The organism is Pseudomonas sp. NFACC14, from assembly GCF_900106885.1.
GTDB classification, from domain to species: Bacteria; Pseudomonadota; Gammaproteobacteria; order Pseudomonadales; family Pseudomonadaceae; genus Aquipseudomonas; species Aquipseudomonas fluorescens_AA.
Genome location: NZ_FNOA01000012.1, coordinates 1 through 115,343, shown reverse-complemented (window position 1 = coordinate 115,343; position 115,343 = coordinate 1). Strand labels below are relative to the sequence as shown.

The 115,343-nt window shown below is 59.8% G+C and carries 95 protein-coding genes, 3 tRNA genes, 1 other RNA gene and 1 pseudogene (1 of these 100 running past the window's edge); 61 read left to right on the top strand and 39 right to left on the bottom strand.

Annotated elements, in window-relative coordinates; genetic code table 11:
• The 5 genes in view from BLU85_RS18695 to BLU85_RS18675 are tightly spaced (at most 3 nt apart) and all read right to left on the bottom strand, a layout consistent with a single transcriptional unit that may run on beyond the window.
• Nucleotides 1-130, bottom strand: partial view of an ABC transporter ATP-binding protein gene (locus tag BLU85_RS18695; RefSeq protein ID WP_092202031.1) — the 5' end (the start) only. 842 nt of this gene lie to the left of the window's left edge; 130 of the gene's 972 nt are visible here — the first part of the coding sequence; the start codon lies at nt 128-130; its stop codon lies off the left edge, out of view.
• On the bottom strand, nt 127-1,113 hold the full coding sequence (locus BLU85_RS18690; protein WP_092202033.1) for an ABC transporter ATP-binding protein: 987 nt from the start codon (nt 1,111-1,113) through the stop codon (nt 127-129). The genes BLU85_RS18695 and BLU85_RS18690 overlap by 4 nt, the downstream gene beginning before the upstream one ends.
• A complete protein-coding gene (locus BLU85_RS18685; protein WP_092202035.1) occupies nt 1,110-1,967 on the bottom strand; it encodes an ABC transporter permease in 858 nt (285 codons plus the stop codon). Before BLU85_RS18685 ends, BLU85_RS18690 begins: the two co-directional genes overlap by 4 nt.
• Nucleotides 1,964-2,911 carry an ABC transporter permease gene (locus tag BLU85_RS18680; protein WP_060739260.1) on the bottom strand — a complete coding sequence of 316 codons (948 nt, stop codon included), beginning with the start codon at nt 2,909-2,911 and terminating at the stop codon, nt 1,964-1,966. The genes BLU85_RS18685 and BLU85_RS18680 overlap by 4 nt, the downstream gene beginning before the upstream one ends.
• 3 nt (nt 2,912-2,914) lie before the next feature.
• The gene (locus tag BLU85_RS18675; RefSeq protein ID WP_092202037.1) at nt 2,915-3,802 is read right to left on the bottom strand and encodes a proline iminopeptidase-family hydrolase; all 888 of its coding nucleotides are present in this window, start codon (nt 3,800-3,802) and stop codon (nt 2,915-2,917) included.
• 165 nt (nt 3,803-3,967) lie between these two features.
• Between BLU85_RS18675 and BLU85_RS18670 the strand changes: the two genes are divergently transcribed.
• Both BLU85_RS18670 and BLU85_RS18665 read left to right on the top strand, forming a co-directional pair.
• A complete protein-coding gene (locus BLU85_RS18670; RefSeq protein ID WP_092202039.1) occupies nt 3,968-4,729 on the top strand; it encodes a LuxR family transcriptional regulator in 762 nt (253 codons plus the stop codon).
• Nucleotides 4,730-4,819: 90 nt separating this feature from the next.
• Nucleotides 4,820-5,719, top strand: a complete 900-nt coding sequence (locus tag BLU85_RS18665) for a proline iminopeptidase-family hydrolase (protein ID WP_092202041.1) — start codon at nt 4,820-4,822, stop codon at nt 5,717-5,719.
• A 306-nt stretch (nt 5,720-6,025) separates the two neighbouring features.
• On the opposite strand, the gene BLU85_RS18660 is transcribed toward BLU85_RS18665, so the two are convergent.
• Together BLU85_RS18660 and BLU85_RS18655 are read right to left on the bottom strand one after the other, a co-directional pair.
• Nucleotides 6,026-6,463 (bottom strand): hypothetical protein, encoded by a 438-nt coding sequence (locus tag BLU85_RS18660; RefSeq protein ID WP_092202043.1) that lies wholly within the window; start codon nt 6,461-6,463, stop codon nt 6,026-6,028.
• Nucleotides 6,464-6,617: 154 nt separating this feature from the next.
• Nucleotides 6,618-6,890 carry a hypothetical protein gene (locus BLU85_RS18655; protein ID WP_092202045.1) on the bottom strand — a complete coding sequence of 91 codons (273 nt, stop codon included), beginning with the start codon at nt 6,888-6,890 and terminating at the stop codon, nt 6,618-6,620.
• A gap of 520 nt (nt 6,891-7,410) precedes the next feature.
• Here BLU85_RS18655 and BLU85_RS18650 point away from each other — a divergent pair.
• Both BLU85_RS18650 and BLU85_RS18645 read left to right on the top strand, forming a co-directional pair.
• Nucleotides 7,411-8,259: an NYN domain-containing protein gene (locus BLU85_RS18650; protein ID WP_092202047.1), complete on the top strand. Its 849-nt coding sequence runs from the start codon at nt 7,411-7,413 to the stop codon at nt 8,257-8,259.
• A gap of 63 nt (nt 8,260-8,322) precedes the next feature.
• On the top strand, nt 8,323-9,804 hold the full coding sequence (locus BLU85_RS18645) for a hypothetical protein (protein WP_092202049.1): 1,482 nt from the start codon (nt 8,323-8,325) through the stop codon (nt 9,802-9,804).
• Nucleotides 9,805-9,925: 121 nt separating this feature from the next.
• On the opposite strand, the gene BLU85_RS18640 is transcribed toward BLU85_RS18645, so the two are convergent.
• The 4 genes from BLU85_RS18640 to BLU85_RS31430 form a co-directional block, all read right to left on the bottom strand.
• Nucleotides 9,926-12,298: a TonB-dependent siderophore receptor gene (locus BLU85_RS18640; RefSeq protein WP_092202051.1), complete on the bottom strand. Its 2,373-nt coding sequence runs from the start codon at nt 12,296-12,298 to the stop codon at nt 9,926-9,928.
• A 123-nt stretch (nt 12,299-12,421) separates the two neighbouring features.
• Nucleotides 12,422-13,405 (bottom strand): DUF4880 domain-containing protein, encoded by a 984-nt coding sequence (locus BLU85_RS18635; RefSeq protein WP_092202053.1) that lies wholly within the window; start codon nt 13,403-13,405, stop codon nt 12,422-12,424.
• Nucleotides 13,392-13,907 carry a sigma-70 family RNA polymerase sigma factor gene (locus BLU85_RS18630; protein ID WP_092202167.1) on the bottom strand — a complete coding sequence of 172 codons (516 nt, stop codon included), beginning with the start codon at nt 13,905-13,907 and terminating at the stop codon, nt 13,392-13,394. The genes BLU85_RS18635 and BLU85_RS18630 overlap by 14 nt, the downstream gene beginning before the upstream one ends.
• A gap of 45 nt (nt 13,908-13,952) precedes the next feature.
• On the bottom strand, nt 13,953-14,078 hold the full coding sequence (locus BLU85_RS31430) for a hypothetical protein (RefSeq protein ID WP_256326610.1): 126 nt from the start codon (nt 14,076-14,078) through the stop codon (nt 13,953-13,955).
• A 28-nt stretch (nt 14,079-14,106) separates the two neighbouring features.
• On the opposite strand from BLU85_RS31430, the gene BLU85_RS18625 reads away from it, so the two are divergent.
• Together BLU85_RS18625 and BLU85_RS18620 are read left to right on the top strand one after the other, a co-directional pair.
• Nucleotides 14,107-14,940, top strand: coding sequence for an oxidoreductase (locus BLU85_RS18625; protein WP_092202055.1), 834 nt, complete (start codon nt 14,107-14,109; stop codon nt 14,938-14,940).
• A gap of 24 nt (nt 14,941-14,964) precedes the next feature.
• A complete protein-coding gene (locus tag BLU85_RS18620; protein WP_092202057.1) occupies nt 14,965-15,903 on the top strand; it encodes an AraC family transcriptional regulator in 939 nt (312 codons plus the stop codon).
• 30 nt (nt 15,904-15,933) lie between these two features.
• Here the strand turns inward: BLU85_RS18620 and BLU85_RS18615 are convergent, their stop codons facing one another.
• Complete coding sequence (locus BLU85_RS18615) at nt 15,934-16,962, bottom strand: GlxA family transcriptional regulator (protein WP_256572862.1); 1,029 nt, start codon at nt 16,960-16,962, stop codon at nt 15,934-15,936.
• A gap of 158 nt (nt 16,963-17,120) precedes the next feature.
• Between BLU85_RS18615 and BLU85_RS18610 the strand changes: the two genes are divergently transcribed.
• The 7 genes from BLU85_RS18610 (at nt 17,121) to BLU85_RS18580 (ending at nt 23,301) form a co-directional block, all read left to right on the top strand.
• On the top strand, nt 17,121-17,990 hold the full coding sequence (locus tag BLU85_RS18610; protein ID WP_063323026.1) for a substrate-binding periplasmic protein: 870 nt from the start codon (nt 17,121-17,123) through the stop codon (nt 17,988-17,990).
• Between the two features lie 79 nt (nt 17,991-18,069).
• Nucleotides 18,070-18,858: an amino acid ABC transporter ATP-binding protein gene (locus BLU85_RS18605; protein ID WP_092202061.1), complete on the top strand. Its 789-nt coding sequence runs from the start codon at nt 18,070-18,072 to the stop codon at nt 18,856-18,858.
• A complete protein-coding gene (locus BLU85_RS18600) occupies nt 18,858-19,514 on the top strand; it encodes an amino acid ABC transporter permease (protein ID WP_092202063.1) in 657 nt (218 codons plus the stop codon). Before BLU85_RS18605 ends, BLU85_RS18600 begins: the two co-directional genes overlap by 1 nt.
• Nucleotides 19,511-20,194: an amino acid ABC transporter permease gene (locus BLU85_RS18595; RefSeq protein ID WP_072340983.1), complete on the top strand. Its 684-nt coding sequence runs from the start codon at nt 19,511-19,513 to the stop codon at nt 20,192-20,194. The genes BLU85_RS18600 and BLU85_RS18595 overlap by 4 nt, the downstream gene beginning before the upstream one ends.
• Nucleotides 20,195-20,198: 4 nt before the next feature.
• A complete protein-coding gene (locus tag BLU85_RS18590) occupies nt 20,199-21,626 on the top strand; it encodes an amidase (RefSeq protein WP_092202065.1) in 1,428 nt (475 codons plus the stop codon).
• Entirely contained in the window at nt 21,626-22,858 is a 1,233-nt protein-coding gene (locus BLU85_RS18585; RefSeq protein WP_092202067.1) for a D-amino acid dehydrogenase, read from the top strand. Before BLU85_RS18590 ends, BLU85_RS18585 begins: the two co-directional genes overlap by 1 nt.
• Nucleotides 22,859-22,884: 26 nt before the next feature.
• Nucleotides 22,885-23,301 (top strand): RidA family protein, encoded by a 417-nt coding sequence (locus tag BLU85_RS18580; protein WP_092202069.1) that lies wholly within the window; start codon nt 22,885-22,887, stop codon nt 23,299-23,301.
• A 365-nt stretch (nt 23,302-23,666) separates the two neighbouring features.
• On the opposite strand, the gene BLU85_RS18575 is transcribed toward BLU85_RS18580, so the two are convergent.
• Nucleotides 23,667-24,686, bottom strand: coding sequence for a phospholipase D family protein (locus BLU85_RS18575; RefSeq protein ID WP_092202070.1), 1,020 nt, complete (start codon nt 24,684-24,686; stop codon nt 23,667-23,669).
• Between the two features lie 739 nt (nt 24,687-25,425).
• Here BLU85_RS18575 and BLU85_RS18570 point away from each other — a divergent pair.
• Nucleotides 25,426-28,617, top strand: a complete 3,192-nt coding sequence (locus tag BLU85_RS18570; protein WP_092202072.1) for a glycosyltransferase — start codon at nt 25,426-25,428, stop codon at nt 28,615-28,617.
• Between the two features lie 117 nt (nt 28,618-28,734).
• Here BLU85_RS18570 and BLU85_RS18565 read toward each other — a convergent pair whose 3' ends face one another.
• From BLU85_RS18565 to BLU85_RS18550, 4 genes are read right to left on the bottom strand one after another with little or no spacing between them, the layout of a single operon-like run.
• On the bottom strand, nt 28,735-29,043 hold the full coding sequence (locus BLU85_RS18565; RefSeq protein WP_092202074.1) for a hypothetical protein: 309 nt from the start codon (nt 29,041-29,043) through the stop codon (nt 28,735-28,737).
• The gene (locus BLU85_RS18560; RefSeq protein ID WP_092202076.1) at nt 29,040-30,020 is read right to left on the bottom strand and encodes an integrase domain-containing protein; all 981 of its coding nucleotides are present in this window, start codon (nt 30,018-30,020) and stop codon (nt 29,040-29,042) included. Before BLU85_RS18560 ends, BLU85_RS18565 begins: the two co-directional genes overlap by 4 nt.
• Nucleotides 29,998-30,357, bottom strand: a complete 360-nt coding sequence (locus BLU85_RS18555; RefSeq protein ID WP_046031902.1) for a hypothetical protein — start codon at nt 30,355-30,357, stop codon at nt 29,998-30,000. The genes BLU85_RS18560 and BLU85_RS18555 overlap by 23 nt, the downstream gene beginning before the upstream one ends.
• Nucleotides 30,341-31,741, bottom strand: coding sequence for a YfjI family protein (locus BLU85_RS18550; protein ID WP_092202078.1), 1,401 nt, complete (start codon nt 31,739-31,741; stop codon nt 30,341-30,343). Before BLU85_RS18550 ends, BLU85_RS18555 begins: the two co-directional genes overlap by 17 nt.
• A gap of 1,407 nt (nt 31,742-33,148) precedes the next feature.
• On the opposite strand from BLU85_RS18550, the gene BLU85_RS18540 reads away from it, so the two are divergent.
• The 6 genes from BLU85_RS18540 to BLU85_RS18515 all read left to right on the top strand — a co-directional run bounded on the left by BLU85_RS18540 (nt 33,149) and on the right by BLU85_RS18515 (nt 43,182).
• Nucleotides 33,149-35,311: a type I restriction enzyme HsdR N-terminal domain-containing protein gene (locus BLU85_RS18540; RefSeq protein WP_092202081.1), complete on the top strand. Its 2,163-nt coding sequence runs from the start codon at nt 33,149-33,151 to the stop codon at nt 35,309-35,311.
• A complete protein-coding gene (locus BLU85_RS18535; protein ID WP_092202083.1) occupies nt 35,308-36,483 on the top strand; it encodes a hypothetical protein in 1,176 nt (391 codons plus the stop codon). The genes BLU85_RS18540 and BLU85_RS18535 overlap by 4 nt, the downstream gene beginning before the upstream one ends.
• Before the next feature lie 234 nt (nt 36,484-36,717).
• The gene (locus BLU85_RS18530; RefSeq protein WP_092202085.1) at nt 36,718-38,502 is read left to right on the top strand and encodes a GmrSD restriction endonuclease domain-containing protein; all 1,785 of its coding nucleotides are present in this window, start codon (nt 36,718-36,720) and stop codon (nt 38,500-38,502) included.
• Nucleotides 38,499-40,682 (top strand): DUF262 domain-containing protein, encoded by a 2,184-nt coding sequence (locus BLU85_RS18525; protein WP_092202087.1) that lies wholly within the window; start codon nt 38,499-38,501, stop codon nt 40,680-40,682. Before BLU85_RS18530 ends, BLU85_RS18525 begins: the two co-directional genes overlap by 4 nt.
• 378 nt (nt 40,683-41,060) lie before the next feature.
• On the top strand, nt 41,061-42,230 hold the full coding sequence (locus BLU85_RS18520; RefSeq protein WP_139207963.1) for a hypothetical protein: 1,170 nt from the start codon (nt 41,061-41,063) through the stop codon (nt 42,228-42,230).
• Between the two features lie 193 nt (nt 42,231-42,423).
• Nucleotides 42,424-43,182: a restriction endonuclease gene (locus BLU85_RS18515; RefSeq protein ID WP_092202091.1), complete on the top strand. Its 759-nt coding sequence runs from the start codon at nt 42,424-42,426 to the stop codon at nt 43,180-43,182.
• 501 nt (nt 43,183-43,683) lie between these two features.
• Here BLU85_RS18515 and BLU85_RS18505 read toward each other — a convergent pair.
• From BLU85_RS18505 to BLU85_RS18470, 8 genes are all read right to left on the bottom strand, one after another.
• Nucleotides 43,684-44,940: an integrase domain-containing protein gene (locus BLU85_RS18505; RefSeq protein WP_092202095.1), complete on the bottom strand. Its 1,257-nt coding sequence runs from the start codon at nt 44,938-44,940 to the stop codon at nt 43,684-43,686.
• 187 nt (nt 44,941-45,127) lie between these two features.
• Nucleotides 45,128-45,524: a transfer-messenger RNA gene (gene ssrA / locus BLU85_RS18500) on the bottom strand.
• Between the two features lie 98 nt (nt 45,525-45,622).
• On the bottom strand, nt 45,623-45,904 hold the full coding sequence (locus tag BLU85_RS18495; RefSeq protein WP_092202097.1) for a hypothetical protein: 282 nt from the start codon (nt 45,902-45,904) through the stop codon (nt 45,623-45,625).
• Nucleotides 45,905-46,031: 127 nt separating this feature from the next.
• Entirely contained in the window at nt 46,032-48,842 is a 2,811-nt protein-coding gene (locus tag BLU85_RS18490; protein WP_092202099.1) for an FAD-binding and (Fe-S)-binding domain-containing protein, read from the bottom strand.
• Entirely contained in the window at nt 48,839-49,510 is a 672-nt protein-coding gene (locus tag BLU85_RS18485; RefSeq protein ID WP_092202101.1) for a LutC/YkgG family protein, read from the bottom strand. Before BLU85_RS18485 ends, BLU85_RS18490 begins: the two co-directional genes overlap by 4 nt.
• Nucleotides 49,507-50,976: a LutB/LldF family L-lactate oxidation iron-sulfur protein gene (locus BLU85_RS18480; protein ID WP_092202103.1), complete on the bottom strand. Its 1,470-nt coding sequence runs from the start codon at nt 50,974-50,976 to the stop codon at nt 49,507-49,509. Before BLU85_RS18480 ends, BLU85_RS18485 begins: the two co-directional genes overlap by 4 nt.
• Complete coding sequence (locus tag BLU85_RS18475) at nt 50,973-51,797, bottom strand: (Fe-S)-binding protein (RefSeq protein WP_092202105.1); 825 nt, start codon at nt 51,795-51,797, stop codon at nt 50,973-50,975. The genes BLU85_RS18480 and BLU85_RS18475 overlap by 4 nt, the downstream gene beginning before the upstream one ends.
• A gap of 150 nt (nt 51,798-51,947) precedes the next feature.
• Nucleotides 51,948-53,642: a lactate permease LctP family transporter gene (locus BLU85_RS18470; protein WP_092202169.1), complete on the bottom strand. Its 1,695-nt coding sequence runs from the start codon at nt 53,640-53,642 to the stop codon at nt 51,948-51,950.
• Nucleotides 53,643-53,905: 263 nt separating this feature from the next.
• On the opposite strand from BLU85_RS18470, the gene BLU85_RS18465 reads away from it, so the two are divergent.
• On the top strand, nt 53,906-54,673 hold the full coding sequence (locus tag BLU85_RS18465; protein WP_072411334.1) for an FCD domain-containing protein: 768 nt from the start codon (nt 53,906-53,908) through the stop codon (nt 54,671-54,673).
• A 168-nt stretch (nt 54,674-54,841) separates the two neighbouring features.
• On the opposite strand, the gene smpB is transcribed toward BLU85_RS18465, so the two are convergent.
• Entirely contained in the window at nt 54,842-55,324 is a 483-nt protein-coding gene (smpB, locus tag BLU85_RS18460) for an SsrA-binding protein SmpB (protein WP_042730880.1), read from the bottom strand.
• A 118-nt stretch (nt 55,325-55,442) separates the two neighbouring features.
• Between smpB and BLU85_RS18455 the strand changes: the two genes are divergently transcribed.
• Genes BLU85_RS18455 through BLU85_RS18445 form a run of 3 tightly spaced genes read left to right on the top strand, consistent with a single transcriptional unit; the run spans nt 55,443 to nt 57,596 of the window.
• Complete coding sequence (locus BLU85_RS18455) at nt 55,443-56,846, top strand: sodium-dependent transporter (RefSeq protein WP_092202171.1); 1,404 nt, start codon at nt 55,443-55,445, stop codon at nt 56,844-56,846.
• A gap of 7 nt (nt 56,847-56,853) precedes the next feature.
• The gene (locus BLU85_RS18450) at nt 56,854-57,297 is read left to right on the top strand and encodes a type II toxin-antitoxin system RatA family toxin (RefSeq protein WP_060739231.1); all 444 of its coding nucleotides are present in this window, start codon (nt 56,854-56,856) and stop codon (nt 57,295-57,297) included.
• Nucleotides 57,294-57,596, top strand: coding sequence for an RnfH family protein (locus tag BLU85_RS18445; RefSeq protein ID WP_092202107.1), 303 nt, complete (start codon nt 57,294-57,296; stop codon nt 57,594-57,596). The genes BLU85_RS18450 and BLU85_RS18445 overlap by 4 nt, the downstream gene beginning before the upstream one ends.
• Nucleotides 57,597-57,655: 59 nt before the next feature.
• Here the strand turns inward: BLU85_RS18445 and BLU85_RS18440 are convergent, their stop codons facing one another.
• Nucleotides 57,656-58,183 (bottom strand): outer membrane protein assembly factor BamE, encoded by a 528-nt coding sequence (locus BLU85_RS18440; RefSeq protein WP_092202109.1) that lies wholly within the window; start codon nt 58,181-58,183, stop codon nt 57,656-57,658.
• Nucleotides 58,184-58,280: 97 nt separating this feature from the next.
• Between BLU85_RS18440 and fur the strand changes: the two genes are divergently transcribed.
• The gene (gene fur / locus BLU85_RS18435) at nt 58,281-58,685 is read left to right on the top strand and encodes a ferric iron uptake transcriptional regulator (protein WP_003197684.1); all 405 of its coding nucleotides are present in this window, start codon (nt 58,281-58,283) and stop codon (nt 58,683-58,685) included.
• Between the two features lie 75 nt (nt 58,686-58,760).
• Here fur and recN read toward each other — a convergent pair whose 3' ends face one another.
• A complete protein-coding gene (recN, locus tag BLU85_RS18430) occupies nt 58,761-60,434 on the bottom strand; it encodes a DNA repair protein RecN (protein WP_092202111.1) in 1,674 nt (557 codons plus the stop codon).
• A 242-nt stretch (nt 60,435-60,676) separates the two neighbouring features.
• Here recN and grpE point away from each other — a divergent pair, with 242 nt between their 5' ends.
• The 8 genes from grpE (at nt 60,677) to BLU85_RS18390 (ending at nt 71,155) form a co-directional block, all read left to right on the top strand.
• On the top strand, nt 60,677-61,243 hold the full coding sequence (gene grpE / locus BLU85_RS18425) for a nucleotide exchange factor GrpE (RefSeq protein ID WP_092202113.1): 567 nt from the start codon (nt 60,677-60,679) through the stop codon (nt 61,241-61,243).
• 101 nt (nt 61,244-61,344) lie between these two features.
• Entirely contained in the window at nt 61,345-63,261 is a 1,917-nt protein-coding gene (gene dnaK, locus BLU85_RS18420) for a molecular chaperone DnaK (RefSeq protein ID WP_014336568.1), read from the top strand.
• A gap of 322 nt (nt 63,262-63,583) precedes the next feature.
• Nucleotides 63,584-64,708, top strand: coding sequence for a molecular chaperone DnaJ (gene dnaJ / locus BLU85_RS18415; protein WP_060739226.1), 1,125 nt, complete (start codon nt 63,584-63,586; stop codon nt 64,706-64,708).
• 9 nt (nt 64,709-64,717) lie between these two features.
• Nucleotides 64,718-65,524, top strand: a complete 807-nt coding sequence (dapB, locus tag BLU85_RS18410) for a 4-hydroxy-tetrahydrodipicolinate reductase (RefSeq protein ID WP_053181926.1) — start codon at nt 64,718-64,720, stop codon at nt 65,522-65,524.
• Between the two features lie 255 nt (nt 65,525-65,779).
• Nucleotides 65,780-66,916 (top strand): glutamine-hydrolyzing carbamoyl-phosphate synthase small subunit, encoded by a 1,137-nt coding sequence (gene carA / locus BLU85_RS18405; RefSeq protein WP_092202115.1) that lies wholly within the window; start codon nt 65,780-65,782, stop codon nt 66,914-66,916.
• A gap of 105 nt (nt 66,917-67,021) precedes the next feature.
• Nucleotides 67,022-70,243 (top strand): carbamoyl-phosphate synthase large subunit, encoded by a 3,222-nt coding sequence (gene carB, locus BLU85_RS18400; RefSeq protein ID WP_092202117.1) that lies wholly within the window; start codon nt 67,022-67,024, stop codon nt 70,241-70,243.
• A 2-nt stretch (nt 70,244-70,245) separates the two neighbouring features.
• Nucleotides 70,246-70,722 (top strand): transcription elongation factor GreA, encoded by a 477-nt coding sequence (greA, locus tag BLU85_RS18395; protein ID WP_030139783.1) that lies wholly within the window; start codon nt 70,246-70,248, stop codon nt 70,720-70,722.
• Nucleotides 70,723-70,750: 28 nt separating this feature from the next.
• Nucleotides 70,751-71,155 carry an MFS transporter gene (locus BLU85_RS18390; RefSeq protein WP_092202119.1) on the top strand — a complete coding sequence of 135 codons (405 nt, stop codon included), beginning with the start codon at nt 70,751-70,753 and terminating at the stop codon, nt 71,153-71,155.
• A 10-nt stretch (nt 71,156-71,165) separates the two neighbouring features.
• On the opposite strand, the gene BLU85_RS18385 is transcribed toward BLU85_RS18390, so the two are convergent.
• Nucleotides 71,166-71,474, bottom strand: coding sequence for a YhbY family RNA-binding protein (locus BLU85_RS18385; protein WP_003177852.1), 309 nt, complete (start codon nt 71,472-71,474; stop codon nt 71,166-71,168).
• Nucleotides 71,475-71,580: 106 nt separating this feature from the next.
• On the opposite strand from BLU85_RS18385, the gene rlmE reads away from it, so the two are divergent.
• The 16 genes from rlmE to BLU85_RS18305 all read left to right on the top strand — a co-directional run bounded on the left by rlmE (nt 71,581) and on the right by BLU85_RS18305 (nt 87,121).
• Nucleotides 71,581-72,231, top strand: a complete 651-nt coding sequence (gene rlmE, locus BLU85_RS18380) for a 23S rRNA (uridine(2552)-2'-O)-methyltransferase RlmE (protein ID WP_060739222.1) — start codon at nt 71,581-71,583, stop codon at nt 72,229-72,231.
• 191 nt (nt 72,232-72,422) lie between these two features.
• Nucleotides 72,423-74,336, top strand: a complete 1,914-nt coding sequence (gene ftsH / locus BLU85_RS18375; protein WP_092202121.1) for an ATP-dependent zinc metalloprotease FtsH — start codon at nt 72,423-72,425, stop codon at nt 74,334-74,336.
• Between the two features lie 8 nt (nt 74,337-74,344).
• A complete protein-coding gene (folP, locus tag BLU85_RS18370; RefSeq protein WP_092202124.1) occupies nt 74,345-75,196 on the top strand; it encodes a dihydropteroate synthase in 852 nt (283 codons plus the stop codon).
• 16 nt (nt 75,197-75,212) lie between these two features.
• The gene (glmM, locus tag BLU85_RS18365) at nt 75,213-76,550 is read left to right on the top strand and encodes a phosphoglucosamine mutase (protein ID WP_092202126.1); all 1,338 of its coding nucleotides are present in this window, start codon (nt 75,213-75,215) and stop codon (nt 76,548-76,550) included.
• A gap of 66 nt (nt 76,551-76,616) precedes the next feature.
• Nucleotides 76,617-77,372: a triose-phosphate isomerase gene (gene tpiA / locus BLU85_RS18360; protein ID WP_060739219.1), complete on the top strand. Its 756-nt coding sequence runs from the start codon at nt 76,617-76,619 to the stop codon at nt 77,370-77,372.
• Nucleotides 77,373-77,376: 4 nt separating this feature from the next.
• Entirely contained in the window at nt 77,377-77,760 is a 384-nt protein-coding gene (secG, locus tag BLU85_RS18355) for a preprotein translocase subunit SecG (RefSeq protein ID WP_003197714.1), read from the top strand.
• Between the two features lie 21 nt (nt 77,761-77,781).
• Nucleotides 77,782-77,867: transfer RNA gene (locus tag BLU85_RS18350), tRNA-Leu, on the top strand.
• A gap of 97 nt (nt 77,868-77,964) precedes the next feature.
• Nucleotides 77,965-78,041: transfer RNA gene (locus tag BLU85_RS18345), tRNA-Met, on the top strand.
• Nucleotides 78,042-78,181: 140 nt separating this feature from the next.
• On the top strand, nt 78,182-78,640 hold the full coding sequence (gene rimP / locus BLU85_RS18340) for a ribosome maturation factor RimP (RefSeq protein ID WP_053118762.1): 459 nt from the start codon (nt 78,182-78,184) through the stop codon (nt 78,638-78,640).
• Between the two features lie 59 nt (nt 78,641-78,699).
• Nucleotides 78,700-80,181, top strand: coding sequence for a transcription termination factor NusA (gene nusA / locus BLU85_RS18335; protein WP_003177868.1), 1,482 nt, complete (start codon nt 78,700-78,702; stop codon nt 80,179-80,181).
• Between the two features lie 27 nt (nt 80,182-80,208).
• Nucleotides 80,209-82,728: a translation initiation factor IF-2 gene (gene infB / locus BLU85_RS18330; protein WP_060739218.1), complete on the top strand. Its 2,520-nt coding sequence runs from the start codon at nt 80,209-80,211 to the stop codon at nt 82,726-82,728.
• Between the two features lie 159 nt (nt 82,729-82,887).
• Nucleotides 82,888-83,289: a 30S ribosome-binding factor RbfA gene (gene rbfA / locus BLU85_RS18325; RefSeq protein ID WP_060739217.1), complete on the top strand. Its 402-nt coding sequence runs from the start codon at nt 82,888-82,890 to the stop codon at nt 83,287-83,289.
• 3 nt (nt 83,290-83,292) lie between these two features.
• Complete coding sequence (gene truB / locus BLU85_RS18320; RefSeq protein ID WP_060739216.1) at nt 83,293-84,210, top strand: tRNA pseudouridine(55) synthase TruB; 918 nt, start codon at nt 83,293-83,295, stop codon at nt 84,208-84,210.
• Nucleotides 84,211-84,353: 143 nt separating this feature from the next.
• Nucleotides 84,354-84,623: a 30S ribosomal protein S15 gene (gene rpsO / locus BLU85_RS18315; RefSeq protein ID WP_011332409.1), complete on the top strand. Its 270-nt coding sequence runs from the start codon at nt 84,354-84,356 to the stop codon at nt 84,621-84,623.
• Nucleotides 84,624-84,817: 194 nt separating this feature from the next.
• Complete coding sequence (gene pnp / locus BLU85_RS18310) at nt 84,818-86,923, top strand: polyribonucleotide nucleotidyltransferase (protein ID WP_072411314.1); 2,106 nt, start codon at nt 84,818-84,820, stop codon at nt 86,921-86,923.
• A gap of 125 nt (nt 86,924-87,048) precedes the next feature.
• Nucleotides 87,049-87,121, top strand: a tRNA-Thr gene (locus BLU85_RS18305).
• 13 nt (nt 87,122-87,134) lie between these two features.
• Here BLU85_RS18305 and BLU85_RS18300 read toward each other — a convergent pair.
• Entirely contained in the window at nt 87,135-87,683 is a 549-nt protein-coding gene (locus BLU85_RS18300; RefSeq protein WP_092202129.1) for a hypothetical protein, read from the bottom strand.
• A 304-nt stretch (nt 87,684-87,987) separates the two neighbouring features.
• Here BLU85_RS18300 and BLU85_RS18295 point away from each other — a divergent pair, with 304 nt between their 5' ends.
• Nucleotides 87,988-88,293, top strand: coding sequence for a DUF6388 family protein (locus BLU85_RS18295; RefSeq protein WP_072341097.1), 306 nt, complete (start codon nt 87,988-87,990; stop codon nt 88,291-88,293).
• Between the two features lie 38 nt (nt 88,294-88,331).
• On the opposite strand, the gene nadC is transcribed toward BLU85_RS18295, so the two are convergent.
• On the bottom strand, nt 88,332-89,180 hold the full coding sequence (gene nadC / locus BLU85_RS18290) for a carboxylating nicotinate-nucleotide diphosphorylase (protein WP_092202131.1): 849 nt from the start codon (nt 89,178-89,180) through the stop codon (nt 88,332-88,334).
• Between the two features lie 224 nt (nt 89,181-89,404).
• Here nadC and BLU85_RS18285 point away from each other — a divergent pair, with 224 nt between their 5' ends.
• The 5 genes and pseudogenes from BLU85_RS18285 (at nt 89,405) to BLU85_RS31760 (ending at nt 95,396) form a co-directional block, all read left to right on the top strand.
• The gene (locus tag BLU85_RS18285; RefSeq protein ID WP_092202133.1) at nt 89,405-91,618 is read left to right on the top strand and encodes a DUF1631 domain-containing protein; all 2,214 of its coding nucleotides are present in this window, start codon (nt 89,405-89,407) and stop codon (nt 91,616-91,618) included.
• Between the two features lie 64 nt (nt 91,619-91,682).
• Nucleotides 91,683-92,243, top strand: a complete 561-nt coding sequence (gene ampD / locus BLU85_RS18280) for a 1,6-anhydro-N-acetylmuramyl-L-alanine amidase AmpD (protein WP_092202135.1) — start codon at nt 91,683-91,685, stop codon at nt 92,241-92,243.
• A complete protein-coding gene (ampE, locus tag BLU85_RS18275) occupies nt 92,240-93,076 on the top strand; it encodes a regulatory signaling modulator protein AmpE (protein ID WP_092202137.1) in 837 nt (278 codons plus the stop codon). Before ampD ends, ampE begins: the two co-directional genes overlap by 4 nt.
• A gap of 322 nt (nt 93,077-93,398) precedes the next feature.
• Nucleotides 93,399-94,490: pseudogene (locus BLU85_RS31765) on the top strand (methyl-accepting chemotaxis protein); the annotation flags it as partial.
• Nucleotides 94,467-95,396 carry a methyl-accepting chemotaxis protein gene (locus BLU85_RS31760; RefSeq protein WP_371914244.1) on the top strand — a complete coding sequence of 310 codons (930 nt, stop codon included), beginning with the start codon at nt 94,467-94,469 and terminating at the stop codon, nt 95,394-95,396. The pseudogene BLU85_RS31765 and the gene BLU85_RS31760, both read left to right, overlap by 24 nt.
• A gap of 116 nt (nt 95,397-95,512) precedes the next feature.
• Here the strand turns inward: BLU85_RS31760 and BLU85_RS18265 are convergent, their stop codons facing one another.
• Complete coding sequence (locus BLU85_RS18265) at nt 95,513-96,289, bottom strand: TatD family hydrolase (protein WP_092202141.1); 777 nt, start codon at nt 96,287-96,289, stop codon at nt 95,513-95,515.
• A gap of 20 nt (nt 96,290-96,309) precedes the next feature.
• Nucleotides 96,310-97,305, bottom strand: coding sequence for a catabolite repressor/activator (gene cra, locus BLU85_RS18260; protein ID WP_072411298.1), 996 nt, complete (start codon nt 97,303-97,305; stop codon nt 96,310-96,312).
• Between the two features lie 289 nt (nt 97,306-97,594).
• Between cra and ptsP the strand changes: the two genes are divergently transcribed.
• The 4 genes from ptsP to BLU85_RS18240 all read left to right on the top strand — a co-directional run bounded on the left by ptsP (nt 97,595) and on the right by BLU85_RS18240 (nt 104,897).
• Nucleotides 97,595-100,459: a phosphoenolpyruvate--protein phosphotransferase gene (gene ptsP / locus BLU85_RS18255; protein ID WP_092202143.1), complete on the top strand. Its 2,865-nt coding sequence runs from the start codon at nt 97,595-97,597 to the stop codon at nt 100,457-100,459.
• Nucleotides 100,459-101,400 carry a 1-phosphofructokinase gene (gene pfkB, locus BLU85_RS18250; RefSeq protein WP_092202145.1) on the top strand — a complete coding sequence of 314 codons (942 nt, stop codon included), beginning with the start codon at nt 100,459-100,461 and terminating at the stop codon, nt 101,398-101,400. Before ptsP ends, pfkB begins: the two co-directional genes overlap by 1 nt.
• 14 nt (nt 101,401-101,414) lie before the next feature.
• Nucleotides 101,415-103,157, top strand: coding sequence for a PTS fructose-like transporter subunit IIB (locus BLU85_RS18245; protein WP_092202147.1), 1,743 nt, complete (start codon nt 101,415-101,417; stop codon nt 103,155-103,157).
• A gap of 198 nt (nt 103,158-103,355) precedes the next feature.
• The gene (locus BLU85_RS18240) at nt 103,356-104,897 is read left to right on the top strand and encodes an alkaline phosphatase D family protein (RefSeq protein WP_092202149.1); all 1,542 of its coding nucleotides are present in this window, start codon (nt 103,356-103,358) and stop codon (nt 104,895-104,897) included.
• 140 nt (nt 104,898-105,037) lie between these two features.
• On the opposite strand, the gene BLU85_RS18235 is transcribed toward BLU85_RS18240, so the two are convergent.
• The 6 genes from BLU85_RS18235 to BLU85_RS18210 form a co-directional block, all read right to left on the bottom strand.
• On the bottom strand, nt 105,038-107,563 hold the full coding sequence (locus tag BLU85_RS18235) for a PepSY domain-containing protein (protein ID WP_175497012.1): 2,526 nt from the start codon (nt 107,561-107,563) through the stop codon (nt 105,038-105,040).
• 330 nt (nt 107,564-107,893) lie between these two features.
• A complete protein-coding gene (locus BLU85_RS18230) occupies nt 107,894-109,057 on the bottom strand; it encodes a type III PLP-dependent enzyme (protein WP_092202153.1) in 1,164 nt (387 codons plus the stop codon).
• 502 nt (nt 109,058-109,559) lie between these two features.
• On the bottom strand, nt 109,560-110,717 hold the full coding sequence (locus BLU85_RS18225; RefSeq protein WP_092202155.1) for an osmoprotectant ABC transporter ATP-binding protein OsmV: 1,158 nt from the start codon (nt 110,715-110,717) through the stop codon (nt 109,560-109,562).
• Nucleotides 110,714-111,367, bottom strand: coding sequence for an ABC transporter permease (locus BLU85_RS18220; RefSeq protein WP_092202157.1), 654 nt, complete (start codon nt 111,365-111,367; stop codon nt 110,714-110,716). Before BLU85_RS18220 ends, BLU85_RS18225 begins: the two co-directional genes overlap by 4 nt.
• 15 nt (nt 111,368-111,382) lie before the next feature.
• The gene (locus BLU85_RS18215; RefSeq protein WP_092202159.1) at nt 111,383-112,285 is read right to left on the bottom strand and encodes a glycine betaine ABC transporter substrate-binding protein; all 903 of its coding nucleotides are present in this window, start codon (nt 112,283-112,285) and stop codon (nt 111,383-111,385) included.
• A gap of 25 nt (nt 112,286-112,310) precedes the next feature.
• Nucleotides 112,311-113,027, bottom strand: coding sequence for an ABC transporter permease (locus tag BLU85_RS18210; RefSeq protein WP_092202161.1), 717 nt, complete (start codon nt 113,025-113,027; stop codon nt 112,311-112,313).
• A 331-nt stretch (nt 113,028-113,358) separates the two neighbouring features.
• Between BLU85_RS18210 and BLU85_RS18205 the strand changes: the two genes are divergently transcribed.
• Together BLU85_RS18205 and BLU85_RS18200 are read left to right on the top strand one after the other, a co-directional pair.
• Complete coding sequence (locus BLU85_RS18205; protein WP_092202163.1) at nt 113,359-114,942, top strand: peptide chain release factor 3; 1,584 nt, start codon at nt 113,359-113,361, stop codon at nt 114,940-114,942.
• Between the two features lie 240 nt (nt 114,943-115,182).
• The coding region (locus BLU85_RS18200) for a transposase (protein WP_139212813.1) at nt 115,183-115,343 on the top strand (161 nt) is incomplete at its 3' end.

The window sequence follows — 115,343 nt, the reverse complement described above, 5'->3', positions numbered from 1 at the left end:
GTACTTCCCCGGTGGCCAGACTCAGCGACACGCCGTTGACGGCTTTCACCCATTGCCTGTTGATTCCGAACGGACCACTGCCAGGGGCGGCGAAGCGCACCTGCAGATCTTTCACGTGCAACAGGGTCATGACGAAGCCCCCACAGGCAGCGGGTAATGGCAGGCCACTCGATGTGCCTCTGTCGTGACTTGCATCTGTGGCAACAGCCGCGTGCACTGGCTGCCCTGTTGAAGGCAGCGAGGATTGAAGCGGCAACCGGTGGGCAGCGCATTCAGCAGAGGAGGCTGGCCGGCGATGGTTTTGAGCATGGCATGGCCGGCGCTGGTAGCCGGTTGGCAGTCGATCAGGGCCGCCGTATAGGGATGTCGTGGGTGAGCCAGCAGATCAAGCTTGTTGCCGTGCTCGCAGAGCCGACCGGCGTACATCACCGCGATGGAGTCACAGGTCTGGGCGACGATCCCCAGGTCGTGGGTGATCATGATGATTGACAGCCCATGTTGGTCGCGCAAATCCAGGAGCAGGCGCAGGATCTGTGCCTGTACCGTGACATCCAGGGCGGTGGTCGGCTCGTCGGCGATCAGCACCTGGGGGTTGCAACCCAATGCCACGGCGATCATGGCGCGTTGACGCATGCCACCGGAAAACTCATGGGGATAACTGTCGACCCGCGTTAGCGGATCGGGAATGCCCACCTGGCGTAACACATCAATGGCCTTCGCCCGTGCTTCACGTTTGGACGCCCCCTGATGCAGGCGTATGCCCTCGCCGATCTGTTCGCCAATACGCATCAACGGGTCAAGATGACTGCCGGGATTCTGAAAAATCATCCCTAGCCGCCGACCCCGTATGCCCCGCATGTCGGCTTCATCGAGTGTCAGCAGGTCCTTGCCGGCAAGGCGCACGGCCTTGCCTTGGACCCGCAGGCTTGCGGAAGGCAGCAAGCGCATCAAGGCCCGGCAGGCCATCGTCTTGCCTGAGCCGCTTTCACCCACCAGACCGAGGATTTCGCCTTCGGCCAAGTCAAATGACACGCGATCCACCAGCGTGACCTCGTCCTCACCGTGGCCGGCGATCACGCTGAGGTCCTCGACGTGCAGCACCGGTGTGCTCATGGACGTTCTCCGAGGTGCTCGGCCACACCGTCGGCCAGCAGACTGAAGCCCATGGCCAAGGTGACGATCGCCAGTCCCGGGAAGGTGCAGATCCACCAGGCGTTGGTGATGAAACTCTGGCCTTCGGCGACCATCGTGCCCCACTCGGCGGTGGGTGGCTGGACCCCCAGGCCGAGGTAGCTGACCGCCGCCCCATTGAGCAGTACCAGCACCGCGTCGGACATGGAAAACACGATCGAACCGAACATGGCATTGGGCAACAGGTGCCGAAACAGAATGCGTCCATGGCCGAAGCCCAGGCTTTTGGCCGCCAAGGCGAAATCGCTGTGCTTGAGCACCAGGATCTGCGAACGGATCAGCCGCGCATAGGACACCCAACCCACCAGGGCCATCGCAATATAAAAGCTGCTCAGGCCGGGGCCGAGGATGGCCATGATTGCCAACATCAGCACCAGGAAGGGGAAGGCCAGGATAATATCGATCAGGCGCATGCAGATCGTGTCGAACCGGCCATCGATATAGCCGGCCAAGGCGCCGACGCAAGTGCCGATCAAGAACGGGAACACCACTCCGATCACGGAAATCTGCAAGTCGATGCGCGCACCCCAGATCACTCGGGAAAGAACGTCGCGCCCGAAATTGTCCGTGCCGAACGGATGGGCCAGGCTCGGCCCCAGCAGGCGAATATCGGTGTCCTGGGCAATCGGATCGAAGGGCGCGACCCAGGGTGCCAAGAGTGCGAGCAGCAGCCAGCCAAACAGAATCGCCAGGCCTAGCACGGTGGCCAGGCGACCGTTGCGCAAGCCGAAACGCAGCGCAAGACGCCAGGTGGGACTGAGGGTCTGGCCGCTCATCGCATGTTCACCCGCGGATCAATCATCACGGTCAGCACATCGGCGAGGAAATTGACCGTGACGGTGGCGAGGGCCAGCACCATGGCCACGCCTTGGACCACCATGTAGTCGCGGGTAAAGATGCCGCGTACCAGCAATTGACCGATGCCGGGAATGGCAAACAGACTTTCGATGACCACCGTGCCGCTGATCAACCAGCCGATGTTTACCGCCAGCAGGTTGACCGCCGGTACCAGGGAGTTGGGCAGCACATGCCGACGAAATATCGCCCGCTCGGACAAGCCCCGGGCCCGTGCGGCGGTGGCATGATCGGCTTGTAGCTCCATGAGCATGCTGGCGCGCAGGTTGCGCACCAGAACGGCGGAGAGTGCCAAGGCAATGGTCAGGCACGGCAAAACCATGTGATGCAGTTTGTCCCACCCTGTACGTCCATAGCCTGAGACCGGGAACAGTCCCAACTGCACACTGAGCAGCAGGATCAACATGATGCCTAGCCAGAACGCCGGCATGCCGAGCCCTGCCGTGGTGAACAGGCGAATCAGATGATCCTGCCAACCGCTCTTGTTGCGTGCCGCTACCGTGGCCAGTGGCACGGCAATCAGCAGCGCCAGCAGTACGCTGCCGAGCACCAGGAACAGGGTTGGCTCAATGCGGGTACTGATCAGTTGCAAGGCGTCGACTTTGTAGAGCAGCGATTGGCCGAGATCGCCTTTGAGCAGGTTCTTGAGAAAGTAGAAGTACTGCATCCACAAGGGCTGGTCGAGACCGTACTGGGCACGAATCCTGATCAGCGCCTCCGGCGTGCTGCGCGAGCCCAGCAGCGCCCTGGCGGGGTCCCCGGGGATCGAGCGCACGAGCACGAAGGTGATCATGCTGATGCCAAACAGCACCGGCAACAGCTGTAGCGGGCGCGACAGTATGAAACGGTAGCGCGCCAGGTTCATGGGCTAGTTCCGGTGGCGGTGCAGAAAGTCCAGCAGGACTGGGAAGTAGGCGTGGGGCTCTTCGTAGAACGGCATGTGGCTGCTGTTGGGGAACACATTCAGTTGTACATCCTTGAGCGCCATTTTCATGCGCATCGCACAGGCTGGCGTCAGTTCATCATGTTGACCGGTGGTGATCAGCACAGGCATTTCGAAGCCGGCCATCTGCTCGATGCGATTCCAGTCCTTGAGATTGCCGGTATAGAGAAATTCGTTGGGGCCCTGCATGGTCATGTAAGGCCCCATGTTCCAGTCGCCCAGGGAACGTGTCACCGGTGCTGGCCACTCGTCCAGACGGCAGACATGGCGATAGTTGAGCAGGGTGATGGCCGCCTGGTATTGCGGATGATCCAGGGTGCCCAAGGCTTCATGGCGCTGCATCATCGCGACGGTCTCACTGCCCAGGGCCGCCCGCAGACGCTCCAGCTCCAGGGACAGATGAGGAATATCGCCGGCGGTATTTTCCAGGATCAGGGTTTTCAGCGATTGAGGGTGATGAATGGCGTACTCGATCGCCAGCCAGCCACCCCAGGAGTGCCCCAGCAGGTGCACTTTGCCCAGGTCGAGGGCTTGGCGGACGGTCTCTACCTCCGCCACATAGCGGGTGATGTCCCACAGGGATTCGTCAGTAGGCCTGGCCGAGGCGCCGGTACCCAACTGATCGAAAGCGATGACCCGCAAGCCCTTTTCCTTGAGCCAGCCATGGCTGTCACGCAGATAATCGCAAGGCAATCCCGGGCCGCCATTGAGGCACAACAGCACGTCGTCGCCGTCGCCAAAGCCATAGGCCACCAGACGATGACCATCGACTTCCACGTCGTACCGCTGGTCTGGCTCGATCTCACGCCACATCATTGCTCTCCTGCTCAGGTGCGCCCGTTGGCTAAACCTTACCGAGGAAGCTACGCGCCCATAAGCTAGCAATTCTTATAGGTTTGATCTCTGGCATTCCCTCGCTCAGGCGTGGCATTCTACTTGCACGATTTCAGGATTGAAATTAATAAGGGAGCTGAATGGATGCAGGCCAAGCTGTCTGACTTCAATACCCGTCTTTTGTCTGGCAGGAGCCTGGACGAACAGCTGGATAACACCCTGGGGATGGTCCAGGCGCTAGGCTTTGATGCCTTGGTGTACGACTACAGTCCGGTGCCGCTGGATCATGATGGGGCACTGATCACCCCGACTGTGCTGAAGTTGCGCAATACCCCCCGTGATTGGCACTCGCTCTGGTGTGAAGAAGGTTATTACCAGATCGACCCCGTCCAGCATCTGGCAATCAATGCCATATCTCCTTTTGTCTGGTCCTATCGACCGGAGGCCGACACGGTGTTGCAGTCGTTCATCGGCCAGAGTCATGCACCGGTCGTGAGCTACCTGCAGGATTCGCGCATGACCTGTGGCGTGACGGTGCCGATGCATTTGCCCAAAGGTGGCTTTGCGACATTGACCGGGCTGCGCACCGATACGAAGGGGAGCACCCTGCAGGATGTCCGGCAAACGCTGGGCGACTTCAGCCTGATTTCCCATGCCCTGCAAGAGGCGGCTTTTCCGCTGCTCGGCAAGGAGGCCCGCGCATGCCCGGTTCGCCTGACCAAACGCGAGCGTGAGTGCTTGAGGTTAGCCGCTGAAGGGTTGACGGCGGCGGACATCGCCCGGCAACTGAATCGTTCCTTGGCCACCATCACCCTCCACCTGACTTCTGCAATGCACAAGCTTGGCGCCAGGAATCGAGTCCAGGCCGTGGTCAGGGCGGTGCACTATCGGTTGCTCGATAGCTGAAATCGGGTAAAAACCTATCTGTTTCTCTAGTTATTCCGCCGTCCAGTCCCCGGTATCGTGTTCCGCAGGATTTCTAGGGAGTGGCACGAAATGGATGTTCCCGTAACGCACGAAGACTTTGCGCCTTTTGGTCCGTATCAGACCTGGTATCGCATCACGGGCGATTTCAGCAGCGGCCGTACGCCGCTGCTGATCCTGCATGGCGGCCCGGGCTGTACACACGATTATGTCGATGCCTTCAAGGATGTTGCCAACAGTGGCTATCCGGTGATTCATTACGACCAACTGGGCAATGGGCGTTCCACCCATCTTCCGGAAAAAGACCCCTCGTTCTGGAACGTGGCGCTCTTTCTCGATGAGTTGGAGAACCTGCTGGATCATCTGGGCATTCGCGACCATTACGCACTGTTGGGGCAATCCTGGGGCGGCATGCTGGCCAGCGAACATGCGGTGCTCCAGCCTGCGGGCTTGCGCGCATTGATTATCGCCAACTCCCCGGCGGACATGTCCACGTGGCTTCTTGAAGTCAATCGCTTGCGCCAGCTTCTACCCCTTGAGGTGCAGCAAACACTGCTCAAGCACGAGCGGGCCGGAACCTTGACGTCTAGCGAGTATTTTGAGGCCGCTCGGGTTTTCTATGATCGTCATGTCTGCCGTGTCACGCCCTGGCCCGATGAAGTCGCCCGGACCTTTGCCCAGATCGATGCCGATCCTACCGTTTATCACGCCATGAATGGCCCCACCGAATTCCATGTGATCGGCAGCATGAAGGACTGGTCCATCACCGATCGCTTGCCTCGGATCAGCGTGCCGACCCTGCTGATTTCAGGCCGATACGATGAAGCGACGCCGTTGGTGGTCAAACCCTATGTGGATCATGTTCCCGACATTCGCTGGGCGTTGTTCGAACACTCCAGCCATATGCCCCATATCGAGGAACGGATGGCTTGCATGGGAACCGTGGTGAGTTTCCTGGATGAGCGTCTGTAGGCGTCTGCGCAATCCGAGCAGTTGTTTTGTGTTGTGTTTTTCGACGCGTCCTGTGGGACTCGTCTCTTTTTTGAGGGGCATTTGAACTGAAGTAGAGCGGATATTTTGGCGGTTGAAAGGCGGCCAGTATAACCATTGGCAGGGGCAATGAGCGTTAGCGAGGAGGCTGCTGCGAAGCCCAGCGGGAGCAAGCTCCCTCGCCACAATAGTCAGATTGTTGATCCCTCCCATGGGCAGATTATTTTGCTGTCTCCTTCTTTTTCTTCCTGTCGCGCCTTGGGTGTCCCAGGTTCGCGTACTAGGAGTTTACAGCGGGCACCATGGGTCCCCCCCATTCGCGCTTTCCAGGATCTTCGGAAAATTTCGTTCGAAGGCCCAGCCTGAAGCCACGGCAGTCATGGTGGTTTTGCAGGCGGGGTTCTTTTCCGAAACGATCACGTTCATATAGAACTGGCTGCCGTAGATTGTCGGCGCCCATAGCAGCATGTCGCTTCTTTCGGCATTGCTGTCGACTTTCAGTTGGATGGTATTGACGAGCCTCCCACCCGTCGTGAGCTCGGTCACTTGCGGGTGAAAGCAGTGGTTCAGGTAGCCTTGCACCCGTTCTTCCACCACTGCCCGCTCTTGCGCCAGGCAGTATTCGGGGCTGGTTTTTCCAGTGTTCAGCAGCTCGTCCTTGGTATGCGGATGCAGTGAACAGCCGCTCAATAGCAGAAAAACGATCGCTGTAAATTTCTTGTACAAAACTCATGCTCCTTCAGAGATTGTGGGCTGCCAAAACTGATTGCCGTAAGGGCGGCGGGCGTTAGGGTGACACAGGTGTAAACCTATTTCAGGACTAGACATAACCGAAGCCTGTAAGCGAAACGGGCGACCCCAAAGGTCGCCCCGTTTTCATTTACTCTGTCGCCTGCGCCCGCAACCGCCTCCCAATCACATCCATCACATCACACCCATCGCGCAGCGATATCGTCAGCATTTTGCAAAGGTCGGAGAGCACCAGCGTGTCGGAGCTGATTTCCGAACGGAACGCGATGTTTTCCAGCAATTGGGTCACGGTGCGGATGCGGTAGTCGGCGGTTTCGAAGAGGACGTCGAGCGGGGCTTCGGTGTCGATGAGCAGGGTGGCGGGGATGCAGTCGATGCCGGTGATGGGCATATATCTATTCATGAGTTTTCGCCTCGTTAGTAAGTAAGAGCTACCCACTGTTCGTCGCCAAACGAAAAGGTGGCAGCTGTACGCAGGTTGGCGAACCGGAACGAGGCACCGGCAGACCCGGAGATCTCCCGCGCACAACTGCCATTGCGGCGGCAGTATCGCGGATGCGGGGGCGCCTGCAAACAAGCAATCGCTCTCGCACCTCGTTGCCGGGTCGCCAAACCCGAGTCGCCATTAGGGCGACGACGGAATATAGGCCGCCCTGCTTGAGAGCTACAAGACGTCACTTTCCGAGCTTCATGTAGGATTTTTGGTCTGTCGGTGGTTGTATTTCGCCACGTTGGTTTTCGGCGAGCAAAGGAGCCAGAGCAGCCACTCCAAGCTCGTTCCCGAAGCACTCAGGAGAGCCATTTGACCTTGACATAGGCGGCGTAGGCGAATAGATTTTCGCCCAGCAGCTCAGTACAGCGCGCAGGCAATTGTTAGAACCTGCCCAGCAGTCCTGAGCTTTTTTTTGCCCAAGGAAAAGCCAGTGAAGCGAACCGCCGTTCTCATCGATGGAGGATTTTTCTTCCAGAGGGTTATGTTTTTCGGCCGTAAGTACTTCAGCAAGGAACTGCTGATATCCGCCGACCACCTATCCCAAATCATAAAAAAGTTAGTGAAGCTTCACATTGAAGACGAGCGCTCAGCGAGCCGCGAGCTGTATCGAATTTACTACTATGACTGCCCACCTCCCTCCAATCAGGTTCGATTACCAATAATTCCAGACGGTCACAAATCTGCTGGCCATATGGACTTCAAAGCTCATCCTCCCTACAGATTGCGAAGAGATCTCCACGATCAGCTTCGATCGAGTCGAAAAACGGCGCTTCGACTGGGCGAACTGGCCAAAAGCGGTGACTGGCAACTGAATTCACATTCCCTTAGAGCCCTGTTGCGTGGTGAGAAGGTTTGGGCAGACCTCACGAATGATGATTTCCATTACAAGGTTGAACAAAAGACTGTCGATACCAAGTTGGGTATGGACATCACGACTCTCGCCCTTGAAAAGCTCGCCGATGTCATTGTGTTAATCGCTGGTGATTCGGATTTTGTGCCTGCCGCGAAATTGGCGAGAATGAAGGGAATCGATTTCGTACTTGATCCGATGTGGGCCAACACGACTGGGAGCTTAAGTGAGCACGTGGATGGGCTTCGGTCATTCGATATCGTTCGTCTCATTAGGGATGCCACCGGCCAACCTGTTACGACTCGGCCCGACTGGTGGGATGCTCGGACGAAGAGTGCGGCGCAGCTGTATGAGAATGTCGAGATTGCCGTTGCTGGTGATCTGGAACCTGATCCTGGACTAATATCTCAAATCGGTGCGCATCAGTAAGCAGCAGGCATGAACTTCATTTCGCAGCAGACCCTGCGCCCGTTCACTTCGGACTAGTAAACCGTGCACAACCCCACCCGCAACGCGCTGACCACCCAACTCGCCACCCACCCCGATGACATCACCACACGTGCCGCGCTGTACCGCGATCTGCTCGACACTGCCGAGGTTTCATTGGACGGCGTACGCCTCGCCGCAGGCCTGTGCGATCCGGCCGCTAACGTCGTGATTGCTCAGTTGAACACCACGGCACATGCCAACCGCCCCGGACCATTGCTGGCGCAGCTTCGCAACTTGCCGGTCGATCATCTGGAGTTGGATAACGCCGAGCCGGCGTGGTGCGACGCTCTGGCAGAACTGCCCTTGCGCACGTTGGTGCTCAACAACCCACGCTTCAGCTGCGATCAAAGTGTATGGCGGCGGTTGCCCGGCCTCGCTCTCGGGAACCTGGAAATCAGCGGATTCTCCCGAGACGATAACGCCACCAGCCTGCCTTCCCTCGAACGGCTGCGCCGGCTGACGTTAAGCACCTACGGCGAAGACTTCGACGACAAATTCTTCGAGCAACTCGGCAATAGCCCGCTGCAAGAACTGTCGCTGAACCGTTGCGATGACGTCACCGATGATGGCCTTCTCGGGCTGTCAAACATCAGGTTGCGGTCGCTCACGTTGGAACGCGTTGGCGAGCTGACGTCCCGTGGGATGGCGCACTTATGCAGTCACCCCCTTGAGCAACTGTCCCTCGGTTGGAACGGTGCAATTCTGGAGGACCCTGCATGGCTCTCCGGCCTGAGCGCATTGCGCTCCCTGAGCCTGGATCAATGTTACGCAACGGATGCCATGCTCCACGCTATCCGGGACCTGCCCATCGAACGGCTTTCGCTTCAGTCTTCGTATGTTGGCGAGGACGACCTTGAGATATTGGAAGGTATGCCACTCGCCGACCTGAATCTCAAATCTTCACAACAAGTGATCGAGCGGCTCGATGTGCTGCACGGGTTTCCACTCAAGCGCCTGGGGCTTTCCGATGTGCAAGGCATCGATGCAGATACGTTGAGCGATCTGCGTGGTTTGGCGTTGGAGTCCCTTGACCTGTCATTGAACGACCTCACTTGGAAGGAACTGAGGCAACTCGCCGGCCTGCCACTGAAGCGGCTGAATCTCAGCTTCTGTCGCGGCGTGGATGGCAAGGTTCTGCGCAAGTTTGTCGAGTTGGGATTGCCGCTGGAGCAACTTGAAATAAGCGGCCTGGATCTGCGCGATGCCGACCTGGCCTGTTTGCGCGATCTGCCGCTGCGGTGCCTGGGTTTGTATGACAGCCCTTGGCTCACCGACGCCGGAGTGGCCCACCTTGCTCGGCTGCCGTTGAGTGATCTGACGATCTCGGCAGATCCCGGGGAATCGCGGATTACCTCAGCCGCAGTGCCGGTGTTGGAGCAATTGCCGTTGCACACACTGTGGTTGCTGAACTGTTCCGGGATCAGTGCCGAGGGTTGGGATCGGCTGGCCAGGTTGCCGGCTCGCGTTAGCGGCCCAGGTATTTGATGCTCGCCGCAGTATTGCTCTGTAGGTTCAAACCTGGGGGAGCAAGTTGTGCTCCCACAGGTTTTCGCCGTTCGATGACTGAGCCGCATCAAGCCGAGCCCCATCATGAACGGCCAACTCTTTACCAGTTGTAACTCAACTTAGCGGTGACTTCTCGACCCGGGTTGTAGTAGTTCGCGGTCCCCGAACCAACCACATGTTGCTCATCCAGAAGGTTGCTGACGTTGATCGCCAGGTCAGTGCCTTTGAAGAGTTTGTAGTTGAAGGCCGCATCGAAGAGCGTCGTGCCATCGCTGGTGCCGGTGTTGGCTGCGTCGAAGTAATAGGAGCCCACATAACGTGCACCCAGGCCAACGCTGACCTCGGTGTCGGGGATGTTGTAATAGCTCCACAGCGACGCAGAGTGTTTTGGCGCCGTGGCGAACTCATTTCCTTTGAGTGAGCTGCCGTCGTACAACGTACCGCGCAACACTTCGGACTCCATATAGGAGTAGCCACCCACCAGGCTCAGGTTCGGGGTCAGCTCAGCCTTGGCTTCCAGGTCCAGGCCGCGTACCCGTGATTCGCCAACGGTTTGCTGCTCGATGACACCGCTGGGCAGTACGACGGCGATGCTGACGTTTTCCTGGGTCAGGTCGTAGACCGCCGCCGAGAACAGCGCGTCCATACCGACGGGGGCATATTTCACGCCCACTTCATATTGCCTGCCTGTCTTGGGGACAACGCCGACGGTGGGTGGCGAGACCGACTCGACCATGCTGACGTAGGTGGAGACTTCGCCGTTGACGATATAGGTCAGTGCGCCGCGATAGGAGGTTTCGGAGAAGTTATCCGACTCTTTTACGTTGTTGATGTCAGTATTGGACAGATCCAGCGAGTCGTTGCGCACACCGGCGGTGACGATAAAGCGCTCATAGAAGGACAGGTTCTGCTGTAGGAACACGGCCTTGGTTTTCGTGTCGAGCTTGTCGTTGCTATACGGCGCTACGCCGCTGGGCACACCCGTGAACACCGGGTTGGCCAGGTCGATGGAGCCTGTCGTGGCATAGACGGAGCGTTCCTCGGTGGAAGAATCACCATACTCCACGCCCACCAACGTACTGCTGTCGATGTTTTCGAAGCGGGCATCGTATTGCAGCATCAAGTTGCCGTTCAGTTGCTCGGCGTCGCTGTCAGTGCCGAAGATATAACGCGGGACGGTAGTGCCGGTGCGGGTAGGGGAGTCGCTGAGGAACACATAGCCGAAATCATCGGTCAGTTTGCTGTAGCGCAGGTTGCTGCGCAGCACGAAGCCATTGTCGAAATCATGGCTGAAGGTGCCGCTGATGTTGGTACGTTCGACATCGTGGAAGTTGTAGCTGGGCTCGCCGTAGAACTTGTCACGGTCGTATTCCTTGTCCAGCGGGTAACCGCCGCTGTTGGGCGAGCTTTGGGTTTTCAGGTAATCCACGATCACCGAGGCCGAGGTGAAGTCCGTGGGTGACCAGGTCAGGCCGCCCATCAGGAACTTGTTGTCATCCCGTGAATGCTCGTACTCGCGATCGCTGTCTTGCATCTTTGCCGTGAAGCGACCGGCCACGGTTTTGTCCTCGTTCAACGAGTCGCCGACATCGATGCCGGTTTCGACATGGTCGAAAGAACCGTAGGTGACGTAGCCCTGGCCGAACTTGTCGAAGCGCGGCTTCTTGCTGACAAAGTTCACCGAGCCGCCCGGGTCGGCCGGGCCGAACAGCGTCGAGTTGGCTCCGCGTATTACTTCAACGCGCTCATAGGCGAAAGGCTCTTCGCGCACACCGCGCATCGAACCCAGGGTCAGGCCGTCCCGATAGGTCGTGGCCTGGAAGCCGCGGATCTGGAAGTAATCGTTGCGGTCGTCAGTGCCGTAATAGTCGGTAATGACCCCTGGCGTGTATTGCAGCAGTTCTTCGGTCGTGCTCACGCTGCGTTGCTTCATTTCCTTGTCGGTCACCACGGACACCGAGGCGGGCGTGTTGAGGATGCTGGTGGCCACCTTGCCGCCGACCCAGAGCTCCTGGGCGACCACCGAGTTGGGGTCTTCGGTGCCATCGGCCCTGGCCTTGGCGTTGACGAGGATAGGCGCGAGGCGATACTCCTCGAGGTCGGCATCCGCCTTGGGTTGCGGCGTCAGCAAGTAAGCGTTCGGGCCTTGCTGCTGTATCGCCATGTCGCTCCCCTGCAACAACGACGACAGGGCTTCGGATGTATCGAGTGTGCCGCTCACGCCCCGGGTATTGCGGTTCGCCACGCTTGAAGCATCGAAGGAAAGGCTGATTCCCGCCTCGCGGGCAAAGCGGTCAAGCGCCGGTGCCAGGGGACCGGCAGGAATGTTCCACTGGTGCACCGGGTGGGTCTGCTCAACGGTCGAGGGCTGCGCCAGGGTGGGTAGCGCGTAGCTGCTGACGATGACGCCGAAGATCGCACCGTGGATGGCACGATTCAGTCGATGACGCTGGGGAACCGGGGACGCACTCATTAACTCGCTCCGTGGAAAGGGGATCGGCAGATCGGCCTGTAGGTCGGCCTTTTCTTACATGCCGAACGAGAATGAGAAATCACCTCATTTTTATTTGAGATTGATGTATGGCGAGGAAAACTGTTAGCTCGCGGCGTTCAACGTCACCCAATATTGGGTCCGATAATCGATCCGCAGGTGCAGTGACTGCGCAACCAATGCCAGTACCTGGTCGGTGTCGGCGAGCTGAAAGGTGCCGGAAACCCGCAGGCCCGAGACCTCTTCGGCGCAGCGCAACAGGCCCGGGCGATAGCGCGACAAGGCCCCGATGAAATCACCGAGGCGCATATTGCGTGCGCTGATCACCCCGTCGCTCCAGCTCCATACATCCAGGCCGTTATCCTTGAACTCACGAACGCCATTTGAGGTGAACAGCCGCTGATTGCCGGCCTGGACGGTGTCGTTGACCGCAAGGGTTTGACTGGACCCAGGAAACACCGTGACGGCGCCGCCCTGCACCGCGATGAGCGTCCCGTCGTCCCGCTCGTATGCCAGGAACCGGGCATTCAGGGTGCGTATGAGGCCGTCGCGCGTTTGTACCCAGAACGGACGCGGTTGAGCCGAGCCCGCGTCCGGGCCGGTATTGACGATGATTTCGCCGCGTCGCAGAACGATCAGGCGCCGCTGAGCATTGAAATAGCTGTCGACCGCACTGTCGCTGTTGAGCTGGACAAGGCTGCCATCATCGAGTTGGAAGCGCTTCTGTTCGCCGGTCTTGCTGTGCTGCTGGGCAAGCATGGACGGTAGCGGCGTGTAGTCGCGGCCCAGCCAGGCCGCGCCACCCAAGGTGGCCAATGCCCCCAGTAGCTTGAGGCTTTGGCGCCGATGCAGGCCTGAGCGGGCACCCTTGAGGGTGTGCCGGGCCAAATCAGGTGGCACGCCCGCGAAGTCATCGCCAAGCGCTTCCACGCGCTGCCACGCTAACCGATGTTCCGGACGCTGCTGCAGCCAGTGCTCGAAACTGCGCTGGGTTTGCTCATCGGCAGGGTTGAAGCGCAGGCGCACCAGCCAGTGGATCGCCTGGTCGACCACCGCCGGATCCAGCGCTTGCGCTTCACTGTTCGGCATAACGCAAGCGATAGCAGTGTTGCAGGGCCTTGGCCAGGTCGCGCTCCACCGTGGAGCGGGAAACACCCAGTTTTTCGGCTATTTGCAGGCAGGTCAGGCCGTCGAGCTGGGCGAGTAGAAAAGCCTCGCGAACCCTCGGTTTGAGCAGGTCCAGCAGGCGGTCTATGCGCTCGAGGCTATCAAGAATCAGCAACCGCTCTTCTTCAGAGGGAGCCGCTTGTGAAGGAAGCAGCGCGAGGCTCTCGAAGTAGGCGCGTTCGAGCTCGCGGCGGCGATACCGATCGATCATCAGCCCACGGGCGATGCTGCTCAGATAAGCCCGGGGTTCGCGCAAGGGGCTCAATTGACGCGACTTGAGCAGACGGACAAACGTGTCCTGCGCCAGGTCCGCCGCGCTTTCACGACAGCCGATGCGCCGGCTCAGCCAGCTGTGCAACCAGGAATGGTGGCTGCGATAGAGCAGGGTGAGGTCGGCATTGCCCAGTGTGTCGTTGCTGCGCATCAGCATCCCGGAAACATACATAATTGATAATGAATCGCATTATATTCAGGCCCGGGACCCCAGGGCAAATTTGCCGACCCTGGTGTTCGCCACGGTGTTCTTTGCCTGATAGGAATAGGCAAGGCTGCGAGGCAAACCGGCATAGGTGGCCCGCAGGCCGGTGGCTACCATGGCGCACACCTACCGACAGGAGTTCGCCATGCACCGCATAAAAACCCTCTTCATCACCGGCGTGAGCAGTGGTTTCGGCAACGCCCTGGCCAAAGAAGCGCTGGCGGCCGGCCACCGGGTCATCGGCACCGTGCGCAGCGAGGCGGCCTTGCAGGCCTTCGAGCAATTGTCTGCCGACCGGGCCCACGGTGTTCTTTTGGATGTCACCGACTTCGCCCGAATCGACAGCGTTGTCGCCGCCACAGAAGCCGCCCACGGCCCGGTCGACGTGCTGGTCAACAATGCCGGCTACGGCCACGAGGGCATTTTCGAAGAATCGCCGCTGGAAGAGCTGCGTCGCCAGTTCGATGTCAACGTGTTTGGCGCGGTGGCGGTGACCAAGGCCTTCGTGCCCTATTTCCGCCAGCGCCGCGCCGGGCATATCCTCAACATCACGTCGATGGGGGGCACCATCACGATGCTGGGCATTGCGTACTACTGCGGGAGCAAGTTCGCCCTGGAAGGAATCTCCGATACCCTGAGCAAGGAGTTGCAACCGTTCAACATTTTCGTGACAGCCGTCGCGCCCGGTTCGTTTCGAACGGACTGGGCCGGTCGCTCGATGCAACGCACCCCGCGAAGCATTGCCGACTACGACGCCAGTTTCGACCCGGTTCGCCAGGCGCGCCAGGAAAAAAGCGGCAAGCAACTCGGCGACCCGCACAAGGCGGCGCGGGCGATGTTGCAGGTGATCGCCAGCCCGACGCCACCCGCCCATCTGTTGCTGGGCAGCGATGCATTGAGCCTGGTGCGCGATAAGCTCAGTCGGGCCGCCAGTGAGATCGATCAATGGGAAGTGCTGACCCGTTCGACCGACGGCTGAGCGAACCGCAGAAAGGAGAATTGGATGACCCAGGCTGATCCGCATACCGCACGCATGGTGGCGTTGATGGAGCGGCTGGCGCCGGTGGAAGGCTACAACCTCAGCGCCCTGGAGGACGTACGTTTCCTGCGCTCGAACCGGCCATTGAGCCGCACGCCGGTCCTGTATGACCCCGGTATCGTGATCCTGTGCCAGGGACGCAAGCGCGGCTACCTGGGGAATGACCTCTACGTCTACGATGCCCGGCATTACCTGGTGGTGTCCGTTCCCGTGCCATTCACCATGGAAACCGACGCCAGCGAAGCGGAGCCCATGCTGGCGGTGTATATGCGCCTGGACCTGCAGCTGGCAAGCGAGTTGATACTGCAGGTCGACGAGGCGCTCGGCCCGAGCGATGCCCCGCCCAAGGGCATGTACGCCTCGCCCATGGATGATGGGTTGTACACTTCGACGCTGCGCTTTCTGGAAGCCATGAGCACGCCGGGTGACGCGGCCATTCTCGGACCGTCGCTGGTGCGGGAAATCTACTACCGCATCCTCACCGGCGAGCAGGGCGGCTCGATGCGCGCGGCGCTGGGTCGCCAGGGCCACTTCGGCCAGATCACCCGCGCGATCCGCAAGATTCATAGCAGCTATCAGGAGCGCCTGGATGTCGAGGCGCTCGCCCGCGAAGCCAACATGAGCGTGCCCAGCTTCCACGTGCACTTTCGCAGCGTGACGGACGCCTCGCCCATGCAATACCTGAAGTCGACGCGCCTGCACCAGGCGCGACTGTTGATGCTGCGCAACGCCATGAACGCCTCGACGGCGGCGTTCAGCGTGGGCTACGAAAGCGCCTCGCAATTTGGCCGCGAGTTCAAGCGCCTGTTTGGGCGAACGCCCCAGGCTGAGGTGGAGTGGATGAAGGCGACCTATGCATTGCCGGCGCCTGCCACGCCATCCATTTATGTGTCGTCGCATTAGCGCTGACGACACGGTTGAAGCCGTGCGGCGTTACTTCCCTTCTTGTTGCATCAAGGCTTTGCGCAACTTTCCCGGGGAGAGGCCAAACATGCTCTGGAAGTGCCGAATAAAATGCGGTGCATCCGCGAAGCCACATTCAAAGGCGATCTCGCCAATCTGGCGATCGGAACTCACCAGCAGCCATCTGCCGAACCTGAGTCGGACCTGGCGGTAGAACTGGGCTGGGCTGCTGTTGGTTTCAGCGACGAACAGGCGTTCCAGCTGTCGTTTGCTGGTGCCGAGCAGATGCGCAATGGCCTCGATATCGAGGGGGTGGGCCATGTGTTTTTCCATCAACATCACGGCTTCATGCAGCCGACGATTGGATGAACTGGCGTATCCGAGAGCCTTGCGTCGGTCGACGAAACTGTTGGACGTGTTCTTTGCCACCGTCATCTGATGCACAACCTTGCCGGCACGATCCGGCCCGCAATGCATGCCGATCAGATGAAGCGCTAACTCGATAACTGAAACACCGCCAGCACAGGTAATCCGATCCCGGTCGATCAGAAAGTCTCTGTTGATGACAAAGCGCAACGTGGGAAACCGGTGCTTCCAGTCGTCGCCATGATAGGCGTGGACACACGCCGTTCGCCCCTTCATCAGGCCATGTCGCGCGAGCACGAAGCTGCCGGTGCACAGGCCGATCAACGGCACTTGTGCGGCGGCGGCCTGGTGGAGGAACGCGGGATAGGTTTTCGGCACCGCCTCGATGAAATCGAGCAATCCGCCAATCACCACGATGTAGTCGAAATGTTCCGGGTCAGTGAGTTCACTGTCGATCGGTACGTCCAGGCCGCTACTGGAAATGACTCTTTGCCCGGGCGTGCCGAGTACTTTCCATTGGCAGCGTATGGGGCGGCTTTGATCACCCGTATCGGCGGCATGCCGCAACGCATCGGTCAGCCCCGACAGTGACAGCAAAGGGAAGCGTGGCCACAACATGATGCCAATAGACAACTCGGCGGTGCCGCGGCGCATGGGGGGATGACGCGCCTGCCCATGATCGAGCCCGTCCACGAGGCTTTCCTGGGGGGCTACAGGCTCTGTGCCGCCAGAATGTCGCAAATGTTCAATCATTCGTGCAAAGCATCCAACTGGTTATACCGCCGCTCCCACTACGATGGGCCAATGCGAAACGTTCCGCTGCCACCCTGAAAACTATCGAGGAGCATCCGATGAAGACGTCCAAAGTTAAGCGTTTTTCCGGTATTTGTGCCGGATTCCTGGTGTCCGTGTTGGCTGCGGCACCGGTGTTCGCATTGGAGACAGTAGAGCCGGGAAGCCTGACCATCGCCTTCAGTGGTGATATGCCAGGAACAGGGTATCAAGATAGTCGGATGGTCGGCTATGACGGTGAAATCCTTCAACAAATTTCTGAAAAACTGGGCCTTAAGGTCAAACCGGCATTAATGGAGTGGTCTGGGACGATCGCATCGGTGCAGTCCAAGCGAGTGGATGTCATGGCAGGCACCATGGGCTGGACCGAGCAACGCTCGAAAATCATGACCTTGAGCGATCCTATTCACTACTTCAAGAACGGTATTACCCAGACAGACAAGACCAACTGGAACAGCCTCAAGGATTTGCAAGGCAAGAAAGTCGGCACCATCACTGGCTTTTCGTTCATCCCTGAGATGCGCAAGATCGATGGCCTGCAAGTCGCTCTTTATGACACATCCGATGCGGCCGTTCGCGATCTGCTCGCCGGACGCATCGATGCGGTGATCGGCGATCCACCGGTCATGCAATACGCCATTTCCCGCAATGAGCAATGGCACCTGCATTTCAACGCCTTTGTCGACAACGATCCGAATTTCCCACTGCTGACTGGCTTGGGCCAGGTGGTGTTCGGCTTCAACAAGGCCAGCCCGGAACTGGTGACGGCGGTCAACGCACAGATTCAGACGCTCTGGAAAAACTGTGAGATGCGCAAGATCGGCGCTCGCTACGGCCTGACTCAGGATGTCTGGTTCATGCCCGAAGGCAAGGACCTGCGCCTGGGCGTCGATCGTCCAGCGGACTGGACACTGCCTGGCTGCAAATAAGTGTGTGAGGCGATGGGGTAGGTTCATGCCAGAGGCACTGCCTCATCGCCATGCCTATAACAAAAAGAGGTTAGCCAAGATGTCGAGCCCGTCTGACACCGCGTTGCTGCGCGTGCATGAATTACACAAGAACTATGGCGATCTGGAAGTGCTCAAGGGCATCAGCCTGGAGTTGAAGCCCGGTGAGACCCTGTCGCTGATCGGCCCAAGCGGTTCTGGAAAATCCACCTGCCTGCGCTGCATCAATTACCTGGAAAAACCCACCAGTGGCGAGATCTGGTTGGGAGACGAGTTGATCGGTCAGCGCAGGGATGGCCAGCGTTCGAGGCTGATGAGCGACCGGGAAATGGCGCCGCAGCGCCGCGAGATCGCCATGGTGTTCCAGTTGTTCTATCTCTGGCCGCACTTGAGTGTGCGCGACAACGTTGCGCTCGGCCCCATCAAGGCCCAGGGGATGCCGCGCAAGCAGGCGTATGAGTTGGCCGACGCGATGCTGGAAAAAGTCCATCTGCGGCACAAGGCCGAGTCTTATCCCGAGCAATTGTCGGGTGGTCAGCAACAGCGGGTCGCCATCGCCCGCGCCTTGGCCCAGCAACCGAAAGTGATTCTGTTCGACGAACCGACCTCGGCGTTGGATCCCGAGTTGGTTGGCGAAGTGTTGGCCGTGATTCGCGAGCTGGCGGAAGAGGGCCGCAGCATGATCATGGTCACCCATGAAGTGAGGTTTGCCCGCGATGTGGCGGATCGGGTGATCTTCATGGACGGCGGGCGCATTGTCGAACAGGGGCCATCGAGGCAAGTGATCGATAACCCTTGTCACGAACGTACCCGCAGTTTTCTTGGACGCATGGCTGTGGAGAGCGCTTGATGGCGAACCTGGAAGCTTTCCTCGGGCTGTTGCCCTTGCTCCTCAAAGGCGCAATGAGCGCATTGGAAATCGCCCTCTGCACCTTAGTGCTGGCGAGCGTGGGCGGTCTGGTGCTGGCAGTTTTACTGACGTTCAGCCGATCGCGACTGGTACACGGCGCCATCGCCTGTTTCATCGAATGGATGCGCAATGTGCCGGCGCTGGCGCACCTGTTTCTGATCTACTTTGGGCTGTCCTATCTGGGAATCAATCTGCCCGCGTGGCTGGCGGCCATCGTCGGTTTGAGCCTGGTAGGCAGCGCAGTGCTGGCCGATACTTTCCGAGCCGGCTTGCAGTCGCTGCACGTTGGCCAGCATGAAGCCGGGCAGGCCATCGGCCTGCACCGTATGCAGATTCTGCGCTACATCCTCTTGCCCCAGGCTTTGCGCGTTGCGTTGCCGGCTTATGCCAACTATGTCACGCAACTGATCAAGGACACGTCCATCGCCTCGGCCATCGCCGTGCCGGAGATCATGTTCCTGGCACGCAATCTTGTTACCTCCACCTTCCAGACCTCGCTGATTTATCTGGCGGTGATGTGCATCTATGCGGCGATGATCCTGCCCATTGGCGTGGGGTTCATCCGACTTGAACGTCATCTGGGGGCGGCGCGATGATCAGTTTTTTCCAGCAATACCCGGAGTACTGGAGCGACTGGAGTGCTCGCCTGCTACTCGGCGCACGGGTCAGCGCCGAGCTGTCCCTGACAGGCTTCGCCCTGGCGGCTATGTTGGGTGCGTTACTGGCCTGGGCGATGAAGAGTCCCAGCGTATTGCTCAAGCGTCTGGCGGTGTTCTTCATTCAGGGGATGCGTGCGGTGCCGCTCCTGGCGTTGCTGCTGGCGCTGTATTTCACCCTGCCGAGCCTCGGGCTGACGTTGTCGGGTTATTGGGCCGGGGCCATCGGCCTGGGCTTGCAGGGCTCGGCCTACGTCGCGGAAATCCTGCGCGGCGGACTGGACTCCTTGCATCGCGGCCAACGTGAGGCGGCCATCGCCACCGGCCTGACGCCCTTGCAAGCCTTCACCGCCGTGATCTTTCCGCAAGCCATTCGCGGCATGTTGCCGCCGTTGCTCAATGCCTACGTGTCGATTCTGAAGGACAGCTCCCTGTGCGCCTTGATCGCCACCGATGAGTTGATGCTGGCGGCCCGGGCCATTGCGTCCGAATCCTTTTTGCCGATGCATATTTTCCTGCTGGTGGGGTTGTTCTATTTCGTCATCGCTTTCCCTCTTTCTCTGTTGTCGCGAGCGCTGGAAGCACGATTTTCTCGCGGGCGCAAAACCATTCGAGGTTGAACACATGAACATCATGGATCGAACCGCTTCTCAGAGCATTGGCCAGTTGCGGCGAGCGCTGGAGTCCGGAACGCTCACGAGCGAGTCCCTGGTTGGCGCGCAACTGGAGCGGATCGAGCGCTTCAACGGTCAACTCAATGCGTATGTCGAGGCCTATCCCCAGCGCGCGCTCGGTGCCGCCATCGCCGCCGATCGGCAGCGGGCTGCGGGTGTGAACCTGGGGCCGTTGCACGGCATTCCAATTGCGATCAAGGATTTGTTCGAAATCGACGGCAAGGTCATAACCGGTGGTTCGCTGGCACAGACGCCGCGTATTTCTCGGCTCACCGCCACGGCAGTCCAGCGGCTGGAGCGCGCCGGGGCGATCATCATGGGCAAGACCCACACCGTCGAATTCGCTTTCGGAGGGTGGGGCACAAATGCCGTGATGGGCACGCCGTGGAACCCGTGGGACCATGAAGTGCATCGTGCGCCAGGGGGGTCCAGCAGTGGTTCAGCGGTGGCCGTGGCCGGCGGGTTGGCAAGCGCGGCGTTGGGCACCGACACCGGCGGCTCGGTGCGGATTCCCGCAGGCATGTGTGGTCTGGTTGGCCTGAAAACCACGCGTGGGTTGGTCAGCCGTCACGGTTTGATTGAATTGTGCCCATCGCTGGATTCGGTGGGGCCCATTACGCACACCGTCGAAGACGCCGCGTGGATGCTTGATGCTCTGCTGGGGCCGGATCCGCTGGACCCGGTCTCGGCCAAGTCGCCAGTGTTCAGCGCCGCAGCAGGTTTGAATCTTCCAGTGGCCGGTCTGCGCGTCTGGGTGCTGCCACAGACCGAGCGCGTGCACATCGCGCCTGGCGTATTGGCAGCGTATGACCAGGGGCTTGAGCAATTGGCCGCACTGGGTATGCATCTGGTCGAGCAGCCGCTACCGACTTCGCTGGAGCAGTGCATGCAGGTTGCCGGTGGCCTTATGAGCGCCGAAGGCTACGCCAGCCTTGGCAGTTTGTTCGAGCGCGACGATCTACGCTTCGATCCTCATGTGCAGCGTCGGGTGCTGAGCGGGCGCGCCATCGACGCGGCGGCTTACATCCATTTGCACAACCAGCGACGTGCTGCCCGTCAAGCCATGGACGAAGCCATGTCCCAGGTCGATGCCTGTGCGTTTCCGACCAATGCCATTGGCAGTGTGCCGTTGAATCAGGTCGATGAGTACGGTACGCCGCTGGCCTTGCTGGGCCGTTTCGCCAACCTGCTCAATCTCTGTTCAGTGGCGCTGCCGGTGGGCTTTGACGAGCAACGCATGCCGGTCTCGATGCAAGTTGTCGGGCGTGCCTTCGCCGAGCCGTTGGTGCTGCGGATCGCCCACGCCTACCAGCAAGTCAGTGATTGGCACCAATTGCGGCCTGAGGGTTGGGACCTGTCGGACAGGGTGGTGGCGTAATGGAAATCTGTGTCGTCGGCGCTGGAATCGTTGGCTTGAGCAGTGCCTGGTTTCTACACAAGGCCGGTCATCACGTCACCGTTATCGATCGTGCGGGGGAGGCCGGCATGGGGGCCAGTGCGGCCAATGGGGCGCAATTGAGCTACAGCTATGTGCAACCGCTGGCTGATCCCTCCCTGTTGCCGGGCATTCCAAAGATGCTGCTGGCGCGCAACGGCCCGCTGAAATTTTCGCCGCAATGGAGCTTGGAGCAATGGCGCTGGTGTGTGGAGTTTCTCGCGGCCTGCCGTACGTCCGTTTCGCGCCAGACGACTGTCGAGTTGCTGGAACTGGCGCAGGAAAGTCGGCTGGCGCTGGACGCCTTCATCAGTCAGGAAAAGGTGCAATGCGATTTCGCCCGTACCGGAAAACTGGTGCTGTACCCCGATGCTGAAAGCCTGCGCAAGGCCGGTGACCAGGTGAAATTCCAGGCCGCCCAAGGCGCCAGGCAACAAAAAATCGTCAGCCCCGCCGAAGCCTTGTCGATCGAGCCTGCACTCGAGGGCTATAAGAACGCGTTTCACGGCGCGATCCATACCGACAGCGAATGCGCGGTCGATGGGCGCAAGCTTTGTCAGGAGCTTGCGAGGTTGTTGAGCGAGCAGGGTGTGCGTTTTCTGTTCGACAGTGAGGTTGCCGCTTTCCGACGTGAACGCGGGCGCATCACCGCGTTGGAGATTCACCACGCCATCGAAGGCCCTGGTCTTTTAGGGACGCAAGCGGTCGTGCTGGCGGCTGGCGCTTACAGTGCGGGGTTGTTATCTGCGTTCGGTGTGCGCATGCCGGTCTACCCGCTCAAGGGATACAGCATTACGTTGCCGATCACTGATTCGATGAATGCACCGACGGTCAGCGTGACGGACATGCGGCGTAAAACAGTGTTCGCCCGGATCGGTGATCGCTTGCGCGTTGCTGGGATGGTCGAGCTGTGTGGGCTGGATGCGTCTATTCCCGTTAAGCGTATCGAGCAACTGAAAGCCTCGACGCAGGCATTGTTCGGTCTGGAATGGAACGCCGATGATTGTCAGCCCTGGACCGGTTGGCGTCCGGCGACCCCCACCGGGCGACCGATTCTGGCAGTCAGTGGTTGTGACAACCTGTACGTCAATTGCGGCCAGGGTGCGCTGGGCATGACCTTGGCATTTGGTAGCGCCCAACGGCTGGTCCGATTGATCGGCGGCACGGCGCTTTAACTTCCTCAATTCATGGAATAAACCCGATGACAACGATTCAACGTTTTCAGAGCAGCGCGCGGATGTCCGGTGTGGTCAGTCACGGCGACCTGCTTTACCTCTCCGGTCAGGTACCCACTGATCTGCAGGTTGGCATCGAAGAGCAGACGCAGCAGGTGCTGGCCAAGATAGAAGCCTTGTTGTCGCTGGCGGGCAGCGATAAGGGCCAGCTTGTGAGCGCACAGATCTGGCTCAAAGACATTGATCGTGATTTCGCGCTGATGAATTCGGTGTGGGACGCCTGGCTGCCAGCTGATAGTGCTCCGGCACGGGCCACTGTTCAGGCTCGTCTGGCGCGGCCGGAGGTGCTGGTGGAGATTATGGTTGTGGCTGTGAAACTTGCTTCGGGGGGTGAAGGCTGGGCTGACGCTTTCTTTCAGGCGCAAAAAAGGCACTTGCGATAATCGCTAAGTGCCTGATTTGTATAGCTTATTTGGAGGGCCGGGGTAATTTGAATCCGTTCAGTAACATATTGATTGATAAGGTTAATATTGGGTTTTATTTTTAGTTGGAATACCAATTGGAATACTGTACTCCACTTGACCACCCACTTGCATTCGATCTGATCAGCACGCTTCGTAACCATGACTGGCAGTGAACTGGCCATAGCTGCCGGTGGCGACAGGCAGAAATCGGCATTCACTGTCGGGTGATGAATGAGGCGTGCGCATGCTCGACACCTGGGAGCAGGAATCGCTGGGAGTGATGGGGGGAGAGTCAGCAGTGACTGAGGCGCAGTTTCGGGATAGCAGAACAACAGTCAGTATCACTAGCCAATCTGGTCTGCCTCCCACTCAATGAAGTTGTCCAAAGGAATGCATCGGGCTGTGCCCGGCTCGGCCCCGAGGTACAACTCATCAACCCAAGGTTTGAGCCGTTTTGCCAAGACTGGGCCGTCTTCCTTCGAGAAGGTCATACCCGACACCCGTTTCAGCTGCCCTGTCATGGTTAACGGCACAGTGCTTGCTCTTTCAGTACTTACGAAGGTCCTGTCGAGCTGAGGGATACGTACCCAAGCACTCACGCTTGTCAGACGCTTGGTGGGACCATAGCGCATAGCAATGATCGGAGCATCAATAGGTAATGGTTCCTCGCTGTCGTCAGGCCAGTCTTCAAAGAAGTCCAGCTTGGTATTCCGCACATTGGGAAGATCTGATCGTCTTGCGTCTTTCTCTGCTTGGACGGCTTCGGCTTTGGCTTGGTCGCTTGCTTTCAGTCGATAGATTGCAATGTATATGTTTCGATTTTTTAAAGTGTTAGAGGGTGCATCTAAGAGCTTGTTGACACTGAACGGGCGGCTTGTACGGTTCTTTACCCACTGAATATGAGCTTTGATCAAACGATCTTCTGATACGGCCGCACCTTGCTGCCACAGGTGCTCAAACCATTCCTGCATCTGTATCAATTGTGATTGCTCGTGGACCAGCATTCCGGCTTCATGCCAACCTGCACATTCCACTCCTTCAAAGCCCAATCCATTCACAGATAGATTGGCAGACCCCACTATTGCGGCAGTTTCACTAATCGCGACCTTTGCATGGAGGTTGTCCAGCGTCAGGATCCGAATGCCGGGCTTTTCCTTGGCTAGCTCGATCAGCTCACGGATGACCTGTGGGTTGGTCCCGCCACTACCAAGGTTGCAAATTATTCGCAAGGACCGGCCCTTCCATGCTTTGGCAATAAGCGTTTGAGCACCTTCGCCCCAGAAAGCAACCGCTATTGATAAATCCCCGCTGCTTTCGATCAGGCTGCGAAACTGTTCTAGGTATTTTTTTGACGACAGGAACATCAGTTGCCCCGGAGAAGATTTAGAACCTACCAGCTTATCTGAAGGTGAGGGAGCTGTGATGATCCGCGATGGAAAGCGATACAGGGTCCCTTCGTCGTGTTCAGGTATGTTCGCTGCCTGGGCGACGACGGCTGGTTGTTACGAGGGTGAAGGCAGCTTAAAAAAAACGCTGGACAGCTCGAACGGTGGTGTTCTCTCAAATGACCGCTTTTGGGCCGTTTTCGGCCTGCCACGACTAACCGGCTTGGGTTGTTTTTTGCCATTGCTGCGGTGTTTTTCGAGCAGGTTCATCCGCAAGAGAATATCCACGCTGAGATAGATGAAGGCGAGCAAGCAAGCCTGGAGGGTTGCCTATCAGCTGCCGTCGTTGGTGACAGGCCGTAGTCGACCTAAGCGGACCTTCGCAGGCTATTAGTCAGCCAAGCTAGGAATGCCTGCCCGATGACATTATGCGAGTCTGCTCTCGCTAATCATCTATCGTTCGCCATGTCGGCGGCTCCCAACAGCGCATTAAGCTGGCTGCAGACGGTGGGAAAGCAGCGCTCATGCGCTGAATGGACTTGCGATGCGGTTGCCTTGCTCTGGTTCTGGACAATCACAGGCTCTCGGTGCTGAAGGGCTGCAATTCGTTGGGGGGATGCATCCGTCCTAACGGCGTAGATCCGAGTGCGAAGCTGTGCGGTCTCCGGTTATGATGTGGCACTTGGACACTGCTACGGAACAAGGATCGGAGTGGTAAATGCATAAGAAGGTTTTCGGGGCGCAGCGACAACAGCTACTTGACTGGCTGGCGACACACTGGCTTAGCGAAGGCCCACCCATATGCTTCATCCAAGGATCTCCAGGAGTCGGGAAGACTGCGCTTGCCGCCGATTTGTGCGAAGTCGCCAAGAGGGAGGGCACATTTTCAACCTGTTTCGAAGAGGTTACGAGTCGGCCCGATCCTTCGCTGACTGATCTCTTCATTGACCTAGCCGCCAACTTAAGCAGTCATTGCCATCTGCCCGATATGGAAGCGGCTCTGCTGACAGGTCGCGAAATGAACCTTCCCCGCGCGCTTGATCGTGCGCTTCGGAATAAGGTGCTCATCGTCATTGATGACATTCAGCGACTTTTCAAGAACGACACCGGAGAGCCAATCGAAGAGGTCGCAGCGGTTTTGTCTTCAATAGGATCTATCCGTGGACACCAAGGCCGGCTGCTGCTGCTGAGTGACCGTTTACTGGAGCAAGGACGCTGGTCGACTGATATACCAATCAAGAAGCTTGACGAACTGGAGGTCGATGACGCCGTCGGACTACTTGAGGATCGCCTGTCGGATGCAAAAATCCCTGATGCCGTCGAAGGCGAACGTAAGACAGACCTCGTCCAAGCGTTAGGAAGAAATCCGAGAGCCATCGAAACATTGGTTTCAACGCTTGCCTTTGAGTCGTTGGATGACGTAATCGGTCGCCACCCTGGATTCTGGTCTGTAGAAGACCGCAGCGTCTCCCGTGGTTTTTTGCTTAAGCTAGAAAAGGATTTACTAGAGCGCTCTATTTTAAGGCTGAGCCCTGAACACTACAGGCGACTGTTGCTGCTCAGTGTGCACAGGAAGAACTTTGAGCAAGCTGTGTTCCAATTGCTGTGCGACGGAAAGCGTGAGGAGAGTAGGCAGTTGGCTCACGCGCTTGTGGCTCACTTCCTCTTGAAGCATGTTGCAGGTTGGTACTCCGTTCAAGCAGTCGTACGGGAAATCGGGCTCGCGCACCTCAAAGATCATGAGTCCGACTTTAAGCAGGCGCACGCGCGAGCAGCCGAGTATTACGTTAGACCTCTAAAATCTCGCGATGTAAGTGGTTTCAATTCTCGCCTTGTTAACTCATTTGCTGAGGCTCGTTATCATCTTTACCACGCAGGCCGGAACGAAGAATTAAGGCAATTGCTTGTCCAAATGATGGATGTTGCCCTCGCGGAAATGTCCAGTTTTTCGCCCGTTCCGGGGCATCCGGATGTTCTAAATGAACGCATCGGAATACTCACTATTTTACTCGAAAATGACGCTCCGGGTGGCTTGCACTATTACATGGCTAGGTGTTTGCGGGCCCGTAATAAAACGGGTGATCTTCAGAGCGCGATCACGCACGCGCGTATATCGACATCTGGTCGCAGGGCTCCCGCAGATAACTGGGTGCTGTTGGCGCAACTTCTAGAGCAAAGTGGCGATAAGCCAAGGGCGATTGATACCATTTACAAAGCTCTGGACTCCGTTCCAATGCAAGACAAAAGATTTTCTCTATATCACTACGGAGGAGCACTTCTCGCGAGCGACAACAGATCATCAGATGCACTGATTTTACTGCAGGAAGGAATACTCAATGTTCCGGCCGAGAAAAATGTTGCGAACCTATACGCAAAAGCTGCTGATCTGTACATGGAACAGGACAGAGCGGAAATGGCGATCGGATTATTGCAAGAAGGCATCCGACGAGTCCCTGCGAAGCACAACTTAATTTGGCTCTACCGAGGGCTGACTCAAGCGTTCCTCAAAGAAGATCGGGTCTCGGATGCCAATGATCTACTGCATCAAGCAATTGCCAATCAAACCTTCGATGGTGTTGATTTGGAGGCGATCTGGGAGCTACAAAAGACTATCCCGACGAATAAGGCGACTCCCCCGCTGGGACGCCAAGCTCAGAGGATTGAACCGATCCTGCATGCGCGGGAGAATGGCTCTGTAAGTTCCGCAACCGAGAAAGAATATTCGAGTAAGCGAATTCTAGTGATGGCGACGGAGTGGACTGCAAAGCAGGGGGGACTTTCAACGTTCAATAGAGAACTCTGCACTTCATTGGCGAATCTAGGGCACGAAGTTATTTGTATCGTACCTGAAGCCCAACCAAGTGAGGTGGAGGCTGCCGGTCGCAAGAGTGTTCGACTTAAGGCGGCATCAAGGGTGACAGGCGCAGATGCTTTCAGTGGTTTGATGCGTAAGCTGCCGTTGGATGATTTTGTTCCTGATGTTGTAGTGGGGCATGGTCGTATCACAGGATATGCGGCTAAGGTTCAGCAGGAAGACTCATTTCCGGACGCTAAGCGAGTACATTTCGTTCATATGGCTCCTGGCGAAATCGAGTGGTACAAGGGGAAGGAGGATGCAGCCCAGACGGCAGAGCAACGTGAAGCAATTGAGCTAAATCTCTGTAAAGGGGCAGACTTAGTTGCGGCCGTTGGACCGCGCCTTCATCTGGAGTGCGGCAATCTGTTAGCCGCCCTCGAACCGTCCCCGAAACTGCACCAATATACCCCAGGCTTACACGATATCGTTTCTAGGAGTCCCCCTCCGGGTATTCTCTGCCTAGTCTTAGGCCGAGCCGAGGATATGGAGCTGAAGGGACTGGACATTGCCGCACTAGCCATGGCCAAACTATTGGATTCAGGGTCCGAGTTCGAGTCCCCGCCTGAGCTCGTTGTCCGGGGCGCTCCCTTGGGGACGGGGACGAGTCTAAGAGATACGCTTCGGAAGCTTGTCTATCCGAGCGATCTCTCCATCCGTGTCAAAGAGTATTCTGCAGACGTCGATGCCATTGAGCAGGATCTACGGCGTGCATCGGTTCTACTCATGCCATCTCGGCGAGAAGGTTTCGGCCTGGTGTCGCTGGAAGCTCTTCAAGTCGGAACGCCAATCCTAGTTAGCAATAAAAGTGGCTTTGCGGAATTTCTCAAGACTAAGATCACGAGCGCAAGTCAATTTCAGCAGTACGTTGTAAGAACGGTGGACGACTGCGAAGAATCTGCCGACGAGTGGTGCAAAGCGCTTGATTTCGTACTCAGAGATCGCAACGCGGCTTTTAAGCGGACAGTCGATCTGCAAAAAATAATGGACGGCCATACTTGGGAGGCCGCATCAGCAGAATTGCTTTCTGCGCTTTTCGCTGGGGCTGGCCTCTGACCCTCACTGGCAAGATTCCTGTTCAGAGCAGATAGCTTTGCTCTGACAACAGTGACCCAAAACGTACTGGGCGAAGGTCCGCTTTGGGCCGCAGACAAGCCGACCGGGCGCAGTGTCTCAAGGCAAAGGCTGATCAGTATTATTCGTTTGGCCCATAGGCAATCTTTGGCTGTTGCCCAATCGCTTCCAGATCAGCAGAGCGGTGAGTCGATAGTAATACCGGGTGGCGTCGGAGTGATCTTTCAGGTGCTGAGTGAGAAACCAGCGCACATGCTTGAGCCGCCAGGTCCAGGGATTGTCTCGCTGCCATCGCTGTTGAATGGTCGCTTGCATGATTCGGGCCTGGCGAAGGTGGCGTCGCTGAGTGGCCTTCGAGCCGGTCAGTACACCGCTCAGGAACAGCGTTATATCAAAGGGCTTGGTCACGCTCGACCTCCAATGTAGGCCGAAACCACATCGATCCGGTTATGCCCGAGCTCAACGCTGATCTGTTGGCGCGCCTGCTGATCAAGGTCGCGGTCAATGCGATAGCAATGGCCGCCGTTGACCGGGGCGGCGTGGCCCGTGAGCTGTTCGTAACGCTCGCAGGCGTAGGCCGCTCGCAGTTCATGGAAACCCTTCAGCCCGTGTTCATGCAGTGTTTCGCGGGCGGGGAGCACGGTCTGTTGCAGGAACGCGGCGTAGCTTTCGTCGCGGGCCAGCAAGTTGCGGCTACGGGGCGGCGATGCATGACAAGCCAACTGTAGCGCCGTCTTCACCTCTTCATTGGCCACGACCCATCGCGGCGCTGATGCACCTGAGCGGCCACCTTTGGTACCGTCCTGGATGTTGATGCGGCCTAAGTGTTCGGCTTCGCGGTGCAGACGTGGCAGGTCAGCCAGGATTGCTTCGCGCAGGCGCATACCGGTTGTTCCGGCCAACAGGACAATCGCGGCCACCCGCTCGTGTTGCTGTTCGCCAAGCGCCTCGAGTACTCGCCGCACCTGTTGGTGGTCTTGGCCATCCGGCGCACGGGTGCGTACGCTCGAGCGCTGTTGTCCCAACGCCTGACTCGGGCTGGCGATCCTCACGTCCTGATCACCGCGCAGCGCCGCGAGGGCTCGATTGACGCTGCTCAGGCGGTTCTGCGCGGTCGCGATGCAGAGTTCACCTTGCTGGATCTGCTGGCGCAGGTAAGCAGCGTAGTCTTGCAGCGTCCGTCGATCGATCTGGCGCGCATCGTTGTAACCGGGACCGTCCTCTGACCGACACCAACGCACGAATGCTTGCCAGCGATCGCTATGAGCTTTGACCGTGGCGAAGTGGCCGCCGCCAAACAAATCCTTTAGCGCTTGTGGGCTGGCGTAGCTCAGCTGGCGGCCATAGCCAAAGTTGCGACCATCACGCCGACCGACCAGGGCCATCGTCTTCACCGTTTTCGTTTGTTTGCAGAAAGAGCAGTAGGGCTTTCCAGTGGGGGCTGAGCCTGGCCAGTTGCTGCCAGTGTGTCGGGCGAATCAGGAGGGAGTTCCCGTGGTGTTGCAGCAGCGCCCCTTCCTCACGCAGTTGCTTTATCAGCAGAGTGATGTGGGCAGGTTCCAGGGGTGGTGTGGCGACTGCGGCGACAGTGGCGACAACCCGCGTCGTTTCTGGCCTGGCGCGTGGCGACAGGGTGGCGACTGAGGCGGCGACACACCGCGATTCTGGCTGCGGTTGATGTTGCGTCTGGTAGCGGCGCACCGCGTCATTGAGGCGAAACATGGCGAACCTCGAAAGTTTTTCCGTCGCGGCTGGTCAGCCAGCGATGAGTGATCAGCACGACCAATAAAGAGGCGGTATGGTCAGCGCTCTTACGGGCAAAACGAGGGCCGTTGCGATTGACGTCGCGAATGGTGAAGTGAGTCCAGCCTTTCTGTACCAGCCAGCGCAGCAGTCGATCCGCCTCTTCGCATCGGCTATTGACCGGCTCCTGTTCGGTCAGGCGCTGGATCTCGGCCAGGTAGTAATCCATCAGCGTGGAGGCGCGCTGTATGTGTGCTTCGTCCAACGCACTGGCCTCTTCCACCATGGCCAGCACACCTGCGATGCGCAGTACATTCGCCGCGGCTTTGCCTGCGACAGGCTGGACGCCGGCTAGCTCACCGAACTCGCCAGACTGGCACTCGATAGTGTCGTGAATATCAATCCAGGCACGCCGGGCACGGGCAGTCAGCTCCAGCGTGGCGGGATTGAGTGAGCCATCCTGGTGAAGCGACCAGGGCTGTTGCAGCAGGGCGGTGATCCGCTGTTGGTAGCGCTGGACCTTGGCATCCCGGCTCAGGTCAATCGCCTTGTAGAGCCGCTGGCCGGCCAGGCGCTCGGGCCAACTGATCAGGCAACGGCCGAGGATGCCTTGGCCATTGATCACCGGGTCTTTGAACAGATGATTGGCCAGGTAGGGTTGCAGCATCAGGTGCAGGCTGAGGCGGCGGTCATAGGCACGCAGGCTTTCTCCGGCCATGGAGCGGGCCCGGTCGATCGGGCTGCCATCCCACAATGTCGACAAGGTGGTGATCGCCTTAAGCAGATTCTCTTTGCTCATGGTGCTGCTGCCCAAGAACTGGCCACCTTCATCATTGAACAAGCCCATGCTGGGCAAGCCATGGCACAAGCTTTTGACCAGGGCCTCAATGGTCGGCTCGGCAATGATCAATCTCGGCGGTACCGGCTCGGATAGTCCACCGCCTTCCGTATCCGAGTGTTTCTTTGAGGTTTTGGGTTTGGCCATGATGCTGCTGGCTGCGCGATAGGCTTTGAGCTTTTCCGCATACAGGGTCCACTGCTGTCGTTCCCAGTCGCGCGCCGCTTTCAGTGCCAGCTGATCCACCGCACTTTTGCGATCACCCGAGGACGCCACCGTCAGTAGGTAGAGGGACAGCGGATAGGTTCGACCGTCGAGTTGGGCATTGGCATGACCCTGGCTCGCCAAGGCCGTGGTAGCCAGCACCGATTGTGCAGCCATGGCGCAGGGCACGCCGATCACTTCGGCCAGTCGTTCGACCGCAGGGCTCAACAGATCCCCGAGTGCTTCGACCGGGTAGGGCAGTGGCACCTGCTGGTATTCCAGCAATGGTTGTGGTGGCTCGAACGCTTCGCGCAGTTGCATCGCTATTCTCCTGAGATTATCGACTTCGTCCTCACTCATCCCGCCACGGTTGTTGAGTGTTATCAGGGCTCAAGGCCCCTGCGACCTGTGAGGTTTGTCCACTAACGTGGGACTGACGGCTCCTTACGGCCGGGAGCTTGGGCATCTCATGATCTGGCCTCCTGAACACTCCGAAGACGTGGGCGGGTGGAGGCTGCGCTGGCTGACGAGACCAATGCCGCGAGATCCAGAGTCGGGTGAAGGCAGTGATGCGATGACCGGGGCATGCCTGACTGTCAGTCAGGTGCAGTCCATTCCTTGGGCTGCGGCACCATCATCGGCATCGCTGTGGCGAGTGAGCATTCGGTGTTTGTCACGCCGATTGTCACGAGGGGGAAAGCCGCAAAGCCCCATGCGAGCGAGGCTGCAGCAATGTGAGATGCGCCCGTCTCTTTAGGGAGCAAAGAGACGGGCAAAAGGTTGGCGCAAGAAATGGCCAAGCGGATAAGTTGCTGCAGAACAGCCAGGAGGGGGCATGAGTTGCCGCAGTGGGCATTCTGGAAGAAGTGGCATCCATCACATCGCTGTGACCGTGCGAGCCGCCGGACGCTAATCGCACTTGGGGAGAACCACCACGATGTGGCGTAGCCTCAAAGGTTCTGGCTACCTGGGTACTGTCGAGGACAGCGCTGGTACGGTTCTGGTTTAGCGCTCGTTCTGCTTGCGGTCAACCGGATTTTGGGGGCGAATCTTGCGCCAATCGGTAGCGCTGGAAGACCTTGGAGACCGGTGGCTTTCCATGGCCGGGTGGTCGTTCGTCGGTTTTTAATGTGAGCCTGCGTCATTGCATGGACTTGACCACCCATTTGCATCGTCACTGACCAGTCAATTGCATTCGTGCTGATCAACCGTTTGCATTCGATTTGACCAGCACACGCCGTAGTGACGACCGGCGGAGAACGGCCAGGAGCTGACACTCACCAAGGCCTGCTTCGAACTCGTGTTACCGGTGTTGGATGCCGTGTGACCAGGCGTAGATCACCCCGGATGCTCGCCTTGCTACACAACAATAGGTGGGCGCAGATGGGCATCGAGGGTCAAGCCGAAGTTGAACTGCCTAGGGGACTACTCTCGAAACAGCCACGGGCTGCCAAAATGCATATCGCGTAGTTGTGCTCCTGCCAACATGCAATTAAATCTCTAGGCCATAGCTTGATGATGTCGCACGTGCTCCGTGAGCTTTCTAACGCGGCAGAGTGCACAAGACATCGGTTGCCGGCAATGCCGACACACCCTTAGCATCCTGACCCAGTTATTCCACTCGATGTGTACTGCTATATCGTTTGATCACATGATAAAGTCCGCCTCCAGGCCTCGGACGATCGTTGTAGATCACTCGCCAGGACGGACAACGGAAGGGCAAGGAAGATGAATGAAAACCAGGCAGTGCAGCGTATCCATGCCTACCTGACTCATGAGCTCGGATACCCCACCGAACTGATTCAACGAGAATACCAGACTAGTCGTAACGCGCGCCTGGACTTGGTCGTGATGCTGGACGGTCGCATTAGGATCGTCTGTGAAGCCAAGCGCCTCGACAATCTGCCTCGGGACTCCAGGCTACTTCCGTTCGACGCCCTGATCCGCCAGATCCAATTCGCGGCGATCGAAGTTGGGGCGCGTTTCTTCCTTGTGTCCGATGGCCAGCAGATGCTCTGGTTCGAGACTGACGAATCGGGCCGGCCCTTGCGGCTAGCGACGCCGAAGACCTATCGAGACATGGTCTATGGAGGCTCCGACAGTCAGTCCCGCGCCAGTCGGATAGCGGGAGTCAGACGCACTTTGCGCAACATACTGGAGCTCTCGCGCCAGCAACGGTGGTCGCCCGAAGCCCTAGCCCTAATCTTTTATGCGCACCTGCAGCGGCGACGCGGCCGCGAGATGTTCTGCGATTTGCTGGTCGGCGGTTCCCATTCGCAGGCGGCGCTTGCCGCGGCCCGGTCGGAATGGCCGGGTGCATCGGACACCGGTTTCGAAGAGACGCTTGCCTTCGTCGCCAGACAGGACCTAACTCCGCCGCGAGCCTACGAAGAAGCACTCGACCTGCTCAATACCTCGGCGCTGGACAAGCTCGCGCCCGCCGACGCGCTGCCGCTGCTCGACGAGATCCTGAGCCGCTATCCCAAGTCATCGGGAGCCACCCGATTGCCGCGCTGGACCGCGGATTTGCTTGTGCGCCTCGCAGACATCGAACCCGGCGACCGGGTGCTCGATCTTCATTGTGGCCTGGGCAACTTATCAGCAGCTGTGCGCCTAGCGGGAACCACACCGCCCTCGCACATGGTCCTGTTTGCTCGCCATGCGACTGATGCCATGTGGGCCTGCGTGCAGCAGTTGGTGTTCGGTGCCGACCTACCCTCGATCTCGATCGGCGATCCACTCAAGTCCACGCGACCTCCGCACCGGCGGGAGGATCTATCCGACCGCATTTTCGTAGCGCCGCCCTTTGGGCTGACCGTCCGTCATGAGAGATTCAGCGACCGGCAAGGCGGCGTGCTGTCGAGCTCGGAGGCTTATATTCACCATGCGCTAACGCGCCTGTCTCCCACGGGCCGGATCGTCGCGTTGCTACCGAACGGTCCACTGGGCAATCCTGACAGGTCTCAGCTGCAGGAACTCCTGCTGCGTAATGGGCTGCAGGCCGTGCTTGACGTAGGCACCTTCCAGCCCGATTCGGGCGTGGCAGCGAGCATCGTCGTGCTCGACAAGTCGGCGCCCACAAGGGACGTCCTTTTCTTTGCAAAAGCCCAGAATCGCCAGCAGCAGGACAGCTTCGACTGCACGTCATTACCCGGGCTGCCCCATGTCTTGGAGCGATTTAGGTCGTGGATGCAGAATTATGACGTCGGGGACGATGACCTCGGTCTGACCGCGACGGCGACGCCTGCGCAAGGCGTGCTGAGCGCCGGCCCGTATCTTGCGCGCCAAGCGCAACGTCAGCTTCCCCTCGCCTCCTTCAAGCATCATTCGCTGGAAAGCCTCGCTCTCGTGACCAAAGGCGGCGCCATCCGACGCTCGAAGGACGCTGGAGATGTCGTGTTCATTGGGCCTGGCGCGATACGTCCGTTGGAGATACAGCTGGACCCGATGGATCGAGCAGACGACGCCGAGGTGCAGCAATACCCCAAGGCGGTCGCCAACGAAGGCGACATCGTGATGAACGGTCTGAGCACCTATTTAGGTGCCGCTGCGCTCATCGAGAGTGGCCGGTTTCCCATCAACCGGCACATCTTCCGCATTCGCGTGTACAACGCGCTCGTGCTGCCAGAGTACCTCGCGATCGCGATCAACAGTCGCTATGTGCATGAGGCCTTAATTGCTCGCGCCGGCGGGAGCGTAATGACGATGCTGAGGTTAGAGGCCTTGAAACAGGTTTTGATCCCCGTGCCTCCTCAGAATATCCAGGCCGAGATTGTCCGTCGAGTCGCCTTTGCCAAGGAGGAACGCGACGTTGTCGAAAGGTCGCTCCAGCAGAAAGAGCAGGCGCTCTCGGTCCTTGTGCGTGATCTCGACCTTGGAGAGACGGTATGAAGTACCCCGTTCATGTCAGCGGCAGGGTGCTAGAGCGGACACTTGATACTGTGCTCGAACTCTTGGGCGGCTCGCAACACCTGCTGTTCGCTGCCATGGACCGGTTGACAGTGGGCACGCCTTCGCACGTCGTCGCGCCGACCGATCCCGCCGAATTCGGCAGGAAGAGAAACGAGATCGCGAGGATCTTCCAATCGCCGATGATGCTGCGAGGCCTAGCGATAGCGCTTCAACTGTTCGAGGAGGTCTACCGCGACGTCGACGAGCAAGGCGGCGTTCCGGGCTACCGGCCGCAAGATCTGCTGGATCGGCTGCGCATTGAGACAGAACAACCCGACGAAACAATCTCGCTTTCCACGGACATGCGTTGGATCGTGGAATGGCCTGTTCGCTTGCCGGCTGACGGACCGGAGACGCGCATGAGCTGCGAGTGGTTCGCTCGTCCCTGGGGCGCTGTCGTGCCGCCCTACGTCGTCAACTACCTCTCAAGCGCTGCGACGGCGCGACGGCAGAAGCGCAACGACGCTGCCGTGGCGCTGCTATCGATTGCGGCCGAGGCGACGCTGCGCGACGTCCTTTCGAGCCACGGCTATTCCTTCACGCACGGTGCGGTATCAAAGGACGTCTACGCCTACAGCCGCGCGCAGGTCACCGCGGACACCGCAACGGGCACCTACATCGTGAAGTTCCACGACCCGATGCCATTAGGCGTCACCGATTTCAGCGACTCGTTTGCCGATGCACCGGTAGAGATAAAGCTGAAACGCGTGCTGAAGAACATGAGCGGAACGCGCGTCGATCTCAACATCGTCGCGCCGAATCCACTCCACGAGCACTGGACAACCGCGACGGTGGAAACGGCCGGAGTTCCAACCGTTGGCGGCCTCGGCGTAGCGCTGGAGATCGCCCGGAACCAGCTAGCCTGCGTTACGGCGGAAGACCTCGCCCTGGATTTCGACGAAGTGCTGCAGGCGGTCCGGAACAACCTAGTGCACCTGTCGGGCGCGGCGCTCGATACACCGCTTCCGCGCTTCGACGTCCTCCAGAGCGGCTTCGCCTTGCGGGATTTCCTATTGAACGACCTACTGGTGCAGGATTTTGTCGCCGCCATCTCCAGGTTCGTCACGACCCAATACGTCAAGCTTCGTCACTCCGGGACGCTCTACACCTGAGCTGCTCAGAGAACACGCCGTCGACGATGCTAGGGGCGATTCAAGGTGCCCGGCAGATGGTAACATCTTGCCGATTTCCCCCAGCCTTGGGGAAATTCGCGGCCCAGGGTTAGCACGGTTTCAATCGGTCTGCTAGCGAACAAGCTTTAGCTATTTAAGGGAGAGCTGCCTGGAACGGACGGCCATCTCAAATCACACGGTTTGCGCTATGCGGGAACTACCCAACGAGGTCCTATGAGCACAGGTGATCTTCAGCTGCGCTCGGTCAGCCAGCTAATGACCGAGTCGTTCTTCATCCCCGCTTACCAGCGTGGCTATCGCTGGACCTCTCGGCAAGTTACTGAGTTGCTTGACGATGTGGCCGCTTTCACAGAAAGGAAAAGGCAGGTTCAGGGAGAGTTTTACTGCCTGCAGCCAATCGTCGTTACACAACGCAACGGCCACTGGGAACTCATTGATGGGCAGCAACGGCTTACCACGATCTTCCTGATCCTCTCCTATTTCAACAACCGCTTGGTAGCTGACGAGCGCAAGACTCTGTTCGCACTCAACTACGAGACTCGTCAGAACAGCGCGAGCTATCTGCGCACCCTCGACGAAGAGCTACATGAGGAGAACATCGATTTTTTCCATATCTGGCAGGCGTACCAAGCCGTTCGCGATTGGTTCAAGCCTAGGAGCAACCGGCTGAACTACATCGAGGCCGCCTTTCTGAATGAGGTCAGAGTCATCTGGTACGAGGTTGACCAGTCCGTCGAGCCGATTGACGTATTCACGCGCCTGAATGTTGGAAAAATCCCGCTCACGAACGCGGAGCTTGTGAAGGCCCTGTTCTTGCGAGGTGGCAATTTCGACGGTGAAGGAATACGCGCCAAGCAATTGCAGCAGTTGAGGATTGCCCAGGACTGGGATGAGATCGAGCGACGTCTGCAGGAAGAGGCTTTTTGGTACTTCTTGGCCAATCGACAACAAGAAGCGAATCGGATTGACCTAGTCCTTGGGTTACGGGCCGACGAACTACAGCAGGTTGCGAATCGCTGGGATACCAACAGCCTGTTCCTTGCATTCAACACGCATCTAACTGAAAAGCAGGACGCGGTTACAAGCGAGTGGGACGCAGTAAAACGAATGTTTCTGCAACTCGACGAGTGGTTCAGGGACCGGTTCTTGTATCACATTGTTGGCTTTCTCCTAAGCCAAGACGTCAAAGTGGGACAGATACGCGACCTCGCGCGAAGCTCTGGTTCCAAGACAGCCTTTCGAGCTGCGCTCAAGGCAGAAGTGTTCAAGCGGGTCTTTGGTAAATCTCGAAGCGTCGCGGGTGAAAGCGATTTGGCCCGGTTCGTTGAAGACCACGTCGCGCAGTTGGACTATGAGTCGCATCGTGAGTCCATCCGCCGTCTGCTCCTGCTGTTCAACATCGCTTCGTTACTGGAACTCGGCGATAGCGGGCCGTGGTTCCCTTTCGACCACTTTAAGAAAGATCAGTGGGACTTGGAACATATTCGCTCGGTAAAGTCTGACATGCCTCAGCGTATTGACGCCCAAAAAGCCTGGCTCGGACAGGCTGTCGAATACTTCTCCGAGCCCGAGTTGGCAGCGGTAGGCCGTGTCCCCCCCACATCCGAGCAGGAGCTGGTTGAGCGCTTGCGGACGCTGCGTGACAAGGAGCCCTTCGACGCTTCCGCATTTGAAGTTGCGTTCAACGACGTCATAGATCGCTACGATCCGGGTTCAGATATTGAAGTCGACAACAGCATTGGTAACTTGACACTGCTTGACGCTGGTACAAACCGAAGCTACGGGAACGCTATCTTCCCTCACAAGCGGCGCAAACTCATCGCGCTGGACAAGGCGGGGCGCTTCGTTCCGCCTTGTACAAAAAATGCCTTCCTGAAGTACTACAGCACCAAGATCGACGAAATGCTGGTCTGGAGTCGAGTAGATGCGAAGGAGCACCAGCACGCACTCAGTAGTACGCTGGTTCGCTTTTTCACATATAACGGAGCATGCGCATGAGCGAGGCACGGCAGCATTCATTCGCGACGCTCTTCTCAAGCGTAGATGGCGTTGAAATCCCTATCATCCAACGTGACTACGCCCAAGGCCGCAAGCAGTCCACCGACGTTTTGGATGGCTTTCTGACATCGTTGTGGGACGCATTGAACAGTGAGCACGAGTACGGGCTTGATCTCGACTTCATCTATGGAACATTCGAGGACGGCGCAGGCAGGGTGCTCTCGCTACTTGACGGCCAGCAGCGCCTAACAACTCTGTTCCTCCTGCACTGGTACACCGCAATGTGCGAGGGGCAACTGGAAGATTTCAGGGGGCGCTGGACAAAAGGCGGACGCTCTAGGTTCACCTATGCCACGCGGCCTAGTTCTGCTGAGTTCTTCGATGCGCTCGCAAACGCCGTCATTGCGCCCCCAGCGGACGGGAAGCATTGGAACGGCAAACTCTCGGCACACTTGGTCGACAGCAATTGGTTCTTCCTGTCGTGGCGCAGCGATCCTACTGTCGCGGCTTGTCTGACCACACTCAACTCCATTGCCCAGAAGTTTGGTGTCACTAGAGGCCTGTATGCGCGACTCGTGGATGAGCAGCAGCCCAAGATTACTTTCCACTTTCTCGACTTGGAGCGCTTCGGCCTGACCGACGATCTGTACATTAAAATGAATGCCCGGGGCAAACCGCTCACGCCCTTCGAGCATTTTAAGGCATGGCTTGTCAGGAGTGTGGCGTCAGAGCCTTGGGCCCGCAGATTCGATCTAGCAATGGACCAGAAGTGGATGGACCTTTTCTGGCGCCTTGCCTCCCAGAAAAAGGGCATAGCCATTGGGCAAGCGGTTGACGAGCTTTACCTTCGCTTCATGTACGTGATGGCATTCTTCGACTCCTGTAATCGAATCGAGCGTGCTTATGGCGCATCAAGATCGACAATAGAATGGATCACGAAGTTGCGCCATGCGCGCGGCTACATCCCGCTGCGGGAACTCGAGGCCCAAGGGGCATTCAATCCCTCGAGTGCGCAAGTCGTCTCGGTGGTATTGGACCACTTCTGCGACACTGCCTCGGCGTCAGATCTGAAAACGCTGGAGAAAGCACTGGCACCTAACAGCGATTACCTCGATCTAATAAGACTGTTCTGCGTGGTTGCTTGGGTGGATAGTCCCGCGGCGAAGTCAGGCTCGCCTGAACTGGAGATAGAGCGGTCTAGATGGGATCGCATCACCTCAAACCTTCTCGCTAACCATCGTGTCGACGATGTCTACATAGCCATCCTTGCTGTCAAAGGGGTGCAGGCCCTGGCTTCTCACGTCGGAAATCTGTACGAATCGCTATCCAAAGCGATCGAGCCTCCCGCCGGCTTCAGTGGCGAGCAGGCAAAGGAAGAAGTGCGCAAGGTGGGACTGATTGTTGAAGATCCGACACGGGAGGCCTCGTTTATTGAAGCGGAGGCACATCCATACTTGCAAGGAAAAATTGGGTTTCTGCTTGACTTCAGCACTCCATCCGACGGGCCACTTGACCTTGACGCATTTGCCCGCTACTCGGAGCGAGCTAGAGCCGTCCTCGATGAGGGCGTGCGCGCCTCCACAGATCACCTTCTTGAGCGTGCTTTGTTGTCCATGGACGACTACCTGATTGGGCGTGGATCGTCCAAGTTCTCCTTCTGCCAACCGGATGCTGGTACCTATCGTGACAGGTCGGAGAATTGGTTGAGGGTGATCGGCCGGCGCGAGTTCCAGAATCTGCTCGACCGCATCGAAGGCAATGCGAATGCTGCGCTGCAGCAAATCATCGAGACTGCAGTCTGCACGGATTGGCGGAGGTATGTCGTCGCGGAGCCGCAGCTTATTGACTATTGCGGGGAACGTCTCATACACCGTGAAGAATCAGGTGACATTTATTTGTTGTCACGCAAGCGCCTTTCCGGGTACCACGCGGAGCTAAGTAGTTACGCTCTGTTCCTTGCGCTGAAACGTTCGAAAGGTGCATTGCCGGGAATGACTTACTACTACTCTGAGACCTATGACGACACCCAACCCGCACTTGTGCTTCAAGGCTCTCAGGAGTTGAGAGTCAGCTACGGTGCTGGCGCCTGGCAGTGCAGTGGCCCAACCGGACTGGCACCGCTCCCTGAGCTCTTGCTGAAGTTCATGGGCGAGCATTGCTTCATCGCGGCGAGAGACTAGCTTGGAGGCTCACTGGGCGGTGAGCTGAGGGACTCTGACGGCCAAAAGGAGTCGGTCTCGAACGGCAGCTTTCGCCAATAGCGGACGCTCAGGAACGACCGTTTCCGACCCATACAGTGCGACCTCTACGCTACGCAGTTAGCGGCCTGGGTCGAAATTGGACCGGAATATTGGTTAAATTGCCCCCTCGCCTTATTGGCTGGCTGGCTGGCTGGCTGGCTGGCGGTTGCAGTAGGCCCTATGAGCAGATTCCCTGGAGGCATCCGAAAATAGAAGGCTCAATGACATCATCCTGATATATTGGTTTGGAGAATACCTGGCCCGTTTCGACTCTTCACCTCAAATCCATGCACAGCTTTTCAGCCAAAAGATTTTGAAATGGAATATTCAGTTATGAAACCATTAAGGCGCTCAATTCAAAGTAGCATTCACAGTGTAAAACCACCGGAGAGCGACCCTGAGTTTGAGGATATCTGTCTAGATCTTTTCAAATTCATACTGAAAGATCATAACGTACAGATACATAACAAAATAAGCCCTAGCTATGTAACTTACAAAGGCACGAAAGGAGACAGACAGTATGGGTTTGACATCAAATGCAAGGCAAGCCTAGCCGTAGCTCAATGCAAACTTGTTGAGGGCTTATATCCCAGCGACTTAGAGCAAGAACTTACTAAGCTCAAAAAATATCAAGGAGTTGTATCTCACTATTTTTTTCTTATTTCGAATGACAGAGTGAAATCCTCACTTCAAGTTTGGGTAGATGAAAAAAACAGTGAAACAGAAGAGAAGGCAAACGAAGATAAACGGTTCCCGGTCGAGCCGGCTGTCCGTCTTCCTTGGTTTCACATAATTGGCTGGACCGAGATCAGAAACTACCTTCTAGAAAGCACCCTGCTTTCACTTAAGTGGGGGGCTTTACAAAGCCTCACCAATAAATACCCTTACCTTCATGGTCTAGATATAAGCCGACTTAAAATCGCAGTCGAAAATATTTACCAAGCTAGCGAAAGCCTCTCCTGCTCCATAGCCGTTTCAGGTTGTGAAAGCTTAACTAGCCAGCTAAACCATAATGAAATCTCCCAACTTGGCCGTTCATCAAGAGTCAGCTCATTTACGCTTAATGGAGTTTCAGATTTTATCAAGCTTTACGAAGAAGCCCATAAAATCGCGCAAACCTATCACGGCACACTTAAGAAGCTAGAGTCCGAAGATCCTATAACTTATGAAGAAGGTTTGAGTCAGCTAAACACTCTTTCTTTATACTCTGCGAGAATATTCGCCCTTCAGTATTTGCGAAGAGCATATCTTGCCGCCCTCGATTTGAATGACATACTATTTCGAGATGAAGGCTACTATCACGAGGAAACTTATGGAGAGGAAGGCGAGGGTGGCTTTGACGAATTTTTGACCGGATATTTGCTTTTCAATTTTAGTAATCCTGATGAAAATGATAGTCCGTGGTATATCAACCCAACACCAGTTCAAGAATCAGCCTCTACACTTGTTAAGATGTTGCAAAATATTCATATATATCAGGCCGAGTGAGGTTTTCAAGCAGTCCGAGAGCCCTTCTATAAGAATGCGTTATTTTTGAAGCGGTGTACGCTAGTGCCTACATCTGCAATCGTCTGATTTTGGTCCATTGCCACCGCATTAGAATAGGGATTCGAAGCCCTTCGGTAGCTCATCCGGACCGCTCACTCTGGGCGAATATTTAAACAAAAGGAATGTTGGGATAATGTGGAAATTTTCTGGAAATATTCAATATGCCTGCGATTGCTGTAGTTACAGTGATTCGATATCAATTGAGGACTTTGATATTGAATGTGTCGGCGGATCAGAAAGAGGCATGGGTCAAGAAAATATTTATGAGGTTTTTTATGAGTTCGATTGCATAAAATGCAAAGATACGATCTTCCTGAGTTTTGAAGTTTCAGAATATCCTGAAGGTCTATTAAATTTCGTCATCAATAACTCAAAAGGTGTAGAAACACTTGGTGAGCCTTGCATCGAGCATCTTAGGGAAATATACAGCGCGGAGGATCTGCTACTATTTTACGAGTCAATACAAGAGCTAGTAATCACATTACAAATGAGTCCGGTTCTGGTGCGAGAAATCACAGCGAGAGAGTTCGAAGAGGTCGTAACTGAAATTTTCAGAGCAAAGGGATTTGAGGTCGATTTAACTCAGAGAACCGCCGATGGGGGTAAAGATATAATTGCAATACATACGGACTCACTTGGCATTCGCAACAAATACTTCATTGAGTGCAAGCGCTATGCAGAGGATAATAAAATTGGCGTAGCATTGGTAAGAGCGCTGCAAGGAGTGAAAAATACAAAAGATGGACCGAATAAAACAATTTTAGTTACAACTTCTACATTTACATCTGGAGCCAAAAAATTTGTCGAGCATGAAACGTCAAGCAAATGGGATGTGACTTTGGCGGATTATGACGTATTAGTTCGATGGCTGAATGATTACAAAGAGGTATAGAGACCGGTAGTAGATACTCAAAACGGGAGCCAAAATCCCAAGCCAGTAACCGTATGTTTTTGAGTTCGGTTAGAGAGCTTAAGTCGGATCGTTTTCACCTTCTGAACGTCTGCTTCTGGCCGGTTGAGCCCTTCAGTACTTGGCTGACGCACTCGCACTGAGTGGCACCCGCTGACACCCATCAACTGCAAACGGCTGGTCAGCGCGAATCCAAATAACTGGTCAGTGGCAATGCAATTAGGTGGTCAAGTGAGATGCAATTACGCAGAGCCCATGCGAGTGGGAATGCGGAGCCTTCCCGCTCCGTGGGCTTGGCCGAGAAGCCCAAGAGTGAGGCTTGCAACGGCGACAGTCGCCACTTTTGTCGCCATGCTGCAGGCCAGGTATTGCGCGGGTTGTCGCCGGTGTCGCCGGTGTCGCCGGTGTCGCCGGTGTGCGCCAAATCAACCATCACTCCATCTAAGGAGTCATTTTCGGTTACCGGCGGCGTCCGGCGAGCGCTCACCGTATCGGCACGACGTTGTGGTCCCTGGTTTGATTGATCGCAGATGCCGACAGGTTTCCAGTGGCCGCTTTCTGGATGTGCTCACTCCACCAAGCCATCATCGGACGCCGGCGCTCAATGTAGTCCGCTCGGTTGTAAGCGCTTCGGACTTCGTCCTTGTCGACATGCGCCAGCGCGACTTCGATCAGCTCCGGATCCCACCCATGCTCGTTCAGGATGGTGCTGGCCATGGAGCGCATACCATGGCTGACCAAGCGGTCCTGGAAGCCCATGCGTTTCAACGCCATGTTGGCGGTCTGGCTGTTGGCGTGGGTGCGCGGGTTTCTATCTGCCGGGAACACGTATTCCCTATGGCCGCTGAGGGACTTGAGCGTCTCCAGTAACGCGAGTACCTGTTCGGTCAGCGGGATGGTATGCGGACGCCGCTTTTTCATGCGCTCCGGCGGGATGGTCCAGATGCGTTTGTCGAAGTCGATATCTGCCCATCGGGTGGTAGCCGCTTCGGCAGGACGGGTCATGGTGTGCAGTTGCCATTCGATCAGGCAGCGGGTGATCCGCTTGATGCTGGCGTTCGCGATTTCGATCATGAGCTCGGAAAGCTCATCGGGTCGTAGAGCGGCCATGTTCTGTTTCTTGGGTTTCTTAAATACTGCGCGAATGCCACTGAGGGGGTTCGCAAAGATCAGTCCTGAATTGACCCCATAGGTCATGATTTCGTTGAGCCGTTGGCTCAATCGCTTCACTGTCTCGAGGCTGCCTTTGGCCTCGATTGGGCGAAGCAGTTCGATGACCATTGGTGCGCTGATTTTTGAAAGCGGAGTTGTTTTCAGGTCTGGAAATAAATGCAGCGTGAGCGACCGCCAAATATCCTCGGCGTAGGCCGGCGTGACCGAGTCTTTCTTAAGCTCGAACCAGGCGGTGGCCACGTTCTCGAAGGTGTGTTCCGTTTCTGCGCGCTTGGCCTCACTCAGCGTATCGCGCTGCACCTTCGGATCGATGCCTTGGGCGAGCAGCTCGCGTGCTTCGACCGCCATCTTTCGGGCGTTCGCCAGTGACAGTTCGGGGTAGGTGCCCAATCCCATGTTGATGCGGTTCTTGGTCACCGGTTCACGGTAATTGAAATTCCACAGCAGAGAGCCATTGCTGCGTACACGGAGCTGCAAACCGTCACCGTCGGTAAGGACATAATCCTTGGACGCGGGTTTGACTCCCTTGAGCTGCCGATCGGAGAGGCGGAGGGTTTGAGCAGGCATGAGATTTTCCTCAGGCTCTGATTTGGTATTCCAAAGATTAGCACCGGATGGCCTGGAATACCGTTTGGAATACCCGAATGGCTGGAACTCAAAAAATCTCAGAAGACCGCAAAAGCGCTGGAAGCCGCGTATTTACTGGATCGCAGGCACAAAAAAAGACGTCCGTGGACGTCTTTGTTTGATCATTTGGTGGAGCCGGGGGGATTTGAACCCCCGTCCGCCAGTACTCCGCTGTCGGTACTACATGCGTAGCCGTGTCTATTAAGTTAACCCTCAGCGACCCGACGGGCAGGGTGCTTTGGGCGAGTTGTGTAAGTTTTAGCCGCTTCGTCCACAACGTACTGCACGGCGATTCCGTTCTATATGACAATCACTTTGGGTTTACGGACATCCCCTAATGATTGCTGGACCCGAAGGTACCAGAAGCTCAGGATCTAAGGCTGCTTACGCAGCGATAGCGAATTCCTGGCCGTAGTTTTCGTCATTGGCAACTATAGAAGTTGCAACAGTGGATTTACGAGTTCTGTTACCAACTCGGCATGCACCTAAAGTTTCGCAACCGGCGTCGAATCCTAAACGGCCCCGAACCTGTCGCTCCATGAGTCTGTGGGAGCGGCAGGCATGTGCAGAGTGTACGCCAATCTGCCGGCAAGGCCAACCCGCAGGTTGGCCTGCTTATCGGTCACTTGTTGGTGCCGTCGGACGTCTTTCTGATTTCCAGGATGGTTTGCTGGGTTTCAGCAACGCAGTCGTCAATTTTGCCTGCTGCCTTGAGTGCCTTTGCCTTTGTCACGCTGGCCGTCACACGGGCATTGAGGTCGGCCGATGACTGGTACTGCGTTTGGGCATTTTCAATGGTTTTGATATTGGCTTCACACAGGTCGTCCGGCTTGTCGGCGGCGAACGAAGTGGAGGCCATCATCGAGGCAGTAACGAACAGACCTAACAGTGCAGAACGCTTCATAAGTATCTCCTTGAACTGAGGATCCAGACTTCGCTGGCCGTCAGGACGGACAACCGAATGGAGGAAAAGCCCCGACTTCGGGGCTTGTTCTGTGGACTGCGGTCGTTCGCCAGGGTTCTATTTTTCTTCAGGTCACCCTGGCCTGGGTCACTCGATCCACCAGGTAGACCAGCCCGTGGTAGTCGATTGCACCGTGTTGCGTAAGACCAATCTCACAGGTGCGGCTGGTGGAAATCCCTTCGCTGCAATGCTGCACCGCGTCCTTCAACGAGCGCAGCGAGTGGGCGTTCAGCTCGGGTGTGGTGAAGCCCTTGTCGCCGGCGAAACCGCAGCAATGGATGCCTTCGGGGATGACCACATTTTTGCTGCATTTGCGCGCCAGGTCGATCAGCGCCTGGCTTTCGCCGAGGTGCTGCGTGCTGCAGGTGACGTGTACGGCGATGGGCGCCTCCTGGGGGATGAAGTCGAGACGCTCCATCAAATGGGTACGGATGAAGCGCACCGGGTCATACAGGTCCAGGCGCACGTCACCAAGATCCTGGACCAACCGCAGCGTGCAGGGGCTGGTGTCGCAGTAGATGGGGTCGAGCCCGCCGCGACTGGCATGCAGCAGTGCGCCGATCAGTTCCTGGCGTTTGTGCTCGGCTTGTTCGGCGTAGCCTTTGGACGCGAAAGGCTGGCCGCAGCAAAGGCTGTCCACGTTGTCGGGAAAGACGACTTGGTAGCCGGCTTTTTCCAGCAGCCGTTGGGTCTTTTCATACAGCGACATCTGCTCTTTATCGTCGGCCGCCGGGCCCATGACCCGCGATACGCAAGCCGCCAGGTACACCACGCGCGGGCGTTCGTCCGACACGGTAGGGCTGAAACGGATGGCCTTTTCCGGCTGGGGCATGGCGTTGGTCCACTGTGGGACCTGGCCTTTGGACAGTCGCGTCAACGAAGCCGACAGTTTCGCCAGGCGGGGGGCGCCTAGCAGCATGCGCGCACCGTTGGCGACGTGCAGGGCGAAGCGTGCGCCTTGCAGCGTAGTGGCGAAATTTCCTTCAATCCAGTTAGCGGTTTTCGTCTTCGTCGCGTCACGGCTGCGCAGTTTTTTCACCAGCTCGCCGGTATTGATGCCTACCGGGCAACGTTGCGCACACAGGCCGGTGGCGGCGCAGGTGTCGATGCCCTGGTATTGGTAGGCACGCTCCAGTTCGGTGGTGTCCGTGCCGGCGCGTTTTTTCGCTTGGATATCCCGCCAGATGACGATGCGTTGGCGCGGGCTCAAGGTCAGGTCTTTGGACGGGCACACCGGCTCGCAGAAGCCGCATTCGATGCACTTGTCCACGATTTCATCGGCGGCTGGCAGCGGTTTGAGGTGCTTGAGGTGGATCTGCGGATCTTCGCTGAGCACCACGTCCGGGTTGAGGATGCCATTGGGGTCGAGCAGTCGCTTGAGCTGCCACATCAACTGGTAGGCATCGCTGCCCCATTCCAGCTCGACGAACGGCGCCATGTTGCGCCCGGTGCCGTGCTCGGCTTTCAGCGAGCCGCCGAACTCCACTGCCACCAAGTGCGCCACGTCATCCATGAACGCCTGGTAGCGTTCGACTTCTTCGGCGCTGTTGAAGCCCTGGGTGAAGACGAAGTGCAGATTGCCTTCCAACGCGTGTCCGAAAAGGATCGCTTCGTCGTAGTGATGTTTGTCGAACAACTCGATCAGGCGGTTCACGCCGAGGGCCAGTTGTTCCACCGGAAAGGTCACGTCTTCGATGATCACCGTGGTCCCGGTTTTGCGTACCGCCCCCACGGCTGGAAAGGTGTCTTTGCGGATCGCCCAGAGGCGGGCGTTTTCCCGTGGGTCTTCGGTAAAGTCGACCTGTTTTTCCACCGGGAAGCCGGCCAGGGAGGTCATGATCCGGGCCAACTGCTCTTGTAGTAACGACGATGAAGCCGCGCGGGATTCGATCAGCAAGGCGCAGGCATTAATCGACAGATGTTGTACGAAATCCGGCATGCCCGGTTTGTCCTGCACCGAGCGCAGGCTGCGGCGGTCCAGCAGTTCCACGGCCGATACCGGTTGGCTTTTCAGCACGGTGACGGCGTTGCAGCAGGTTTCCACATCTGGGAATACGATCAGCGCCGAAGCCTTGTTCGGATGGTCGATGACGGTGTTGTAGGTCACTGCACTGATGAAGCCGAGGGTGCCTTCGGAGCCCACCAACAGGTGGCTCAAGATATCCACAGGCTCGTCGAAATCCACCAGGGCATTGAGTGATAGGCCGGTGGTATTTTTCAGACGGTATTTGTGGCGAATTCGGGCGGCCAATTCGGTGTTGGCGCGGGTTTCGCGACCGAGGGTGGCGAGGCGTTCCAGCAGTTCGCCATGGCTTGTACGAAAAGCCGCCACGCTGTTGTCGTCTTCTGTGTCCAGGCGTGTGCCATCGGCCAGTACCAGGCGGATGCCGGCCAGGGTGTGATAGGTGTTCTGCGCGGTGCCGCAGCACATGCCGCTGGCGTTGTTGGCGACGATGCCGCCGATCTTGCAGGCGTTGATCGACGCCGGGTCAGGGCCGATCTTGCGCCCGAACGGGGCCAGCCAGGCGTTGGCCTGGGCGCCGATCACGCCGGGCTGCAAACGAATCTGCGTGCCTTGCTCGCGAATCTCGCGACCGTTCCAGTTATCCCCCAGCACAATCAGTACCGAGTCGCTGATGGCTTGGCCGGACAGGCTGGTGCCGGCGGCGCGGAACGTGACCGGGACCTGGTCCCGTTGGGCGAGTTTCAGCAGGGCAATCACTTCATCTTCGGACTCGACGCGTACCACCAGTTTCGGAATCAGCCGATAGAAACTGGCGTCGGTGCCGAAGGCCAAGGTCGACAAGGGATCGTCGAAACGTCGCGTCTGTGGGATCAGCTGTTGGACGTCGCGCAGGAAAGGGGCCGGAAGGGTCATTGGTCCTCCAGAATCAAGACCACCAGATCCTTCGGACCATGGGCGCCGTAAGCCAGGACTTGCTCGATGTCGGCGGTTTTCGACGGGCCGGACACCAGCAGGGCATTGGTGGGCATGCCTTGGGCCCATTCGAATTCCTGTTGAACTTCATAAAAGTTGTCGCGGATTTCGCTGGCCTTGAGCAGGGCGAAATGCACCGGTGGCACCAGGCTCATCAGTCGTGGCTCTTCCCGCGTCGGCCAGAGAATCAGGCTGCCGGTGGCGGCGATGGCGCCGAGGGTTCCGGTGAGGCTGGCCGGGGTGTCGTTGAACAACTCGGCTTTCCATTCCTCTATGGGGCGGTCGTAAGCCTTGAGGGTTGGCAGGCCCGGATTGTTCGCCCAGAACTGTGCGATTTTTTTCCCGTGTGGGGTGGTCGGGGCGATGAGCAGGCTCGGCAATTGACGGTCGCGCAGCAATTGCGCCAGCAGGGCCGGCCAGCCGTTCTCGGACGTCAGATGGATTTCCGTGTGGACCGCCTCCATCAGCTTGCGCAATTGCGGGATACGTTCCTCGGGCGCATAGCGATAGGTTTGCGTCACCAGTTCGACATCGAAGTTGTCGGCAACCGGCGTGGCGCCCGTCAGGCTTTTACGCAGCTTGGCGAGGATATTGTTCTTGGCGCTCATCGGCGGTCTCCCTGCTGGTTCAGGTGTTCGCGAGCCAGGTCATGCAATGAGCGGGCGGCGGGTTGGGGGGCGCTGTGGTTCTGGGTCCATGGGCCGACGTTTTTGGGTGTCAGGGCGCGCAGGCGCGTGGCGAGGAACCCGAACAGCCGGTACAGCCGCGGCGAGCTGTTGAGCCAGGCCCAGGCATTCCAGATGAAACGCTCCTTGGCCGAGTATTTACTGCCCTGGCCGCGCATCACCTGGTTAGGGCTGTCCGGCGCCTTGACGTTTTCTTCCCGCAGCCGCCGCAGTAGCGCGGGGATCGGGATTTTCACCGGGCACACTTCACCGCAGGCGCCGCACAGCGAAGACGCGCTCGGGTGGTCCGGCACCTTGGCCAGGCCGACCATGTGCGGTGTGATGATTTTTCCGATAGGCCCCGGGTACACCTCGCCGTAGGCATGGCCGCCGATTCGGGTATAGACCGGGCAATGATTCATACAGGCGCCGCAGCGAATGCAGTTCAGCGTCTGGCGCAGTTCGCTGTCGGCAAACGCCTGGCTGCGACCGTTATCGAGCAGGACCAGGTGGACTTCCTGGGGACCGTCCAGCTCATCGGCCTTGCGTGGCCCGGAGATCATGTTGACGTAGGTCGTGATGGGCTGGCCGAGGGCCGAGCGGGTCAGCAGCGAGAGCAGTGGCACGACATCGCGCAGGTTCTCCACCACCTTTTCAATGCCGGTCACGGCGATGTGCACCGGCGGCACGGTGGTGGACATCCGTCCGTTGCCTTCGTTTTCCACCAGCAGCAGCGTGCCGGTTTCGGCGACGGCGAAGTTGACGCCGGAGACGCCGATGTCGGCTTCGAAGAATTTCTGCCGCAATACCTTGCGGCCGATCTGAATGAGTTGGTCGACGTCCTTGGTGTACTCCACGCCGAGTTTGTCGTGGAACAAGGACGCGACCTGACCGGCATTCTTGTGGATCGCCGGCATAATGATGTGTGAAGGCTTCTCGTGGTCGAGCTGGACGATGTATTCCCCCATGTCGGATTCGAGGCATTCAATGTCCCGAGCCTCGAGGAAATGGTTCATCTCCATCTCTTCGCTGACCATCGATTTGCCCTTGATCACTTGCCGCGCCTCGTGAGCGCGGATGATCGAGAGGACGATGCCATTGGCTTCGTCCACCGTCTCCGCCCAGTGCACGTTCACACCGTTGCGGGTCAGGTTGGTTTCAAGTCGCTCGAGCAGGTCGGGCAGCTTGGATAACGCACGGGCGCGGACGGCATTGCCCAGCACCCGCAGGTGTTCTCGTTCGTGGGCATCGCTGAAGGACGCTGCCCGCTTGGTCATCAGTGAATCCATCGCGCTGCGAAAGTTGTTTCGCAGTTGCGTGTCGTCCAGGGCCTTGTGGGCCCGGGCGCGAAAATCTTGCTGCGCCTCAATCGGTACTTCAACGGTCGGGATCAGCGTCGGCGTGCTCATGCGGCACCTCCGGTTCGCTGCCAGAGGAAGCTCGCCAGGTGCTTGCCGCGCAACGCCTCCTGCTGCTTTTCCAGCGCGCCGTTGATGTTCATCAAGCAGCCGCAGTCGGCGCTGACGACCTGATGTGCGCCGGATTCCTTCAGCGCCTGGGTCTTGTCGGCCACCATCGCGCCGGAAATATCCGGCATGCGGACGCTGAACGTCCCACCAAACCCACAGCACTCGCTTTCGTGGCTGTGTTCGACTCGCTCCACGTTACGCAACTGCGCCAACAACGCGCGGCCGTGCAAGTGGGTATTCATCTCACGCCGTGCCGAGCAAGACGTATGCAGCGCGACCTTCACCGGCTCGCCGCTGTCGTTCAACCGCACCTTGCAGACCAGCAGCAGGAACTCGGCCAATTCATAGGTCCGGGCCGCCAGGGCCTGCACCTGCTTGAGGGTTTCCGGCTCGTCCTTGAACAGGTCGGCGTAATGCTCGCGCAGCATGCCGGCGCAGGACCCCGAGGGCACCACCACCGGATAGTCTTCGGCAAACAGGGCCAGTTGCGCCCGTGCCACCGTCCGCGCCTGTTCGGTGTATCCCGAGGTGTAGGCCGGTTGTCCGCAGCAACTTTGCCCTTGCGGGTAGTCCACCCGGATCCCTTCGCGTTCCAGCAGATGAATCGCATCCATCCCGGCTTCGGGATAGAACAGGTCCACCACGCACGTGCCGAACAGGTAGACCCGACGCGGCTTCTCGCTGGGGTACTGCCGAGGCTCGGGCAAGGGCGGGGCGACACGGGTCGCGTTCGGTACGGCGTTGTAAAAAAGCTCGCTCATCAGGCGTGTCTCCGGGTGGTCCCGGTTATCCGTCCGCTGAGGCTGCTGAATATAGCCAGGAAATCTTTCAGCAGCCTTGCAGACCCGGTTGTGAATAGCAGACGCCGAATCACGGTTCGGCGTCGGTTTTTCCAGTATTGCGTGTAGGACTCAATGAACCAGCATGCCGGTGAACCAGTAGGCCTGGGCCAGGGTGATCAGACCGACAATCGTTGCAAAGAATAGGCTGTGTTTGAGGGTGAAACGGAACAGATCCGATTCCTTGCCCACCAGCCCGGTCGCCGCGCAGGCCACCGCGATCGATTGTGGCGAAATCATCTTGCCGGTCACGCCGCCGCTGGTGTTGGCCGCGACGAGCAGGGTGTCGTTGACGCCGATCTGGTGCGCGGTGGTGGCTTGCAACGAGCTGAACAGCGCGTTGGATGAGGTATCGGAACCGGTCAGGAACACGCCCAGCCAACCCAGGAATGGCGAGAAGAACGGGAACGCTGCGCCCGTGCCGGCCAGCACCAGGGCCATGGTCGACGACATGCCCGAGTAGTTGGTGACGAAGGCGAAGGCCAGCACCATGCCGATGGACAGGATCGGCCAGCGCAGCTCGAACAGTGTTTCTTTAAAAGTGGTAAGACCAGTTTTGATGTTGATCTTCAGCACCAGCATCGAGATCAGTGCGGAGAAGAAAATCGCTGTGCCGGTGGCGGAAACAGGATCGAGCTTGAACACGGCCGGAATGGCGGTGGGGTTGATCACGATGGGGGCGACTTTGATTACCATCTGGTCCAGGTATGGGATGGCGAAGTTGAACACCCAGCCGTACATCGAGCCGCCCGCGGCGAACATGGCCTTGAACGGCTTGAGGGTCCAGATCGTCACCAGCACGGTCAGGATCAGGAACGGCGACCAAGCCTTGATGATTTCCCCAAGGCTGTAGGGCGAAGCCACGGTGCTGCGCGGCTGGCCGAAACCGCCGACACTGGCGGTGACCGCTGCGCTGGAAGTCGCGCCGGCAATCTGGGCGCCAGCGGTGCGCTTGGGCTGCCAGACTTTCAGGAACAGGGTCAGGGAAATCAGGCTGGCCAGGGCCGAGGTGATGTCCGGCAGTTCCGGGCCGATGAAGTTGGAGGTGAAGTACTGGGTGATGGCGAAGCTCAAGCCGGCCACCAGGGCTGCTGGCCAGGTTTCCCGCACGCCGCGCAGGCCGTCCATCATGAACACCAGCCAGAACGGCACGAACAGCGACAGCAGGGGCAGTTGACGACCGGTCATGGCGCCGATCTTGAAGGCATCGATCCCCGTGACCTGGCCGGCCACGATGATCGGAATGCCCAGGGCGCCGAACGCCACCGGGGCCGTGTTGGCGATCAGGCACAGGCCCGCGGCGTACAGGGGGTTGAAGCCCAGGCCGACCAGCAGCGCGGCGGTGATCGCCACCGGTGCACCGAAGCCGGCAGCACCTTCCAGGAATGCGCCGAAGCAGAAACCGATCAACAGCACTTGCAGGCGCTGGTCATCGGTAATCGACAGCACCGAGCTGCGAATCACCTCGAACTGGCCGCTCTTGACGGTCAGTTTGTAGAGAAACACCGCGGCGACGATGATCCAGGCGATGGGCCACAGGCCGTAGGCAAAGCCATAGCCGGCGGCGGCGAAGGCCATGTCCGCGGGCATGTTGAACGCAAAAATCGCCACGGCAATCGCCAGGGCCAAGGTGATGCTGCCGGCCACGTGCCCCTTGAGGCGAAACACCGCCAAGGCCAGGAAGAAAAATACGATGGGAATAACGGCCGCGAGTGCGGACAAGCCGAGGCTGCCGAGCGGGCTGTAGAGCTGTTGCCAGGTTTGCATCATGGGTGGGCCCCTAATTGTTGTTGGTCAGGCACTGGTCAGCGGTTTTGGTTAATTGGTAATACCAATTTACAAGCGCTGTTGGCTAGGGTAAAAGCCTTGGTTGTCGTGTGTCAATTTGCCGCCCTGAAACTTTCGTCGAATAAGCGGTGCGGACGGCATCTGATCCGTCCGAACAAATGGTTTTTGGTGGGTGTGGGCACGGCCCGGATGGGCCAGAATAGAGAGCCCGGCGAGCCGTCGGGATCGTGGAGAATTGAGTTATGGGGTTTGATCAGATTCGTCAGCGCCGTTTGTCTGACGATATTGTCGAGCGGCTTGAGGGCATGATCCTTGAGGGCACGCTGAAGTCCGGCGAGCGCCTGCCGGCCGAACGGACCCTGGCCGAACAGTTCGGCGTGTCACGTCCTTCGTTGCGCGAGGCGATCCAGAAACTGGCCGCCAAGGGCTTGCTCGTCAGTCGCCAGGGCGGCGGTAACTATGTCGTCGAGTCACTGGGCTCGACATTCAGCGATCCGCTGCTGCAACTGCTGGAAAGCAATCCCGAAGCGCAACGTGACTTGCTGGAATTTCGCCACACCCTGGAGGCATCTTGTGCGTATTACGCGGCACAACGGGCCACGGATGTGGATCGCGAGCGGCTGACGGCAGCCTTCGACGAGCTGCAGGATTGTTATTCGCGCCATGACGAGGTCAGCCGGGCGGAGGAGGGGGCGGCGGATGCCCGGTTCCATCTGGCGATCGCCGAGGCCAGCCATAACGCAGTCTTGCTGCATACCATTCGCGGCTTGTTCGACCTGCTCAAGCGCAACGTCGTCACCAACATCGGCGGCATGTACAAGCAGCGCAGTGAAACCCGCGACATGCTGATCAGCCAGCACCGGGAATTGTACCAAGCCATTATGGACGGGCATGCCGAACAGGCGCGGGAAGTGTCCAGCCGACATATCTTGTACGTGCAGGAAGTCTTGGAAGAGGTGCGCCAGGAAGTGCAGCGGGTGGCGCGGGCGGAGCGGCGCAAGGGGATGTGAACGTGCTCGTGAAAGCGGTCAGTCTGCCCCATCAATGTTGAATGAGTCGACGCCATCGCGAGCAAGCTCGCTCCTACAATTGGATCTTCGGTGAACGCAGGGTTTGCGTATCGCCGTGATCCTGTGGGAGCGAGCTTGCTCGCGATAACGGTCCCAAGGACGAAAGAATCAGTCTTCCTTGCCCTTGTTACGCACCGCACGCTGCAGCTCGCGGCCGGCGTCGCGTTCGCGCTCGGTATCGCGCTTGTCGTACTCCTTCTTGCCCTTGCCCAGGGCAATTTCGCACTTGATCAGGTGCTTGCTCCAGTACAACGACGTGCAGACGCAGGTGTAGCCCTTCTGCTGCACGGAGGCGAAGAGCTTTTCCAGCTCGCGCTTGTTGAGCAGCAGCTTGCGCGAGCGCACCGGGTCGGCAATCACGTGGGTGCTGGCGGTGGTCAGCGGCGTGATATGACTGCCCAGCAGCCAGGCCTCGCCATCCTTGAGCAGCACGTAGCTGTCGACCAGTTGCGCCTTGCCGGCACGCAAGCTCTTTACTTCCCAGCCGGCCAGGACCATGCCAGCTTCGAAACGCTGTTCGATGAAGTAATCGTGTCGCGCCTTTTTATTTTGCGCGATGGTCCCTGTGGGGTGTTTCTTCTGTTTAGCCATAGGGGCGGCATTATAGGCAGTTGCGGGCGTGTCGGCTACGGTGAACCTGCGTGCTTGAGCACGTTGAGTGAATCCCGGACAATGCGGCCTCTTTTTTGAACGCTTGGGCGTGATCACGATGTCGACAGACAAGGTTTCTGTCCACGGCAGTTGGGCTAGCCGCTGGGTCTTCATACTCGCGGCGACCGGTTCGGCCGTGGGGCTGGGTAGTATCTGGAAGTTTCCGTACATGGTCGGCGTCTACGGTGGCGGCGCCTTCGTATTGATGTTCCTGGCGTGCATCGCGTTGATCGGCGCACCGGTGATGCTGGCCGAGACCCTGATCGGGCGTCGAGCCCGGCAAAGCCCGGCCAATGCCCTGAAGGTACTGGCGGTAGAGGCTGGCCATTCGACCAAGTGGTCGTGGGGCGCCTTCGCCGGGATGATCACGGCGCTGTTGATCCTGTCTTTCTATAGCGTGGTCGGTGGCTGGTCCCTGGACTACATCATCGACATGGGGCGCGGGGATTTCCAAGGGGCCACGCCGGACCAGGTGGGTGCCTACTTCGGCAATGTGATCGCCGATCCCTGGAGGCTGACCCTCTGGCACACGATCTTCATGGTCCTCTCGGCGGTGGTGATTGCCCGGGGCGTGGTGGCCGGGCTTGAGCGCAGCCTGCGGATCATGATGCCGTTGCTGTTCGTGATGATCCTGGTGCTGCTGGGCTACAGCATGACCACCGGGCATTTTCTGGAGGGCGTGCATTTCATGTTCGACTTCCAGCCGGAGAAAGTCCTGGATGGCCTGCTGCCGGCCATGGGGCATGCGTTTTTCTCCCTGAGCGTCGGGGTCGGTTCGATCATGATCTACGGCGCCTACATGCCCAAGAACGCCTCCCTGACCCGAACCGTCGTTGGCGTCGCGCTGCTGGACACTTTCGTGTCGCTGCTGGCGGGGGTGGCATTGTTTCCGATTGTGTTCGCCGCGGGCCTGAACCCCAGCGAGGGACCGGGGTTGATGTTTGTCAGCCTGCCCTTCGCCTTCGGCAGCATGGCTTTCGGCCAAGTGATGGGTGTGGTGTTTTTTGTGCTGGTGGCCATCGCGGCCTGGAGTTCGGCCATTTCCCTGCTGGAGCCCATGGTGGCTTACTTGGTCGAGCGGACCCGCATCAGTCGCGCCTGGGTGACTTTCTGGCTGGCTTTCACTTGCTGGTTTGTCGGCCTGGGTACGGTGTTTTCCTTCAATATATGGAAGCAAGCGAAGTTTTTCGTGAACGAAGGTGGGTTGTTCCATCTCTATCAGTGGGGGGCGACCGGAGGGCTGGATTTCTTCGGCGTGATTGATTTCTTCACATCACGCATCATGCTGCCATTGGGTGGCTTGTGTTTCGTGGTGTTTGCAGGATGGGTCATGGGGCGAGAAGCGGTGCGTGATGAACTGTCGCTGCGCAGCCCGGTATTGTTTGCCTTGAGCCTGTTCTTGATGCGCTATGTGGCGCCCATCGGCATTCTCGTAGTGTTTGCCGCCCAGCTGTGGAAGTGACGCTTACATGACGACACATATTCAACGCTCGGCCTTGCTGCCTTACCCGGCGCAGGCGCTGTATGACCTGGTCAACGATGTGGCGAGCTACCCGGAGTTCTTGCCGTGGTGCTCATCCGCCGAGGTGCTGGAAAGCTCCGAAACCCAGATGCGCGCCAGCCTCAACATTGCCAAGAGTGGCTTGAGCCAGCGCTTCGTCACGCGTAATACGCTGGTGCCGGGGCAGTCCATCGAAATGAACCTGGAAGAGGGGCCCTTCAATCAGCTCCACGGCGTCTGGGTGTTCAAGCCGTTGGGTGAAAAGGCCTGCAAGATCAGCCTGGACCTGTCGTTCGACTACGCCGGTCCGCTGGTGCGAGCGACGTTGGGGCCGTTGTTCAATCAGGCCGCCAATACGCTGGTTGACGCGTTCTGCCAGCGGGCCAAGCAGAATGCAGAGCTCAAGCGTTGATTGAGATAGAAGTGGTGTATGCCGCGGCGGACCGCCAGGTCTTGCGCACATGTGTGGTGCGGGAAGGCACCAGTGTGCGTGCGGCACTGCTGGGCTCGGGGATTGCCGATGCATTCCCGGAGCTGGACCTGGCGACGTGCCCGGTAGGGATTTTTGGCAAGGTGGTTGCCGATCCGGCGAATCAAGTGGTGCAAGCGGCGGATCGATTGGAGATTTATCGACCTTTGCTGGCTGATCCGAAGGAAATTCGTCGTCTGCGCGCGGCCAAGGCTGCCCTGGCGCGACAATCGGAGCAATGACCTGGTCTGGATCGCAGGCAATAAAAAACCCGGCATGCCGGGTTTTTTCATGTCGCAATTTATTGCGGCGAGGTGTCCAGGGGCTCTGGTGTCGGGACCGGTACGGTCTCGACTTTGTCCACGTCCTTCTGGATCTGGTCCAGCAACGAACCTGGCTTGGCCGGTTTTTCCGGTTTCGGCTGTTCGGCATTCTGGGTCGGATCGGTCACGGTGGTGCCGCTGTCCTTGCCCATGATGGCCTCGTCGCGGCTCACGCCAGGCATGAAATCCCCCGACAGGCTGACGAGTTGGTCATTGGGGCTAAAGATAACGCTGATGCGTTCCTGCTGGCGCTCACCGCCGCCTGGCTGCAAGCTGTACAGATAATCCCAGCGATCGGCATGGAACGTGTCGGTCAGCAGAGGGTTACCCATGATAAACCGTACTTGCCGGCGGGTCATTCCCGGGCGTAACTGGTCTATCATGTCCTGCGTGACGACATTGCCCTGCTGGATGTCGATTTTGTAAACCCCGGGGAATGAACAACCGGCGAGTGCGAGCAGTCCCACAAAGGTGAAACTGGTTAGCAAGAGCTTGGTGTTTTGCATCGGTGGGCGACTTCCACTATCTTGGCTGGGACAACGTAAACGCCGATCATACCCGCATTAAGAGAAGCTGCGAAGCAGCATCGCGAGAAAGCTGACCATGGTTGAAAATAGCGAACTACGCAAAGCCGGCCTCAAAGTGACCCTGCCACGGGTCAAGATTCTACAAATGCTCGATTCCGCAGAGCAACGCCACATGAGTGCCGAGGACGTCTACAAGGCGCTTATGGAGGCTGGTGAGGACGTCGGTCTGGCCACGGTTTACCGTGTTCTGACCCAGTTCGAGGCAGCTGGCCTTGTGGTGCGACACAACTTCGACGGAGGCCATGCGGTCTTCGAGCTGGACGACGGCAAGCATCACGACCATATGGTCAACGTCGAGACCAGCGAAGTCATCGAATTCTTCGACGAAGAAATCGAGCGGCTGCAGAAGGCAATCGTCGACAAGTATGGTTTCGAGATGGTCGATCACAATCTTGTACTGTACGTACGCAAGAAAAAATAAGCATGTCGCGCGGACTTGAGGTTCGCGAAACGAACGAAGGCGACCCCAGGGTCGCCTTCGTGCTGTCTGTCGTTCTCAGATTTTCGCAGTAACGACCATTTTTTTCGCGTGGGCCAGGGATTCCTTGGTGAGGTCGATACCCCCGAGCATTCGCGCCACTTCTTCCACTCGCTCGTTTTTGTTGAGCTTGGACACGGCGGTGCGAGTCGCGTCCTCGCCACGCACTTTGTGCACGAATAAATGCTGGTGTCCCTGGGCGGCGACCTGGGGCAGGTGAGTGACGGTCAGCACCTGGCCGCGTTCCCCCAGTCGGCGCAGCAGTTGGCCGACAATTTCCGCGGTTGGGCCGCCGATGCCCACGTCCACTTCGTCGAATACCAGTGTCGGCACGCGTGAGGTCTGCGCGGTGATGACCTGGATGGCCAGGCTGATTCGCGACAACTCACCGCCGGAGGCGACTTTGGCCAGGCCCTTGAGCGGTTGCCCGGGGTTGGCGCTGACCAGCAGTTCCACCTGTTCCAGCCCATTGGGTTGGAGCTCGTCACCGGCGTTGGGGCGCAATTCGATGGTGAAGCGTCCGCCCGGCATGCCCAGGCGCTGGATCTCCTGCTCCACGGCGCTGGTCAGCCCTGTCGCGGCCTGGCGCCGCAATTCACTGAGCTCCTTGGCCTTTTCCTGGTAATGACGGGCATAGGAAGCCAGTTCATCCCCCAGGCGCTCGATGGATTCATCGTTGGCGTTCAGGGTTTCCAGTTCTTCCAGCAGGCGCTGCTGGAGTTCGGCAACGTCGGTTGGCTGGATACGGTGCTTGCGCGCCAGCGTATAGATGGTGTCCAGGCGCTCTTCCAGGTACTGCAGGCGGGCCGGGTCGGCATCGAAATGATCGAGGAAGCGGTTCAGTTCCCCAACGGCTTCCTCGACCTGGATCTGCGCGCTCGTCAGCAGGTTGGTCGCTTCGTTCAGGGCACCCACCGAATTGTTCACGCTGGAGAGTCGGTTCAGGCTCGCCGTCAGGGCATTGAGGACATTGCCCGAGTCGCTCTCGCTGCATTGTTCGACCACTTGGCGGCAGATGCCCAGCAGGGTTTCGGCGTTGGTCAGGTTCTTGTGTTCCTGCTCCAGTTCTTCCAGTTCATTTTCACCCAGGGACAGGTTTTCCAGTTCTTCGAGCTGGTAGCTCAATAGCTGGTGACGGGCACGCTGTTCGTCGCCGGAGTTGGAAAGGCGATCGAGCTCCTGACGGGTCTGCCGCCAGCGTTGGGCGGCCAGCTGGACTTGCCGGGCCAGGTCGGTGGCGCCGGCGTATTCATCCAGCAGGCGACGATGGGTATCGGTCTTGAGCAGGGATTGGTGCTCATGCTGGCTGTGGATGTCGATCAACAGTTCGCCAAGGGCCTTGAGATCGCCCAGGGGGCAGGGCGTGCCGTTGATGTAGCCTCGGGAGCGGCCTTCGGCGGTGATGACTCGGCGCAGGATGCACAGGCCGTCGGTGTCCAGGTCGCGTTCGGCCAGCCAGGCGCTGGCCTCGGGGATGTCGACCAGGTCGAACGTCGCCAGGATGTCGGCCTTGTCCGCTCCGGGGCGCACCACGCCGCTGTCGGCGCGGTCGCCCAGCGTCAGGCCCAGGGCGTCGAGCATGATCGACTTGCCCGCGCCGGTTTCACCGGTGATCACGCTCATGCCTCGATCGAGTTCGAGGTCCAGATGTTCGACGATGGCGTAGTTGTGTACGGACAGGTGCACCAGCATAAGGCCGCTCCCAGGCTTTAGGTCTGGTTATTTATACAGTGTTTTGTTTCGGCCTGACAATGCCCGCGCTTAGCTCGATTTGCTTGGGAAAGTGATTTTCTTAGCGCAGCGAGGAATGATTATGCAGCTGCTTTTTGTAAGGTTAATTCGTCAGGTGGCCCTTGAAGCTGGAAAACCCGGCCCCATATACCGGGGCAGAAGCGCGAGTCGAGCTCGCGGACGAAGTTGAAAGGAGAAATTCTATGGCTGACGAACAGACGCAGGACACGCAAAATCTAGACGCCAATCAGGCCTCCCAGGATTCCGGTGAGGACCTGACGGCACGTGTACAAGTGCTCGAGGAGCAACTGGCCGGTGCGCAGGATCAGGCGTTGCGTGTAGCCGCCGACCTGCAGAATGTCCGCCGTCGCGCCGAGCAAGATGTAGAAAAGGCTCATAAATTCGCCCTGGAGCGTTTTGCCAGCGACCTGCTGCCGATCATCGACAGCCTGGAGCGCGGCCTGGAGCTGTCCAACCCGGACGACGAGAACATCCGTCCGATGCGTGAAGGCATCGAGCTGACCCTGAAGATGTTCCAGGACACCCTCAAGCGTTATCAGCTCGAAGCCCTTGATCCCCATGGCGAGCCCTTCAATGCCGAACATCACCAGGCCATGGCGATGCAGGAAAGTGCCGACGTCGAGCCAAACAGTGTTTTGAAGGTTTTCCAGAAGGGCTATCTGCTGAATGGCCGTCTGTTGCGCCCGGCCATGGTCGTGGTCAGCAAGGCACCGGCACCGGTTTCGCCTTCTATTGACGAGCAGGCTTGAAATCGGGCGCAGCGGCCCCATCTATAAGTCAAGCGTTTAAGTGCTACCGCAGTTAGCCACCACTGCTGCGGCAACAAAATCCAAGTTCCGGGAGAGTTAACATGGGCAAGATTATCGGCATCGACCTGGGGACCACCAACTCGTGCGTCTCCGTGCTGGAAAACGGCAAGGCCAAGGTTATTGAAAACGCTGAAGGCGCGCGTACCACGCCGTCGATCATCGCGTACGCCAATGATGGCGAAATTCTGGTTGGCCAGTCGGCCAAGCGTCAGGCAGTGACCAATCCGCATAACACCCTGTACGCGGTGAAGCGTCTGATCGGTCGCAAGTTCGACGAAGAAGTCGTTCAGAAAGACATCAAGATGGTGCCTTACAAAATCGCCAAGGCTGACAACGGCGACGCCTGGGTTGAAGTGAACGGCCAGAAAATGGCACCGCCACAGATCTCGGCCGAGATCCTCAAGAAAATGAAGAAAACCGCCGAAGACTACCTCGGCGAAGCGGTGACCGAGGCGGTCATCACGGTTCCTGCCTATTTCAACGATAGCCAGCGCCAGGCGACCAAAGACGCCGGCCGCATCGCGGGCCTGGACGTAAAACGTATTATCAACGAACCGACCGCGGCCGCTCTGGCCTACGGTATGGACAAGGCCAAGGGCGACCACACCGTGATCGTCTATGACCTGGGTGGCGGTACCTTCGACGTCTCCGTGATCGAGATCGCTGAAGTCGACGGCGAACACCAGTTCGAAGTACTGGCAACCAACGGTGACACGTTCCTCGGTGGTGAAGACTTCGACATCCGCCTGATCGACTACCTCGTCGACGAGTTCAAGAAAGAAAGCGGCATGAACCTCAAGGGTGACCCGCTGGCCATGCAGCGCCTGAAAGAAGCCGCTGAAAAAGCCAAGATCGAACTGTCCTCGAGCCAGTCGACCGACGTGAACCTGCCGTACATCACCGCAGATGCCACCGGTCCTAAGCACCTGAACGTAAAAATCTCCCGCGCCAAGCTCGAAGCGCTGGTGGAAGACCTGGTTCAGCGCACCATCGAACCTTGCCGCATTGCGATGAAAGACGCCGGTATCGACGTTGGCTCGATCAACGACGTGATCCTGGTGGGCGGCCAGACCCGTATGCCGCTGGTTCAGAAGCTGGTCACCGACTTCTTCGGCAAAGAAGCCCGCAAGGACGTGAACCCGGACGAAGCCGTTGCCATGGGTGCTGCCATCCAGGGCGCTGTTCTGGCCGGTGACGTGAAGGACGTTCTGCTGCTCGACGTCAGCCCGCTGACCCTGGGTATCGAAACCATGGGTGGCGTGATGACTGCGCTGATCGAGAAAAACACCACGATTCCTACCAAGAAATCCCAGGTGTTCTCGACGGCCGACGACAACCAGGGCGCCGTGACCATCCACGTGCTGCAGGGTGAGCGCAAGCAGGCTGCCCAGAACAAATCCCTGGGCAAGTTCGACCTGGCCGAGATTCCACCAGCGCCACGTGGCGTGCCACAAATCGAAGTGACTTTCGACATCGACGCCAACGGCATCCTGCACGTCGGCGCGAAAGACAAGGCCACCGGCAAGACCCAGTCGATCGTGATCAAGGCCAACTCCGGTCTGTCCGAGGAAGAGATTCAGCAGATGGTTCGCGATGCTGAAGTCAACGCCGAGGAAGACCGCAAGTTCGAAGAGCTGGCCAGCGCCCGCAACCAGGGCGATGCCCTGGTGCACTCGACCCGCAAGATGATCGCCGATGCTGGCGAGAAAGTGACCGCGGAAGAGAAAACCGCCATCGAAGCGGCCGTGGTTGCCCTGGAAGCCGCTGTGAAAGGCGACGACAAGGCGGCCATCGAGGCGAAGATCGAAGAGCTGTCCAAGGTCTCCGCACCAGTGGCTCAGAAGATGTACGCCGAGCAGGCTCAGCCCGCTGAAGGCGCGGCTGCCCAGGGCGAATCGGCCGAAAAAGCCGACGACGTCGTGGATGCCGAGTTCGAAGAAGTGAAAGACCACAAGTAATCGCTTGTTGGTCGGCCGGTTGACTGCACTTGTGCGGTGGCTGGTAGGATGTCGCCGCGCGGGGGCTTGCTCCCGCGTTGGCGTGTCTGGAGCTAGGGAATTTTTACAGCATGCGACAGTGTTCGGATGTTGGCGGTGCGTTCGGGAATGCTCCTGCTTTCCGGCGATGGGCACTGCGTTTTGGCCGGGGCCCTGGCTGAAATATTTAAAGACCAGGATCGTTGAATTGACGTGAGTTGGGTCCGGGCCTGTATTGGGGCTCAACGAGTTTGGCAAGGCTCAGGAGAGGTTTGCCGGACGTCCTATAAGAGTGCAAAGACTAATGGCGAAGCGTGATTTTTACGAAGTATTGGGTGTCGAGCGGGGGGCCAGCGAGGCGGAGCTGAAAAAGGCTTATCGTCGCCTGGCGATGAAGCACCACCCGGACCGTAATCCCGGCGATAAAGCGTCGGAAGAGATGTTCAAGGAAGCCAACGAGGCTTACGAAGTTCTGTCCGATTCCAGCAAGCGCGCGGCCTACGACCAGTATGGGCATGCCGGTGTCGACCCAAGCATGGGCGGCGGCGGTGCCGGTTTCGGCGGCCAGAACTTCTCCGATATTTTCGGCGATGTGTTCAGCGATTTCTTCGGCGGCGGTCGCGGCGGTGCCCGTGGGGGCGCCCAGCGTGGCAGCGATTTGCGCTACACGTTGGAGCTGAACCTGGAAGAAGCGGTGCGTGGTACCACCGTCAATATCCGTGTACCGACATTGGTCAACTGCAAGCCGTGCGATGGCTCGGGTGCAAAGAAGGGCTCCTCGCCCGTGACTTGCCCGACTTGCGGCGGCATCGGCCAGGTTCGCATGCAGCAGGGCTTCTTCTCGGTCCAGCAGACCTGCCCGCGTTGCCATGGCCAAGGCAAGATCATTTCCGACCCGTGCGACTCCTGCCATGGCGAAGGGCGTGTCGAAGAGTACAAGACGCTGTCGGTCAAAGTGCCGGCCGGTGTCGACACCGGTGACCGCATTCGCCTGTCCGGCGAAGGCGAGGCGGGTGCCCAGGGCGGTCCGACTGGCGACCTGTATGTGGTCATCAACGTGCGCGAGCATGCGATTTTCCAGCGCGACGGCAAGCACCTGTTCTGCGAAGTGCCGATCAGCTTCGTCGACGCGGCCTTGGGTGGCGAGCTCGAGATCCCGACCCTCGACGGTCGCGTCAAGCTGAAAATTCCCGAGGGCACGCAGACCGGCAAACAGTTCCGGATTCGTGGCAAAGGCGTTGCGCCAGTGCGTGGCGGTGGTGCGGGCGACCTGATGTGCCGTGTGGCGGTGGAGACGCCGGTCAACCTGAGTCGGCGTCAGCGTGAGCTGTTGGAAGAGTTCCGCGGCACGCTGGCGGATGACAACAGCCACTCCCCGAAAACCACCGGTTGGTTCGAAGGCGTGAAGCGCTTCTTCGGCGACCTGTAAGGAGTTCGCATGCGACGTATAGCTGTGATGGGCGCTGCGGGGCGCATGGGCAAGGCGCTGGTCGAGGCGGTGCAGCAGCGCTCGCCGCTCTCCGGCCTGACGGCGGCCATCGTTCGGCCCGACAGTACGTTGGTGGGCGCCGATGCTGGCGAGCTGGCTTCGCTGGGGCGTATCGGCGTGCCGATGTCCGGCGGCCTGGAGAAGGTGCTGGACGAGTTCGATGTGCTGATCGACTTCACCCTGCCGGACGTGATGCTGAAAAACCTCGCGATCTGCCGCAAGCATGGCAAGGCCATGGTGATCGGCACCACGGGGCTGGATGTTGCGCAAAAGCAATTGCTGGCCGAAGCGGGCAACGACATCGCAATCGTGTTCGCGGCGAACTTCAGCGTGGGCGTGAACCTGTCGCTGAAGCTGCTGGACATGGCGGCCCGGGTCTTGGGCGACGATGCCGATATCGAAATCATCGAAGCGCATCACCGGCACAAGATCGACGCACCTTCCGGAACGGCCTTGCGCATGGGTGAGGTGATTGCCGATGCGCTGGGGCGTGATCTGCAGAAAGTCGCCGTGTACGGGCGTGAAGGGCATACCGGTGCCCGCGAGCGCGACACCATCGGTTTCGCCACAGTGCGCGGTGGTGATGTGGTAGGTGATCACACGGTGTTGTTCGCCACTGAAGGCGAGCGCCTGGAGATCACCCACAAGGCCTCCAGCCGGATGACCTTCGCCAAGGGCGCCGTGCGTGCCGCGCTGTGGCTGGATGGCCGCGAGCCTGGCTTGTACGACATGCAGGACGTTCTCGACCTGCGTTGATGCCATTGAAGGCGGGGTTCAGGTTATACTGCGCCCCGTTTTACACCGCTTCGCGACGGCCTGTCGCATTCCCCTGCCTTTAAGGCTCATTAGCGGTGGACCAAAAAAGCCTTTTTCTGTAAGCTACAGCTTTAGTGTGTCCACTAAAAGCGCGCAGAATAATTCAGTGAACAAGCGGGGTGACGTGTCCATACGTCACTCCGCTTTTTTACAACCTGCGATCGCCCTTTCAGGCTTTATTTACGGGAGGTCTTCTTGACTAAGCCAGCCATACTCGCCCTTGCTGATGGCAGCATTTTTCGCGGCGAAGCCATTGGAGCCGACGGTCAGACCGTTGGTGAGGTGGTGTTTAACACCGCAATGACCGGCTATCAGGAAATTCTTACCGATCCTTCCTACGCCCAGCAAATCGTTACCCTGACTTACCCGCACATCGGCAACACTGGCACCACGCCGGAAGACGCCGAGTCCGATCGTGTCTGGTCCGCCGGCCTGGTCATCCGTGACTTGCCGCTGGTAGCGAGCAACTGGCGTAACACGATGTCCCTGTCCGATTACCTGAAAGCCAACAACGTCGTGGCGATCGCCGGTATCGACACTCGCCGCCTGACCCGCATCCTGCGGGAAAAAGGCGCGCAGAACGGCTGCATCATGGCTGGCGACAACATTTCCGAAGAAGCCGCCATTGCCGCTGCCCAGGGCTTCCCTGGCCTCAAGGGCATGGACCTGGCGAAAGTCGTCAGCACCCAGAAACAATACGAATGGCGCTCCACGGTCTGGGACCTGAAGACCGACAGTCACGCGACGATCGAGGCTTCCGAGCTGCCCTACCACGTGGTGGCGTACGACTACGGCGTCAAGTTGAACATCCTGCGCATGCTGGTCGAGCGTGGCTGCCGCGTCACCGTGGTACCGGCCCAGACCCCGGCCGCCGATGTCCTGGCCCTCAATCCCGACGGCGTGTTCCTGTCCAACGGCCCGGGTGACCCAGAGCCGTGCGACTACGCGATCCAGGCGATCAAGGACGTGCTGGAAACCGAGATCCCGGTGTTCGGTATCTGCCTCGGTCACCAGTTGCTGGCCCTCGCTTCGGGCGCCAAGACCTTGAAAATGGGCCACGGCCACCACGGTGCCAACCACCCGGTGCAGGACCTGGATACCGGCGTGGTGATGATCACCAGCCAGAACCACGGTTTTGCGGTGGATGAGGCGACCCTGCCGGCCAACGTGCGTGCGATTCACAAGTCGCTGTTCGACGGCACGCTGCAAGGTATCGAGCGTACCGACAAGAGCGCGTTCAGCTTCCAGGGCCACCCTGAAGCGAGCCCGGGCCCGAACGATGTGGCGCCGCTGTTCGATCGCTTCATCAACGAGATGGCCAAGCGACGCTGACCGCGTGAAGCCCGAGGGCGGCCCCGAGTGCGGCGGCCCCTTCGGGCGCTTCAAAGATTGTTCGACGGCCTAGCCGACTGACCTGCGGATTTGAGTGACAAACCCATGCCAAAACGTACAGACATAAAAAGCATCCTGATTCTCGGCGCTGGCCCGATCGTGATCGGCCAGGCCTGCGAATTCGACTACTCCGGCGCCCAGGCCTGTAAAGCCCTGCGCGAAGAGGGCTACCGCGTCATCCTGGTGAACTCCAACCCGGCCACCATCATGACCGACCCGGCCATGGCCGACGCCACCTACATCGAGCCGATCAAGTGGCAGACCGTTGCCAAGATCATCGAGAAGGAGCGCCCTGATGCGCTGCTGCCGACCATGGGCGGCCAGACCGCGCTCAACTGCGCCCTGGACCTGGAGCGCGAAGGCGTCCTGGAGAAGTTCGGTGTGGAAATGATCGGCGCCAACGCCGATACCATCGACAAGGCCGAAGACCGTTCGCGCTTCGACAAGGCGATGAAATCCATCGGCCTGGACTGCCCGCGCTCGGGCATCGCCCACAGCATGGAAGAGGCCAACGCCGTCCTGGAGCGCCTCGGCTTCCCATGCATCATCCGTCCGTCCTTCACCATGGGCGGCACCGGTGGTGGCATCGCCTACAACCGTGAAGAATTCGAAGAAATCTGCGCCCGTGGCCTCGACTTGTCGCCGACCAAGGAACTGCTGATCGACGAATCCCTGATCGGCTGGAAAGAATATGAAATGGAAGTTGTCCGCGACAAAAAGGACAACTGCATCATCGTCTGCTCCATCGAGAACTTCGACCCGATGGGCGTGCACACCGGCGACTCGATCACCGTCGCACCGGCCCAGACCCTGACCGACAAGGAATACCAGATCCTGCGTAACGCCTCCCTGGCGGTACTGCGCGAGATCGGCGTGGAAACCGGCGGCTCCAACGTCCAGTTCGGCATCTGCCCGAACACCGGTCGCATGGTGGTCATCGAGATGAACCCGCGGGTCTCCCGTTCGTCGGCCCTGGCGTCCAAGGCCACCGGTTTCCCGATTGCCAAGGTCGCCGCCAAGCTGGCCGTGGGCTACACCCTGGACGAGCTGTCGAACGACATCACCGGCGGCAAGACCCCGGCGTCCTTCGAACCGTCCATCGACTACGTCGTGACCAAGCTGCCACGCTTCGCCTTCGAGAAGTTCGCCAAGGCCGATGCCCGCCTGACCACCCAGATGAAGTCGGTCGGTGAAGTCATGGCCATCGGCCGGACCTTCCAGGAGTCCCTGCAGAAAGCCCTGCGCGGCCTGGAAGTGGGTGTCTGTGGCCTGGATCCGAAGCTGGACCTGAACGACCCGGAAAGCATGAGCGTGCTCAAGCGCGAGCTGACCGTGCCAGGTGCCGAGCGCATCTGGTACGTGGCCGATGCCTTCCGCGCCGGCATGACCGTCGAGCAGATCTTCGGCATGAACATGATCGACCCTTGGTTCCTGGTGCAGATCGAAGACCTGATCAAGGAAGAAGAGAAGGTCAAGACCCTGGGCATGTCCAGCATCGATCGCGACACGATGTTCCGCCTCAAGCGCAAAGGTTTCTCCGACATGCGCCTGGCCAAGCTGCTGGGTGTGACCGAGAAGAGCCTGCGCACCCACCGCCACAAGCTGGAAGTGTTCCCGGTCTACAAGCGCGTCGACACCTGCGCGGCCGAGTTCGCCACCGATACCGCCTACCTGTACTCCACGTACGAAGAAGAGTGCGAAGCCGCGCCATCGACCCGGGACAAGATCATGATTCTGGGTGGCGGGCCTAACCGGATCGGCCAGGGTATCGAGTTCGACTACTGCTGCGTACACGCGGCACTGGCCCTGCGCGACGACGGTTACGAGACCATCATGGTCAACTGCAACCCGGAAACCGTGTCCACCGACTACGACACCTCCGATCGCCTGTACTTCGAGCCAGTGACCCTGGAAGACGTGCTGGAAATCGTCCGCGTCGAGAAACCAAAAGGCGTGATCGTCCAGTACGGCGGCCAGACTCCGTTGAAACTGGCCCGTGCCCTGGAAGCCGCCGGCGTGCCGATCATCGGTACCAGCCCGGATGCGATCGACCGCGCCGAAGACCGTGAGCGCTTCCAGCAGATGGTCGAGCGCCTGAACCTGCGCCAGCCGCCAAACGCCACCGTGCGCAGCGAAGACGAAGCGATTCGTGCCGCCGCCAAGATCGGTTACCCACTGGTGGTGCGTCCGTCCTATGTACTGGGCGGCCGTGCGATGGAAATCGTCTATCAGGAAGACGAGCTCAAGCGCTACCTGCGCGAAGCGGTCCAGGTGTCCAACGACAGCCCGGTGCTGCTGGACCACTTCCTCAACTGCGCCATTGAAATGGACGTGGATGCGGTCAGCGACGGCAAGGATGTGGTGATCGGCGCGATCATGCAGCACATCGAACAGGCCGGTGTTCACTCCGGTGACTCCGCCTGTTCGCTGCCGCCTTACTCGTTGCCGGCGCACATCCAGGACGAAATGCGCGAGCAGGTCAAGAAAATGGCCCTGGAGCTGGGCGTCGTCGGCCTGATGAACGTGCAACTGGCCTTGCAGGGCGAAGACATCTACGTCATCGAAGTCAACCCGCGCGCTTCCCGGACCGTGCCGTTCGTCTCCAAGTGCATCGGCGTTTCCCTGGCGATGATCGCGGCGCGAGTCATGGCCGGCAAAACCCTTAAGGAACTGAACTTCACCAAAGAAATCATTCCGAACTTCTACAGCGTGAAAGAGGCGGTGTTCCCGTTCGCCAAGTTCCCTGGCGTGGACCCGATCCTCGGCCCGGAAATGAAGTCCACCGGTGAAGTGATGGGCGTGGGCGATACCTTCGGTGAGGCGTTTGCCAAGGCCCAGATGGGCGCCAGCGAGGTGTTGCCGACTGGCGGCACGGCGTTCATCAGCGTGCGTGATGACGACAAGCCACTGGTTGCAGGCGTGGCCCGTGATCTGATCAACTTGGGCTTCGAAGTGGTCGCCACTGCCGGTACTGCCAGGCTGATCGAAGCCGCGGGCCTGAAAGTGCGCCGCGTGAACAAGGTGACCGAGGGGCGTCCGCACGTGGTCGACATGATCAAGAATGACGAAGTCACGCTGATCATCAACACCACCGAGGGTCGTCAATCGATCGCCGATTCCTACTCCATTCGTCGCAACGCGCTGCAGCACAAGATCTACTGCACCACGACCATTGCGGCAGGCGAAGCGATCTGCGAAGCGCTCAAGTTCGGTCCCGAGAAGACCGTACGTCGCTTGCAGGATCTACATGCAGGATTGAAGGCATGAGCATAACCAAGTACCCGATGACTGTTCAGGGCGCGAAGGCCCTGGAAGAAGAACACGCTTTCCTGACCAAGGTTGAGCGCCCGCGCTTGAGCCAGGCTATCGGTGAAGCGCGTGAGCTGGGCGATCTCAAGGAAAACGCCGAATACCACGCTGCCCGAGAGGAGCAAGGGATGGTCGAGGCGCGTGTCCGGGACATCGAAGGCCGCATGCAGAATGCGGTGATCATCGATGTCACGACGATTCCACATACCGGCAAAGTGATTTTCGGCACCACGGTGGAAATCGCCAACGTCGAGACCGATGAAAGCGTGACGTACCAGATCGTTGGCGAGGACGAGGCAGACATCAAGCTCGGCAAGATTTCCGTCGGTTCACCCATTGCTCGTGCCTTGATTGCCAAGGAAGAGGGCGATGTGGTGGCGGTGAAGACACCGGGTGGTGTCATCGAGTATGAGATTGTCGAAGTCCGTCACATCTGAACGAAGGCGCCCGCTGCGAGCGGGCGCCATGATCTGGCAGCTCACCCAGATGTTGTGGGTGGGCGGTGTCTGGTTGCTGCACATCGGTTTGCTGCCGGTGCTGGGGCGAGTGGGCCTGGCACCGCTGCTCATCGATGAAATCGCAGGCATGCTCACGGCGCTGCTGGTGGGTTTTTCCGCGGCGTGCGTGATGTTTCAGGCGTTGGTGCTGGTTCAGGCCGAAGGCCTTGGCAGCCTATGGCGCGACATTCGTGGGCAATTGCTGCTCATGTCGTTGTACGCGTGCGGGATGTTCTTTGCCGTGCGTCTCGGCTGGCCGGATGCGAGCCAGTGGCAGGTATTCAGTTACCTGGTGCTGGGTTTTTCCGGTCTGGTACTGGTCTTGCAGCCGGTTCCGGGGTGGAGCGGCAGGGTGTGCGAAGCACACCCTTGACCCTTTGGCATCACTTGAAGCGATGAACGTTCGACAGTTGCTTGTTGACGCTGAAATTCTTGCGATAAATCAGCGCCATCTTGCCGATGACCTGCACCAGGTCTGCCTTGCCGGTCTTGCACAATTCGGCAACGGCAGCCAGGCGGGCTTCGCGATCGAGGATGTTGAGCTTGATCTTGATCAGCTCGTGATCGCCCAGGGCGCGTTCCAGTTCGGCGAGTACACCTTCAGTCAAACCGTTGTCAGCCACAGTCAAAACCGGTTTCAGATGGTGGCCAATGGATTTGTATTGTTTCTTCTGCTCTTGAGTGAGCGGCATAATCTGACCCCTGCGTCTGATCTTGTAAAAAGCGGCGGCCAGTTTACCCGAGCAAGTCCGGGACCGCCCACTTAATCACGACCCGTTTTATTTTTAGAGGTGGCCCGTGGCCCGTTCCAAGACTAGCCAGAACTGGCTCAGAGAGCATTTCAACGATCCGTACGTCAAAATGGCGCAAAAAGACGGCTATCGCTCTCGTGCCAGCTATAAATTGCTGGAGATCCAGGAAAAGGATCGCCTGATCCGTCCAGGCATGACCGTGATCGACCTTGGCGCGGCGCCGGGCGGCTGGTCCCAGGTTACCAGTCGTCTGATTGGTGGTCAGGGCCGCTTGATCGCTTCCGACATCCTGGAAATGGACAGCATCCCTGATGTGACCTTTATCCAGGGCGATTTCACGGAAGACGCCGTACTGGCGAAAATCCTGGAAGCCGTCGGAAATACGCAAGTTGACCTTGTGATTTCCGATATGGCCCCCAATATGAGTGGATTGGCGGCTGTCGACATGCCTCGTGCCATGTTCCTCAGCGAGCTGGCCCTGGATCTTGCCGGGCGGGTTTTGCGTCCAGGCGGTGATTTTCTGATCAAGGTCTTCCAGGGGGAAGGCTTCGACGAATACCACAAGGGCATCCGCAAGTTGTTCGACAAGGTGCAGATGCGCAAGCCATTGTCGTCCCGTGACCGTTCTCGCGAGCAGTATCTGCTGGCGCGAGGCTTTCGCGGTGTCGAAGGCGCGGCCAGTGATGAGCGTCTTTGAACAGGGCGATAGTTTTTTTTGTCTCGCATTGAAAAAGCCGCGTAACCAAAATTATGCGGTCAAAGTTTCACAAAGGGTTACAGACGGCGCCTGCCAGAGTCGTAGGTAATGTAGTAAGTTAGGCCGGTGAATATCATGCGAAGCGCGCGCCAGTAGCGGAGCTTGCTTCAGAGGGTAGTTAATTGAACGATATGGCAAAGAATCTGATCCTGTGGTTGATCATCGCCGCTGTCCTGGTGACCGTGATGAACAACTTCTCCAGTCCTAACGAGCCGCAGACCCTCAACTATTCCGACTTCATCCAGCAGGTCAAGGATGGCAAGGTCGAGCGCGTAGCCGTTGATGGCTATGTGATTACCGGCAAGCGCACCGATGGCGACAGCTTCAAGACCATTCGTCCGGCAATCCAGGACAATGGCCTGATTGGCGACCTGGTGGACAACCATGTCGTGGTCGAAGGCAAGCAGCCTGAGCAGCAAAGCATCTGGACCCAGCTCCTGGTGGCCAGCTTCCCGATCCTGGTGATCATCGCGGTGTTCATGTTCTTCATGCGCCAGATGCAGGGCGGCGGCGGTGGCAAGGGCGGGCCGATGAGCTTTGGCAAGAGCAAGGCCCGGCTACTTTCCGAAGACCAGGTGAAAACCACCCTGGCCGACGTCGCAGGCTGCGACGAAGCCAAGGAAGAAGTGGGCGAACTGGTCGAGTTCCTGCGCGATCCGGGCAAGTTCCAGCGCCTGGGCGGGCGTATCCCGCGCGGCGTGCTGATGGTAGGCCCGCCAGGTACCGGTAAAACCTTGCTGGCCAAGGCGATTGCCGGCGAAGCCAAGGTGCCGTTCTTCACCATTTCCGGTTCCGACTTCGTCGAAATGTTCGTCGGCGTGGGCGCCAGCCGTGTTCGCGACATGTTCGAGCAGGCCAAGAAGCACGCACCGTGCATCATCTTCATCGACGAAATCGACGCCGTTGGTCGCCATCGTGGCGCCGGCATGGGTGGCGGTCACGACGAGCGCGAACAGACTCTCAACCAGTTGCTGGTCGAGATGGACGGTTTCGAAATGAACGACGGCATCATCGTGATCGCCGCCACCAACCGTCCTGACGTGCTCGACCCTGCGCTGTTGCGTCCAGGTCGTTTCGACCGCCAGGTCGTGGTAGGGCTGCCGGACATTCGTGGGCGCGAGCAGATCCTCAAGGTCCATATGCGCAAGGTGCCGATGGGCGACGACGTCGCTCCGGCCGTCATCGCGCGTGGCACGCCGGGCTTTTCCGGTGCCGACCTGGCGAACCTGGTCAACGAAGCGTCGCTGTTCGCCGCTCGTACCGGCAAGCGCGTCGTGGAAATGAAGGAATTCGAGCTGGCCAAGGACAAGATCATGATGGGCGCGGAGCGCAAATCCATGGTCATGTCGGAGAAAGAAAAGCAGAACACTGCGTATCACGAGGCGGGTCACGCGATCGTTGGTCGTGTCGTGCCCGAGCATGATCCGGTCTACAAGGTCTCGATCATCCCGCGTGGTCGTGCCCTGGGCGTGACCATGTTCCTGCCGGAAGAGGATCGCTACAGCCTGTCCAAGCGTGCATTGATCAGTCAGATCTGTTCGTTGTACGGCGGTCGTATCGCTGAAGAGATGACGTTGGGCTTCGACGGTGTGACCACGGGTGCATCCAACGACATCATGCGCGCCAGTCAGATCGCTCGGAACATGGTCACCAAGTGGGGCCTGTCCGAGAAGCTGGGGCCGTTGATGTATGCCGAAGAAGAAGGGGAAGTGTTCCTCGGTCGTGGTGGCAGTGGCCAGCATGCAAGCTTCTCCGGCGAGACGGCCAAGCTGATCGATTCCGAGGTGCGCAGCATCATCGACCAGTGCTATGGCACTGCCCGGCAGATCCTCACGGACAACCGTGACAAGCTCGATGCCATGGCCGACGCCCTGATGAAGTACGAAACCATCGATGCCGAGCAGATCGACGACATCATGGCGGGTCGCGAGCCTCGCGAGCCTCGTGACTGGTCGGGCGGTGGTACCGGTACCTCCGGTACACCTCCGGCGGTACAGGGTGAGCGTCCGGAAACACCGATTGGCGGTCCTGCCGCTGATGTCTAAGGCTTGAAATGACTTCTGTTCAGTCCTCGACCCGGTTGCCTTGCGGCAACCGGGTTCTTGATTTGGCCCATGCACATGTCATGGGCATTCTCAATGTCACGCCTGATTCCTTTTCCGATGGTGGTCGATTCAGCCAGCTCGATGCTGCGCTGCGGCATGCCGAGGCCATGGTGGCCGCTGGCGCGACACTGATCGATGTGGGGGGGGAATCGACCCGGCCGGGTGCGCGCGCGGTTTCGCCCATCGAAGAGCTGGAACGGGTGGCGCCGATTGTGGAGCGCATCCATCGCGAACTCGATGTCATTATCTCGGTCGATACGTCCACGCCCGCGGTCATGCGCGAGACTGCGCGACTGGGAGCGGGCCTGATCAACGATGTTCGGTCCTTGCAGCGTGATGGTGCCCTGGATGCCGCGGCGGCCACCGGGTTGCCGGTTTGCCTGATGCATATGCTCGGCGAGCCGGGGACCATGCAGAACGACCCGCATTATGACGATGTGACCAGGGAGGTGGGTGAGTTTCTGGTGGCGCGTCTGGAACAATGTGCTGCCGTGGGCATTCCCGCCGAGCGGATCATCCTTGATCCCGGGTTCGGCTTTGCCAAGACCTTGGCGCACAACCTGAGCCTGTTCAAGCATATGGAAGCCTTGCACGCCCTGGGGCGGCCCCTGTTGGTCGGGGTCTCGCGAAAGAGCATGATAGGCAATGCCCTGGGGCGGCCGGTGGGAGAGCGCCTGTATGGTGGTCTCGCCCTTGCGGCCTTGGCCCTTGCCAAAGGTGCACGCATATTGCGCGTGCACGATGTAGCCGAAACGATGGATGTCGTGCGGATGATCGCAGCTGTGGATTCAGCCGAATAAGAATGACGGAGCACTTATGAGCAAGAAATACTTTGGCACCGACGGTATTCGTGGTCGGGTCGGCGAATACCCTATTACCCCTGATTTCATGCTCAAGCTCGGCTGGGCGGCAGGCATGGCATTCCGCAAGATGGGCGCCTGCAAGGTGCTGGTCGGCAAGGACACGCGAATTTCCGGCTACATGTTCGAATCGGCGCTCGAGGCCGGCCTGACGTCGGCGGGCGCCGATGTGATGCTGCTGGGCCCGATGCCGACGCCGGCCATCGCCTATCTGACTCGTACGTTCCAGGCCCAGGCGGGCATCGTGATCAGTGCCTCGCACAACCCCCATGATGACAACGGCATCAAGTTCTTCTCCGGCCAGGGTACCAAGCTGCCGGATGACATCGAGCTGATGATCGAAGAGCTGCTGGACGCGCCGATGACCGTGGTCGAGTCGAGCAAGATCGGCAAGGTGTCGCGGATCAACGATGCGTCGGGTCGCTACATCGAATTCTGCAAAGGCAGCGTGCCGACCGGTACCAGCTTTTCCGGCCTGAAAATTGTTGTCGATTGCGCTCACGGCGCCACCTATAAAGTCGCGCCGAGCGTCTTTCGCGAGTTGGGTGCCGATGTGGTGGTGCTTTCCGCCCAGCCTAACGGCCTGAACATCAACCACAACTGTGGTTCCACCCATACCGAGGCCTTGCAGGCTGCAGTGCTGGCCGAGCAGGCCGATCTCGGTATCGCCTTCGATGGCGACGGTGATCGGGTCCTGATGGTCGATCACACCGGTACGGTCGTCGACGGTGACGAATTGCTGTTCATCATCGCTCGTGACCTGCATGGGCGCGGCAAGCTGCAGGGCGGCGTGGTCGGCACCTTGATGAGCAACCTCGGGCTTGAACTGGCCCTGGCGGACCTGGATATCCCGTTCGTGCGGGCCAACGTCGGCGACCGCTACGTGATTTCGGAGTTGCTGGAGCGCAACTGGGTGATCGGGGGCGAGAACTCCGGCCATATCGTGTGCTTCGACCATACCACCACCGGTGATGCGATCATTGCGGCCCTGCAGGTGCTGATGGCGCTCAAGGCGCGCAACGAAGGGCTCGCACAGTCGCGCCAGGCATTGCGTAAATGCCCGCAAGTGTTGATCAACGTGCGTTTCGGTGGCGGTGTGAATCCTCTCGAACATGCGCAGGTCAAGCAGGCCAGCGAACGTGTGACAGCGGCGATGGCGGGGCGTGGGCGCGTGTTGTTGCGCAAGTCCGGCACAGAGCCTTTGGTGCGCGTCATGGTCGAAGGCGAGGACGAAGCGCAGGTTCGCGGTTATGCCGAAGAGCTGGCAAAACTGGTTACTGAAGTTTCTGCCTGAATTCGGCTTGCCAGTCATGAATCGGTTGGGTAACATCTGCGCCCACTTTGACCGACGAGGTACAGCATGCGTCGCCCTATGGTAGCTGGTAACTGGAAGATGCACGGTACCCGCGCCAGCGTCGCTGAGCTGATCAATGGCCTTCGTCATCTGGCCTTGCCAAGCGGTGTTGATGTCGCGGTATTCCCGCCTTGCTTGTATATCAATCAAGTGATTGATGGCTTGAAAGGCAAGTCGATTTCGGTCGGCGCGCAGAACTCTGCGGTGGAATCCATGCAAGGTGCGTTGACCGGTGAGATTGCACCGAGTCAGTTGGTGGATGCAGGTTGCTCCCTGGTCCTGGTTGGACATTCCGAGCGTCGCCAGATCATGGGCGAGCAGGACAAGACCTTGATCCGCAAGTTTGCTGCGGCCCAGGCCTGTGGTCTGATTCCGGTGTTGTGCGTAGGGGAAACCCTCGCGCAGCGTGAAGCCGGCAAGACCCTTGAGGTTGTCGGGCGTCAGCTCGGCAGCATCATCGAAGACCTGGGTGTCGGTGCTTTTGCAAAGGCAGTCATTGCCTACGAGCCGGTCTGGGCCATTGGTACCGGGCTGACGGCTTCGCCGCAACAGGCGCAGGATGTGCACGCAGCCATCCGCGCGCAGTTGGCGGAAGAGAATTCTGAAGTGGCACGAGGTGTGCGGCTTCTATACGGCGGCAGCGTGAAGGCGGCCAATGCGGCCGAACTGTTCGGCATGCCGGATATCGATGGGGGGCTCATTGGTGGAGCGTCCCTGAATGCAGATGAGTTCGGTGCGATCTGTCGCGCCGCGGGAAACTGAAAAAATGCTGGAAACAGTCGTAGTCGTTTTTCATCTGCTGGGTGCACTGGGCGTAGTTGCTCTCGTATTGCTGCAGCAGGGTAAAGGTGCGGATGCTGGTGCGTCTTTCGGTGCAGGTGCTTCAAATACTGTGTTCGGAAGCCAAGGTTCCTCTACCTTTCTTAGTAAGTTTACTGCTATACTTGCCGCCGGTTTCTTCATGACCAGCTTAGGGTTAGGTTACTTTGCTAAAGAGAAAGCTCACGAGCTGACTCAAGTAGGTTTGCCAAACCCGGCGGTACTGGAAGCGCCCAAGCAACAACCGGCTTCTGATGATGTCCCGGTGCTTCAAGAGCAAAAGTCGGCCAACCCGGCGACTGACGTGCCTCCAGCTCAAGAGCAGAAGTAAGAAGGTTTCAAACGCTGTATTGCCGAGGTGGTGGAATTGGTAGACACGCAACCTTGAGGTGGTTGTGCCCATAGGGTGTAGGGGTTCGAGTCCCCTTCTCGGTACCAATTATCAGGAGAGCCCGCGATTGCGGGCTTTCTTGTAGGTGGAAGGGTTACATTGACCCTGTAAAGGATCGGTCGTATACTTCCGCCCCAGCTTTGTCGCGGGATGGAGCAGTCTGGTAGCTCGTCGGGCTCATAACCCGAAGGTCGTCGGTTCAAATCCGGCTCCCGCAACCAGTTTCAGGGGCCCCTTCCAAGGGGCTTTTTGTTAGCTGGACACTTTATAACGCCGCTATTCGACGGCGTTTCAGGGATGGGCGATTCGCCCATTTTTTTTTATTTGCACAGCATGCACAAACATGCACGAGGGGGTTCAGGTGTCGAGCAAGCTAGAACAGTTGCAGGCCTTGTTGGCCCCGGTGGTCGTGGCCCTTGGCTATGAATGCTGGGGTATTGAGTTTTCGGCTCAAGGTCGCCACTCACTGTTGCGCGTTTATATCGATAAGGAAGGCGGCGTGTTGGTGGACGATTGCGCCATCGTCAGCCGTCAGATCAGCGGTGTACTGGATGTCGAAGATCCAATCACCTCCGAATACACCCTTGAAGTTTCCTCGCCTGGCATGGAGCGCCCCCTGTTCACACTTGAACAGTTCGCTTTGTTTGCCGGTGAACAAGTGAAGATCAAGCTGCGCTCGCCTTTCGAAGGTCGACGCAACTTCCAAGGCCTTCTGCGCGGTGTAGAAGAGCAGGACGTCGTGGTGCAGGTAGATGACCATGAGTTCCTGTTGCCGATCGATATGATCGACAAGGCCAACATTATTCCCAGTTTTGACTGATACGTGCCAGATACTGCGGATCCCGCGGATCCAATGGCTTGCGAAAGGCGAGGCGTACGATGAGCAAAGAAGTACTGCTGGTTGTTGAGTCGGTATCCAATGAAAAGGGCGTACCGGCTAACGTTATTTTTGAAGCGCTGGAGCTGGCTCTGGCCACTGCTACCAAGAAGCGGTTCGAAGACGAAGTTGATTTGCGTGTGGAGATCAATCGCCACACGGGTGCCTACGAGACTTTCCGTCGCTGGACGGTCGTCGAGGAAGCCGACCTGGACGATCCGGCTATCGAAACCTGGCCAAGCAAGGTTGCAGAAACGCATCCGGGCGCCAAGGTCGGTGATGTCGTCGAAGAAAAAATCGAATCCATTGAGTTCGGCCGCATCGCTGCACAGACTGCCAAGCAGGTCATCGTGCAGAAAGTTCGCGAAGCCGAGCGTGCGCAAGTAGTCGACGCTTATCGCGAGCGCCTGGGGGAAATCATCTCCGGCACCGTGAAAAAGGTCACCCGCGACAACGTGATCGTCGACCTGGGCAACAACGCCGAAGCGTTGCTGGCTCGCGAAGACATCATCTCCCGCGAAACTTTCCGGGTTGGCGTGCGTTTGCGTGCGCTGCTCAAGGAAATCCGCACCGAGAACCGGGGGCCGCAGCTGATCCTGTCGCGTACAGCGCCGGAAATGCTGATCGAGTTGTTCCGCATCGAAGTGCCGGAAATTGCTGAAGGCCTGATCGAAGTCATGGCCGCCTCCCGTGATCCGGGTTCGCGTGCCAAGATCGCGGTCCGCTCCAAGGACAAGCGCATCGACCCGCAAGGTGCCTGCATCGGCATGCGTGGTTCGCGTGTCCAGGCCGTATCCGGCGAGTTGGGCGGCGAGCGCGTGGACATCGTCCTGTGGGACGACAACCCGGCTCAGTTCGTGATCAATGCCATGTCGCCTGCTGAAGTGGCGGCAATTATTGTCGACGAAGATGCCCACGCCATGGACATCGCCGTTGGCGCAGACAATCTGGCTCAGGCCATCGGTCGCGGTGGTCAGAACGTGCGTCTGGCCAGCCAATTGACTGGCTGGACCCTGAACGTGATGACCGAATCGGACATCCAGGCTAAACAGCAAGCTGAAACCGGCGATATCCTGCGCAACTTCATCGAGGAGCTTGAAGTCGATGAAGAACTGGCACAGGTGCTGGTGGATGAAGGCTTTACCAGCCTGGAAGAGATTGCCTACGTACCGGTGGAGGAAATGCTCAACATCGACGGCTTTGACGAGGAAATCGTCAACGAGCTTCGCGCTCGGGCCAAGGATCGTTTGTTGACCAAAGCCATCGCTACTGAGGAAAAGCTGGCAGACGCCCATCCGGCCGAAGACCTGCTCTCGCTTGAGGGCATGGACAAGGATTTGGCGATGGAACTGGCGGTGCGCGGCGTAATTACCCGCGAAGACCTGGCCGAGCAGTCTATTGACGATCTGCTCGACATCGACGGCATTGACGATGATCGTGCCGGCAAGTTGATCATGGCCGCCCGAGCCCACTGGTTCGAGTAATTAGGCGCGGCCTGAGGAGAGAAGTGCATGACGCAAGTCACGGTGAAACAACTGGCCGATGAGGTCAAAACACCGGTAGAGCGCCTGTTGCAGCAGATGCGTGAGGCAGGTCTGCCGCACACCGCCGCCGAGGAACATGTGACCGACAGTGAGAAGCAGTCCCTGCTGACTCACCTGAAGAGCAGTCACAAGGCTAAAGTGGAAGAACCGCGCAAGATCACTCTGCAGCGTAAAACCACCAGCACCCTGCGTGTTGCCGGTAGCAAAAGCATCAGCGTTGAAGTACGCAAGAAGAAAGTCTTCGTACAACGCAGCCCGGAAGAAATCGAAGCCGAGCGCAAACGCGAACAGGAAGAACGTCGCGCAGTAGAAAATGCTGCTCGTCAGAAGGCTGAAGAAGAAGCCAAGCGTCGCGCCGAAGAAGAAGCGCGCCGCCAGCCTGCTGCTGCGCAAACCGCTCCGGTAGAAGCCGTCGAGGCTGTTGCCCCGGTCGCCGAACCTGTGCGCGAAGCGGCGCCAGTCGTGGCACCGGCTCCGGCTCCGGCCGATACCCGCAAGCGCGATGAACAGCGTCGTCCAGACAAGCCACGTGCCGACGACAACCGTCGTGGCAGTGGCGATGGCGAGCGCAAGAACGCGCCTCATCGTGCATCGGTCAAGGAAAAGGCACCAGCACCTCGTGTTGCGCCACGTACCACCGACGAGGAAAGCGATGGCTTCCGTCGCGGCGGTCGCGGCAAGGCCAAGCTGAAGAAACGCAACGCCCACGGTTTCCAGAGTCCTACCGGCCCTGTCGTGCGTGAAGTGAAGATCGGCGAGACCATCACTGTGGGCGATCTGGCCCAGCAGATGTCGGTCAAGGCTGCTGAAATCATCAAGTTCATGTTCAAGCTGGGTACGCCAGCCACCATCAACCAGGTACTGGACCAGGAAACTGCCCAGCTGGTTGCTGAAGAGCTGGGCCACAAAGTGACCCTGGTCAGCGACACCGCCCTGGAAGATTCCCTGGCCGAGTCCCTGAAGTTTGAAGGTGAGGCGGTTTCCCGTGCTCCGGTCGTGACCGTAATGGGCCACGTTGACCACGGTAAAACCTCCCTGCTCGACTATATCCGTCGTGCGAAGGTAGCAGCAGGTGAGGCTGGCGGTATTACCCAGCACATCGGCGCCTACCACGTTGAAACCGACCGCGGCATGGTGACGTTCCTCGACACCCCGGGTCACGCCGCGTTTACCGCGATGCGTGCCCGTGGTGCCAAGGCGACCGACATCGTGATCCTGGTGGTTGCAGCGGACGACGGCGTCATGCCGCAAACCATCGAAGCCGTTCAGCATGCCCAGGCAGCTGGTGTGCCGCTGGTGGTTGCAGTGAACAAGATCGACAAGCCGGGCGCCGATCTCGATCGCATCCGCAGCGAACTGTCGGTCCACGGCGTGACCTCCGAAGAGTGGGGTGGCGACACTCCATTCGTGCCGGTCTCGGCGAAGATGGGTACCGGCGTTGACGAACTGCTCGAAGCCGTTCTGTTGCAGGCCGAGGTTCTGGAACTGACCGCTACGCCTTCGGCTCCTGGCCGTGGTGTGGTCGTTGAGTCCCGTCTCGACAAGGGCCGTGGTCCGGTTGCGACTGTCCTGGTTCAGGACGGTACCCTGCGCCAAGGCGACATGGTGCTGGTCGGCTCGAACTATGGCCGCGTGCGCGCCATGCTCGACGAGAACGGCAAGTCCATCAAGGAAGCCGGTCCGGCTATCCCGGTCGAGATCCTCGGCCTGGACGGCACCCCGGACGCTGGCGACGAGATGAGCGTTGTGGCTGACGAGAAGAAAGCTCGTGAAGTGGCTCTGTTCCGTCAAGGCAAGTTCCGCGAAGTCAAACTGGCTCGTGCTCACGCCGGCAAGCTGGAAAACATCTTCGAGAACATGGGTCAGGAAGAGAAGAAGACGCTCAACATCGTCCTCAAATCCGACGTCCGTGGTTCGCTCGAAGCGTTGAACGGCGCCTTGAATGGCCTGGGTAACGACGAAGTGCAAGTGCGTGTGGTCGGTGGCGGTGTCGGTGGTATCACCGAATCCGATGCCAACCTGGCACTGGCTTCCAACGCTGTACTGTTCGGCTTCAACGTGCGTGCCGATGCCGGCGCTCGCAAGATCGTCGAGCAGGAAGGCCTGGATATGCGTTACTACAACGTGATCTACGACATCATCGAAGACGTCAAGAAAGCGTTGACCGGTATGCTGGGCAGCGACGTGCGGGAGAACATCCTGGGCGTGGCCGAAGTTCGCGACGTGTTCCGCTCGCCGAAGTTCGGTGCCATCGCCGGTTGCATGGTGATCGAGGGTGTCGTTCACCGTAACCGTCCGATCCGTGTACTGCGTGAAGACATCGTCATCTTCGAAGGCGAGCTGGAATCCCTGCGCCGCTTCAAGGATGACGCTTCCGAAGTACGTGCCGGCATGGAGTGCGGTATTGGCGTCAAGAGCTATAACGACGTCAAGGTCGGCGACAAGATCGAAGTCTTCGAGAAGGTCCAGGTTGCTCGCAGCCTCTGACTCGCGCACTTCAAGAGCCGCACCGGGCAGCCGCATGAACATGCGCTGCCTGGCTGGCGGACTCTAAACGCAACGCCCGGTCTGGCTTTTGCCAGGCCGGGCGTTTGCCGCTTTCAGACCTCGCGGGTTTCACCGTGGGGCAGTAACAGGTAACAAGACATGGCAAAAGAATACAGCCGTACCCAACGAATCGGCGATCAGATGCAGCGCGAGCTGGCCCAGCTGATCCGTCGCGAAGTCAAAGACCCGCGCGTCGGCCTGGTCACCATCACCGCAGTGGAAGTCAGCCGTGACGTCGGTCACGCCAAGATCTTCATCACCGTGATGGGGCAGGACAGCGCCGAAGAAATCGCCCAGAGCATCAAGGTGCTCAACTCGGCCGCCGGCTTCCTGCGTATGCAGCTGGCCCGGGAGATGAAGCTGCGCAGCGTCCCACAGTTGCACTTCCACTACGACGAAAGCGTCGCACGGGGTGCGCATCTGTCGGCACTGATCGAGCGCGCCGTGGCGCAGGACAGCCAGCACCCGGTTGCGGCTGACCCCGAAGACACCAAGGAGTAATCGGTGGCTCAGGTCAAACGTATCCGTCGTAACGTCAGCGGTATCATCCTGCTCGACAAGCCGCTGGGGTTCACCTCCAACGCGGCGTTGCAGAAGGTTCGCTGGCTGCTCAATGCTGAAAAGGCCGGGCACACCGGTAGCCTCGATCCGCTGGCCACCGGCGTGCTGCCGCTGTGCTTTGGCGAGGCGACCAAGTTTTCCCAGTACCTGCTCGATTCCGACAAGGGTTACGAAACCCTGGCGCAACTGGGCAAGACCACCACCACGGCGGATGCCGAAGGCGAGGTTTTGCTGGAGCGCCCGGTGACCGTTGGTCAGGCGGATATTGAAGCGGTCTTGCCAGGTTTTCGCGGGCAAATCAGCCAGATACCGCCGATGTACTCCGCTTTGAAGCGTGATGGGCAGCCGTTGTATAAACTGGCCCGTGCAGGCGAAGTAGTGGAGCGCGAACCGCGTTCTGTTACTATTGCGCGCTTGGAATTGCTGGCCTTTGACGGTAATACTGCGCGGCTGGCCGTGGATTGCAGCAAAGGCACCTATATCCGGACCCTGGTGGAGGATATCGGTGAGCAGCTCGGCTGTGGCGCGTACGTGGCAGAATTGCGACGGACCCAGGCCGGGCCTTTCACGTTGGCCCAGACGGTCACGCTGGAAGAGCTCGAAGCGGTGCATGCCGAAGGCGGCAACGAAGCGGTCGACCGTTTCCTGATGCCATCGGACAGCGGGTTGCTGGATTGGCCGCTCTTGCAGTTCTCGGAACACAGTGCGTTCTACTGGCTCAACGGCCAGCCGGTACGTGCCCCGGATGCGCCGAAGTTCGGCATGGTCCGGGTACAGGATCACAACGGTCGTTTCATCGGTATCGGTGAAGTGAGCGAAGACGGGCGCATTGCGCCGCGTCGACTGATTCGGTCGGAATGACCGGAACCAGCCTGCGTAACAGCAGGTTGGCGAGTGTGGCTGTTAACAGGCACGGTCACTACTCATTTATAGATACAGGGATTTGTCCCTGGCCTGTTGAAGCTGTTTCCTCGGAACAGTTTCCTGACTGGAAGGATTGCCTCATGGCTCTCGACGTTCAAGAAAAAGCTCAAATCGTAGCTGACTACCAGCAAGCTGTTGGTGACACTGGTTCGCCAGAAGTGCAAGTTGCACTGCTGACCGCCAACATCAACAAACTGCAAGGTCACTTCAAGGCCAACGGTAAGGATCACCACTCCCGTCGTGGTCTGATCCGCATGGTAAACCAGCGTCGTAAGCTGCTGGACTACCTGAAAGGCAAGGACGTGAGCCGTTACAGCGCTCTGATCGCTCGCCTGGGTCTGCGTCGCTAACAAGCGATTGCGCTAGAGGTTGGTGGTCTGTCGTGCGTCAGTGGGTATCCCGCTGGCGCATGGCAGGCTCCCAGCCTCAAGTTTTATCTGGATACACGTTTTACCCTGGACAGGCGTCGGGCCGATTCCCGTCATTGCCCAAGAATTTCGCAAGAAGACAAGTTCCCCAAGAGCCACAAAGAAGGTAGGACACCGTGAACCCGGTAATCAAAAAATTCCAGTTCGGTCAGTCGACCGTTACCCTCGAGACTGGCCGTATCGCCCGTCAGGCCTCCGGCGCAGTGCTGGTCACCGTTGACGACGACGTCAGCGTATTGGTGACCGTTGTCGGTGCCAAGCAAGCCGATCCAGGCAAGGGTTTCTTCCCTCTGTCTGTCCACTACCAGGAAAAGACTTACGCTGCCGGTAAGATCCCTGGCGGTTTCTTCAAGCGCGAAGGCCGTCCTTCCGAGAAAGAAACCCTGACTTCCCGACTGATCGACCGTCCGATCCGTCCGCTGTTCCCAGAAGGCTTCATGAACGAAGTGCAGGTTGTCTGCACCGTCGTATCCACCAGCAAGAAAACCGATCCGGACATCGCTGCGATGATCGGTACCTCGGCTGCCCTGGCCATCTCCGGCATTCCTTTCGATGGCCCGATCGGCGCTGCCCGCGTCGCGTTCCACGAAAGCACCGGCTACCTGCTGAACCCGACCTACGAGCAACTGAAAGCCTCGAGCCTGGACATGGTCGTGGCCGGTACTTCCGAAGCCGTGCTGATGGTTGAATCCGAAGCCAAAGAGCTGACCGAAGACCAGATGCTGGGCGCCGTGCTGTTCGCCCACGACGAGTTCCAGGTGGTGATCAACGCCGTCAAGGAACTGGCCGCCGAAGCCGCCAAGCCAACCTGGACCTGGGCTCCGCAAGCCGAAGCCACCGAACTGCTGGGCGCGATCCGTGCCGAGTTCGGCGAAGCGATCTCCCAGGCCTACACCATCACCGTCAAGGCTGACCGTTATGCGCGCCTGGGCGAGCTGAAAGACCAGGTCGTCGCCAAGCTGTCCGGTGAAGAAGGCCAGCCGTCTGCCGCTGAAGTGAAAGCCGCTTTCGGTGAAATCGAATACCGCACCGTTCGCGAAAACATCGTCAACGGCAAGCCGCGTATCGACGGTCGCGACACCCGCACCGTACGTCCGCTGAACATCGAAGTCGGCGTCCTGCCCAAGACCCACGGTTCGGCACTGTTCACCCGTGGCGAAACCCAGGCCCTGGTCGTTGCAACGCTGGGCACCGCCCGTGACGCGCAACTGCTGGACACCCTGGAAGGCGAAAAGAAAGACCCGTTCATGCTGCACTACAACTTCCCGCCGTTCTCGGTGGGCGAGTGTGGTCGCATGGGTGGCGCCGGTCGTCGCGAAATCGGTCACGGCCGTCTGGCCCGTCGTTCGGTCCAGGCCATGCTGCCAGCCGCTGACGTGTTCCCGTACACCATTCGCGTGGTATCGGAAATCACCGAGTCCAACGGTTCGAGCTCCATGGCGTCGGTCTGCGGCGCATCCCTGGCACTGATGGACGCTGGTGTGCCGATGAAGGCACCGGTTGCCGGTATCGCCATGGGTCTGGTGAAAGAAGGCGAGAAATTCGCCGTCCTGACCGACATCCTGGGTGACGAAGACCACCTGGGCGACATGGACTTCAAAGTGGCCGGTACCGCCAAGGGCGTCACCGCACTGCAGATGGACATCAAGATCAAGGGCATCACCGAAGAGATCATGGAAATCGCCCTGGGCCAAGCCCTGGAAGCGCGCCTGAACATCCTCGGCCAGATGAACCAGATCATCGGTCAGTCCCGTACCGAGCTGTCGGAAAATGCTCCGACCATGATCGCGATGAAAATCGACACCGACAAAATCCGTGATGTCATCGGTAAAGGCGGCGCGACCATCCGCGCGATCTGTGAAGAAACCAAGGCTTCGATCGACATCGAAGACGACGGTTCGATCAAGATCTTCGGCGAAACCAAGGAAGCGGCAGAAGCGGCACGCCAGCGCGTCCTGGGCATCACTGCCGAAGCCGAGATCGGCAAGATCTACGTCGGCAAGGTTGAACGCATCGTCGACTTCGGCGCGTTCGTCAACATCCTGCCGGGCAAGGACGGTCTGGTTCACATCTCCATGCTGAGCGATGCTCGCGTCGAGAAAGTGACCGACATCCTCAAGGAAGGTCAGGAAGTGGAAGTGCTGGTACTGGACGTGGACAACCGCGGCCGTATCAAGCTGTCCATCAAGGACGTCGCAGCAGCCAAGGCATCGGGCGTTTAATCACCCCATCGCCTGACCGCTGAACAAGCAAACGCCCCGACTGGTTCGGGGCGTTTTGCTGTGTGACGAAAATCCCTGCCAGGCAGGTTGCCTGGCCACCGGAGACGGTGCTAGTTTTAGCCACCGCCCGTGTAGCTCAGTCGGTAGAGCAGCGCACTCGTAACGCGAAGGTCGCAGGTTCGATTCCTGTCTCGGGCAAGATTTCCCCTCGTTATTTCACCTTCCTGCTCAGTTCCTCGACCGTGCGTTTGAGCTGATCCATCTCTCGATCCTGATCGCTGAGTTCCCGTTTCAGGGACGACATCTCGCTGTTGCTCGAACTCGAATTGGAGCCGCTATTGCGCTTGAGTTCTTCCACTTGCTTGCCAAGGTCGTTCAGGTCGCGTTCCTGTTCCTTGATAGTGCGCTTGAGCTCGTCAATCTCTTTGCTGCTGGAGGTGGAACTGGAGCCGCTGTTGCGCTTGAGTTCTTCGATCTGACGGGCCTGCTCGCTAAGGACGCGTTTCTGGCTTTCCAGTTCCTCGGCGTTGTTCTTCACGGATTTCGGCAGGTTTTCCAAGGCGCTGACGCTGACGTTGGTCTTGACGAGTACGTACTTATCAAATCGGTCATAACGAAGGGCAGGAATGGCGTCGTCGGAAGATGGCCCATCGGAGGAGACTTCAACCGCCGCTTGAGCCGCGTCAGTCAAGGTCAGGCTGCCAAGCAGCACGGTCGCGGTGGCAAGTTGGATCGACAAGCGTTTCGAAAAGCTGCGCATCACTGGGGTTCCTTGTGAAGTGCCGGCATGGCACATGGCTATGACTGGTTATTTTGACAGATGTTCCAGGGCCCGCAGCGCTTCTTCGGCACAGGTTTTTTTGTGGGATAGATGTAAAGAACCGTGTAAATCGTCGGCAAAACATCCTATATTCATTGCCTGCATGTGCATCGCCCAGCAGTTTTCAGATGATCCACGAATGGTTCTGAAGGCCAGATAAACCGGGCTTCACACGGTTTTTTGCGTCAGAGAGATCCTTGATGATCCAGATCCATCTTCCATTCCCCCGATCAACGAGAACGCCATGACTGTTAAAGCATTGACCCAGGAAGCCAGGCACGAAGAAGCGCTGAAGAAGTACGTGCTGGATGCGCCCCAGTTGCTGGAAGAGATCAAGGACTTGTCCGCCGACGATCAGAAAGATCAGATCCAATGGGCATTCGAGGACGAGGCCGAAGCCCAGGGGCTGCAACCCTGGGAGTTGACGCTCAAGTACACCAGCACGCCTGAAGAGTTCGAGGCACAGCGCCTTGCGTTGCACAAGGAAGCGGCCGAGGTGCTGGGCGTGGAATGGGATGAGTACTGCGAAATGAACAATCTGGTGGTCTGAAAAAAACGCCAGCCTTTCAAGGCTGGCGTTTTTTGTTGTCAGAGGCTCAAGCGCATCGACAGATCCACTGCCTTCACATCCTTGGTCATCGCGCCGATCGAGATGTAGTCCACCCCGGTCTCGGCGATCGGGCGCAACGTGCTTTCATTGATCCCGCCGCTGGCCTCCAGCTTCGCCTTGCCGCCATTGAGGCGCACGGCTTCACGCATGTCGTCCAGGCTCAGTTCGTCGAGCATGATGATGTCGGCGTTGGCCGCCAGCGCTTCGTTCAACTCCGCCAGGCTTTCCACTTCGATTTCCACCGGTTTGCCCGGTGCGATCTTGTGGGCGGCCGCGATGGCCTGGGCGATTCCGCCGCAGGCGGCGATGTGGTTTTCCTTGATCAGGAAAGCGTCGTACAGGCCGATGCGGTGGTTATGGCAGCCACCGCAAGTGACCGCGTACTTCTGGGCCAGGCGCAGCCCGGGCAGGGTCTTGCGGGTGTCCAGCAGCTTGACCTGGGTCCCGGCGACAAAGTCGGCCAGGTAACGGGCCCGCGTGGCGACGCCCGAGAGCATTTGCAGGAAGTTCAGGGCGCTGCGTTCGCCGGTCAGCAGCGAGCGGGCCGGGCCCTCCAGGTGGAACAGCGCCTGATCGGGAGTGACCCGGTCGCCGTCGTGCACTTGCCAATGCACCGCGACACGCGGATCCAGTTGCCGGAACACGGCATCGACCCAGGCCGTGCCACTGATGATCGCCGCGTCGCGGGTGATGATGGTGGCCTTGGCCAGGCGTTCGGCGGGGATCAGTTGCGCGGTGATGTCGCCGCTGCCGATGTCTTCAAGCAACGCACGGCGCACGTTGGCTTCGATTTCGGCGGTCAGATCGGCGAGGCGTAGATTCGGCATAACGGGCTCCACAAACAAAGTGGCGTGATTATAGGGTGTCGAAACCTGCATTTGGTCGCGTCCTCGCAACATTTCCTCATTTTCCCGGTCACTTATTTGCGCCGTATTTCGAGCTGGTTCACAGAGTCTACTGGTACGACAGGGTTGTTTTACCCGATAATCCGCCTTTCGATTGACGTCATAGCTTTGACGTTGCGAACCGAAAACCGTTTCAGGAGGCCAGGATGCACAACGACGGGAATGTAGTGCCTTTGCACAAGGTGGCTACCGATCAGGCGAATCGTTCGCCGCTCGCCCGCCTGCCTGTGATTCTGCTTCAGGTTCGCGACAAGGCCGCCCAACAGCTGCGCCTGGGCTTGCAGGGGCTGTTCGATAACGCCGACGACACCTTGTTTGAAATGGCCGACCGGGCGCGCGACGACGTCGAGCAGAACCTGTACTTCGAGGCCATGCGGGACTTGCGCCTGAAGCGCAAAAGCATCGAGCGGGAATTCATCGAGCAGTTTTTCGAGACCTTCGTCAGCCTGACCCAGTACGACCTGGCCCACGCCAGCCTGGTGCCCGCCCTGGCGCCGGAAGGCCAGACACAGCGTTCCCACGATGAGCTGGAACGTCATCTGGCGGTCGAGGCCATGGTCACTCGGGTGCTCAGGCGCGATGGCGTGTCGCTGGAGCAACTGACGGCCAGGCTCGGTGTACTGCTGGACCGGCCGCTGGCCAACCAGTACAACCCCCTGAGTCCGGCACTGCTGTGCGAGAAGTTCCTGCAGGCCGGGCGTAACCTGGGCGTGGGCATCAAGGTCAAGCTGATCCTGCTCAAGCTCTTCGAGCGTTATGTGCTCAGCGAGTGCGACCAGCTCTATACCGAGGCCAACCAACTGCTGGCCGCCACGGGCATCTTGCCGGAGCTCAAGGTGACCCCGGCTCGCCGGGCGTCGGATCGCTCCGAGGATCCCCCCAGGGCCAACGCCGAAATCGCTGCCCAGCCCAGCGATGCCGAGGTCGACGACAGCGTGCAGGAAGTGTTCGCCGCCTTGCAGAAGCTGTTGATGCAGGTGCGTGGCAGTGTGGCGCCGACCCTGGAAGCCAGCGCGCCGCCTCAACCGATCTCGACCCGTGACCTGCTGCGGCTGCTCTCGCACTTGCAGCAGTACGTGCCAGCGCCTGCCGTGCAGGACGAATTCGACCTGCGTAGCCAACTCGAACAACTGTTGACCCGGGTCAGCGTCAGGAGTGGCAAGTCCCGGGTGGTCGAAGGCGCCGATGAAGACGTGATCAACCTGATCTCGATGATGTTCGAGTTCATCCTCGACGACCATAACCTCCCAGACTCCTTCAAGGCCCTGATCGGTCGCCTGCAGATCCCGATGCTCAAGGTCGCGGTGCAGGACAAGAGCTTCTTCAGCCGCGGCAATCATCCGGCCCGGCGGCTGCTGAACGAAATCGCGGCCGCCGCCATGGGCTGGGGCGATTGCGACGATCATCAGCGCGACAGCCTGTATTTGCGCATCGAACAGGTCGTGCAGCGCCTGCTGAATGATTTCGTCGATGACCCGGCGATTTTCTCCGAGCTGCTGGCCGATTTCCTGGCCTTCACCAGTGACGAGCGGCGGCGCAGCGAGTTGCTTGAGCAGCGTATCCGCGATGCCGAAGAGGGCCGGGCCAAGGCCGAGCTGGCGCGCCAGCGGGTCGAAGGGGCGCTGAACCAGGTGATGCTGGGCAAAGTCTTGCCGCAAGCCGTGGTGGAGTTCGTGCAACACGCCTGGAGCCAGGTGTTGTTGCTGACCTGTTTCAAGCACGGCAAGTATTCCGCCGAGTGGCAGGCCGACGTCCTGACCCTGGAGCATTTGATCTGGAGCGTCCAGCCGCATGACGAACCGGACGCCGGCCTGCGTTTGCTGGCGATGGTGCCGGAGCTGCTCAAGGCCCTGCGTGAAGGCCTGAGCCGTTCGGCGTTCGACCCGTTCGCCACCAGCGAGTTTTTCAGTGAGCTGGAAGTCCTGCATGTGCAGGCGCTCGAACGCACGGGCCAGGCGACGGAACAGGCCCAGCCGTTCGATTCGCCTGCCATGGTCGAGGTGCTGGAAAAAATCGTCCTGCGTCCTCCGCAAAAAACGGCGGGGGAGAGCGTGGCGGTGCATTTGCCGGCGGATGATGTCGGCCTGCTGCAGGTCGACCAGTTGCACCTGGGGAGCTGGGTCGAGTTCCAGGAGGACGATGACAATACCCTGCGTTGCAAGCTGGCGGCGATCATCGAGGCCACCGGCAAATACGTCTTCGTCAATCGCACCGGCCTCAAGGTGCTGGAGCACAGCCGCACCAGCCTGGCCCTGGAGTTTCGTCGCGGCGCGGCGCGGCTGTTGGACGACACCCTGTTGTTCGACCGGGCGCTGGAGTCGGTGCTGGGCAATCTGCGCCAGCTCAATCGCGGCAAGTGATCGCGCAGCCCGGTCCGATCACGGCATACTGGCGGCATCCACCGTCGTCGTCGAAGGAACCTGTATGCAGTTGGACTCCGCGAGCGGTTGGTGCGAAGGGGTGCGTCATTGCCCATCGCCCAACTTCAATGCGCGCCCCGAGGGCGAAATCTCCCTGCTGGTGATCCACAACATCAGCCTGCCCCCGGCACAATTCGCCACCGGCAAGGTGCAGGAATTCTTCCAGAATCGTCTGGATGTCACGGAACATCCCTACTTTGCCGGTATCGCCGACCTGCGGGTTTCTGCGCATTTTCTGATCGAGCGTGACGGCGCCGTGACCCAATTTGTCTCTTGTCTGGATCGTGCGTGGCATGCGGGCGTCTCGTGCTTCGAGGGGCGTGAGGCCTGTAACGATTTTTCCCTGGGCATCGAACTTGAGGGCACGGATGATCTGCCGTTCACCGACGCGCAATATGTCGCATTGGTGGACCTGACCCGGCAGTTGCAAGCGGCGTTCAAGGCGATCACTGTGCAGCGTATCTGCGGGCACAGCGACATCGCACCGGGGCGCAAGACCGATCCGGGACCGGCATTCGACTGGGCGCGCTATCGCACGGCCCTGACAGAAGGGGAAGGACAATGAGTTTTCTGGTGTTGCTGCTGGCTGTCTGGATCGAGAAATTCTCGGCCTTGCGCCAGCGGGTCCAGCGCGACGGCGGTTGGCTGCGCGAGCTGAACAAGCTCGAGGCGAGCCCACGGTGGGTCAACCGACCCTGGCTGGTGCTGACGGTGCTGGTCCTGCTACCTGTGGCCGTGCTGGCGCTGCTTTTGTGGGTGCTGGAGCCAGTGGCCTACGGTCTGCTGGCGCTGCCGGTGCATTTGCTGGTGGTGATTTACAGCCTGGGGCGCGGCGATCTGCTGGCCGCCCTCGGGCCGTTTCGCGACGCCTGGCGTCGGGAGGACCTGCAAGCGGCAGCCCATGTGGCCAAGCGCGACCTGGACATTGAGGCCGATGACGGTGAGCAGTTGCTGGAGCGGGTCCAGGGGCATTTGTTGTGGCAGGCCTACCAGAGCTTTTTCGCGGTGATTTTCTGGTACTTCGTGTTGGGCCCGGTCGCGGCCTTGAGCTATCGACTGCTGGCGCTGGCCGCCGAGCACAGCCAGAACCCCGGTGTGGCCGAGCGGGCCGCGCAAATGCGCCATGCCTTCGATTGGGTGCCGGTGCGGTTGCTGGCGGCAAGCTTCGCCCTGGTGGGCAATTTCGTCGCGGTCAGCCGGGTCATGCTGCATGAGCTGTTGAACTGGAACATCAGCGCCGCCGACCTCATCGACAAGGTCGGCCTGGTGGCTGGCGAAATTCCCAAGCCTGTCGCGGGGCCGGATGGCATCAATAGCTTGGACCGGCTGTGGGAATTGCTGCTGCGTGCGGCGGTGCTTTGGTATGCCGGGTTTGCGTTGTGGACGGTGTTGGCCTGACAGCTGTCGTCAAGGTGCTTTCTGTGGCGAGGGAGCTTGCTCCCGCTCGGCTCTGTAGGAGCTGGCGAAGCCTGCGATCTTTTGATCTTTCGCTTGGGATTCAAGCGTCGAGGGAAAGATCGCAGCCTCGTTGCACTCGTCAGCTCCTACACCGCTCCTACGTCGTTAACCTTAAGTTACAAATCTCCCCGCCGATTTAGGCTATACAGGGACAGCGCCCGAATAGTGGCTTTCTGCTGTCTCTGTGCGCGAGCTCATAACAATAAGAACACTACCGGGAGACTTCCTTGTGAAGAGTTTGCTCTGGCCCGCCGTCGCGCTAATGAACCGCCTGAGCTTCGGCATGAAGTTCAGCCTGATCAGCGTGCTGTTCCTGCTACCCATGCTGGTGACCAACTTCTTTCTGGTGCGTGATTCCTATCGGGAATTCCAGGGCACCCAAGTGGAGCTGCAAAGCCTCGACCTGTTGGGCAGTAGCCTGGCCCTGCGCCGGGACCTGGAAACCCTCAACAACCTGGTGCAGATCAACGCCAGCCTGGGCCAGTCCGGCAAGGCTGGTGATGTCGAAGCGAAGATCGGCAGCCTGGAGCAGCAAGTCCTCGCGCGTCTGCAAGGCATGACCGCCATGGCCATCGAGCCCGAGCAGGTCAGTGCCTTCGAGGCCAAGCGCGACGAGATGATCGCCGCTTTCAAGGCCCAGCAGGCGGAAAGCTCCCTGCAGAGCAAAAGTGCGCTGATCGGCAAGTTGCTCAACAGCGCCCAGATGTTCAGCCAGATCATTGCCAGCCAGGCGGGGCTGAGCCGCGACAACCAGAGCGACATCCGCCAACTCAGCGAATTGATCATCGGCACCACTCCCAAGGTCACCCAGATCCTCGGCGATGGCCGGGCGCTGGGGGCGTCCTCGTTGGGGCTGGGGTTTCTCAATTCGGCATCGAGCACCCGCTTCGACGAGTTGCTGGCGCAGATCGAAAAGCTCCAGGGCGAGTATGACTTGAAACTGCAGGACGCCCTCGGCTCCAGCAAGGCCGCCGGGCAAGCCCTTGGCGCCCAGGCCGAGGGTAGCAAGAGCAGCCTCAAGAAAGCGTTGGAGCTGATCGAGGAGCAAGTGGTGATGGCCGATACCCTCGATGCACCGTGGCCGGCGTTCTTCGAGCAGGTCAGCGGCCTGATGGAGCAGACTTATCGGCTGAACGAAGCGACCCAGGGCTTTCTCGGTGTGCAGCTGCAGCAGCGGCTTGAGCAGAATCGTAGCCATATGGTGCTGCAGGCCGTGGCGCTGGTGGCGGTGTTCCTGTTGATTTTTTACCTGTACGCCGGCTTCTACGCGTCGACCCGCACCACCCTCCAGCACCTGGGCCAGATGATGGACAAAGTGGCGGCGGGGGACATGACGGTCAATTTCGTGGCGCGCAGCAAGGATGAGCTGGGCGAACTGGGTGAAGTGTTCAACGGTACGGTGGCGAAGATCCATGATCTGATCGAACAGGTCAGCCGCACCGTCGCGGAAGTCGAACGCCAGGCCGGGCGGGTGGAAACGGTATCGGCCCAGAGCAACCAGGCCGTCGCCGGCCAGCGCAGCCAGATCGAACTGGTGGCCACGGCGATGAACCAGATGTCGGCCACGGCCCAGGAAGTGGCCCGCAGTGCAGCCGCTGCCGTGAGCAGTGCCCACAGTGTGAACGACGAGACCCTCAGCGGGCGCGGGCTGGTGGAGTCGCAGCAGGGCAGCATCGCCCGCTTGGCCAGTGAGATCGATCAGTCGGTGCAGGTGATCAACCAACTGGCGACCGACAGCCAGGCCATCAGCCGCGTGCTGGATGTGATCAAGAGCATCGCCGAGCAGACCAACCTGCTGGCCCTCAATGCCGCCATCGAAGCCGCCCGTGCCGGTGAACAGGGGCGGGGTTTTGCGGTGGTGGCCGATGAAGTGCGGACCCTGGCCAAGCGGACCCAGCAATCGACCGAAGAAATCGAAGCGATGATCGCCCGCCTGCATGGCGGTGTCGGTGCCGCCGTCAAGGCGATGGGCACCAGTCATGAGATGGCCAGTGGCACGGTCGGTCAATCGGAGAAGGTCCAACAGGCCCTGGAAAATATCCTCGGTGCGGTCGGCATGATCGTCGACCAGAACCAGCAGATCGCCGCCGCCGTGGAGCAGCAGACGGCCGTGGCCCATGACATCGACCAGAACATCGTCGAGATCAACCGCGCCGGCGAACGCACGGCCGAAGGCGCGCACCAGACCGAAAACGCCAGCCGTGAGCTGTCTGCCCAGGTGGTGCAGCTCAAGCAACTGATCAATGCGTTTCGGGTGTAGTGCTGGCTGATTTGACCCAAGGTGGGAGCGAGCCTGCTCGCGATAGCGGTGCATCAGTCGACAAATGGGGGCCTGCCGCGCAGCAATCGCGAGCAGGCTCGCTCCCACAGGTTTCTTTACCAGCCGAATAATTCGCGGGCGTTAGTGGTGCTGGCCTCAGCCAGTTGTTGCGGGCTGGTACCCATGACCCCGGCCAGCGCCTCGCAAATCGCCGGCAAGTGCGCCGGGCTGTTGCGTTGTCCAGGAAACATCGCTGGGGCCATGTCCGGTGAGTCGGTTTCCAGTACCACCGCATCCAGCGGCAGTTTCGCCAGCACCCGGTGCATGCGCAGGGCCTGAGGCCAGGTCGCCGCACCGCCGAGGCCGAGCTTGAAGCCGAGCTTGAGGTACTCGCGGGCTTCTTCAAAACTGCCGGCGAAGGCATGGATGATCCCCGCCCGGGCGGGGCTGATGCGCTTGAGGGTCGCGATCACGGCGGCATGGCTGCGGCGTACGTGGATCAGTGCCGGCAGTTCGAACGCCACGGCCAGTTCCAGTTGCGCTTCGAACAGCGCTTGCTGGCGGTCACGGTCCAGGGTCTCGATGTAATAGTCCAGGCCGATCTCGCCCACTGCACACAATTGCCGGTGCCCGGCCAGGCGGCTCAGCCAGTCGCGCAACAGCGCCACGTCGTCGGGTCGATGCTGGTCCAGGTACACCGGGTGCAGGCCCAGGGCGGCATGCAGGTCCGGGTCGCTTTGCACCAGGTCCCAGACCCGCTGCCAATTGTCCCGGTACACGCCCAGCACCACCATTTGCCGCACGCCCAAGGCGCGGCTTTCGGCCAGCAGCGCCGGGCGGTCCGCGTCAAAGTCCGGGAAGTCCAGGTGGGTGTGGGTGTCGATCAACTCCATGCATCAATCCTGAGAAAACGTCAGCCCTGGTGGATCCGCTGCTTGAACGTCCGGGCGATGGCCTGCACGCCAGGCTGGTAGTCATCGTTTTCGATGGCCGCCAGGGCCAGTTCCAGGGCCTTGTCGGCGATCAACTGATGTTGTTGGGACATGGCATTGACCGGCAGCGGCAGGAAATCCAGCAACTGCGTGTCACCAAACGTGCCCAGGCGCAATGGCCGCGACTTGAGCGGGAAATCATGCAGGGCGTCGAACACCCCTTGCAGCAGCACATAGGACGTGGTGATCAGCGCATCGGGCAGATGCCCCAGGCGCGCGAGCATTTCATCCATCAACTGACGGCCGCATTCACGGCTGAACGACTCGCCATGCTCGATCAGCACCTGGCCCTCGAACCCGGCCAAGGCTTCGCGAAAACCTGCGGCCCGTTCCTGGCTGATGCTCAATTCGGGACGGGCACTGATCAAGGCGATTTGTCGAGGGTGGGTCTCCAGCAGGCTGCGCGTCAGGTGCAGGCTGGCCTGGCGGTCGTCGCTGATCACCGAGCAGAAATGCGCCGGTTCCATCACCCGGTCGATGGCGATGATCGGAATGCCCTTGGCCTGCAACTGCTGGTAGCTGTCGTCGCCGGCCGGCAGGCAACTGGCGACGATCAGCGCATCGCAGCGCCGGGCGCGGAACAATTGCAACAGCTGCCGTTCACTGTCGGGCGCATCATCGGAACTGGCGATCAGCAACTGATAGCCCCGTGCCCGGGCGCCTTGTTCCAGCAACTTGGCGATGCGTGCGTAACTGGGGTTTTCCAGGTCTGGCAGGATGAAGCCCAGGGTGCGGGTGTGCCGGCTGCGCAGCCCGGCGGCCTGGGGATTGGGCGTGAAGCCATGTTCCTCGACCACTGCCCGCACCCGTTCGACGGTAGCGCTGCTGATGCGTTGCTGTTCGGCCTTGCCGTTGATGACATAGCTGGCGGTGGTGACGGACACACCGGCCAATTGAGCGATATCACTGAGTTTCAACCCGGTTTTCCTTGTTTTTTCGAGTGAGTCCCGAGGATAAGGGCCATCCTACCCGATTCAAGCTGACGGTTACCGCCCAAGCGCTTACGACAAGTTGCACTTCAACGATGAGAGATTATCGAGTAACGTGCCAATCTTTCTAGATTAAACGTTTCAGCAAGCGTATTTTCAAGGCTAGCAGGATTTTTGGCCGTGCTGCCGCGATACCGCCAAAAGCCGTCCTGTAACGCTAAGCTGATTCATTCAAAACAATACCTGGCGCCAACCCGGACGCCAAAAAGGAGAAAGCATGCTCGAGCTCACTCTAGAGCAGATATCCATGGCGCAGACGGCTGTGGATAAAGACGCTGCGCTGCAACTGCTTGCCGACAGACTGGTGGCCGATGGCCTGGTAGCCGAGGGCTACCTCGCTGGCTTGCAGGCCCGTGAAGCCCAGGGTTCGACCTTTCTTGGCCAAGGTATTGCCATCCCCCACGGCACCCCGCAAACCCGCGACCTGGTCTATTCCACCGGCGTGCGCCTGCTGCAATTCCCCGACGGCGTGGACTGGGGCGATGGTCAGATTGTCTACCTGGCCATCGGCATCGCCGCCAAGTCCGATGAACACCTGCGCCTGCTGCAACTGCTGACCCGCGCCCTCGGCGAGACGGACCTGGGCCAGGCCTTGCGCCGCGCCGGTTCCGCCGAAGCGTTGCTGAAGCTGCTGCAAGGCGCGCCGCAGGAACTGGCCCTGGATGCCCAGATGATCGGCCTCGGTGTGTCGGCTGACGATTTTGAAGAACTGGTATGGCGCGGCGCCCGCCTGTTGCGCCAGGCCGACTGTGTGAGCAATGGCTTTGCCGGCGTGTTGCAGCAAGTCGATGCGCTGCCCCTGGGCGATGGCTTGTGGTGGCTGCACAGCGAGCAGACCGTCAAGCGCCCGGGCCTGGCGTTCGTCACCCCGGACAAACCCATCCGTTACCTGGGCCAGCCGTTGAGCGGCCTGTTCTGCCTTGCCAGCCTCGGCGAGGCCCACCAGGCCCTGCTGGAAAGGCTCTGCGCCTTGCTGATCGAAGGCCGCGGCCACGAGCTCGGCCGCGCCACCAGCAGCCGCAAGGTGTTGGAAGTGCTCGGCGGAGAACTGCCCGCCGACTGGCCCAGCGCGCGCATCGGCCTGGCCAACGCCCATGGCCTGCATGCACGCCCGGCGAAGATCCTCGCCCAGTTGGCGAAAAGCTTCGACGGCGAAATCCGCGTGCGCATTGTCGACGGCCAGGACAGCGCCGTGTCGGCCAAGAGCTTGAGCAAACTGCTGAGCCTGGGCGCCCGTCGCGGCCAGGTCCTGGAGTTCATCGCCGAACCGAGCATTGCCAGCGACGCGTTGCCGGCACTGCTGGCCGCCATCGAAGAAGGCCTGGGCGAAGAGGTCGAACCGCTGCCGCCTCCGAGCGCACCACGGGAAACCGTGATGGCCGAGGTCGCGACCGTCATGCTGGCGCCCGAATCCGGCAGCCTGATCCAGGCCGTCGCCGCCGCCCCGGGCATCGCCATCGGCCCGGCGCACATTCAGGTATTGCAGGCCATCGACTATCCGCTGCGCGGTGAGTCGGCGGCCATCGAGCGCGAGCGCCTGCAGAACGCCTTGAACCAGGTGCGCCGTGACATCCAGGGCCTGATCGAGCGCGCCAAGGCCAAGGCCATCCGCGAGATCTTCATCACCCACCAGGAAATGCTCGACGACCCGGAGCTGACCGACGAAGTCGACACCCGCTTGAAGCTGGGCGAGAGTGCGCAAGCGGCGTGGATGGGCGTGATCGAAGCGGCCGCCAAAGAGCAGGAAGCCTTGCAGGATGCCTTGCTGGCCGAACGGGCCGCCGATCTGCGAGACGTCGGCCGTCGGGTGCTGGCGCAACTGTGTGGCGTCGAAACCCCGAACGAGCCCGATCAACCCTACATCCTGGTCATGGACGAAGTCGGCCCGTCCGACGTGGCCCGCCTGGACCCGACCCGTGTGGCGGGGATTCTCACCGCCCGTGGCGGCGCCACCGCCCACAGCGCCATCGTTGCCCGCGCCCTGGGCATTCCGGCGCTGGTGGGCGCGGGGGCGGCGGTATTGCTGCTGGCGCCGGGCACGTCCTTGCTGCTGGATGGCCAGCGTGGTCGCCTGCACGTGGACCCTGACGCCGCCACGTTGCAGCGCGCCAAGGAAGAGCGCGACACCCGCGAACAGCGCCTCAAGGTCGCGGCCGAGCAGCGCCACGAACCGGCGCTGACCCGTGACGGGCATGCCGTGGAAGTGTTCGCCAACATTGGCGAAAGCGCCGGCGTCGCCAGCGCGGTGGAGCAGGGCGCCGAAGGCATTGGCCTGTTGCGCACCGAACTGATTTTCATGGCCCACAGCCAGGCGCCGGACGAAGCGACCCAGGAAGCCGAATACCGCAAGGTGCTCGATGGCCTGGCCGGGCGGCCGCTGGTGGTGCGTACCCTGGATGTGGGCGGCGACAAGCCGCTGCCGTACTGGCCGATCGCGAAAGAAGAAAACCCGTTCCTCGGCGTGCGGGGCATTCGCCTGACGTTGCAGCGCCCGCAAGTCATGGAAGCGCAACTGCGGGCCTTGTTGCGCTCGGCGGACAGCCGTCCGCTGCGGATCATGTTCCCGATGGTGGGCAGCGTCGACGAGTGGCGCCAGGCCCGGGACATGACCGAGCGCCTGCGCCGGGAAATACCCGTGGCGGACCTGCAACTGGGGATCATGATCGAAGTGCCGTCCGCCGCGTTACTGGCGCCGGTGCTGGCCAAGGAAGTCGACTTCTTCAGCGTCGGCACCAATGACCTGACGCAATACACCCTGGCCATCGACCGGGGGCATCCGACCCTTTCGGCCCAGGCCGATGGCTTGCACCCGGCAGTGTTGCAACTGATCGACATCACCGTGCGCGCCGCCCATGCCCATGGCAAATGGGTCGGTGTGTGTGGCGAACTGGCGGCCGATCCGCTGGCGGTGCCGGTGCTGGTGGGCCTGGGCGTGGACGAGTTGAGTGTCTCGGCCCGTAGCATTGCCGAGGTCAAGGCGCGGGTTCGCGAACTGAGCCTGGCGCAAGCACAAACCCTGGCCCAAGCGGCCTTGGCCGTGGGCAGCGCCGATGACGTGCGCGCATTAGTGGAGGCGCTGTAATGGCGAAGATTCTAACCCTGACCCTCAACCCGGCGCTCGACCTCACGGTAGAGTTGGCGCGCCTGGAGCCGGGCCAGGTCAACCGCAGCGACGCCATGCATGCCCACGCCGCTGGCAAAGGCGTGAACGTGGCCCAGGTGCTGGCTGACCTCGGTCATACGCTGACGGTCAGTGGCTTTCTGGGCGAAGACAACGCCCAGGTGTTCGAGACGCTGTTCGTCCAGCGCGGGTTTGTCGACGCCTTTATCCGTGTCCCCGGCGAGACCCGCAGCAATATCAAGCTGGCCGAGCAGGACGGGCGCATCACTGACCTCAACGGACCTGGCCCGGTGGTCGATGCCGCCGCACAGCAGGCCTTGCTGGCGCGTTTGGAGCAGATCGCCCCCGGCCACGACGTGGTCGTGGTGGCGGGCAGCTTGCCCCGGGGCGTCAGCCCGCAGTGGCTGCAGGCATTGATCGCACGCTTGAAGACACTCGGCCTGAACGTGGCCCTCGACACCAGTGGCGAAGCCTTGCGCGTTGCCCTGGCGGCGGGGCCGTGGCTGATCAAGCCGAACACCGAGGAACTGGCCGATGCGCTGGGGTGCGAGGTGGTGAGCGAAGCGGCCCAGGCGCAAGCGGCGCAGCGCCTGCATGCCCAGGGTGTCGAGCATGTGGTGATTTCCCACGGTGCCGATGGCGTGAACTGGTTCAGCGTCGGTGCGGCGTTGCATGCCTCGCCGCCCAAGGTCAGCGTCGCCAGTACCGTGGGCGCCGGGGATTCGCTGCTGGCGGGCATGCTCCATGGCCTGCTCAGCGCCGACACCCCGGAACAGACACTGCGCACTGCCACAGCCATCGCCGCCATGGCGGTCACGCAGATCGGTTTTGGCATCCACGACACCGCGGTGCTGGCGTCGCTTGAACAGGGCGTGCGCGTGCGCCCCCTGACAGAACAATAAGAGGGTTCGCAAGAATGAAACTAGCCATTGTGACGGCCTGCCCGAACGGCATGGTTACCAGTGTTTTGTGCGCCCGCCTGCTGGACGCCGCGGCGCAGCGCCAGGGTTGGAGCACCAGCGTCGAGGTCCATGACGCGGCCCATCCGGAACGCCAGTTGTCGGCGGCGACTCTCGAAGCGGCGGAGTGGGTGTTGCTGGTCGCCAGCGGCCCGGTGGACCTGTCGCGGTTCGTCGGCAAGCGGGTGTTCCGCAGCACACCGGCCCTGGCCCTCCAGGACGTGGATGCGGTGTTGCGTCGTGGCGCCGTAGAGGCTGAGGTTCTGGGCGAGGCGGATGTGTTCGCGCAAGAGCCGTCGGCGTCGGCCGAGCGTGCCCCGCGCCTGGTCGCCATCACCGCATGCCCAACGGGCGTCGCCCATACCTTCATGGCCGCCGAGGCCTTGCAGCAGGCGGCGACGAAGCTTGGCTATGACCTGCAAGTGGAAACCCAGGGTTCGGTGGGGGCGCGCAATCCGTTGAGCGCCGAGGCCATCGCCGAAGCGGACGTGGTGCTGCTGGCGACCGACATTGAAGTCGCCACCGAGCGGTTTGCCGGCAAGAAGATCTACCGTTGCGGCACGGGCATCGCCTTGAAACAGGCCGAAGCGACGCTGAACAAAGCGCTGGTCGAAGCTCGCCAGGAAAGTGCGCTGAGCGGCGCCAGCGCCCCGGCCAAGTCGGAGAAGACCGGCGCCTACAAGCATCTGCTGACGGGCGTGTCGTTCATGCTGCCGATGGTGGTGGCCGGTGGCTTGATGATCGCCTTGTCGTTCGTGTTCGGCATCGAGGCCTTCAAGGAGCCTGGAACCCTGGCGGCCGCGCTGATGCAGATCGGCGGCGAGACCGCGTTCAAGTTGATGGTGCCGCTGCTGGCCGGCTACATCGCCTATTCCATCGCTGACCGGCCGGGCCTGGCGCCCGGCATGATCGGCGGGATGCTGGCGAGCACCCTGGGCGCCGGCTTCATTGGCGGGATCATCGCCGGTTTCCTGGCCGGTTACGCGGCCAAGGCGATCAGCCGCTACGCGCGCTTGCCCCAGAGCTTGGAAGCGCTCAAGCCGATCCTGATCATTCCGCTGCTGGCGAGCCTGTTCACCGGCCTGGTGATGATCTACATCGTCGGCAAACCGGTGGCGGGCATGCTCGAAGCCTTGACCCACTTCCTCGACAGCATGGGCACCACCAATGCGATTCTGCTGGGCGTGCTGCTGGGGGCGATGATGTGCGTCGACCTCGGCGGACCGATCAACAAGGCCGCCTATGCGTTTTCGGTGGGGCTGCTGGCTTCGCAGAGTTATGCACCGATGGCCGCGGCCATGGCTGCCGGCATGGTGCCGCCCATTGGCCTGGGCATCGCCACGTTCATCGCCCGGCGCAAATTTGCCCAGACCGAGCGCGAGGCCGGTAAAGCGGCACTGGTGCTGGGACTGTGCTTCATCTCCGAAGGCGCGATCCCGTTCGCGGCCAAGGACCCGCTGCGGGTGATCCCGGCGAGCATCGCCGGCGGTGCGCTGACCGGTGCACTGTCGATGTACTTCGGCTGCAAGCTCATGGCCCCCCATGGCGGCCTGTTCGTGATGCTGATCCCCAATGCCATCAACCATGCGTTGTTGTACTTGCTGGCGATCGTGGCGGGGAGCCTGCTGACGGCAGTGGCATACGCGCTGCTCAAGCGGCCCGAGGTGGTGGAGATGGCGTTGGAGCCGGCGAAGGTCTGAGCGCTTCTTTGAAGCAATGAAATCTCCCTGTGGGAGCGAGCTTGCTCGCGATAGCGGTGTATCAGTCGACAACTGGGTTGGCTGACACTCCGCCATCGCGAGCAAGCTCGCTCCCACAGTTGGTTTGGGGGCATGAAATCCTGTCACACCCACTTCACACAGCCATGCTTAAGTTTTCCCATTTCAAGGGAGAACACCATGAGCGAATTCGACCTGGGCCGTCGTCGGGTGATGCAAGCCGTGGGGGCGGGGTTGTTGTTGCCGGGGCTGGCGCCGGCGGTGATGGCTTCGGTCAAGGATCGTCCGGTGCTCACCGACGGTGTGCAGTCTGGCGACTTGCAGGGCGACCGGGCGATGATCTGGAGCCGCAGCGACCGTCCGGCGCGGATGGTGGTGGAGTGGGACACCCGCAGCAAGTTCACCAATCCCCGTCGCTTCGTCTCGCCCGTGGCCGATGCCCGCAGTGATTTCACCGCCCGGGTCGAACTTACCGGGCTGCCCCGCGACCAGGCGATTTTCTACCGTGTGCATTTCGAAGACGCCCAAAGCGGGGTTGCCAGCGAACCCTGGCTCGGCCACCTGCGCAGCGTGCCGCAATTCAAGCGCAACATTCGTTTCGTCTGGAGCGGCGACACCGTCGGCCAGGGTTTCGGGATCAACCCGAACATCGGCGGCATGCGCATCTACGAAGCCATGCGCCTGCGCCTGCCGGATTTCTTTATCCACAGCGGCGACACCATCTACGCCGACGGCCCGGTGCCAGCGCAAATCACCGCCGAGGGTGGGCGCATCTGGCGCAACCTCACCACCGAGGCCAAGAGCAAGGTCGCCGAGACCCTGGATGAGTATCGTGGCAACTATCGCTACAACCTGATGGATGAAAACGTACGCCGCTTCAATGCCGAAGTGCCGCAGATCTGGCAGTGGGACGACCATGAGGTGGTCAACAACTGGTCGCCGGGCAAGCAACTGGACGAGCGTTACCAGACCAAGGATATCCACAGCCTGGTGGGGCGGGCGCGCCAGGCCTGGCTGGAGTACGCGCCGATGCGCCGGCAGAAGGCCGACGGCGGCGGGCGGATCTACCGCAAGCTCGGTTACGGGCCACTGCTGGATGTGTTCGTGCTGGACATGCGCAGTTACCGCGAAGCCAATGACGCCAACCTCGGCGCGGCCAAACCGTTCCTGGGGCGTGAGCAATTGAATTGGCTCAAGCGCGAGTTGAAGCAATCCCGCGCCCAGTGGAAAGTCATCGCCGCCGACATGCCCATCGGCCTGGGTGTGCCGGATGGCGAGGTCAGCCCCGGCGTGCCGCGTTGGGAAGCAGTCGCCAACGGTGACCCGGGCGCGGCCCAGGGGCGTGAACTGGAGATCGCCGAACTGCTGGGTTACCTGCGCAAGCATCAGGTGCGCAACTACGTCTGGCTCACTGCCGATGTCCACTATTGCGCCGCCCATCACTACCACCCCGAACACGCCGCGTTCCAGGATTTCGAACCGTTCTGGGAGTTCGTCGCCGGGCCATTGAACGCCGGCAGCTTCGGGCCCAACGCCCTGGACAAGACCTTCGGCCCGGAAGTGGTGTTCCAGAAAGCCCCCCCGGCCCAGAACACCTCGCCGTTCGCCGGGTATCAATTCTTTGGCGAGGTGAACATCGATGGGCCGAGCGGGGAGATGAGCGTGGTGTTGCGGGATCTGGAAGGGGTGGCGGTGTTTGAGAAGAAGTTGCAGCCCGTGTGAATTTCAAGCACACCAGGAACCAATGTGGGAGCGAGCCTGCTCGCGATAGCGGTGTGTCAGCCGACAAGTATGCTGTCTGATACTCCGCTATCGCGAGCAGGCTCGCTCCCACAGGGATTAATGTTCTAGTTGACTACCTTTCAGTAGACATCCCGCCGATACCGCCCCTGCTCGATCAGTCGCTCCACTTCCTCGCGCCCCAGGACGTTGTTGAGCACGTGATCCACCCCGGATGCCATGCCCTGCAAGCTGCCGCAGACATAGATCGCCGCGCCGTCGGCCACCCATTGCTTGAGCAGCGCGGCCGATTCCAGTAGACGGTCCTGGACGTAGATCTTCTGCTTCTGATCCCGGGAGAAGGCCAGGTCCAGGCGTTCCAGGTCGCCGGAGGTCACCCATTCCTGCAACTCATCGCGGCAGTGGAAATCGTGCTCGCGGTTGCGCTCGCCAAACAGCAGCCAGTTGCGCTGCATGCCCTCGGTGACGCGGGCCTTGAGCAGGCTGCGCAGGCCCGCCAGGCCGGTGCCGTTGCCCAGCAGGATCATCGGCACGCCCTGGGGCGGCAGATGGAAGCTGCTGTTGCGACGCAGCCGCAGGCTGATGGCGCTGCCCAGCGGTGCGTGTTCGGTCAGCCAGCCGGAACCGACGCCCAGGCTGCCGTCGACGTGACGTTCCTGGCGCACGATCAGCTCCAGCACGCCGTCGGCCGGGATCGAGGCGATGGAGTATTCGCGCATGGCCAGCGGTGCCAGCGCCTCCACCAGCGCCTGGGCATGGAGGCCGACCAGGTGGGCGCGGTTTTCCGGCAGTTGGCGGGTCGCCAGGGCCTGATCGAGGCTCTGGGGCAGGCCATCGACTTGCACACGCGCCTGGCCGGAGAGGCCGAGGCCATCGAGGAAATGCTCGATGGCCTCCAGGTCATTGCGCGGCAGGATTTCCACCAGGTCACCGGCCAGCCAACTGCTCGGCCCGGGGGCGGTGAGGCCCAGCAGGTACACGCCCGAGCCGCTGCTGTCGGGGTTGAGCAGGGTGCGTTGGCTGAGGGTCCAGTTTTCAAAACTGGGGGGCTGCCAAGTGTCGGCAGGCGCCTGTCCGGTCAGTTCGGCCAGTTGTTGTTGCCAGTGACGCAGGGCATAAGGGTCGCCGCTGTCGACTTCCACCGGCGCGAACAGGGTCTTGCCGCCGTGCTCCGCCAGCCAGGCGTGCAGGCGCCGGGCGAAACCGCAGAAGTGTTCATATTGCCGGTCGCCCAGGCCCAGCACCGAATACTGCAAGCGCTCCAGGCTCAAGGCCTGGCCCAGCACCTTGCGTTCGAAGCCGCGGGCACTGTCCGGCCCTTCGCCGTCGCCAAAAGTGCTGACGACAAACAGCGCATGGGTGGCGTTGTTCAGGTCTTGCTCGCGAACACCGGCCAATGGCTGGACCTTCACGGGCAAGCCGGCGGCCTGGAGTTGGCCGGCAGTCTGCCAGGCCAGTCGCTCGGCGAAACCGCTCTGGCTGGCGAAGCCGATCAGCCAGGCCGGCGCATCGGTCGGGTTGGCGCTCAGGGCCTGGCGGGCGTTTCTGGCCTGGCGTTTCTTGCGGCGACGGTCCAGGTACAGCAACCAGCCAGTGATGAAGAACAGCGGCATGGTCAGCGCGGCGACGGTCACCAGGATCCGCCCGACCAGGCCGAAGTAGCTGCCGATATGCAGGGCATAGACACTGGTCAGCAACTGCGCCTTGAGGCTCTTGTCGCTGTAGCGGCTATGCCGGTTGATGACACCGGTGGCCGGGTCGAGGATGAGCTGGTTCAGCGCCCGGTCGTGAGGTGAGTTTTTCAGCAGGTAAAGCACGGTCGCCGGCTGCCCGGCCACGGGCGGCATGCGCACGTTGTAGGCGGACAGGCCCGGGCCGGCGGCGCTGTAGATGCTGCTCCACATGGCCCGGTAATCGGCCACGGGCAGTGGGCCGCTTGGCGCCGGGCCGCGATTGCGCACCCGTTCCTCTTCCGGTGAATCGGAGAGCAGGCGGGTCACGCCTTTGTTGTACCAGTCGTAGGACCAGGTCAGCCCGGTCAGTGCCGCCAGCAGATAGAACACCAGGCACCAGGTGCCCGCCACCGAGTGCAGGTCCCAATTGAAGCTACGGCCTTTTTTCCCCCAGTCGAGGGTCAGCCAGGCGCGCCAGCTTTTCCATTGGCGTGGCCAACGCAGGTACAGCCCGGACAGGCAGAAGAACACCAGGATCAGCGTGCAGGCCCCGGTGATTTGCCGACCCACGTCATCCAGGGTCAGGACGCGGTGCAGCCTGAGCATCAGGCCAAAGAAATCCTGGCCGGTCACCTCACCCATGAACTGTGCGGTGTAGGGGTCGAAATAGCGCATGGCATCACGTTTTTCCCCGGGAGGCGCCGCGAAGATCACCCGCGCGGCGTTGCCGCTGTCGGTCTCGACCCAGAGCATGGCGACGGTCTTGCCGGAGGCGGCTTCGATCTGCTCCACCAGCTCGGCGGGCGGCAAGACGCCGGCCGGTTGCTTCTCGACCGTCAGCACTTGCGGGTTCAAGGCCCGCAGGATTTCATCCTGAAACGACACCACCGCCCCGGTAACGCCCATCAACGCCAGGACCAGCCCGGCACTGATGCCGAAAAACCAGTGCAACTGGAACAGGGTTTTCTTCAACACGTCGCCCGCCTTGTTCATCTATTACTGTTCATCACGGTGCGCATTATGCCGTGTGTTATCGAGAAGCATTCATAAACACACCTAAAAGGTGTCGATCAGTGATGAGATGAGCGACAAAATCCTGTGGGAGCGAGCTTGCTCGCGATAGCGGCCTGTCAGCCACATCACTGTCGGCTGACCCACTGCTATCGCGAGCAAGCTCGCTCCCACAGGGGATACGCGGTTTCATCAAGAACAAAAACAAAAAAACGGCGCTTTCCATTTCTGGAAAAACGCCGTTTTTATTACGCGACAGGGCCGGAACGATGGACGTTCAAGCCCCCGAACGCATTACACGTAAAACGATTTCAGCGGCGGAAAGCCATTGAATTCCACCGCGCTATAGCTGGTGGTATAGGCCCCGGTCGACAACCAGTACAGGCGATCGCCAATGGCCAGGTTCAACGGCAGACCGTACTTGTAGTTTTCATACATGATGTCGGCGCTGTCGCAGGTCGGCCCGGCGATAACCACTTCTTCCATCTCGCCTTTCTTCTCGGTCCAGATCGGGAACTTGATGGCTTCGTCCATGGTTTCGATCAGGCCGGAGAACTTGCCCACATCCGTGTACACCCAGCGCTCGACAGCGGTACGGGACTTGCGCGCCACCAACACCACTTCGCTGACCAGGATACCGGCGTTGGCGATCAACGAACGGCCTGGCTCCAGGATGATTTCCGGCAGGTCGTCGCCGAAGTCTTCCTTGAGGAAGCGGATGATTTCCTCGGCATAGGTGTCCAGGCTGTTGGTGCGGGTGATGTAGTTGGCCGGGAAGCCGCCACCCATGTTGATCAGCTTCAAGACGATGCCGTCTTCTTCCTTCAGACGCTCGAAGATCACCTTGACCTTGGCGATGGCCGCGTCCCAGACACTGATGTCGCGCTGTTGCGAGCCGACGTGGAACGAAATGCCGTACGGCACCAGGCCCAGGTCGCGGGCCAGGATCAGCAGGTCCATGGCCATGTCGGTCTGGCAGCCGAACTTGCGCGACAACGGCCAGTCAGCGGTGGTCGAGCCTTCGGTGAGGATCCGCACATAGACCTTCGAACCCGGCGCGGCCTTGGCGATGTTGCGCAGGTCGGCTTCGGAGTCGGTGGCGTACAGGCGCACGCCCTTCTCGTAGAAGTAGCGGATGTCGCGGGATTTCTTGATGGTGTTGCCGTAGCTGATCTGGTCCGGGCCTACGCCACGGCTCATGACTTTATCCAGCTCGTAGATCGAGGCGATGTCGAAGTTCGAGCCTTTGTCCTTGAGCAGGTCGATGATTTCCACCGCCGGGTTGGCCTTGACGGCGTAGTAGACCTTGGCGAATTCGAAACCGGCGCGCAGGTCGTCATAGGCCTGGGCGATCATCGCGGTGTCGATCACCACGAACGGGGTTTCCTGCTTGTCGGCGAACGCTTTCATTTTCTGGAAAGTTTCGCGCGCGAAATAATCTTCGACCTGGATCGACATACTTGGGACTCCTACTGGCAAACATCAGGATCAATGGGTGTGAGGGCAAGCAGCCCTCGTGAACGTCCTCCGTATCCCCACTTTGGTTCGCCTACTTCCCAAGGCATTGCCGCCGAAAGCAAAAAGGCCATGGGATACATGATTCCCTTGGCCTTGCTGTCTCGTCGTCAGTACTTGAGCCGGATGGATCGTTTCCAGCATGGACGTTCGGCGCGAACTTTAGGGCGTGAGGGGCCTGAGATCAACTAAAAATGTCGCGTTTTTGCACACATCCGTCGTGCGGCCCGCGACAGCTCATGATGTAACCGACCTGCGTGACAGATTGATGTTCCCGCGGGATGGAAAATCGGGGCGTTTCGGGCAGAGACATCATTTTGGTGACCACCCTGGAAACTGTGGGAGCCGAGCTTGCTCGCGATAGCGGCGGCACAGCCAACACTACCGCCAACTGACCCACCGCTATCGCGAGCAAGCTCGGCTCCCACAGGGTTCGTTGGGGCGATCAGGCCTGCGCAATCTCCGCCGGCGAAACGATGCTGGTCTTGCCCCCACGGGATCTCCCGGAACTCAGGTATTCGGCGATGGATTCCTGAGTGACCTCGCCGAGGAACACCCGCTCGGCGTCCATCACCGGCAGCCACGAGCGGTTGAACTCGTACATGCGCGACAGCAGGATCCGCAGGTGTTCGTCGTAGGCGGCAGTGGCATTGAATTCCCGCAGGTACTGCGCGCAGGTGCCGGTCTGGCGATACAGGTCGCGCCGTCGCACATAGCCCAGGGCCTTGTTCTCGGCGCAGGTGACCACCACGTAGCGACGGTCATGTTCGTCCATCAGCTCCAGCGCCTCATTCACCGGCGTTTCCGGGCTGACCGACGGTGCGTTGTCGGCGGCGTCTTCGGCCTTGACCAGCAACAGGCGCTTGAGCGTGCTGTCCTGGCCGACGAAGTTGCTGACGAACTCGTCGGCCGGATGGGCCAGCAACGTGTCCGGGTGATCGCACTGGACCAGCTTGCCGGCGCGGAAGATCGCGATCTTGTCCCCCAGCTTGATGGCTTCGTCGATGTCATGGCTGACCATGATCACGGTCTTGTTCAGCGCCCGCTGCATCTCGAAGAACTCGTTCTGGATCATCTCGCGGTTGATCGGGTCCACCGCGCCGAAGGGTTCGTCCATCAGCAACAGCGGCGCATCGGCCGCCAGGGCCCGGATCACGCCGATCCGTTGCTGCTGCCCGCCCGACAGTTCACGGGGGTAGCGATGCAGGTACTGCTTGGGCTCGAGCTTGATCATGCTCATCAGTTCGCGGGCACGGTCGTGGCACTTCTGTTTGTCCCAGCCCAGCAGGCGCGGGACCACGGTGATGTTTTCCTCGATGGTCATGTTCGGGAACAGGCCGATCTGCTGGATCACGTAGCCGATGTTGCGGCGCAGGGTCACTTCGTCCAGGTCGGTGGTGTCTTCGCCGTTGATCAACACCTTGCCCGAGGTGGGCGGGATCAGGCGGTTGATCATCTTCAGCGTGGTGCTTTTGCCACAGCCCGACGGCCCGAGGAACACGCAGATCTCGCCTTCGTTGACGATCAGGTTCACCGAGTCGACGGCCTTGACGTCCTTGCCGTTGCTCTTGAAGGTTTTGCTGAGGTTTTGAAGTTCGATCATTTCAATAGTCCTTTTGGGGTCAGCGAGCGTTGCAGCCATTGCAGAAGCAGGTCGGCGAAGATGGCCAGGAGACTGACCAGCACGGCGCCGACGATCAGCATCGACATGTCGCTGCGGCTGATGGAAGCGAGGATGAGCACGCCCAGGCCACCGGCGCCGATGGTGGCGGCGATGGTCATGACGCCGATGTTCATGACCACGGCGGTGCGCACGCCGGCCAGGATCACCGGCATGGCGATGGGCAGTTCGACCATGCGCAGGCGCTGGGCGAAGGTCATGCCGATGCCGCGGGCGGCTTCCCGGATGCCCGGTTCGACGCCGGTCAAGGCCAGGTAGGTGTTGCGCATGATCGGCAACAACGAATAGAGAAACACCGCGGTGATCGCCGGCATCGGGCCCAGGCCCTGGCCGAACTTGGAATAGAACGGCAACAGCAGGCCGAACAGCGCGATCGACGGAATCGTCAGCAGCACCGTGGCGCTGGCCTGCAACGGTCCGGCGAGCGCCGGGAAGCGGGTCATGAAGATACCCAGGGGCACACCGACGACAATCGCCAGGGTCACGGCGATGCCCACCAGGGTGATGTGCTGCCAGGTCAGGTGCAGCACCAGCGGCCAGTCCAGATGGGAAAAGGCGTCAAGAAAATCCATGGCTTTTCCTCCAGGTCATTGGGTTGAGAGCAGCGAATGTTGGCGCAGGAAATCGGCGGCAACGGCGGAGGGGCTTTCATGGTTGACGTCCACGCGGGCGTTGAGCTGGCGCATGGTTTCATCGTCGAACAACTCGGCCAGGGGCTTGAGCTGCGCGGCCAGTTGCGGGTGCGCGTCGAGGAACGCCTGGCGCACCACCGGCGCGGCGGTGTAGTCGGGGAAATAATGCTTGTCGTCTTCCAGCAACTTCAGCTTGAACGCGTTCAGCCGGCCGTCGGTGGTGTAGACCAGGCCGGCGAACACCTGGCTGTTGCGCAGGGCGGTGTAGACCAGGCCCGCGTCCATCTGCCGGATGTTCTTGCGGGTCAGGTTCATGCCGTACTGCTCGACCATGCCCGCCAGGCCGTCGGAACGGTTGGCGAATTCGGTGTCCAGGGCCACCAGGTGATTGTCATCGGCTTCGGCCTGCAACACCGTGTTCAACTGGCTGATGGAATTGATCTGCGGATATTGCTGCGCGACTTTTTCCGGCAGCGCCAAGGCGTAGGTGTTGCTGAATTTCGACGGTGCCAGCCAGGCCAGGCCCTTTTTGGCGTCGAGTTCTTTCACTCGGGCGTAGGACTGGGCGCTGTCGAGTTTTTCCGTGACGTGGTTGTAGGCCACCAGCGACACGCCGGTGTACTCCCACAACAGGTCCAGTTGCCCGGTTTCATGGGCGCTGCGGGCCAGGTTACTGCCCAGGCCGCCGGTGATCTGCGCGTCATAGCCCTTGGCGCGCAAATATTGCGCGGTGATTTCCGCCAGCAGTGTCTGCTCGGTGAACACCCGGGCACCGAGGCGGATCAGCGGTTTTTCAGCGGCTTGGGCGAACCCTGCGAACAGCAGGACACAGCCCAGTATCAAGCTCAACTTCTTCATAAACGATTTCCTTTTTCCAGCCGGCTTATGACGGTCGCAGACCGCGTTCCAGCCAGAGGCGGCTGGCCAGTGTCACCAGGCCGTCGAGCAGCAGCGCCAGCAGGGCGGTGCAGGCCGCGCCGAGCAACAGCTGCGGCTGGTTGTTCAGGGCGATGCCGGGGAAGATCAGGCTGCCGAGGCTGTTGGCGCCGATCAGGAACGCCAGGGGCGCGGTGCCGACGTTGATCGCCAGGGCCACGCGCACGCCACCGACGATGATCGGCACGGCGTTGGGCAACTCGACTTTCCACAGCACCTGGCGTGGGGTCATGCCGATGCCGACGGCGGCTTCCTTGAGGGAGCCCTGGACATTCTTCAGGCCTTCATAGGTGTTGCGCACGATGGGCAGCAGCGAGGCGAGGAACAGGGCGAAGATGGCGGGCCCGCTGCCGATGCCCAGGATGCCCAGGGCGATGGCCAGCACGGCCAGGGGCGGTACGGTATTGCCGATGTTGAACACTTGCATGAAGCGTTCGGCGCGCCCGACCATGCCGGGACGGCTGAGGGCGATGCCGGCGGGGATGCCGACAACCAGGGCCGCCAGCATGGAGGCCAACACAAGCATCAGGTGCGCTTGCAGGTAAAACAGCAGATCGTCGCGGTAGCGTTGGATCGTATCGATGCCGATCCAGTGGATCAACAGGGCCAGGAGCGCGACGACGACCGCACCCCCGATAAGCCCTTTGCCATAGCGGATAGCCACAGGCGGACTCCTTTGTCTTTCAGTCGGCGCACGCTTTCCCGGGCGGAAAACCATCACGGGTTGCCGGAAAAACGTTCGCGAGAAGCAGCTCTTTTCGAGGCCGGTAAACGGTCGTCGAAGTGAGCCATGAGCGCAGCCCCGTCAGGCTAACTTGCTGATTTTCCAGACCCTGACGGTTGCTCGTATCAGGGTGGTGGACGCCTCCACGCGGCAAAAGGTTCCCATGCAAGGGATGATCTGGCCACCCTGGATGTGCTCAACGGTTCGGTTCCTGGCACAAGTTGAGCTATAATCGCCGCCCTTTTTTGAATCACCTGCCAGGCGATTTCCCATGACCAAACAGGCCGCCGAAGTCGCGAAACGCCGCACTTTCGCCATTATTTCCCACCCCGATGCCGGTAAGACCACCATCACCGAGAAGCTCTTGCTGATGGGCAAGGCGATTGCGGTCGCCGGCACGGTGAAGTCTCGCAAGTCCGATCGCCATGCCACCTCCGACTGGATGGAAATGGAAAAACAACGGGGTATCTCCATTACCACGTCGGTCATGCAGTTCCCGTATCGCGATCACATGATCAACCTGCTCGACACCCCGGGCCACGAAGACTTCTCCGAAGATACCTACCGCACCCTGACGGCAGTGGACTCGGCCTTGATGGTCCTCGACGGCGGTAAAGGCGTCGAACCACGGACCATCGCGCTGATGGATGTCTGCCGCCTGCGGGACACGCCAATCGTCAGTTTCATCAACAAACTCGACCGCGACATCCGCGACCCGATCGAACTGCTCGACGAGATCGAAGCGGTCCTGAAGATCAAGGCGGCGCCGATCACCTGGCCGATCGGTTGCTACCGCGACTTCAAGGGCGTGTACCACCTGGCCGACGACTACATCATCGTCTACACCGCCGGGCACGGGCACGAGCGCACGGATGTCAAGATCATCGAGAAGCTCGACTCCGACGAGGCCCGCGCGCACCTGGGCGATGAGTACGATCGTTTCGTCGAGCAACTGGAGCTGGTGCAGGGCGCCTGCCACGAGTTCAACCAGCAGGAATTCCTCGACGGCCAACTGACCCCGGTGTTCTTCGGTACCGCCCTGGGCAACTTCGGTGTGGACCATGTGCTCGACGCGGTGGTCGATTGGGCCCCGCGCCCGCTGCCACGCGTCGCCAACGAGCGCACCGTGGAACCGGTGGAAGAGAAATTCTCGGGCTTCGTGTTCAAGATCCAGGCGAACATGGACCCCAAGCACCGCGACCGTATCGCCTTCATGCGCATCTGCTCCGGCAAATACGACAAGGGCATGAAGATGCGCCACGTGCGCACCGGCAAGGACGTGCGCATCGGCGACGCCTTGACCTTCTTCTCCTCGGAGCGCGAGCAACTGGAAGAAGCCTTCGCCGGTGACATCATCGGCCTGCACAACCACGGCACGATCCAGATCGGCGACACCTTCACCGAAGGCGAAACCCTGGGTTTCACCGGCATCCCGCACTTCGCCCCGGAACTGTTCCGCCGTGTACGCCTGAAGGACCCGCTCAAGTCCAAGCAGTTGCGCCAGGGCCTGCAGCAGCTGGCCGAAGAGGGCGCCACCCAGGTGTTCTTCCCGGAGCGCAGCAACGACATCATCCTCGGCGCCGTCGGTGTGCTGCAGTTCGATGTGGTCGCCAGCCGCTTGAAAGAGGAATACAAGGTCGAATGCTCCTACGAGCCGATCACCGTGTACTCCGCCCGTTGGGTCGAATGCGGCGACAAGAAAAAGCTCGAGGAATTCTCCAACAAGGCTGTGGAAAACCTCGCGCTGGACGGCGGCGGTCACCTGACCTACCTGGCCCCGACCCGGGTCAACCTGGCGCTGATGGAAGAGCGCTGGCCGGATGTGAAATTCCGCGCGACCCGTGAGCATCACTAAGCATCAAGTGTGACCCACTGTGGGAGCGAGCTTGCTCGCGATAATAGTGGGTCAGCTTGCCTGGATGTTGAATGGGCGGCCCTCATCGCGAGCAAGCTCGCTCCCACATTGGTTCTGTGCCAATCCTCAATCTCTCGGTCACGCATAACCCCTTGTGGGAGCGAGCTTGAACTGGCCTAATGATTTTGGACACTTCAATCGGGCGCTATGATGGCGCCCAAATCTGAGGTGTTTTTGGTTATGCGTAAATCTTACTCCAGTGAGTTCAAACTCAAAGCGGCCAGCATGGTGCTGGACGAGGGACAGTCGGTTCCCGAAGTCTGCGCCAGCCTGGATATTGGGCCCACGGCGCTTCGCCGCTGGGTCGATCAGGTTCGCAAGGAACGCTTGGGTTCGACCCC

What these genes read in the sequence shown, in the direction of transcription:
- BLU85_RS18690 (WP_092202033.1), bottom strand. Translation starts at nt 1,113, where the DNA reads ATGAGCACACCGGTGCTGCACGTCGAGGACCTCAGCGTGATCGCCGGC.
- BLU85_RS18685 (WP_092202035.1), bottom strand. Translation starts at nt 1,967, where the DNA reads ATGAGCGGCCAGACCCTCAGTCCCACCTGGCGTCTTGCGCTGCGTTTC.
- BLU85_RS18680 (WP_060739260.1), bottom strand. Translation starts at nt 2,911, where the DNA reads ATGAACCTGGCGCGCTACCGTTTCATACTGTCGCGCCCGCTACAGCTG.
- BLU85_RS18675 (WP_092202037.1), bottom strand. Translation starts at nt 3,802, where the DNA reads ATGTGGCGTGAGATCGAGCCAGACCAGCGGTACGACGTGGAAGTCGAT.
- BLU85_RS18670 (WP_092202039.1), top strand. Translation starts at nt 3,968, where the DNA reads ATGCAGGCCAAGCTGTCTGACTTCAATACCCGTCTTTTGTCTGGCAGG.
- BLU85_RS18665 (WP_092202041.1), top strand. Translation starts at nt 4,820, where the DNA reads ATGGATGTTCCCGTAACGCACGAAGACTTTGCGCCTTTTGGTCCGTAT.
- BLU85_RS18655 (WP_092202045.1), bottom strand. Translation starts at nt 6,890, where the DNA reads ATGAATAGATATATGCCCATCACCGGCATCGACTGCATCCCCGCCACC.
- BLU85_RS18640 (WP_092202051.1), bottom strand. Translation starts at nt 12,298, where the DNA reads ATGAGTGCGTCCCCGGTTCCCCAGCGTCATCGACTGAATCGTGCCATC.
- BLU85_RS18635 (WP_092202053.1), bottom strand. Translation starts at nt 13,405, where the DNA reads ATGCCGAACAGTGAAGCGCAAGCGCTGGATCCGGCGGTGGTCGACCAG.
- BLU85_RS18630 (WP_092202167.1), bottom strand. Translation starts at nt 13,907, where the DNA reads ATGCGCAGCAACGACACACTGGGCAATGCCGACCTCACCCTGCTCTAT.
- BLU85_RS31430 (WP_256326610.1), bottom strand. Translation starts at nt 14,078, where the DNA reads ATGGTAGCCACCGGCCTGCGGGCCACCTATGCCGGTTTGCCTCGCAGC.
- BLU85_RS18625 (WP_092202055.1), top strand. Translation starts at nt 14,107, where the DNA reads ATGCACCGCATAAAAACCCTCTTCATCACCGGCGTGAGCAGTGGTTTC.
- BLU85_RS18620 (WP_092202057.1), top strand. Translation starts at nt 14,965, where the DNA reads ATGACCCAGGCTGATCCGCATACCGCACGCATGGTGGCGTTGATGGAG.
- BLU85_RS18610 (WP_063323026.1), top strand. Translation starts at nt 17,121, where the DNA reads ATGAAGACGTCCAAAGTTAAGCGTTTTTCCGGTATTTGTGCCGGATTC.
- BLU85_RS18605 (WP_092202061.1), top strand. Translation starts at nt 18,070, where the DNA reads ATGTCGAGCCCGTCTGACACCGCGTTGCTGCGCGTGCATGAATTACAC.
- BLU85_RS18600 (WP_092202063.1), top strand. Translation starts at nt 18,858, where the DNA reads ATGGCGAACCTGGAAGCTTTCCTCGGGCTGTTGCCCTTGCTCCTCAAA.
- BLU85_RS18595 (WP_072340983.1), top strand. Translation starts at nt 19,511, where the DNA reads ATGATCAGTTTTTTCCAGCAATACCCGGAGTACTGGAGCGACTGGAGT.
- BLU85_RS18590 (WP_092202065.1), top strand. Translation starts at nt 20,199, where the DNA reads ATGAACATCATGGATCGAACCGCTTCTCAGAGCATTGGCCAGTTGCGG.
- BLU85_RS18585 (WP_092202067.1), top strand. Translation starts at nt 21,626, where the DNA reads ATGGAAATCTGTGTCGTCGGCGCTGGAATCGTTGGCTTGAGCAGTGCC.
- BLU85_RS18580 (WP_092202069.1), top strand. Translation starts at nt 22,885, where the DNA reads ATGACAACGATTCAACGTTTTCAGAGCAGCGCGCGGATGTCCGGTGTG.
- BLU85_RS18575 (WP_092202070.1), bottom strand. Translation starts at nt 24,686, where the DNA reads ATGTTCCTGTCGTCAAAAAAATACCTAGAACAGTTTCGCAGCCTGATC.
- BLU85_RS18570 (WP_092202072.1), top strand. Translation starts at nt 25,426, where the DNA reads ATGCATAAGAAGGTTTTCGGGGCGCAGCGACAACAGCTACTTGACTGG.
- BLU85_RS18560 (WP_092202076.1), bottom strand. Translation starts at nt 30,020, where the DNA reads ATGGCCCTGGTCGGTCGGCGTGATGGTCGCAACTTTGGCTATGGCCGC.
- BLU85_RS18555 (WP_046031902.1), bottom strand. Translation starts at nt 30,357, where the DNA reads ATGTTTCGCCTCAATGACGCGGTGCGCCGCTACCAGACGCAACATCAA.
- BLU85_RS18550 (WP_092202078.1), bottom strand. Translation starts at nt 31,741, where the DNA reads ATGCAACTGCGCGAAGCGTTCGAGCCACCACAACCATTGCTGGAATAC.
- BLU85_RS18540 (WP_092202081.1), top strand. Translation starts at nt 33,149, where the DNA reads ATGAATGAAAACCAGGCAGTGCAGCGTATCCATGCCTACCTGACTCAT.
- BLU85_RS18535 (WP_092202083.1), top strand. Translation starts at nt 35,308, where the DNA reads ATGAAGTACCCCGTTCATGTCAGCGGCAGGGTGCTAGAGCGGACACTT.
- BLU85_RS18530 (WP_092202085.1), top strand. Translation starts at nt 36,718, where the DNA reads ATGAGCACAGGTGATCTTCAGCTGCGCTCGGTCAGCCAGCTAATGACC.
- BLU85_RS18525 (WP_092202087.1), top strand. Translation starts at nt 38,499, where the DNA reads ATGAGCGAGGCACGGCAGCATTCATTCGCGACGCTCTTCTCAAGCGTA.
- BLU85_RS18520 (WP_139207963.1), top strand. Translation starts at nt 41,061, where the DNA reads ATGGAATATTCAGTTATGAAACCATTAAGGCGCTCAATTCAAAGTAGC.
- BLU85_RS18515 (WP_092202091.1), top strand. Translation starts at nt 42,424, where the DNA reads ATGTGGAAATTTTCTGGAAATATTCAATATGCCTGCGATTGCTGTAGT.
- BLU85_RS18505 (WP_092202095.1), bottom strand. Translation starts at nt 44,940, where the DNA reads ATGCCTGCTCAAACCCTCCGCCTCTCCGATCGGCAGCTCAAGGGAGTC.
- BLU85_RS18495 (WP_092202097.1), bottom strand. Translation starts at nt 45,904, where the DNA reads ATGAAGCGTTCTGCACTGTTAGGTCTGTTCGTTACTGCCTCGATGATG.
- BLU85_RS18490 (WP_092202099.1), bottom strand. Translation starts at nt 48,842, where the DNA reads ATGACCCTTCCGGCCCCTTTCCTGCGCGACGTCCAACAGCTGATCCCA.
- BLU85_RS18485 (WP_092202101.1), bottom strand. Translation starts at nt 49,510, where the DNA reads ATGAGCGCCAAGAACAATATCCTCGCCAAGCTGCGTAAAAGCCTGACG.
- BLU85_RS18480 (WP_092202103.1), bottom strand. Translation starts at nt 50,976, where the DNA reads ATGAGCACGCCGACGCTGATCCCGACCGTTGAAGTACCGATTGAGGCG.
- BLU85_RS18475 (WP_092202105.1), bottom strand. Translation starts at nt 51,797, where the DNA reads ATGAGCGAGCTTTTTTACAACGCCGTACCGAACGCGACCCGTGTCGCC.
- BLU85_RS18470 (WP_092202169.1), bottom strand. Translation starts at nt 53,642, where the DNA reads ATGCAAACCTGGCAACAGCTCTACAGCCCGCTCGGCAGCCTCGGCTTG.
- BLU85_RS18465 (WP_072411334.1), top strand. Translation starts at nt 53,906, where the DNA reads ATGGGGTTTGATCAGATTCGTCAGCGCCGTTTGTCTGACGATATTGTC.
- smpB (WP_042730880.1), bottom strand. Translation starts at nt 55,324, where the DNA reads ATGGCTAAACAGAAGAAACACCCCACAGGGACCATCGCGCAAAATAAA.
- BLU85_RS18455 (WP_092202171.1), top strand. Translation starts at nt 55,443, where the DNA reads ATGTCGACAGACAAGGTTTCTGTCCACGGCAGTTGGGCTAGCCGCTGG.
- BLU85_RS18450 (WP_060739231.1), top strand. Translation starts at nt 56,854, where the DNA reads ATGACGACACATATTCAACGCTCGGCCTTGCTGCCTTACCCGGCGCAG.
- BLU85_RS18440 (WP_092202109.1), bottom strand. Translation starts at nt 58,183, where the DNA reads ATGCAAAACACCAAGCTCTTGCTAACCAGTTTCACCTTTGTGGGACTG.
- fur (WP_003197684.1), top strand. Translation starts at nt 58,281, where the DNA reads ATGGTTGAAAATAGCGAACTACGCAAAGCCGGCCTCAAAGTGACCCTG.
- recN (WP_092202111.1), bottom strand. Translation starts at nt 60,434, where the DNA reads ATGCTGGTGCACCTGTCCGTACACAACTACGCCATCGTCGAACATCTG.
- grpE (WP_092202113.1), top strand. Translation starts at nt 60,677, where the DNA reads ATGGCTGACGAACAGACGCAGGACACGCAAAATCTAGACGCCAATCAG.
- dnaK (WP_014336568.1), top strand. Translation starts at nt 61,345, where the DNA reads ATGGGCAAGATTATCGGCATCGACCTGGGGACCACCAACTCGTGCGTC.
- dnaJ (WP_060739226.1), top strand. Translation starts at nt 63,584, where the DNA reads ATGGCGAAGCGTGATTTTTACGAAGTATTGGGTGTCGAGCGGGGGGCC.
- dapB (WP_053181926.1), top strand. Translation starts at nt 64,718, where the DNA reads ATGCGACGTATAGCTGTGATGGGCGCTGCGGGGCGCATGGGCAAGGCG.
- carB (WP_092202117.1), top strand. Translation starts at nt 67,022, where the DNA reads ATGCCAAAACGTACAGACATAAAAAGCATCCTGATTCTCGGCGCTGGC.
- BLU85_RS18390 (WP_092202119.1), top strand. Translation starts at nt 70,751, where the DNA reads ATGATCTGGCAGCTCACCCAGATGTTGTGGGTGGGCGGTGTCTGGTTG.
- BLU85_RS18385 (WP_003177852.1), bottom strand. Translation starts at nt 71,474, where the DNA reads ATGCCGCTCACTCAAGAGCAGAAGAAACAATACAAATCCATTGGCCAC.
- ftsH (WP_092202121.1), top strand. Translation starts at nt 72,423, where the DNA reads ATGGCAAAGAATCTGATCCTGTGGTTGATCATCGCCGCTGTCCTGGTG.
- folP (WP_092202124.1), top strand. Translation starts at nt 74,345, where the DNA reads ATGACTTCTGTTCAGTCCTCGACCCGGTTGCCTTGCGGCAACCGGGTT.
- glmM (WP_092202126.1), top strand. Translation starts at nt 75,213, where the DNA reads ATGAGCAAGAAATACTTTGGCACCGACGGTATTCGTGGTCGGGTCGGC.
- tpiA (WP_060739219.1), top strand. Translation starts at nt 76,617, where the DNA reads ATGCGTCGCCCTATGGTAGCTGGTAACTGGAAGATGCACGGTACCCGC.
- secG (WP_003197714.1), top strand. Translation starts at nt 77,377, where the DNA reads ATGCTGGAAACAGTCGTAGTCGTTTTTCATCTGCTGGGTGCACTGGGC.
- nusA (WP_003177868.1), top strand. Translation starts at nt 78,700, where the DNA reads ATGAGCAAAGAAGTACTGCTGGTTGTTGAGTCGGTATCCAATGAAAAG.
- infB (WP_060739218.1), top strand. Translation starts at nt 80,209, where the DNA reads ATGACGCAAGTCACGGTGAAACAACTGGCCGATGAGGTCAAAACACCG.
- rbfA (WP_060739217.1), top strand. Translation starts at nt 82,888, where the DNA reads ATGGCAAAAGAATACAGCCGTACCCAACGAATCGGCGATCAGATGCAG.
- rpsO (WP_011332409.1), top strand. Translation starts at nt 84,354, where the DNA reads ATGGCTCTCGACGTTCAAGAAAAAGCTCAAATCGTAGCTGACTACCAG.
- BLU85_RS18300 (WP_092202129.1), bottom strand. Translation starts at nt 87,683, where the DNA reads ATGCGCAGCTTTTCGAAACGCTTGTCGATCCAACTTGCCACCGCGACC.
- BLU85_RS18295 (WP_072341097.1), top strand. Translation starts at nt 87,988, where the DNA reads ATGACTGTTAAAGCATTGACCCAGGAAGCCAGGCACGAAGAAGCGCTG.
- nadC (WP_092202131.1), bottom strand. Translation starts at nt 89,180, where the DNA reads ATGCCGAATCTACGCCTCGCCGATCTGACCGCCGAAATCGAAGCCAAC.
- BLU85_RS18285 (WP_092202133.1), top strand. Translation starts at nt 89,405, where the DNA reads ATGCACAACGACGGGAATGTAGTGCCTTTGCACAAGGTGGCTACCGAT.
- ampD (WP_092202135.1), top strand. Translation starts at nt 91,683, where the DNA reads ATGCAGTTGGACTCCGCGAGCGGTTGGTGCGAAGGGGTGCGTCATTGC.
- ampE (WP_092202137.1), top strand. Translation starts at nt 92,240, where the DNA reads ATGAGTTTTCTGGTGTTGCTGCTGGCTGTCTGGATCGAGAAATTCTCG.
- BLU85_RS31760 (WP_371914244.1), top strand. Translation starts at nt 94,467, where the DNA reads ATGACGGTCAATTTCGTGGCGCGCAGCAAGGATGAGCTGGGCGAACTG.
- BLU85_RS18265 (WP_092202141.1), bottom strand. Translation starts at nt 96,289, where the DNA reads ATGGAGTTGATCGACACCCACACCCACCTGGACTTCCCGGACTTTGAC.
- ptsP (WP_092202143.1), top strand. Translation starts at nt 97,595, where the DNA reads ATGCTCGAGCTCACTCTAGAGCAGATATCCATGGCGCAGACGGCTGTG.
- pfkB (WP_092202145.1), top strand. Translation starts at nt 100,459, where the DNA reads ATGGCGAAGATTCTAACCCTGACCCTCAACCCGGCGCTCGACCTCACG.
- BLU85_RS18245 (WP_092202147.1), top strand. Translation starts at nt 101,415, where the DNA reads ATGAAACTAGCCATTGTGACGGCCTGCCCGAACGGCATGGTTACCAGT.
- BLU85_RS18240 (WP_092202149.1), top strand. Translation starts at nt 103,356, where the DNA reads ATGAGCGAATTCGACCTGGGCCGTCGTCGGGTGATGCAAGCCGTGGGG.
- BLU85_RS18230 (WP_092202153.1), bottom strand. Translation starts at nt 109,057, where the DNA reads ATGTCGATCCAGGTCGAAGATTATTTCGCGCGCGAAACTTTCCAGAAA.
- BLU85_RS18225 (WP_092202155.1), bottom strand. Translation starts at nt 110,717, where the DNA reads ATGATCGAACTTCAAAACCTCAGCAAAACCTTCAAGAGCAACGGCAAG.
- BLU85_RS18220 (WP_092202157.1), bottom strand. Translation starts at nt 111,367, where the DNA reads ATGGATTTTCTTGACGCCTTTTCCCATCTGGACTGGCCGCTGGTGCTG.
- BLU85_RS18215 (WP_092202159.1), bottom strand. Translation starts at nt 112,285, where the DNA reads ATGAAGAAGTTGAGCTTGATACTGGGCTGTGTCCTGCTGTTCGCAGGG.
- BLU85_RS18205 (WP_092202163.1), top strand. Translation starts at nt 113,359, where the DNA reads ATGACCAAACAGGCCGCCGAAGTCGCGAAACGCCGCACTTTCGCCATT.